This window comes from Paraburkholderia sp. CNPSo 3274 (assembly GCF_024206475.1).
Lineage (GTDB): Bacteria > Pseudomonadota > Gammaproteobacteria > Burkholderiales > Burkholderiaceae > Paraburkholderia.
Genome location: NZ_JAMBPR010000003.1, coordinates 113,655 through 224,251, shown reverse-complemented (window position 1 = coordinate 224,251; position 110,597 = coordinate 113,655). Strand labels below are relative to the sequence as shown.

The following is a 110,597-nucleotide window of genomic DNA, read 5'->3' as shown; positions in this document are numbered from 1 at the left end:
TCATGGCAGCGCCCAGCATACACACACCATGCCAGCCCGCCACGGCATACGTCGCCGTAGTGCCGATCGCGCCAAGCCCGCTGCCAACCGCATAGAACAGCATGTAAAGACTCACGAGCCGGCTATGCAATTGCGCGTCGCCGCCACCACGCCAGCAACAAGAGCGCCAGCGCGGCAGCACTGGTGCGCTGGCCCCAACCCCGGTCCGCCCATTGGCCGGCGCGCGCGGCGGCAAGCGCACCCGTCGCCCCGGCGATGCCGAAGGCCCCAATCGCCGTGTGAGAAAAATTGTAGGGCGGCGCACTCAACGGCAGCACCAACGTGCTCCAGAAGATATTGAGCGTCGGGAACATCAGCAGCGCGAGCACGCCGCGCGTCTGCAGCACGCGATCCGGGCGCAACAACGCGAACATCGAGATGATCAGGTGTACATAGCTCATCGTAGCTGGCGCGCCGCGCGCAAGTTTCGGAAGCCGACGCCACAGCGGCACGGCAAGCGCGAGCATGACGGCGGCGGAACAGCCATATACGCCGCGCCAACCGGCAAGATCGCTCACGCCGCCGGAGAACACGCGAGCCAGCAGCAGGCCAACGAACACGCCAGTGCCCGCTGCGCCCACCACTCGCCCGCGCTCGTCGGGCGCGGCGGCGGCGGCCACATAGGCGATCAAACCCTGCGTCATGGCCGTGCCCAGCATGCCCACACCCAGCATGCCAGCCAGCAACACCGCAACGGATCGCGCGAGACTGACCACGCCGAGGGCGCCCGCCAGCGCGAGCAGTTGCGCGATCATCAGGCGGCGGCGCTCCACCCTGTCGCCCAACGGCACGAGCAGCAGCAAAGTTGCATTTTAAAACCAGTCGAAATATTCTGTCCGGCCGTTTGAGCCATCTCGTCGAGGCCGGCATTCTCGAAACACGGCCTGCCTCTGACGGTACGACCTATCAGGAGTACGTGCTAACGAAGAAGGGGGAAAGTCTCTTCCCCGTCATCGTCGCCCTTCAGCAGTGGGGCGAGCACCATTTGTTCGAGCGCGGCGAACGGCATTCGTGGTTGATCGACAAAGCAACGGGCAAGCCGTTGCTTTCCATGTTTCCGCAAACCCGCGAAGCCACGCGCTCACTCCTCACGACACTGTGGTCAAGAAGCCCGCATGATGCCCGCCCGGCTTACATGGCCGGGTCGATGGGCGAAGGCGGCGCGCCGCGTTCCTCGATGGCCTGGCCCGCCAGCAGACACAGGTCCTCGCGGAAGTGCCCGGCGACGATCTGCACGCCAACCGGCACGTCCTTCACCATGCCCGTGGAGACGACGAGTCCCGGCAAGCCCATCGCGGGCAAGGCGCGCATGGTCAACTGGGCGTCCCATACGCGCTGGAATCCCGCCGCGCCCTGCATGTCGAGGTTATCGGGGAATGGCAGTTCGCCCGAAACCGGCAGCAGCAGCACGGGATATTCCGAAAGGAACAAGCGCCATGCGCGCGTGAGCGTCGTGCGGCGAACCAGCGACGGGACCACCACGTTCTCGGGCATCGCCGCGACCTTGGCGCGCACGCCGTCCACCACCGCCTGCGCGCCCGGGTCGCCGTCACGGGCCACGGCGTCGGCGAGCGCCGGGAAGCCGTCGCCGAGCCACAGGCGTTCCTGCACTTCCCCGGCGTCACGCAACAGCGGCACGTCGTCGATCTGCTCGACCGTCCAGCCGGCGTCGGCGAGTCTGCGGCCAGCGTCGAGCAGGGCGTCCTCCACCTCCTTCGTGATGCTCATGCCGCCCGGACGCAGGCAGAGCGCCGCGCGCCGCGGCACGTCGGGCCCGATGAGCGGCGCCGGCGCCCACCAGGGGTCGCGCAGGTCGGGCGCCGCAAGCGCGGCGAGCGCCACGCGCAGGTCCTCGACCGTGCGCGCCATCGGGCCCGCGCCCGACATCATCTGCGCGCCGATCGGCCGCTCGGGCGACGACGCGTTGAACGCCGGCACGCGCCCGATGCTGGGCCGCAAGCCATGCACGCCGCACGCATAGGCCGGGTAGCGCACCGAGCCGCCAATGTCGGTGCCGAGCGCGATATGCCCGATGCCGGCCGTGACCGCCGCCGCCGCGCCGCCGCTCGAACCGCCCGGCGTGAGCGACGCATTGCGCGGGTTTTTCGTATGCCCGTGGACCTGGTTGCTCGTGAACCAGCGCAGCGCGAAGGTCGGCGAATTGGTGCGGCCGAGCAGCACCGCGCCCGCGCGCACGAGGTTTTCGACAGCCGGGCTGTTCACCTGCGCGATCAGATCCTTTTGCAAACGCGTGCCGTTGGTCGTCGCGAATCCCGCCTGGTCGATGTTGATCTTCGTGGTGACGGGCACGCCCGCGAGCGGCCCCGGGTCTACGCCACGCGCAATCGCCGCGTCGATCTTGTCGGCCTGTTCGAAGACCCATTCGGGCCGGTAGTCGATCACCGCGTTGATGAGCGGATTGACGGCTTCGAGGCGCTCGAGCGCGGCCGTCGCGGCCTCGCGTGCAGACACCTCGCGCGCGCGAACCCGCTTTGCGAGTTCAGTTGCGGATAAACGCCATAGTTCAGTCACGATCCCTCCGGTTCGTTAGCCAATTGAGAATGGCCAGGGCCTGTTCAGGCGTTGGCCGATAACGTCTCGCCACGCCGCCGGTCGCGCAGGACCGCCAGCGCGAGCGCCGCGAGTCCGCACGCCGCGATGAGCGCGAGCAGCGCCGCCCGGCCGCCGTGCACCAGCACCCAGCCGCCGACGCTCGGAAACCCGAACGCGCCCACGAAGTACGCCGCGACGAACCACGTGAGCGCGGCGCGGCGGTGCGCGGCAACGGAGTCGTTGACGGCCTGGAGCTGGACGATCGGGTAGGCGAGCCCGTACCCGGTGCCCAGCAGCACCGCCGCCGCCGATTGAAACAGTACGTGAAACGGTACGACGAACATCGCCGCGCTGCCCATCACCATCATGGTGAGCAGCACTTTCGTCGCGGTTTCGGAGCGCATCTTGATGACCACGCGCGAGAGCAGCCAGCGCGTGGCGACGACCGTCACCGTGTAGACGCTGAAGAAGGTGGTCGCTTTCGCCTCGGTGCCTTGCACGAGCGACATCTGGAACGTCATGAGGCCCGAGAACACGCAGCCGCCCAGCGCGATGATGACAATGGGATACACCGCGCGCGTGCGGGCGATCACGCCCATCTTCAGGAGCCACGGAGCTGGCGAGGCCGGCTCCTGCGTCGCGGAAGTGGAGCGCACGTGCGGCGCGAGCCTGCCGAATAGTTCGAGCAGGAAGGCCGCCAGCACGCACAGACCGCCGATCGCGTAGAGCACGCCGCCAAGCGGCATGCGCCAGAAGCGGATCGCAAACCCCGCGAGCGCCGGACTCGCGCCGATGCCCGTCATCTGCATGGTGGCGAAGCGCAGGAACCAGAGGCCGCGCTCGACGTCGTTCGTGCGCTCGGCGAGCGCCATGGGCGCGGCCAGACAGAACGCGCCCCAGCCGAAGCCCACGAGGAAACCGGGCACGACGTCGAAGCTGCTCACGTGCGCGACAAGCGCGAAGCTCACCACGCCCGCGCCCACGCAGAGCGCCGCGAGCGCGGCCATGCGCGCCGCGCCCACATGCTGGGCAACCCAGCCCGTGAGCGAGACGCCCACGAAGGTGCCGAGCGCGGCGCCCGCGAGCGCCACGCCGGTGTTGATGTCGTTCCCGCCGATGGCGTGCACGCGCATGGAGAACAGGAACGTCGCGCCATAGCCTGCCGATGCGAGCAGGACGCCGACGAGCATGATGAGGGCACTGAATGGGCGCACGGCGGGCATTCCGGACGATGACGGAAGTGTGCAGATTATCAGTCCCTGTACCCAGCGCTGCATTCAGGTGCTCCTCGGGTGCGATGACGGTGGCAGGCGAGCGGCCAGACAGAGGAAACGCTTCCACTGTCTGGCCGGCGCGGGCCGGTTACTTTGCGTCCTTCTGCGTGTGCTCTGCCGCGTCGATGATCGCGTCGGCCACGGCCTTCGGCTGGCTCAGCATCGAGACGTGGCTGCCGTTCACGCGCGTCACCTTCGCGCCGATGTGCTTCGCCATCGATTCCTGCAGCGCGGGGTCGATCATGCGGTCGCGCGCCGTCACGACGAAATACGACGGCTTGTCATGCCACGCGGCCTGCGTGACCTTCTGCGAGAGTGCGCCGCTGAACCACGGGTCCTGCGTGGCCGCCACGATGCGTTGCTGCGCGGGCGGCAGGTCGGGCGCGAAGTCCTGGCGAATCGCCTTGTCGGAGAGCGTCAGATAGCCCGCCGAGTCTTTGCGCAGTTCGCTCGCCCAGGGCGCGTCCGGCTGGCCCTGTGTGATATCGGCGATCGACTGGCCGTTGTCGGGTGCGAATGCCGCCACATACACGAGCGACTTCACTTTCTCGTCGTTGCCGGCTTCGCTGATCACGACGCCCGCCCACGAGTGGCCGACCAGCACCACCGGGCCCTTCTGCTGCTCGATCACGCGCTTCGTTGCGCTCGTGTCGTCAGCGAGCGAGCTGAGCGGGTTCTGCACGGCCACGACGTGCAGGCCGCGCGCTTCGAGCAGCGGAATCACGCGGCTCCAGCTGGAGCCGTCGGCAAAGGCGCCGTGCACCAGCACCACGTTGGTGCCTTTCAGATCCTGTGGCGCCGCGGCATGCGCCGGTTGCAGCGCGAACAGGCCGCCGAGGAGCGCCACGGACGTGAAAATCTGCTTGATCGAAGCCATCGTTTTTCTCTCTTCTCTTATCGGGTCGTTCGGTGGGTCGGGAAAGGCGGATTACGAATGCGCGTAGATCGGGCCGAGGCCGGGGATATCGTCCTGCGTGGCGCGCGCGGCGTTCGCGTTGCGATGCGGCACGCGCGGAGCGGACGCATCTGACGCGCCAGCCGCCACACCGCCATACGACGACAAGGCGGCTTGCTGCGCGACCTGGGTGGCTTCCACGCGCGCCAGCGCTGCCTGGATGTTGCTCGGGTATTGGGTTTCGTCGGCGGCCGGGTTGTAGCCGGCTTTCTGCAACTGCACGAGTTCGGCGCGCACCTGCGCACGGGTGACGGGCTCGTTCGACTGAGCGAACGAAACAACCGGGGCGGCGGCGAGAGCTGCGAGGGCGAGGAGCTTGAGGGCTTTCATGACGTTCTCCAAAGAGGAATGAGGTAGACAGCGATCGGGTTCAAACCGGGTTCTGTTCAGCGCGAGAGGTGTATCGAGCTGGCATAGGTGTATTTGAACGTCCGGATGTATCTGCCGTGTTTCCATTTGGGGCGCGGTTTGCATATGAACGTGTCCGAATTGCGCGCAGATACATTGCACTACAAAAAGCCCCGAGTGATGCGCGCCACGGGCCGCAACGCAAACGCCGCCGGGCCCGCGAGGGCACGGCGGCGCGGCATGGCTTTGCGCGTATCAGCCGAACGTGAAGCTGTAGACTTGCGCGCCCGGGTCGAGAAAGCGGATCTCGAAGGTGTGATCCTCGATGCGACCGGACTGGCGCACGAGCTGATACAGGCGCGCGCTCGTGGCGACGCCGCTGCCGTCCGCTGCGACATCGGCGCCGTGCGCGGCGCCCGGCGGCGCGCCGTCGATACTGACGCGAAAGCGCACGGGCTTGCCGTCGGCGGTGGGCGCGAGCACCAGATGCAGGTCGCGCGCATGGAAGCGATAGGCGATGCTCGCCTGCGGCGCGGCCGCCACGGCGGACTCGGCGCCCACGTTCCACTGCCCGCCGAACGCCCACTGGTTCAAACCGAGCTGCCCCGGCAATGTGTACGTTGCGGCCGTATCGGCCTGCACGCGCTCCGCGTTCGCATTGTCCTGCGCCTCGCGATACCCCACATACGTTTCGCCCGAGCCGATGTCGCGCTGATCAGCCGGGGCCATCGCGCCGCTGGCCTGCGGTGCTTTCTGCGTGGCCGCGGGCGTGGCGCGGCCGTTGTCGGCCAGCAATTGCTGAATCGCCTGTTCGGCCTGCGCATAGTCGCCTTCGCCGAAGTGGTGATAGCGGACGCGGCCCTGGGCATCGACGAGATAGAACGCCGGCCAGTACTGGTTGCCGAAGGCGTTCCAGATGCGGTAGCCGCTGTCCACGGCAACGGGATAGCGGATGTCCAGGTTGGCCAACGCCCGCTTGACGTTGCCCGTGTCATGCTCGAAGCCGAACTCCGGCGTGTGCACGCCGATCACGACCAGGCCGTCGTTGCGGTAGCGGTCGGCCCACGTCTTCAGATACGGCAAGGTTCGCAGGCAGTTGATGCACGAATAGGTCCAGAAGTTGACCAGCACGACCTTGCCGCGCAGCGCTTCGGGCGTGAGCGGCGCGGAATTGAGCCACGCGTTCGCGCCGTCGAGCGCTGGCAGGCGGCCTTCCACCGGAAGATCGACGGCGGGCGCTGGGGCCGGCAGCGACACGCGCACAATGTGGGCCGCTTGTACGTCTTGTACCGCAGGACGTGCCCGGGCTTCCCGCTCCTCATGACGCACTGGTTCCGCGCGCGGCGTTTGCCGTGCCACGGCGGGGGCCGCAAGCAAATCGACGAGGCGCGCCTCCACGCCATTGGTCGGCGCGCCCGGCACCAGCGCAAGCAAGCGCGTATCCACACCCAGCGCGATCGCGCCGACCGTGAGGAGCACGAGCGCACCCATCGCGCGCCGCACATGCTCGCCCACGCCGAGCGAGCGCTTGAGCGCGGTCATCGCGCGATGGCCGAGGCCCGCCACCACCGCGAGCGAACTGGCGGCGCCCACGGCATAGGCCGCGAGCGCGGCCCACGTCTGCCAGGTCACACCTTGGCGGGCCGCGCCGGTGATGATGAGACCGAGGATCGGCCCGGCGCACGGCGCCCAGAGCAGGCCCGTGGCGGCGCCGAGCAGCACAGCGGAGCCGATGCGGCGCGACGCGCCATCGTCTTGAGAGCGCGCCATGAAGCGGTCGGCGAGCGTTGTGAGCGGGACAGAGAGGCGCGTGGCGAGCGCGGGAAAGAGCAGCGCCGCGCCGAACAGCGCGAACAGCCCGAGCGCGATCCAGCGACCGTACTCGCTCAACTGCGCCGCGCCGTTCAGGCCGGCGGCACCGAGACCGGTGAGCAGCGCGAACGTGAGCGCCAGGCCGAGCAGCATGGGCAGCCGGCCTGTCAGGAAAGGCTCTTCGGAACGCGCGAACACGAACGGCACAACCGGCAGGATGCAGGGGCTCAGGACGGTGAACGCACCGCCCACGAAAGCGATGACGATGAGTAACATGAGTTCGGTCTCCAGACGAATGTCGGCGGACTTGCCATGTGCGGTATTTCAGCGCGAGCATGTATCCGGGGAATGTCTGGAACGCGTGCGTCGTGCATCGTCATGTATCGCGAAAGCGGTTGGATACACGCGGATACAAACACGCGCAACGCGTGCAGCGGCGCGCGCGAGGCTATGGACGCGCAGCGGACGATTTGTATCTCTACGTATCGCGCCCTGGCGGCGACACACTACGTTTCAACAGTGCCGCAAGCGGGACACGAGCCAGATACGTGGGAGCGTTTCAATACGCTCGTCGTCCACACAAGGAGAACCCTCATGATCTCTCGTCTCAAGATAGCCGCGGTTGTCATCGGCCTCGCCGCCACCGTCGGGCTCACCGCATACGCCTCGGGCCAAGCGCCGTCGGGCGGCTCGGCCGCGCTGCAAACCGGCGCGCAGGCGCCCAATTTCACCGGCATCAACAACTGGCTCAACAGCCCGCCGCTCGACCTCAAGCAGTTGCACGGCAAGGTCGTGCTCGTCGACTTCTGGACCTTCGACTGCATCAACTGCGCGCACACGATCCCGCACATCAAGGAGCTGGACGCGCGCTATCGCGACAAAGGTCTCGTGGTGGTCGGCGTGCACACGCCCGAGTATTCGTTCGAGCGCGACACCGGCAACCTGCAGAAGGCGATCAAGCAATACGGCATTACGTACCCTGTCGCGCAGGACAACGGTTACGCGACGTGGAACGCCTATGGCAATCAGTACTGGCCGGCGGTCTATCTCATCGACCAGAACGGCAAGCTCGTTTATACCCATTTCGGCGAAGGGGATTACGCGCAGACCGAGCAAAAGATTCGCGATCTGCTGGGCATTCAGGGCAAGCAAGGATGATCGACTGGCGCCGCCGCTCCGGCTTCTGGGGCGGCGGCGATCACAAGGCGCTACGTATTTGCGGATACCAGCAGCAGCATTGGACGTTTGAGGCGTGATCGCGAGCGAAGAGACGCGGCCGAATTCTCGTTCGAAGGCGAAATCCGGTCTTACACGATAACCGGCGGCAGCGGCATGCCAACTACGCGAAATTCTTGTGCGCATTGCGGCAGCCCGCTCCTTGGCACGCCGCAGCATGCGCCGGAAATCGTGACGATCTACGCTGGAACGCTCGATGAACCTTCGCGATTCCACGCCGAATGCGCTCAGTTCACGTGTGAACGACATCAACTGGACGCCCGCGGGCCCGGCATCGCTCAATATACGGGACGAGCGCCCTGAGGCCACGCCGCCTCATTGAATACCCTCAAAGATGCCGCGTTTCCCGAGGCGGATTGCCCCAGTCATTCGCGAGACCATTGGCATAGGAGATCGGTGCGTCCAGGGCTTCATGCAAGTCGAAGTCGTCGATGCACACGATGTTCACGTTGATGTAAGGGTAGCCCGTTCCGTTCGGCATATCGACGCGGTCGAATACGTGCACACCGCAGTGTCGACAAAACGGATGATGGGCTACCGGGTTTTTCCCTTCGTAATGCGTAAGATCGCTTTCACCCGAGAGTAGAACGAAGGCTTCCGGGCGAACCTGGACGAGCCAGAGGCGGAGTTTTCCGCAGAAACTGCAGTTGCATCTTCCCGTGCCCTTGCTGAAATCGATTAGGGCTTCGAACTTCACCGACTGGCAATGGCAACTTCCGCGGTATGTCCGCTGCATGGAGCTCTCCCGATCAGTTTGACGACGACTGCGGGATTATGTCATCGATCCTGTATCAAGAGCCCCCGCATCCCATCAAGGCGCGAATCGCGTAAACACGCAGTCGCGATCCTTCACCTTCGAAGCGTGGCATGCAAAGCAGGTTTGATGCTGGGCCTCGTTGGCCGGCACGTCGTTGATGAAGCGCCCGTATCCCCAGCCGCCCGTTGACGCATAGCGGCGCGAGTCCTTCACCATGACCTGCACGGTCGTGGGCTGGCCCGGCACCGTGGCCGGCCCGAAATCGTCGGACTGCTTACGCTTGTACGCAAGCTTCACGAGGATCGTGCCGTCGGGATACGGCAGCGTTGAATTCTCGATGGCCTTGATCGCAAGCGGATTGCCGAGCACCACGCGCAGTTCGTCGAGCGGCGCGGCCTCCTCGGCCGGCGCGATCATTTCCCACTTGCGGTAGCCGGGCGGAATCGTCACGCCGTAGATCGGCGAAGCGGCCTGCCCCAGCGGTTGCGACTGCGCTTGCGCGCCTTGCCGGGCCGATGCGGCGGGACCCTGCGCGAGACCCGCGAGCAGCGCGCCTGCGAGGAGCGCGCGATGCTTGAAAAAACGTGCTTGCATCGCCGCGCCCATCACAGATGCGTGACTTGCAGGATGGCTTGCGCGAACTCCTTGGGCGCTTCCTGCGGGAGATTGTGGCCAATGCCGCCATCGATATTGCGGTGCAGATACTTGCCCGTGAACTTCTTCGCGTAAGCGGCCGGGGCGGGATGCGGCGCGCCGTTCGCGTCGCCTTCGAGCGTGATGGTCGGCACGGTAATGGCCGGCGCGGCGGCGAGACGCTGCTCGAGGCTGTCGTATTTCGCTTCACCCTGCACGAGCCCGAGGCGCCAACGGTAGTTGGAGATCACGATGGCCACGTGGTCCGGATTCTGGAAGGAAGCTGCGCTGCGCTCGTAGGTCGCGTCGTCGAAGTTCCACTTCGGAGAGGCGAGTTGCCAGATCAGCTTGTTGAAAGCGTCACGATTCGCGGCATAACCCTGCGCGCCGCGCTCGGTCGAGAAGTAGAACTGGTACCACCACTGCAACTCGGCTTGCGGCGGCAGCGGCTTGCGGTTCGCCTCCTGGCTGCCGATCAGATAGCCGCTCACGGAGACCATCCCCTTCACGCGCTCGGGCCACAGCGCCGCGACGATGTTCGCCGTGCGCGCGCCCCAGTCGTAGCCGCCCAGAATGGCCTGATCGATCTTCAGGGCATCCATGAACGCGATGAGATCGACAGCGGTGACAGCCTGCTGGCCGTTGCGCGGCGTGTCGTCCGAGAGAATGCGCGTGCTGCCGTAGCCGCGCAGATACGGCACGATCACGCGATAGCCCGACGCGGCCAGCATCGGCGCGACCTCGACATAGCTATGGATGTCGTACGGCCAGCCGTGCAGCAGGATCACCACGGGGCCGTTTTTCGGTCCCGCTTCGGCGTAGCCCACATTGAGCAGGCCCGCGTTGATCTGCTTGATCGGGCCGAACGATACGCCGTTGCCCGTGCGCGTGTTGCCCTCCGTGCCGCCAGCCGACTGCGCGTGCGCGAGACCGCCGAAAGCAAAGTCCGCGAGGGTGAGGCCGGCAAGCGACGTGCCGAGAAGGCGACGGCGCCGGACGTTGACGGGATCTGACATGACCACTTCTCCTTGATGTGCATGCAGGCCGCGCCCGAACGGCTTGGCCTCGTTGATTAGCCAGCGGCAGCAGATCGCTCGAATCGGTCGATCGCGCTCGCGGCGGCAGGCAAAACGCCTCGGTGAATTTATAACCGGGCAGGAAAATCGCCATGTATCCCAATGTGTCTGTTGTGAGCGCGTACACAAAACGAATCAAAAAACGTCGGCGTGGCAGGATCGACGCGACGCGGGCGGGCTTGCACGAGCGGCGGGCTTGTATCGCAATGTATAAGCGCCGAGGCCAGACACATACCCTTGCAAAACGCGGCGTTCATGAAACACGGCAGATACGTCCGGTGGTTGTAATGCATCAACGCCGGAACTTGCTGATGACCGGACGGATTTCCAAACCCTTCCCAGGAGAAAGTCATGAACGTATCGAAGCTCGCCCTCGCCGTTGCCGCCAGCGCCGCAGTCCTCGCAGCCGCTCCGGTCTTCGCCGCCATGCCCGCCCAGACGGGAGCCGCACAAGCTGTGGTTCAGCAAAGTCAGGCATGGACGCCCGCCAGCAATGCAGCGAACGCAAAGATCACGCGTGCACAGGTTCGCCAGGAACTGGTTCAGGCGCAGCACGACGGCCAGCTCGCCGCGCTCCAGCAGCTGTATCGCGGCAGCTAAATCATTGGCCTCACGACGCTAACCTCAGGAAATAAACACCATGACTCAGGCAGAAAAAGTGCTGTACACCGGCAAGACCCACACGACCGGCGGCCGCGACGGCGCGGCCCGCAGCGAAGACGGGCGTCTGGACGTGAAGCTCTCGCCGCCCGGTTCGAGCGCGCCGGGCACGAACCCGGAGCAGATGTTCGCGGCGGGCTGGTCGGCGTGCTTCATCGGCGCGATGGGCCGCGCAGCCACCCAGCTCGGCACGACGCTGCCGCGCGACGTGGCGGTCGACGCCGAGATCGACCTCGTCAACGCCGACGACGCTTTCAAGCTGCGCGGCCGCCTGAACGTGACGCTGCCCGGCATCGATCGCGAGACGGCACAGCGCATCGTCGAAACGGCACACCAGATCTGCCCCTACTCGAAGGCGACGCGCGGCAACATCGACGTCACGCTCAGCGTGGTCGAGGCGTGATCGCGCAGCAGTAGCAAGCAAAGAAGCGGCGGCTTGCGCGCGCCCCGCTTCGCTTTTGCGTGCTGCCGTGTGCGTTGCGCGTTAGCCGTGCGGCGCGTCCACGAGATTGCCCGGCGAACCGTTACGCCAGGCCTCCACGTTGCGCAGCGTCGTTTGCGCAATCTCGCTCATCGCCTCGCGCGTGAAGAACGCCTGGTGCGACGTGACGATCACGTTCGGAAACATCAGGAGACGCGCGAGCACGTCGTCTTGCAACGGCGCATCTGAGTGGTCCTCGAAGAACAGGCCGCCTTCTTCCTCGTACACGTCGAGGCCGAGATGACCCAGCTGGCCGCTCTTGAGCGCATCCACGAGCGCACTGCTCTCCACGAGCCCGCCGCGTCCGGTGTTGATGAGCATGGCGCCGCGCTTCATCTTCGCGAGTGCGTGACGGTCGATCAGATGACGGGTTGCCGGCACGAGCGGGCAATGCAGGCTCACCACGTCGGACTGCGCAAGCAGCGTATCGAGCGGCACGTAGCGCGCGCCGAGCGCCAGCAAGTCGGCGGCCGGCGTGCCCGGGTCATGGGCCAGAACCTGCATGCCGAAGCCCGCCATGATGCGCGCAAAACACCGGCCGATAATGCCCGTGCCGATCACGCCGGCCGTCTTCCCATGCAGGTCGAAACCGAGCAGCCCGGCAAGCGAGAAGTCGCCTTCGCGCGTGCGCGACACGGCGCGCGGCAGCTTGCGGTTAAGCGCGAGGATCAGCCCGACGGCATGTTCGGCCACCGCATGCGGCGAGTACGCGGGCACTCTCGCGACGGTGATGCCAAGACGCTGCGCCGCGGCAAGATCGACGTGATTGAAGCCCGCCGAGCGCAGCGCCACGAGTCGCGTGCCGCCCTTGTGGAGGCGCTCGAGCGTGGCGGCGTCGACCGTATCGTTCACGAACGGGCACACCACGTCGTAGCCGTCGGCGATCACGGCGGTTTCGGCATCGAGATGCGATTCCTGGTAGTGCAATTCGTACTGGAAAGCGGTGTTCGCTTCGGTGAATGTATCGACGTCGTACTGCCGTGCGCTGAACAGGATCATGCGTGGGCGAGCGGAAGTGGGGATCTGGGTTCCCGGCATGTTGACCTCGTGCGAGCTTCGGGGTGCAGGCGCGAATGGCGCCTCGATGCGCATGGATGCGCCTTGAACCCGAACGTCAAAAGCGTTCGCGTGTGCCGCGCGGGCATGCATGCGCGCACGCACATGGTAACAGTAGCCCGGCGCGCAATCGGGAACGAGCGGGCCGGGCATAGACGCGACAACGCCGCGAAGCCTGCCGGTGCGCGGCAAACTTCGCGGCGTGGTGCCGCGCGAATTACGAGTGAGCGTAGATCGGGCCGAGGCCAACGACATCCTGGCCGGCCTCATTCGCACCGGGGGCATTCGTTACGGTGCGGGCGTGCGTGCGGCTGCCTGCTGCGGACGCACCCTCGACCGATCCGCCGAACGCCGACGCCGCTGCACCGCTTTCGGCGCTCACGCGCGAGAGCGCGGCTTGCAGGTTCGCGGGGTATTGCGTGTTATCGCTGGCGGGGTTGTAGCCGGCCTTCTGGAGTTGCACGAGTTCGGCCTTCACTTCGGCGCGGGTCACCGGTTGGCTCGACTGTGCGAACGAGAGCGCGGGAACGGCAACGAGGGCAGCAAGAGCGGCAGCGGCGAGCGATTGTGCGAGCTTCATGGTGTTTCTCCTGACGTTGGGTGAGTGGTTGCGCACCGTTGTGTATCAACCTTGCGTAGGAGACATTTGAACGCCGCGATGTATCTGGCTTGTTTGCACGCGGGCCCGTTTTTGCAAGCGCGTTTGTCGGACAGACGGCCAGACACAATGCGATACAAGACCCCGCCCGGCCGGCCAGGCGGGGTCCGTTAGCACGCCAATAAGGGACGATTCAAAAGTGTCGCTGCACTGCACACTTAGCCTCCTCGCGCCTTGCATTCCGCCCCGAAATCTCTATAATAAGGGTTATCCCTTAGGCACCAACCCTAGCAAAGAGGAAATCATGGGTGCAATCGTCGAAAAAGTGACTCAAGTCCTGGCTGCACTGCGTCGTCTTGGCGCCGAAGCGCTGAACCGTCACCTCGAATACTGCGAACTGCTCGCAGAAGCTCAGCGCCGCTGGTACTAATCCGCGCCCGACTGCAGCAGCGTCCCCGCCCGCACAAACGAGGGACGAGAAGTAACACGCGGCCGCATCGAGCGGCCGGGTTTTATGCGGCGCCCAACCAAACCTCGGCTTCCGGGGCATCCGCGCGCGCCGCATTGGGACGCCACCCCGGCGCAGCCAGAAGCGCGCCGGCAAAGGCGTGCGCCTAGCCACACAACGCATGCGTGACCGGCCGGTCGTCCAGACGCCGCCGGGTGAGCACGTCGTTCCTGCCATCGCCGCCGCACCGAATCCTGGTCGCGCGTGAGGATGAAATGCGCGACCGCGTTCGAGTCGTACGCAGCCACCAGTTCGCGCGCCCATAGGCCTCGCCGCCGAATGGGTGCATGCGCGCTTCCACAGTCCTCTTGCCATTTGGTTGCGATAGCAACGACTTGCCGGCCACCGGATGTTCGCCACGAAACCCGGCACGCCAAATCTCGATTCCTCCATTGCCTTCGGAGCCGCGCAATCAGTGTGCGGCGCAACGTTCGGCGCGTATTCCCGCCATTCGGGCCGGTTCGCGCTTTGGGCGGAAAGCGCCTACTCTTGAGGTATCGGGCTCTTGCCCCATCCGCGAACCGGAACGTGCGCTACATTCCGGACTCCCGATGCGCGATCATCGCCCCTCGTATGCCGCGGTGCACGACGCGCCGCCCGCTCACCCACACCATCCGCTCACGGCGCGGCTTGCTCGTGCCGTCGTGTTCGTCGCCTTGCTCGTCGCGTGGGCCGCCCTGGCGGCCGCGGTAGCCGTGCCGGCTGCGTTCGCGGCGGCGAGCCCGCCCGTCGTCGTCATGACGGTGAACGGCGCCATCGGGCCCGCCAGCGCCGATTTCATCGTCCGCTCGCTGGAGCGTGCCGCGCGCGAGCGTGCGCCGCTTGCGATCCTCGAACTGGATACGCCCGGCGGCCTCGATACGTCGATGCGCCAGATTATCAAAGCGATTCTCGCCTCGCCGGTGCCGGTCGCGGCGTTCGTCGCCCCCGGCGGCGCGCGAGCCGCGAGCGCGGGCACCTATATCGTCTACGCAAGCCACTTCGCGGCCATGGCGCCGGGGACGAATCTCGGCGCGGCGTCGCCGGTGCAGCTTGGCGTAGGCGGCGGCGGTGGCCTTCCAGGTGGCCCGGCAGGCGAGCCCGAGACAGCCTCCGGCGCCTCGGCCCCGCACACTGACGACAACGCATCGACGGAGGCCCGCAAGGTCATGCACGACTCCGCCGCCTACATTCGCGGCCTCGCGCAACTGCGCGGGCGCAACGCGGCGTGGGGCGAGCGTGCGGTGCGCGAGGCCGTGAGCCTCTCGGACGAAGAAGCCCGCGACCAGCACGTGATCGATCTGATCGCGCAGGACCCCGCGGATCTCGCGCGCCAGCTCGACGGCCGCACCGTCATGACCACGGCGGGCACGCTGCGCTTAGCCACCGCCCACGCGCCGCTCGAAGTCGTCACGCCCGACTGGCGCAACCGCTTTCTCTCGATCATCGCCGACCCGAACGTCGCGCTGATTCTGCTGACCATCGGCATTTACGGGCTCTTCTTCGAGTTCGCGAACCCCGGCTTCGTGCTGCCCGGCGTGGCGGGCGCGACCTGCCTGCTGGTGGGCCTCTTCGCCATGCAGTTGTTGCCCGTGAACTACGCGGGCCTCGGGCTCGTGCTGCTCGGGCTCGCGTGCCTCGTCGCGGAGGCATTTCTGCCGACGTTCGGCGTGCTGGGCTTCGGCGGCATCGTGGCGTTCGCCATCGGCGCGCTCATGCTGATGGACACCAGCGCACCCGGCTACGGCATTCCCATACCGCTCATCGCGGGCCTGGCGCTCGGCGGCGCGGCGTTCGTCGCCACCGTCTCCAGCGTGGCGCTGCGCGCGCGGCGGCGGCCCGTGGTGACCGGCGCCGAGGCGATGGTAGGCGCCACTGGCGAAGTGATCGACGAGGGCCTGCATCCCGACCCGCGGCCCGGCCACGCAACGCTTTCCACGGGCTGGGCGCGCGTGCACGGCGAGCGCTGGCGCGTGGCATGCGCCACGCCGCTCGCCGCCGGCAGCCGCGTGCGCGTGAGCTCGCGCAGCGGCCTCACGCTCACCGTCACCCCGCTGCACGGCGCGGTAAACGACAAGGCACACGACAAGGGAGAACGTTCATGATCGGCTTCACGTTCGGCTTCACGGGTCTTCTGATCGCGCTGTTGGTGCTGATTGCCTTATCGTCCATCCGCATCTTCAAGGAGTACGAACGCGGCGTCGTGTTCATGCTCGGGCGCTTCTGGAAGGTCAAGGGGCCGGGCCTCGTGCTCATCATTCCCGTGGTGCAGGTGGCGGTGCGCATCGACCTGCGCACCGTGGTGTTCGACGTGCCTTCGCAGGACGTCATTACGCGCGACAACGTTTCGGTGAAGGTGAACGCCGTGGTCTATTTTCGCGTGGTGGACCCGGAAAAGGCCGTGATTCAGGTCGCGCGTTACGTGGATGCGACGAGCCAGCTCGCGCAAACCACACTGCGCGCCGTGCTCGGCAAACACGAACTCGACGCCCTGCTCGCCGAGCGCGAGCAACTGAACGCCGACATCCAGAAAGTGCTGGATGCGCAAACGGATGCGTGGGGCATCAAGGTGTCGAACGTCGAGATCAAGCACGTGGACCTCAACGAAACGATGATTCGCGCCATCGCCCGCCAGGCCGAAGCCGAACGCGAGCGCCGCGCGAAGGTGATCCACGCGGAAGGCGAACTGCAGGCATCTGAAAAATTGCTGCAGGCCGCGCAATGTCTCGCGAAGCAGCCGCAGGCCATGCAACTGCGCTATCTGCAGACGCTCACCACCATCGCCGCCGACAAGAATTCCACCATCGTCTTCCCGCTGCCGATCGAACTGCTCAATGCACTAATCGAGCGCTTGGGTACGCCGCGCGAACCTTGAGTGATCCGTCCCCTCAGTTTTAAGCCGCTTGCGCCTTCGAAACACCTTCGGCAGTTCACCTGAATATTGCAGCGCAGCGAAATGAGCAGGTCGGCGCACCGCGCGCGCTCCTGCACGCTTCTTTTGCGCTTGGGATTGGCAGAGCGCGGAAATATCGCCAATAATTGCCCAACATCCACTAACGGACGACGGCGGCCATGGATTACAGTCCCGAAGCCATCCGCACGATCGCTCTGGTCGGCCATGCCGGCTGCGGCAAGACCTCGCTTGCCGAAGCGCTCCTGCACCAGGGCGGCGCGCTGCACGCGCCAGGCAGCGTAAATCGCGGCACCGCCCTGTGCGATTTCGATCCCCTCGAACGCAAGTACCACCACTCTCTCAACTCCGCCATCGCCCATCTCGACCACCAGGACACGCGCATCTACCTGCTCGACACGCCCGGCTACCCCGACTTCGCCGGCCTGTCGATGAGCGCGCTGCCCGCGGTGGAAACGGCGGCCATCGTCATCAATGCGCGCACCGGCATCGAAATGACGACGACCCGCATGATGGCGTACGCGCAGCAGCGCAAGCTGTGCCGGATGATCATCGTGAACGGCATCGACGCGGAAAAGGTCGATTTGCCGGGACTGCTCGCGCAGATACAGGAGACCTTCGGCAAGTCCTGCCTGCCAATCAATTTGCCTGCGCAAGGCGGGCGCGAAGTGGTGGACTGCTTTTTCAACCCTGCGGGCGAGGCCGATTTTTATTCGGTGGAAGCCGCGCACAATGCGCTCGTCGACCAGGTGATCGAACTCGATCCCGAGTTGATGGAGTTGTACCTCGAACAAGGCGAAGCCATTAGCCCCGAGCAACTGCACGAGCCGTTCGAACGCGCGTTGCGCGAAGGGCATCTCGTGCCGGTGTGCTTCACCTCTACGACGACGGGTGCGGGCATCGCGCAACTGCTCGACGTGTTCGTGCGGCTCTTGCCGAATGTCACCGAAGGCAATCCACCGCTGTTCTACCGCGAGGTAGACGGCAAGGAAGGCAAGGAGCCCGTGCGCGCCGAGCCGAATGCCGACAAGCACGTGCTCGCGCATGTGTTCAAGATCGTGATCGACCCGTATATCGGCAAGGTGGCCGTGTTTCGCATTCATCAGGGCACGGTGACGCGTGACAGCCAGCTTTATATCGGCAACGCGCGACAGCCGTTCAAGGTGGCGCATCTGCTGATGCTACAGGGCAAGGAGCATACGGAGGTGCAGCGTGCGGGGCCCGGCAATATCTGCGCGGTGGCGAAGGCCGACGACATCGGCTTCGACGCCGTGCTGCACGACGCGCCCGAGGACGGCAACATCCACCTCACGCCGCCTGCGTTTCCCAATCCGATTTACGGTCTCGCTATCGAGCCGGCGCGGCCTGGCAATGAGCAACGCGTGTGGGAAGTGCTGCAAAAGCTCGCGGCGGAAGATCCTTGCCTGCAGATCGATCACCCCGAAGGGACCAATGAAACCGTTGTCCGTGGGCTAGGTGAACTGCACTTGCGCTACATGCTGGAGCGGCTCACCGATCAGTACAAACTCGACGTCGTGACGCGTCCGCCTACGATCGCGTGGCGCGAGACGATTGGCGGCAAAGCCGAGGGCCATTGCCGCCACAAGAAGCAGACGGGCGGCGCGGGCCAGTTCGGCGAGGTCATGCTGCGTGTCGAGCCTTTGCCGCGCGGTACGGGTTTCGAGTTCGTGGATGCCGTGAAAGGCGGCGCGATTCCTTCGCAGTTCATGCCTGCCGTGGAGAAAGGCATCTTGCAGGTAATCGACAGCGGGCCGCTCGCGGGCTTTCCCATGCAGGACGTGCGCGTGATTGTGTACGACGGCAAGCACCATCCGGTGGATTCGAAGGAAGTGGCGTTTGTTACCGCGGGGCGCAAGGCGTTTATCGATGCGGTGCTGAAAGCGCAGCCTATCGTGCTCGAACCGATTGTCGATATCGAGGTGATGACGCCCGAGGCCGCGATGGGTGACATCATCGGCGATCTTTCTTCTCGACGTGGACAGGTGCATGGCACGCGCACGATGGGCGGGCAGGCTATGGTCATTGCGGGGAAGGTGCCGCTTGCCGAGCTTAACGATTATCAATCGCGGCTGAATTCGCTCGCGGGCGGACATGGGAATTACAGCATTCAGCTGAGCCACTACGATCCGGTGCCGCCGACGCATCAGGAAAGGCTGGCGGCGCAGCATAAGGGGCGGGGGGAGAGTGTGGAGTGAGGGTGTTTGAAATGGGGCTATTGATTAGGAAATGAACATTTCCTATAATCTCCCCCATGGCATCCGAGCACCCATCCCAACCTCTGGCCCGCAGCCCCGGCCGCCCGCGCGAATTCGACATGGAAACCGTCGTGGATGGGGCCGTGCGCGTATTCCGCGAGCGCGGCTACCACGCCACCTCCGTAGGTGACCTCAGCGAAGCAACGGGCCTGACCGCAGGGAGTCTCTACAAGGCCTTCGGCGACAAGCGCGGGGTGTTCCTGGCCGCGTTCGACCACTACGTCACCACGCGCAATGCCGAATTGCGCCATCGCCTCGGCAAGCAGTCCAAAGCAAGCGAGAAGATCCACGTACTCCTCCTCTTCTACGCCGAATCGTCCCACGGCAGCGAGGGCCGGCGCGGATGCCTCGTGGTTTCCAGCGCAACGGCGCTCGCCACTTTCGACGACGAAGTCGCCACGCGCATCGAAGGCGCCGTGCGACGCACCGAAGAGATGCTGCGCGAACTCCTCCAGCAAGGCCAGAAAGACGGTTCGATCGCACCGGGAATCCATGTCCCGGCCATGGCGCGCACTTTGCTCGCCCTGCTCCACGGCTTTCGTTTGATCGGCAAATCCGGTCGCACGCAGCGCGACATGCTAGCCGCCGCCGACGAAGCCATGCGTTTGCTGCGTTGAAATTTTATTTAGCTAATTTGGAAATGATTATTTCCAATCTACGCCTGCGTTCCTTAAACCCACAAGAGCTTCACGTCATGAGTACGCCCTCACGCATCATCGACCACGGTCCGGCCTCGTTGCCCGACCCCATCCTGCCCGGCTTCGAGCATCGCTTCGAAACCATCGAAGGCACGCGGCTCCACTACGTAATCGGCGGAAAGGAGGAAGCGGAAACTGTCGTACTGCTGGCCGGCTATCCGGAAAGCTGGTTCTCGTGGCGCAAGGTCATGCCGCTCCTTGCCAGGCGTTATCGAGTGATGGCACCGGACCTGCCCGGTCAAGGCGACTCCGACCGCCCACAAGATGGCTACGACACACAATCGCTCGCAACCGCCCTGCACGCGTTGCTCAGCAAGCTCGAAACGCGCCGCTACCACCTCGCCGCCCACGACGTCGGCGCATGGGTCGCTTACCCCTATGCGGCGCTATTCGGCGACGAAGTGTCGAAACTCGCGTTGCTCGATGCCGGCATTCCTGGCATCACGCTGCCAGAAGCGCTGCCCGTCGCGCCCGAGCGCGCGTGGCGCACCTGGCACTTCGCCTTCCATGCGGTTCCCGATCTGCCGGAGTTACTGATAGCGGGCAAGGAGCGTGCGTATCTGGAGTGGTTTCTGCGCCGCAAAACGGCGAATCCGCAAGCCTTCACGGATGCCGATATCGACGAATATCTGCGTGTGTTCACAAAGGAAGGCGGATTACGCGCGGGGTTGGCCTACTACCGCGCGGCCGATGTTTCGGCGCGCCAGAATCACGAGTTGAGCACACGCGGAAAATTGCGGATGCCCGTTCTCGCGCTGAGCGCCGATCAGGGCTCGATTGCCGATATGGCTGGCCCACTGCGCAATTACGCCGATGAGGTGCAAGGCGCGACGGTTGCCCACTGCGGCCATTTCCTGCCGGAGGAGCAGCCCGCAGCAGTGGCCGAAGCACTGCTGCGTTTCTTCGGCCAAACCTGACTCGTGGCGGCCTTAGTCCGGTGCGTCGACCGTGCTCACCGCCGAGGAAAACACATACCCTTCGCTGCGCAGCGTCTTGATGTAACGCGGCTCGCGCGCCTCGTCGCGCAGGCGCTGGCGCAACCGGCTCACGAGCAGGTCGATCGAGCGGTCGAACGCGTCGGCCTGGCGGCCTTGCGTGAGGCTCAGCAACTGGTCGCGCGTGAGCACGCGCTGCGGATGATCGAGAAACACGCGCAACAGCCGGTATTCCGCGCCGCTCAGCGCGACGATCGTGCCTTCGGCGTCGAGCAGATGCCGCGCCGTGGTGTCGAGCCGCCAGTCGCCGAAGGCAAGCAGTTGCGCCGACTCGCTCACTTCCATGCCCGGCGGCAGCATGCGTGTGCGGCGCAGCACCGAGCGGATGCGCGCGAACAGTTCGCGCACGGCGAAGGGCTTGGGCAGGTAGTCGTCGGCGCCCATTTCGAGGCCCACGATGCGATCCGTCTCTTCATTGCGCGCGGTGAGCATCACCACGGGCACGGCGCGGAACTTGCCCGCGCGCAGCTCGCGGCACAGCACGAGCCCGTCGTCGCCAGGCATCATGAGGTCGAGCACGATCAGGTCGGGCGCGCCGCCCTCCAGCATCGAGCGCATTTCGCGCCCGTTCGCGGCCAGCGACACGCGCATGCCGTTCTTTTCGAGGTAGGCCCCGACCAGTTCACGTATGCCGCGATCGTCATCGACGATCAGAACGTGATCCATCTTTTCCGTCATTGGTGTTTTTCTCCTTGCGCGCGAGGCGTGAACGGGTTTCGGCAATGCACGAACAGTACACCGGATGCGCAATCTCCGCAGCCAGGCCGCTCGCCGCGAAGAACAGGATGGCGAGCAGGCGTTTCATGCGTCCTCCATCACGGAAAGGCTGGCGCCGTCGGCAATCGACGCTTCGAGCGCGTAGACATCCACGCCCTCCAGGCAGCCGAGATTGACGCGCCAGCGCGCCGGGTCCCTGCGTGTCTGATGAAACGGATAAATGCCGCAGTGCCTGCAGAAATAGTGCTTCGCCACACGCGTATTGAACTGGTACAGCGTGAGCGCGTCTTCGCCCGCGTGGATCGACAGTTCGCCGCCCTCGAACGGCGGACTCATCAGCGCGCCCTTGCGCCGGCACAGGCTGCAGTTGCAACGCCCTGCGGGCTCGATCGCCGTGTGGACTTCAAACTGTACCGCACCGCAATGACAGGAACCCTTCCAGCTGGTCGTGCTCGTCGACGTGCTCATCTTGCTCTCCGCTCGGTTGATTTCGTTGGGTGATTGAACTTGCTATGTGCCGCGTACAAACCGGAACCGCGCCGCCCGATTCGGGACGACAATGTGCGCTAGCGCAGATTCGGCGCGCTGCATATCGACCAGAAATGGCCGGCAATGACCGCAGCCGGCCCGCAACAAACCGGCATTGTTTATGCTCGTTTGCTGTAGCGAGCGAAACTGAGAGAACGGCTCCAGGAGATCCCGATGAAATGTCTGCGAATCTATGCCGACGCCCAGGGTGAGTCCCATTTCGAGGACATCGATATCCCGCTCACCCCGCTTGAACTCTTTCCCAACATCCCGCCCATTTACCTCTCGACGTGGGAGCCGGCGAAGGCGGTGCGCTTTGGCTGGGTTCCGGCGGGCCTCAAGGAGGCGGACTGGCACACCACGCCGGTTCGTCAGTTCGTTATCTGGATGACCGGCTGGGTCGAGTTCGAAACGAGCGACGGCTACACGCGCCACTGCGAGCCGGGCACGGTCGTGCTGTGCGAAGACACCGTGGGCAAGGGCCATCGCTCGCGCCACCCCGAGGAAGGCCAGTTCAACGTGTTCATTCCGCTCGCTTGATCAACCGCTTGACTCACACGACCGGGCGCCTATGGCGCGCCGCCTTTCACGCATCCGCGCCGCCAAGCACGAGCCGCCCTTCCAGGCCGCCTTCGGGCCGGTTGCGCAGCGTGAGCTGCGCGCCCATCGCCACGGCGAGCTGGCGCGAGATCGCGAGGCCCAGGCCCGTGCCGCCCGTGCCGCGGTTGCGCGAGGTTTCGAGCCGGTAGAACGGCTCGAACACCTTTTCGAGCGCTTCCTCGGGAATGCCGGGACCGCTGTCGAGCACCGAGATCGTGACGGTCTTGTCCTGCGGCGACGCGCTCACCTCGATGGCCGCCGTGCTCCCATACTTCAGCGCGTTATCCACGAGATTGCCGACGATGCGGCGCAGCGCCTGCACGCGCGTGACGATCGCCACGTTCAGGCGGCGCTCGAAGCTCACGGGCGAGCCCGCATCGACGTAGTCGCATACCAGGCTGTCGAGCAGCGCGTCGAGGTCGACGCGAGCGGGCGCTTCGCCGGTGCCGTGCAGCGTACGCGCGTAGGCCACGCCCTCCTTCACCAGTTGCTCCATCTCGTGCAGGTCCTGCGCGAGCTTGCCCGCTTGCGCTTCGTCGTCCATCTGGTCCACGCGCAGCCGCATACGCGTGATCGGCGTCTGCAAATCGTGGGAGATGGCCGCCAGAATCTGCATGCGCTCGGCCACGTGCGCCGATATCCGCTCCTGCATCGCGTTGAACGCGCGCGCCGCGCGCGCCACTTCGGAGGGCCCTTCTTCCTCGAGGCGCTCCGCCTTCAGGTCCGGGCCGAGCGCGTCGGCCACGCGCGCGAGTTCGTGCAGCGGCCGCGTGGCGGTGCGCACCGCGAACCAGCAGCACGCCGCCAGCACGACGAGCTGGGCGGCGAGCACAGCCGGCAGCCAGCCCGACAAGGGCAGCGCGGGACCCGGGCGGTAATCGATGGTGAGCGGCGAGCCGTCGGACAGCCGCAGGTGGATCTGCAGGCGTTCGCCGTTGCCGGGCACCGAATTGGTCGTGAGCGCGTACTTGTCGGCGAGGCCCGCCGCGATGGCCGAGGCCACGTTCTTCGAGCGGCGCGCGTCGGGCGGCTCGCCCGGCGTGCCGGGACCGAGGATAAAGCTATAGGTGCGCCGCGCAAGCTGCGGCAGCCATGCCGCGCGTTCGGCCGCGGGCAGATGGTCGAGCAGCGCCACGGAGATGGCGACTTCGCGCGAGATGTAATTGGTCATCATGTTCGCGGTGGCGTCGTTGCGCTCGGTCATCGTGAGCTTGAACGACAGCCCCTGCGCGAGCGCGAGGCCGACGCAAAGGATCAGGGCGAGGCGCGCGAACAGCGTGCGCGGCCAGTGCAGCGCGCTCATCGCCGCGCCGCCCGCAAAACCAGCGGTGTGCATGTTCGGACTCCGTGTACAGGGAATGATGGGTTTATACCCCATGCCGCGAGAGGCTTTGTATCTCACTGTATCGGCGCGGGCGCGGGACACAATACATTGCAGGCCAGTTCATTTCATCGCGCTTCGGCCTTTTGCTGCGGTGCGGCATCGGCCCATTCGCGCACGGCCTGCGCGAAGAGGCGCAGCGCCGCGGGCGGATGGCGATTGGCCGGATAGTAAAGGCAGAGCCCCGAAAACACCGGCCCCCACGCAGGTAGCAGGTGGACGAGCCGCCCGGCGGCCACATGCTCGGCCACGAGCGATTCCGGCACCCAGGCCACGCCCACCCCGGCGAGCGCCGCCTCGACCATCAGGTTGAGATTGCCGAGCGTGAGCGGCCCGTCCACGTCGATGCTGGCGCTCTTGCCGCGGTGCGCGAAATCCCAGCGGAACAGCGCGCCGCTCTCGAAGCGAAAACGGATGCAGCGGTGCTGCTCCAGGTCGTGCGGCGCGTGCGGCGGTGCACGCTGCGCCAGATACGCAGGCGAGGCCACCGCGCCAAAGCGCATGTCCTGCGTGAAGCGCACGGCGATCATGTCGCGCGGCACGTCTTCGAGCACGCGCACGCCGGCGTCGAACCCGCCGGCCACGATGTCCACGAGCCGCGAGTCCGTCACGAATTCCACGCGGATGTCCGGATAGCGGGCGAGGAACCCCGGCAGCACATGACGAATGAGCGGGCGTGCGCCCGATTCCGAGGCGCTGATGCGGATCGATCCCGAAGGCCGGTTGCTCGCGGTCGCGACGTCGTTCACGGCGTCTTCGAGATCGGCCATGGCCGGCCGCACGCGATTGAGCAGTTGCTCGCCCGCCTCGGTCAGCGCCACGGAGCGCGTGGTGCGGTTCAGGAGGCGCACGCCGAGCTTCGCCTCCAGGCTGCGCACGGTGTGGCTGAGCGCGGAAGGCGAAACGCCCAGCACGCGCGCTGCGCCGCTAAAGCTGCGCTGCTCGGCGATCGTCACGAAGGCCGTCAGTTCGGATAAGCCGGTGCGCACCATTTGTGAATTTTCCTCAATACCCCATGCAAGTTTAGCGGGATTGTTGAGCGACCTGCAGCAACCTACACTCGGTCGGGTAGAAGGCGGCTCCCGCGCGAACAGGAGCGCCAGTCATTTCAGTTCACGAAAAAAGGAGCAAGTCATGCAAAAGCGCACTCTCGGCAAGAACGGCCTCGAAGTTTCCGCATTGGGTCTTGGCTGCATGGGCTTAAGCTTCGGCTACGGTCCCGCCACCGAAAAGAACGATGCGATCCGCCTGATCCGCACGGCGTTCGAGCGCGGCGTCACGTTCTTCGACACGGCCGAAGTCTACGGGCCCTTCGTCAACGAAGAACGGGTGGGCGAGGCGGTCGCGCCGATTCGCGACCAGGTGGTGATCGCGACGAAGTTCGGCTTTCAGGACGGCGACTCGAAGAAGCCAATGGACAGCCGCCCCGAGCGCATCCGCGCCGTGGCCGAGGCGTCGCTCAAGCGCCTGAACACCGACCGCATCGACCTGTTCTATCAGCACCGCGTCGATCCGAACGTGCCCATGGAAGACGTGGCGGGCACGGTCAAGGACCTGATCCGCGAAGGCAAGGTCAAGCACTTCGGCCTTTCCGAAGCGGGCGAGCAGTCCATTCGCCGCGCCCACGCCGTGCAGCCCGTCGCGGCGCTGCAGAGCGAATATTCGCTCTGGTGGCGGGAGCCTGAGCACAAGATAATGCCGGTTCTGGAGGAACTGGGCATCGGCTTCGTGCCGTTCAGCCCGCTCGGCAAGGGCTTTCTGACTGGCGCGATCGATGAGCGCACGTCGTTCCACCAGAGCGACTTCCGCGCCATGGTGCCGCGCTTTACGGAGGAGAACCGCAAGGCCAACGCCGGGCTAGTCGACGTGCTCGGCCGCCTGGCCGACGGCAAAGGCGCGACGCGTGCGCAGATCGCACTGGCCTGGCTGCTCGCGCAAAAGCCGTGGATCGTGCCGATTCCTGGCACCACGAAGCTTGCGCGGCTCGACGAGAACGTGGGCGCAGCCAGTGTCGAGTTGAGTGCTGGCGATCTCGCCGCCATCGAAGCGGCGCTCAAAGAGATCCAGGTCGTGGGCGACCGCTATCCGGCCCAGTGGCAGCAGCGGGTGGATCGCTGACGCGGCGCGTGCGGCCAGCTCACACCCACAACCGGTACATGCAGCACGACTCGTCCTCTACATGGCGCTGCGCGAAGTCGGTGGGCGAGAAGCCGGTCATGCGGCGGGTCGTGCGGCTCAGGTGCGCCTGAGCCGCGAAGCCTTCGTCCTGGGCGAGCGGCGCATGCACCATGTCGTGAAGCACCATCTTTTTGCACCATGTTTACGGGCTTCGTTCTACGCTGTACGAAGGCGATCACTAGATCGATCTCCGTGCTTCCGGGCTCACGCGGTAACGCTGAGCCACATTCTGGCGAGAGCGAGCGTGCTGAAAATACTGATTCCCATTTTTGACCGGCGCGGCGCCGCCCAGGCGGCGCGTCACAGCGCTTTCCTGTTCGCCGAACATTGCGTGGCTGAAGTCGAGATCCTGGAAGTCCTTGAAGACGTCACCATCGAGCGCACCAGTGCATTTTGGTCGAAAGACGAGCTACGCGAACAAAGTCAGCGACACCTGAGCCACGCACTCAGCGAAACCTGCGCGATTCTCGACGATGCCGGGGTGCCCTACACATCGAGCTATCTATGCGGCCCGTTCGTGCGAAGCGTGTCCCGCTGCGTTGAAAGCGGACATGCCGACATCGTTGTCGTCGACGCCAGTCATCTCGGCACGCTGCGCAAGCTGGGCATGCTCATGAAGCTTTGCCGGCTGCGCGCAACGCCCGTTACGCTGCTGCGCTGAGGCGCCAGCTCTCTCACTCCATGATCATCAAGTGAAGCCGGGGCATTCATGATCGCAACAGAAGAACACAACGAATGGCTCAGCCTGGATCCGTCTGAAATGGTCCGGCTCCAGATCCGGCGGTTTGACATCCATTGCGATTCATCGGAACTGATAGCGAAGCTGCTTCGCAGCGCCGCTTCCAGTCTCGACAGGAAAGAGGAAATTAACAGCTACTACGTAAGTCGCGAATCCGGCCGGCGGCGAAGCGCGAAAGCAGAGGCGTGCTTTATCGCCGCGTGCAACGGTCAGCTCGTGGGAACGCTGACCATCGAGGGGACTAACCTCTCCTCACCCTGCCGCCACTACAGGCGCCAGGACGTTGCAACGATTCACCGGTACGGTGTCGATCCGCGTTGGCAACATCTGGGCATTGGCCGGGCATTACTGTCGTTTGCCAATCGGTGGGCAGCAGCCCTGGGCTATGCGCAACTGGCTCTCGATACCCCAGTTGCCGCGGTCAGTCTTCTCGACTTCTACCATACGTTAGGGTTCAGGCTCGTCGATACGGTCCACTTCCCCGGGTGCGCCGATGACAGCGCCGTGCTCAGTCGTCCGACCTTAACTGGCTGGCGGTATGCTCCTGCATCGCACGCTAGCCGTCGCTTTCAGCACGATCGATAACGGATATTGAGCGTCGCCGAATTCGCTATCCTCTGGATGGCTTTACGCTCTTTTTACTTGCCGTAAAAATATAGCGCATTAAAATATTGCGGTAATCCAATACGGAGATGTTCCATGAACATCCGATGTCCTCGTCCCCCTGGTTGTCCCTTGCCTGACAGACAAGACGTCTGAGCCTTCTCCTCGAGCCACCGTCTTGCCAGCAGGCGAACGGTGCGCGTCCCGGCAGCATTTCCGCGTGACCCTCTTTGTCATCTGAACACCGCGATTGCGGTTGATCAGCCGTGGGCCTGTACCCGATCGGTTCGCACGTCACTGCAATGCGCAAAGCACCCTCATTCCGCTCGGCCATTCCCCGAGTGGAAATCAACAGCAGTCGATTCAGGAGCTTTTTCCATGTTTGAAATTAACAAGAACTACAGTCGCGAATTCATTCACCAGGTCTGCGGTGGGAACAAGCAGGCATTTCTTCCCACGAAGAACGGGAAGGTCGTCGCCGCTTGTTTGCGGACGGACCTCAATCCGCAAGCGCCGGATGTCATCATCTGCAACAGCAGTGCTTCTGCGAATGCGGCGGGGCGAACGCTCTCGGGACAAGGTGAAGCCATACCGGTATTCATCAAGACGGACACCGACTCGTACCGGTTTGCAGGCCTGTTTGCTGCGGGCGAGTCCTTCGTCACCCCGCTTTCCTGCGCGCCGTATGTGCAAAAATGTGGATTGACGTCCGCGCAGGTTTCGCGCGTCATCAAGATGCAACGCCGTTAGAGGGCGGATGAACGCGGTGCAACTGGCAAAAGCGAAGCCCCCGTTGACGTACGGTCTCGGGGGATTCGCCCTGATCAGTCGGGTCTATATTTGCGAGCCAGCCAGAACACACTCAGAGATCCGCGGCTGCCAGTATGATCCGCTCGTTGACGAGTAGGGGATATCGATGCTCGATTACGCGAACAAGCCTCGATTTATTGAGCGCAAATGCCAGCATGAGTTGTTTCGGGGACTCGTCCGTCGCACCGAGCTTTTCACAAACCACCTCGCAAGGGAGTGAATAGGCGCAATATCCCCACCCAAATCGATAAGCCGAAAACCATACGGACGAGTCCGCGGACAGGATGGGCTCAGTGAGGTGAGCAGTTGGCTGAATCATGGTTGTTGTACCTCCCACGCAAGCGTCATTACTTGATTTGCGCCGCCGCTTCGGATGCCGGCATACGCGGCTCGCCGGGGAATGCCGTCTTGATCACGTTTACGCGATCGGCCACGCGCCGCGGGTAGTCTTTAGCGCCACCACTATAGCGCAGAAGCGCGCCATGAACGTCCCCATCGGACGCCTCGATGTAGTCGTGCAGGATCGACGACCCGATGCTGACGTTGGTGCCCGCGTCGGTCAGATCGGAAGTATGAAGGACAATGTCCCTGTGCTGCGACGGCAGGATTTGCATGAGCCCCCTGGCGCCGGCGACGCTCACGGCGAAACGGTCGAAATTCGATTCGACGGCGATGACTGCGAGCAGCAGAATCGGCGAAATCGTGTCGCGTCGTGCGGCTTGCAACACTGCCACGCCGATCTTCAGTGCATCGTGCAAGCCGATATGAAACCGCACGTTCAACACGGTCGCGATGTCTTCGGCTGTCGGTATGCCCTGCGGGACTGCGCCGTAGGCGGGCTCGGGCGGCGCAACGACCGATGCGTCGGCGCCATAGGTTATTCCGTTGAACGAACCACTAACCAGGATCGCCGCTAGAATCAGAGCACGAAGGCCATGCGAACGAGCGCCTCGCCGATCACCGAGATTGTTGTTCATATGCGGTAGCGCTTTACTTATGAAACTTTTTGAAAGGCTACGCCGGTCGACCGAACAATTTCAGAAAAAAGTGACGCTCATACGAAAAAATCGCGTAAACATTTGTGGGTAGAGTGCGAGGACGGCTCAATGCGAAATGCTCTCCAGCGACTTGCCAAGCGTGCGGGGCCCCATCAGGCCGATCGACACCATCACGAGCGCCATCGCACCCGCTATGAAAACGAACACGCCCGTCACGCCGAACTCCTTGAGCGTAAAGGCGATGACGAAGGAACCGAACACCGCCGAGAGCCGGCTCCACGAATAGACGAAGCCCACGGCACGCGCGCGGATGGCCGTCGGGTAAAGCTCCTGCTGGTACGTGTGATAGGTGAACGAAATGATGTTGCCGGCGAGCGTAAGCAGCACGCCGAGCGTCACGATCGCGACCGCCGCCGACGCCTGGCTGAATAACAGACCGCTTACGATATTGATCGCCGCCATGCCGACGATCACATGCTTGCGCTCGAAGCGGTCGGCAATCCAGTAGCCTAGCAGCGGACCCAGCGGCGCGGCGAGACCGATCACCGTGGTGTGCATGAGGCTCGACGTGACTGTAATGCCTTGCTTCACGAGCAGCGTGGGCACCCAGTTCGCAAAGCCGTAAAAGCCCACCGTCTGGAAGATATGGAAGACGATCAGCATGACGGTGCGTTTGCCATATGGCGGCTTCCACATGTCCGCGAATCCTGCTTTTCGCGGCGCCGGGTCGGCAGGGCCGACTGCAGGCTGCGGCGCTCCGTATTGCCGCGCAACCTTTTCTTCGAGGTCTGCCAGCACCGCTGCGGCTTCTTCGGTGCGGCCTTTACTCGCGAGCCAACGCGGACTCTCGGGCAGATTGCGCCGGAAGTACCAGACAAAGAGCGCGCTAAAGCCGCCCAGCAGCACGACCCAGCGCCATCCATCGAGCCCCAGCGGCGCACGCAGCACTAGAAGCCACGAAAGAAACGCCACGACGGGCACCGCCGAAAAGCCGATCGCCTGGCACACTGCGAACGCTCTGCCACGCAGGTGTTTGGGCGCAAGTTCGGAGAGGTACGTGCCGATGGTCACCTGTTCGACGCCTATGCCCACGCCAGAGTGTGCGTATCGAAATAACGCCATTAACAACGACAACGAGACACCGACCTCTTGCAGAACTCGCTGGATGCGCTCGATCAGCCCGAAGTCCGTCGACGTGAACAGGCCGATGTTGTCGGCGTTCTGTCGATAGATGCGCTCGAAGCTGCGCGCGATGACGAGCCGGATGCCCGCACGGAACTCGGCCAGCGGGCTGTGCTCGCGCGACGATCCCTTGCCGTATCGATTCCCGGCCACGGTCACGCCGAATCCGCCATTTCGTACGGAATCCATACCAACAGGATTGCGCCCGCCGGCCTGAAAACCAAGGTAGGGCACACGGCCGAGGCGATCGTCGAAGCGCGTGAGCACGCTCATCGGCGTGATCTCATCGGTCGAAATGTCGTCTCTCAAGGCGTCCGGCGTGACGCCTTCCAGATCGGTGCCATTCAATTGCCGCTCGACCTGCGTCGGGTCATTGCAAAGAAACAGTACGCGGCCAGTCAATTCCAGTGTTGCCATCCAATTTCTCCTTGAGGGGAAATCTAGACGGCGGCGAGCAGCGCGATGAAGTGCTCGATCGGCAAAGGGGGCATCGCAGTGCGCGATGTCCTTGTTAACCCTCGCGCTGGACGAGCGTATCGATCGAGGCTTGCACGGCCCTCAGGCGCGGCGACTTGCGCAACGCGTGCAATTGCAGACTGCGGCTCGTCGCCCAGGGCTCGTCGAGCGGCCGGCGCACGAACCCCTGCGAGCCCGCGAAGGCCGACGCCGCACTAGTCGGCACGATGCCTATGCCAAGCCGCGCCTCGACCATGCGGCATTGGGCGTCGAAGCTGTTGACCGTCACCGGAATCTTGAGCGGCACGCGCGCAGCGGCGGCACGTTCCTTGAGGATCTAGTCGAGCGAGCCACCCGCCTGCAGCGCCACGAGCGGAAACCGCAGCACGTCGTTGAACGTGAGTGCTTGCATGGCGGCCAGCTCATGCTCGGGCGGCAGTACGCCATGAGCGGGTCGTTGGCGAAGTGCCACGAGTCCAGCGCGCCGGGAATCCTGCCGCTCGCGGATATCCCCACGTCCGCGCGATCTTCCATGCAGGCCCGCACGACTTCGTCGCTGATCTGTTCGGTCAGGGCGATCTGCACGAGAGGGTAGCGCGCCTGAAAGACCTTGAGCCGCTCCGGCAGAAAACCAACGATCGCGGAAGCGTTGGCGAACAGGCGCACCACACCCGCCACCTCACCGAACGACTGAACTTCACGCGCCAGCGACTGCAACTGGTCGTGTACCGCCACCGCGCGTGAAAACGCGTGACGGCCCGCCTCGGTCAATTCGACGCCCGACGGCGACCGGATAAGCGAAGGCAGCCCCATCGCCGCTTCCAGATCCGCCATGGGCGGCTCAATGCCGAAGGCGCAATGTGATTGCGACTGGCCGCTCGGGCAATGGACCCTTCCTCCACGACCGAAATGAACAGCTCGAGGCTATAGGGATCGATTCGCGTGCCCGCAATATTGTCAGCAGAGTCAATTAACGTCCGACCCGAATAAATCAGAAAGCCATTTAAAAGGGAAATATAGACCAAAGAATAAATTACATCCGCGCACTTCAGGCCACCCAAGAACTGCCGATATAGCGCGCAATAGCAGGCGAAACACGCAATTCATGCAGTAGGCATTACCGTCTGCATTTGAGGTAATTACTACCTTGCTATTGGCGGAAATTGACTAAGTTTCGGTAATTGAAACTCGAGGCAATTCGTGTGACATTTTGTTACGTCTGATTTTCACATGCCAGGGGGAATTATCGGTAATATCCGCCGCGCGTCTGACTTCAAGCAGTGACTTCGTAGTCTTCGTCCGAAAATATTGCGCACGTCTCCCTCCTTCAGGGATCCAGCGCAGGGCCGAAATTCCCGACGGGGCAGCCGTAGCGAGGGGGCAATATTTACCCGCGCGAAAGCAAAAGGACAGATACGCATGTTCGCGCAATAGCGCGAGCCGCGCGGTGCACGTAGCGGGCGCAGGGCTCATCGAGCCGTTGTGCGGCGTCCGCCAAAACTCATTCTTCAGACCTTAGCCAGCATCTGAGCGCGCATCGCGCGCCGTAGCCGGCTGGGCGTCGTTTTGTCTTTTTTCTTCGATCGATGAAACTCTTCTATCTCTTGCTGTCGTCGTCGCTGTTCCTCGCGGCGTGCGGCGGCGGCGGTTCCGGAAGCTCCGGCACGGATGCGACCAATGCCTCAGCCACTGCACAAGGCGCGAGTGACGCGACTACCGCGAACGCCAGCGCGAATGCGGCCACAACCACGCGCGGCACGCTGCACTGCGGCTCCGCCGTGAAATCGAGCGCGAGTTCCGGCAGCGATCTGGTGAGCGCCGATACGCCGACCACGCAAAGCGGCCGTATCTTCGCCTCGGGTACGGCGTTTCCTCTCGCGTTCACCACCAATGCGCCCGCAGCCGACACGCTGAACTGGTCGATCACCGACCAGGTCGGCAAGGTGGTCACGAGCGGCAGCCTGCGCGTGACGGCAGGCCCGGAGACGACCACGCTGAGCTGCACGTCGACGCTCGCGGGCTACTTTGCCGTGACCGCGAACCTCGCCACCGCCGGCGGTCAGCTCCCCGAGTTGGGCACCCGCCCCGCCGGTACCGCGACCTTCGGGGTGCTGCCCAACCTGGCCGGCATCGTGCCGACCGTCACGTATGCGCATCAGGACTTGCATCGCTTCGGCATGCAAGGCGAAGACGACAACACGTCCGTGCTCTCCTCGCTCGGCATCTCGTGGACGTACGACCACCGCGAGCTGTACAACATGGAGCCGAACGGCCCCAACACCTTCAACCCGAACGCCAACAACCTCGACCCGTTCTACACCACGGGCAACGTGATGCGGCTCGTGCGTCTGGACGGCATTCCCGCCTGGGCGAGCCCGACGGGCGCGTTCGAGGACGAATCGCTTCCGCCTACCGATCTCGCGTATTACCAGAACTACATGAGCCGGATCGGTACGGAATCGAACATCATTCGGACGACTTATTTTCCGAAGCAGGCGGCCAACTACTACCAGCTCACCTGGGAACCGGATGCCCAATGGCAAGGCACGAACACGCAATTCGTGCAGCTCTATCAGGCCGTCTATCAAGGCATCCACTCGACCGACCCACACGCAGTCGTGATGGGGCCGACCGATACTGCGCCATCCGGCACCGCCGACCAGCTGAAAGCCCTCGCGCCGCTCGGCTACGCACAGTACATCGACGGCGTGACGACGCACAGCTACTACGACATCAACGGCAGCTCGCCTTCGTTTGCTCCCGAACGTCTCGAAACCGATCCCGCCAACGCGTCCGGCTCGCTGATGGGGCAAATGCGCGCGCTGCGCAGCGAAATGGCGGCTGACTACAAGCCGGGCATGAAGCTGTTCAGCACGGAGCTTGGCATCAGCTATGACAATGGCTCGTCGTACGGTCCCAACTATCCGACTGGCAATATCCTGTACGCACAAGGCGCACTGGTGGCGCGCAGCCACGTGATCATTCTGGGCGAAGGCGCCGATCAAACCTGGATCTTCTACGGTGCGGACTTCCCGGGCCTCGTGGGCTACGGCACGTTCTTCGATCTCGCCGACGCCCAGGGCCAATATGGCGCGCAGAATATCAGCCCGAAGCCGGCGGCCATGGCCGTCGCGGCGATGACGCGCATTCTCGACGGCACCAACACGCTCGGCCCGGTGAAGAACACGCCCTCGGGCGTCTACGCCTACGCGTTCCAGCAGCTCAACAGCGGCGCGGTCATCACGGCCCTCTGGACGCACAACAACAGCGTGTGGAGCGCGAGCACCGGCTACAGCTCGACCTATAGCGTGGGTTACAGCCTCGCGGTGGATGCACCCGGCACGAGCGGCACGGTCACCGTGCTCGACGAGATGGGCAATCCGACGACGAAGAGCTACAGCAACGGCAAGCTCTCGCTGAGCCTGACTGAATCGCCGGTCTACGTGATTTCGCAGAATGCTTCGGTGGCGAGCACCAATTCGACGCTCCCCACGGGCTACGTGCCGAACTGACCGAACTGAGCGGCCGCTGAGTCACCCGACAAAGCGGTACCCTGAGGCGCCCGGCCCGCGGACACTGTTCCGCGGGCCGGGCGCCTCGTCCGTTTACGGCCGGCGGGGCACGCATGCCTGCATGCGCTGCATCCGGCGTGGTGACACCGAACTGGCCAGCTTACGAGGAGCAAATCCTGCGCGCGTTGCGTGTGGCGCAATCAGGCTGAAGACGTCTGCGCCTCGTAGCTGCGCTCCGCACGGTCGTCATGCAACACGCGCCGTCCCGTGCGCGTGGGCAGCACGAGCACGATGGCCAGCAGACTCGTGCCAAGCCGATTCCCGACACCACGTGGCGACGGCACGCGGCCTGGTACGAGTTCGGCCGCCAGCCGCGGGCGACGGCGATTGTGAAGAATCACTTGCTGGCGGCGCTCTCGAATCCTTGAGTTTTCGACGCAGCGACAAAAATGAACGAAAATGCTGCGAACCAACTGGAAAGAAACATGAAACGACTGCTACTCGCCGCGCTCACCGCCGCCTCGTTCGTGACCTGCGCTCATGCGCAAAGCGACGCGACCGGCTCGTTCGCCACCCCCGCAGGCACCGTGCAATTCGTGCGCGACGACCGCGACTTCGTGGCGGTCCTCGGCAAGGATATTTTCGACCGCTTCGACGCAAAGACGCTCGCGCATTTCGACGAAGTGGGCCACGACAACAGCACGATTACGCGCATGCTCGTGCAGACCGCCTACGGCCCGGTGCTATATGACTTTCGCCGCAATCCGCCGCTCGTGCAGCACGTGAGCACACGCATGACGATCAAGCGCGTGTTCTGGCAACCCGACGAAGTCGTGATGCAAGGCTCGGAGGGCTGGTTCCGGCTCAAGAACGGCGCGCTCACCAAGCTGCAATCGTCAACGACCACGTACCGCACCAACTAGCCCGGTTAGACGTCTTTCTCGTCCTTCTCGTCGCCCTGCGAGTCGCGGTCCGCGATCTTCAGCTGACGCAGCTTGTGATAGAGCGTTTTCTTCGGCATCCCAAGCTCCTCGCTCGCCTGGGCAACGTTGCCGTGATGGCGGCGCAGCGTGTTCTCGATCAGCATCCGCTCGAAATACGCTAGCTGGTCCGCCAGCGTCTCCCCTTTCACCGTAGCCGCACCCGCGGAAAGCAGGCTGTCGCCGGTCAGCCCGAGCACGAAGCGGTCGGCGACATTCTGCAGCTCGCGCACGTTGCCGGGCCACGCGTGCGTCATGAGTTCGGATACCTGTGCAGCGGTCACGACCGGTGCCGGCGTACCGAAGCGCCGCGCGGCCGCGAGCACGAAATGCTCGAACAGCAGGGGTACATCCTCGCGCCGCTCGCGCAGCGGCGGCAACTCGATCTGCGCGACGTTCAGCCGGTACAGCAGGTCGGCGCGAAAGACTCCCTCGGCAGACACTTCGGCGAGATCGGCCTTCGAAGCGGCAACGATCCGGCAATCCACCGGAATCAGCTCGTTTGCGCCCAGGCGCTCGACCACGCGCTCCTGCAGCACGCGCAGCATCTTGATCTGCAGCGGCATCGACATCGTTTCGATCTCGTCGAGAAAGAGCGTGCCGCCATTCGCCCATTCGATCTTGCCAACGCGCTTCTTGATCGCGCCTGTGAACGCGCCCGCCTCGTGCCCGAACAGCTCGCTTTCGAACACCTGCTCGGGCAAACCGCCGCAGTTCAGCGCCACGAAATGCGCGTCGCGCCGCGCGCTGAAGTCGTGCAGGCTGCGTGCGATCAATTCCTTGCCGGTGCCCGTTTCGCCGGTGATCAGCACCGACACGGAGGTGTCCGCGAGACGCAGAATTTTTTTGCGGACCTCCGCCATGGCCGGCGACTTGCCGAGCACGAGCGCCTCGATCCCCTGCCAGTTGTGCAGCGACGCGCGCAGGCCCTCGACTTCGAGCGTGAGCCGCCGCTTCTCGACCGCGCGCGCCACACGGCCCGCGATCACATCGGAGGAGAATGGTTTTTCGATGAAGTCGTAGGCGCCCACGCGCATTGCGCTGACCGCCGTCGAAATGTCCGCATGACCGCTGATCAGCAGCACCGGGATTTGCGGGTCGATCGCCATCACGTGGTCGAGCAGCTGCAGGCCGTCGATGCCGGGCATGCGCACGTCCGAGACGATCACGATCGGCGCGCCCGGCGCGACGTCGGCATACGCATCGGCCGCCGACGCATAGGCGCTCACCGGAAAGCCCGCCAGCGCCACCGCCTGCTCCACGCCGATGCGGACGTTCTCGTCATCCTCGACGACCAGCACCCGAATCTCATCTGCCATGTTCTGTCCTTTGCGGCTCGGCTGCCGCGAATTCGATCGTGAAGCGGGCTCCGCCTTCGTCGCGATTCGTTGCGGTGATTTTCGCGCCAAAGCCTTCGACGATGCGCGACGTGATCGCGAGCCCAAGCCCGAGGCCTTGCCCGCGCGGCTTGGTCGTCACGAACGGCTCGAACAGGTGCGCCAGCACATCCGGCGCGATGCCGGGGCCGCTATCTTCGATCGTGAAGCGCACCCGGCCTTGCACATCAGGCTCACCGGCCTCCATCGCGATCACGCGCGTGCTCGCGTCGCGCACGGCGTCGAGCGCATTGCCGAGCAGATTGACGATCACCTGTTGCAGTTGACTCGACTCCGCATACACCGTCGTGCCCGGCGCGATCCGCACGTCGAGCCGCACGGCTTCATCGCGGATCCGCGACTCGTAGATGAGCCGCGCATGCGCGACGGCTTCGGCAAGCGACACCGCCACGCGCTCCACTTCCGGCTTGCGCGCGAACGCCTTCAGCTCGCTCGTGAGTACCGCCATGCTGTCCACGAGACGCCCGACGCGCTCGAGATTGGCGATCGCCTGTGCGCTCTGATTGCGCTCGAAGAAGGTACGCGCATTGTCGCAGAGCGTGCGGATCGCGACGAGCGGCTGGTTCAGCTCGTGTGTGAGCCCCGCCGCCATCTGGCCGATCACGGCGAGCTTGCCGGCATGCACGACCTCCTGCTGCGTGGCGCGCAGGCGCTGCTCGGTGCGTTCGCGCTCGGCGATCTCGCGCTGCATCTGCGCGTTCGCTTCCGTAAGCGCGGCGGTACGCTGCGCCACGGTCGTTTCCAGCTGGTCGTTCGCGCGCCGCAAGGCTTCTTGCGCCTTGAGCTTCTCCACGATCACTCGGCGGCGCTGCACCGCATACAGCGCATAGAGCGCGGCGATCAGAAACACGCCCGTCACGAACGCGAACGCGAGGCGTTGCTGCCGCCGCGCGCCCGCCGTGTCGAGCAGCACCATGATCGTGTCCTGCCCTTGCGGCGCGGGGCGCGACATCACGAGAAAGCGGGCGGTGCGGCCCGCGCGGCGCAGGTCGGGAAAGATGCCGATCCACGCGCTGTCATTCCAGTCGCCAACGCGCCGGTATTGCAGCGCCTCGACAATGCGGCCTGCGTATTGGCGCGACGCCTGGATGTCGCGCTGCTGCGGCTCGGTCATCGCGCGCATGGCGGTGAATTTCCATTCGGGCTGGGTCGAGATCACGATCACGCCGTTGCTGTCGACGACGATCGCCGCCTCGCCAGGCGTGCGCCATGCGGATTCGAGCGCGTCGACGCTGACCTTCACCGCTGCCGCGCCGATTGCCGTCTCGCCATCGTGAATCGCATTCGCGAAGTACAGCCCAGGCACGCCGGTATTCGTGCCTATGCCGAAGAAGCGGCCGCGGCCCTGCGCGAGCGCGTCCTTGAAGTACGGCCGATACGAGACGTTGGTGTCCACGAAGCTGACTGGCTGGTTCCAGTTGCTCGCGGCGATCACCGTGCCGTGCGCGTCGATCACGTCTACCGCGCCGCTGCCGACATCAGTGTTGACCGCTTCGAGATAGGCATCGACCGCGGGCAACATGCCGCGCGCTTCATCGGGCGGCGCTTTGAGCAACGCGCGCACGCTGTCCTGCCGCGCCACGAGCGCGGGGACCATCTCGAAGCGTCCCAGCTCGCTTTTCAGGCTCGCCGCATAGAGATCGAGCCGATGCTCGCCGACGTCGGCCAGCGCGTCGATCGCGCGGTTCCATGCGAACTCCACCGCGGCGGCGGCCGCACCGACATACAGCACGGCCGCCGCCGCCCATCCCCACCATGGAATGCCCTTGTAACGCATGTGCACGTCCACCCTCGTCGATTGGCTGCCGCCAGACGGCGGGTTCAGCGGATACCGCGCGCCGGATGCACCGGCGCCGCCATCGCGAAGGCGCGCACGAGGGGCGCACAGCAGTGCGTCATGCGCCGAAGTGCGCGAGCAGGATGAGCGTCACGGTCACGACGATGGCGCCGCCAATACGCGTGGCGATCTGCGCGAACGGCATGAGCTGCATGCGGTTCGCGGCGGTGAGGATCGCCACGTCGCCGGTGCCGCCCTGGCCGCTGTGGCACGCGTTCACGATTGCGGTGTCGATAGGGTACATCTTCATCAGGCGGCCCACCACGAAGCCCGTGCCCATGAGTGTGACCACGGTCGCGGCGATCGTCACGACATTGACGAGCGTGAACGCGGCCATGAGCTTGTCCCACGGCGTCATCGCCACGCCGATCGCGAACAGCAGCGGGTACGTGACCGCGGTCGAGAAGAACTTGTAGACCACGAACGCGCCTTCCTGCAGCGGCGGCGAAACCGCGCGCGCGAGCTTCACGAGGACGGCGAGGAACAGCATCGCCACCGGCGCGGGCAGGCCGAACAGCTTGTTCGCCATCAGGCCGATGAGGTACAGCGTGATCGCCGTGATACCGGCCGCGGCGATGTGGCTCACGTCCACGTGCCCGCGGACTTCGTCGTTCGACGACGCCAGTTCATCGGTCGCGCCGACTTGCAGACGGCCGTTGCCGGTGAGATGTGGCATGCGCTTGCCCAGCATGTCGAGCATGCCCGAGAGGATGATCGCGATGAGGCTGCCGAGCATCACGGGCGGCAAGACCTGCGCGAACAGGTCGCCTTGCGCGACGTGCATGATTTCCGAGTAGCCCACGGAGAGCGGAATCGCGCCTTCGCCCACGCCGCCGGCCATGATCGGCACGACGATATAGAGCAGCGTGTGTTTGACGCCGAGTCCGAGCGCCGCACCAACCGCGGTGCCCACGATGGTCGCCGCAACCGTGCCGGCCGCGAGCGGAATGAAGATCTTCAGGAAACCTTGAATCAGCACGCGCCGGTCCATGCTGAGAATACTGCCGACGATGATCGAGGCGATGAAGAGATACAGGAAGTTGGTCTGCTTCGTGAACTCGACCGTGAGGTGCTGCACGGGCTTGGGCAGCACGTGGTAGTACACGAGCGCCGAAGGCACGAAGGTCGCGAGAATCGCCGCCGCGCCGATATTGCGCAGGAACGGCAGACGCTTGCCGAGTTCGGCGCACGTGAAGCCGCAAAAGGCGAGCACGGCGATGGCCATCGAGATCTCGCCGGGCACCTTGCCGGTGACTGCGAAGCCCGCGATCAGCGCAAACAGGATCACGTAGATCGGCAGCGGAATGATGCCGATGCGGATTTCCATCAGCTTCCACCAGCCTTCGGGCCAGAAGCGGGTTGGGGTCGTCGGGGATGGCTCGGGGACCGCCTGGGGCACTTGCGAGGCGGCGGATGCGGATACGCTGTTCTGCACGGGATGTCTCCTTCGTTTTCGCGACCGGACTGCGTCGCGTCTCCGGTGCTTGTTTAATAAGGGGTGCGGGCTATCGAGGGATAGGCCGCCGGGCCTCTATAAAGCAGTAGCCGTGCCAGCGCGTGCTGGCGTCTCAAATAATCTTCAACACATTGATTTATTTACCCTTTTCCAGAGTACCACCCGCCTTAAGCCTCACACCGCTCCGAAATTTCAGAATCGACCCGAGCCGCAGGCTGAAATCTCAGCCTGCCTCGGCATGACCGTTGAGCGCATGGCAAGAGTCATTTTCAGAATTTGCTCTGGAACGAGGCCGGTCGTTGGCACAAGATGAATTACCGCAATGTGAGGAGCGAGCCATGAAGATCGTCTTGCCAGGATGCGCCGTTGTTTGCGCCGCGGCGCTGTGGAGTACCTGCGCGCTGGCCGCGCCGCCGGGTTCGGCTTACCAGACGCCTGTGCAGTTATCGAGCGGAAGGAATCTGCTTTGCAGCGTGAACGAATCACAGCCTGCCGGCGAATTGGCGGCGCTCACGCGTCGCGAGCAAGTGGAAGCCGATGTCCTCGCCACGCAGCGTTTGCGGCTCGTGAGCGGACCGGAATCGCCTTACCCCTCTGCCTATACGGCGCCGAGCGTTGCCTGCGTGAACGCCGGTTGATGCCGCAGAAAGAACAGCGGGGCTCGATTCGCCTGACGAATCGAGCCCCGCGTGCCATGAGAACGAATGAGAAGCGCGATCAGAAGCGCGTGCGCACGCCCGTCGTCACTTCGACCTGGTTGGTCGCACCGAAGGTCGTACCCACCGTGTAGCCGCCGTGCAGCTTCATGTAGTCGCCCGCCAGATACACCTCGGTGCGCTTGGACAGGTGATAGAAGATCGAGCCATAGAGCGTTTCCTTGAAGCCGTTGTGCAGCCCGCTCGTGGGATCGAATGCGCCGATGTTGGCGTTCGGAATATCGCCATCGACGTTATACGCGGCGTTGTGCGTGCGCATTTGCTGATAGCCGAGTTCGTAGTCGAGCGCGCCCTTCGGCACGAGCTTGAACGAGACCGTCCACGCATTGTCCTGACGCTGGCCGAGTGCCCCCTGATTACCCCAGTAGCGGAAATAGCCCGCATTGGCGCGCACGATGCCGATCGTGTAGTTGCCGCCGACCGAGAACGCCTGGTTCGTGTTGCCGTCGCGGTTCACGTGGTTATAGAAGGTCGAGGCCGTCCACGTCGGAGCGTTGTAGCCGAGTGCGACCTGATAGTTCGCGTTATTGCCGAAGCTCGTTGAATTGCCGAACGCGTAGCCCGCCGCGGCGTAGATGCCGTTGTCAAACACCTTCTTCCACGCGACGCCGTTCTCGTAACGGGTGCCCGTTGCGCTCGCCGCGTAGAAAATCATCTGCTTGAAGTTGTTCGCGTTGGTCCAGCCGCCCTCTTCCGTCGTGAGCTTCGCGTTGCCGTACGGGTCGCCGTAAATGGCCGCGGCGTCGCGCGCGATGGTGTTCTGGAAGCCCGCCGTGAGCTTGCCGAAGCGCTCGTCTTCCACGCCTACCCAGGCGTCGCGGTCGAAGAGCTGGCCCGGGTCTTCCATCTGGCCGTCGCTCACGCGGTATTCGCTTTCGAGCCGGAAGATCACCTTCGTGCCGCCGCCAATGTCTTCGGCGCCCTTCAAGCCCCAGCGGCTGCCGCTGAACCACGGTTCGCCGGCAATGCCCATGCCGATCACGTGATTGCCGTTGGCGTCCGCATGCGATTGATACGTAGGGACGCTCAGGTCGATAAGGCCGTAGAGTTGAACGCTCGATTGCGCGTGTGCGCCGCTCGCTGCAAGTGCGCCGAAGGTCGCGCCAACTGCAGCGACAGCAAGTTGTTTTCTCTTCAAGATCGTCTCCAGGGTGCTTCGTTGGAAGTTTTCATGGACCCGCTGCCATCACTCACCGGTTGCGGCGAGCCGTGTGAATCAGCGGGTGAGACGAATATTAGAGAGGTGAATCCTTCGCGATTCTTTCACGTACGATTCGTATATCTAAGTACATCCACCAATACCGGCAAATAAGCCGGCCTGCTTAGGCCGCCACCGGCTCTTTCGCGCGAAGGATGTAGCCGAGACCGCGCAGCGTGGTGATCTGCACGCTCGACTCCGCCAGATGCTTGCGCAGGCGGTGGATGTAGATATCGATCGCGTCCACACTCGGTTCGTCGCTCAGGCTGCAGATGCGCTCCAGCAGCGCCTGCTTCGGCACAGCCTTGCCCTGGCGCAGCATGAGCGCTTCGAGGATGGAATGCTCGCGCCGACGCAGGCTGAGCGGCGCATCCTGGTGGCGGAACTCGCGCGTGTCGCAAACGTACTGCAGGTCGCCGCAGGTCAGCCAGCCCGACTTCTCGCCCGTCTGCCGCCGTATCAGCGCCTTGATGCGCGCAACCAGTTCGCGGCTGTCGAACGGCTTGACCACGTAGTCGTCGGCGCCCGCGCCGAAACACGCCACCTTGTCGTCTATCGAGCCATGCGCGGTCAGCATGAGCACGGGCACGTTATTGCGCCTGCGCCGCAAACGGTTGAGCACGTCCTTGCCGCTCAGCCGCGGCAGGCGCATGTCGAGGAGCACGAGATCGTAGCTCTGCGTGAGCAACACGGTGTCGGCGGCTTCGCCATCGGCCACGCAGTCCACCGTGAAATTCTCGGCGCGCAACAGGTTGACGATCCAGTGCGCGAGTTCGGCATTGTCTTCTACAAGCAGCAGCTTCATGGTCCCTCCTCACCTCTCCTCATCCGGGCCAGACCGGCAATCGCACCGTCGCGACAAGACCCACCCGCTCGGCCCCCGCGGCAACGCTCACCGAGCCGCCGTGCGAGCGCGCGACCTGATGCACGATGGCAAGACCGAGGCCCGTGCCCTCGGTATCCGCCGCGACGCGATAGAAGCGCTCGAACACGTGCGCGCGCGCCTCCGCTGGAATGCCGGGGCCGTTGTCCACCACCTGCAGCATGACCTGCTCCCCTTCGCTGCGGCACACAGCCGTCACGCGGCCGCCCTTGTGGGTATAGCGAATGGCGTTGTCGATCAGGTTGGACACGAGCGAGGCCAGCAAGCCCGTGTTGCCCGCCACGTGCACGTCGTCGTCGAGTTCCGCGCCGAGATCGATGCCGCGCCGTTCCGCTGCCTGGACCATCTCTTCGAGCACGGAAGAAACGACCTCGGTGAGGTCGACGCGCGTCTGGCTGCGCGACGACTGCGTCATCGATTCCGCCTGCGCGAGCAAAAGCAGTTGATTCGTCAACTCCGCCATTTTCTGGCTGGTGCGGCGCACGCCTTTGAGTGCGTCGAAAAGCGCGGGATCGCTCGCGTCGCATTGACTCGCGAATTGCGTTTGCGTGGTGAGCAGCGTGAGCGGCGTGCGCAGCTGGTGCGCCGCGTCGGCGATGAACTGGCGCTGCATGGCGGCATGCACCTTGAGCCGCGCGATGCACTGGTTGATCGCCTCGACGATCGGCCTCAGCTCCGATGGCAGATGATCCGGGCGGATCGGCTCCAGTTGCACGGGCTCGCGGTCGGCAACGTCGTCCTTGAGCTTCATGAGCGGCCGCAGTTCGAGCGTGAGCCCGAGCGGCACGAGCAGCGCGACGAGCGCCAGCATGAACCACTGGCGTGCGAGCTGCGGCCTCCACAAAGCGTTGATCATCGCCTCGCGCGACGCGATCGTCTTGCCGACGATCACCATGACGCGTTCGGCGCGGCCCGAGTCGTAGAGCATGCGCTCGTAGGCCACGGCGCGAATCGGCAAACCCGCATACGTGGTGTCGTAGAACACCGGCACCTCGGCTGTGTTCGCGCCCGGCAATGGCAAGTCCGGCGCGCCGCCCAGCAAGCGGCCATCGCCGGCGACTACCTTGTAGAAGACGTGATCCTGCCAGGGCGATTCGAACAGTTCCAACGCCGCCGGCGGGATCGTCGCGCTGAGGGAGCCATTGTCCCAGCCGACGTCTTCGATGATCGTGCGCGCCGAATCCAGCAGCGAGTGGTCCTGCACGAGATCCGCGGTCTGCCGCGCGGCATCGTACGATTCGCAACTCGCCACGACGACAAACGCAGCGAGCGGCACCAGCAGCCACAACAGCAATCGCCCACGCAGGCTATGCACCATGTCGCGCTCTCTCAGGTACCAAACCGCCAGGCGGCGCGCGCACGACGGCGGCTCTGGGCGTGCCTCATTTCGCGTTGACGAATTCGTTCGTGTACGTACCGGACAAATCCACGTGCTTGCCCTTGACCGAGGGATTGAAACCGGAGAGCACCTTCAGTACGGTCGCCGGACCGTCAGCGGGCATCTTGCCGTCTGCGGTGTACATCGGCAGCGAGGCCTTGAGTGCGCTCACATAAAGCGCCTTGTCTTTTTGATAGTCGGCGGGCATTTGGGCGGCGATTTCCTCGGCGCTGTGCGTGTGAATGAACTGCATGGTGCGCGCGAATGCGTGCGCGAGCTTCACCGCCTGAGCCTTGTGCGACTCCGCCCACGCGTCCTGCACGTAAAGGCTTGCTGCGGGGTAGGTGCCGCCGAGCGCGGCGCGCGTGCCTTCCACCGTGCGCATATCGACGAGCACCTTCGCGTCGCCGGCTTTCTGCAGCGCCGAGACGGTCGGCTCGGTCGTCATGCCCGCGTCGATGCGCCCCTGCTTGATGGCCGCGATGAAGCTCGCGTCTGCGCCCACCGGCAACATGGTGTATGCGCTGGAGGCAATGCCATGCTGGCTCGCGAGATACTGCGTGAGAAAACTGGTCGAGGACCCAAGGCCCGTCACGCCCAGCGTTTTGCCTTTGACGTCGGCCATGGACTTGATCGTGCCGGCCGCTTTGGACGACACCATTTCCACTTCACCCGGCACCTGGCCGAACACGACGATCGCCTTGACGTCCTTACCCTTGGTCTGCAAGTCGATGGTGTGATCGTAGAAGCCCACCACGGCCTGCACCGCGCCTGCCAGCAGTTCGTTCTCCGCATCCACGCCCGCGGGCTGCGAGAGCAACTCGACGTTCAGCCCTTCGTCCCTGAAATAGCCCAATTGCTCGGTGAGGCGCGCGGGCAGGTAAATGAGCTTCGTAATACCGCCGACCATGATGGTGATCTTGTCGCCGGCATCGTCGGCGGCATGCGCGCCGTGAACCGCCATGGCAAACAGCAGGCCACCAGCGAGCGCGACTCGACGCAGCGCGCCAAAACTAAATTGCATTGATTGTCTCCGTCAGAATGGGCGGGCGGCGCGATGCTCGCCACCTCGATCGTTTCGGGGATTCTAGTGATTCAAACCCTTCCCGAAGCTTTCGCGGGTCACGCCGATTTATACGGGATTTCCATGAGCGGCGGCATTACTCATGCTTTTTATATTTCTGAATGAAAATGGCTTTTATTCAGGATAAAGACCGAACCGCCGTCGATTTCAACAGGATTCCTGATCGCTTTCGCGCAAAGCAGCGAGACCCGGATCAGGGGTCTCTGCAGGGGGCATTGCCAGCCGGGGCTCGCGCAGGTCTAGCGCGGCAGCGCGCCTTTCATGACGCGCACCACATCGTTCGGCTCGATGCTCGTCACGTCGGTCGGCCCAATGAGCGGGGAACATCTGAAGAAGTCGTTCTCCACGTACCGGGTTCTCGGATCGATATCATCGCTGAACAGCGCGACGGTCGGTACGCCGGCCGCGTGCGCGATATGCAACAGGCCGCCGTCCGCACCAACGAACAGCTTGCTCTGCCCGATGAACGCATAGCATTCGTGAATCTTCAACTTGCCGACCAGCGAGTCGAGTTTCAAATTCCTGAATGACATTGCAGTGAGATCGTTGGCTTCCTTGAGCCCATTGTCCGATCCGATCAGCACATATTGATAGCGCGACAACTCGGGATCGTCATCGAGCCGGGCAAGAACGTCGGCCCACTTGCCGTAGATACGGTTCGATTCCCTGCCGCCAACCGAAATCGCAATTCTGCCGGCCCACGCTTGCGCCGGAAAATCCTGGCTTTGCGGCGCATCGAGAATCAGCCGCGAACTTTTGTACAGCGCAGCTTCTTCGACCCCAGAATTCAGAATCTTGTTGAACGAATAGTAGCTGAACTGAATGTGGTTGAAATTGCGCCCTGCATACCATCCAATCAAGCTCGTAAATCTGGATTGACCGGCGTAGCGGATTTTCTCCTTGATGACGCGAATGCCGAGCTTGTTCAAAATGACGAAATCGTATTCGCCGAAATCGACTTCACGGTAGTCCGTGTAGATTTTCGAAAAATACCGGTCGTGGCGGAAAAGCTCAGCCAAAGAAGGATCTAGAACCACGTCCAGCTTGTACGACGTGCCGCTGAGGAGCGCACGCCCGGAAAGGTCCATCAACGCGTCGCCGAGGTTGTTGACGCCGCTGTAGAACAACAGGATCCGGGCGCCTGGGCGCAACTGCGCAGATTCCGTATACAAACCCAGCTGGCGGTTGAGTGAAAGTATCGACCACTTATGCAGCTGCTTCTTCAGAAGCGAAAGCTTTTTATAAGCGGAAAGGCTCTCGACCTCATCCTGAACGATTTCCGGATGGGGAACGCGAAGACTCTTGCTGATAAAACCACGGACCGTATCGACTTTCATTGTTCACTCAGCAGGAGCCTGCCCAGCCCATCCGTAACCTTTGACCGAGCGGCTATTATGCCACCCGGCGCGAAGGTCACAGAACGCGCTGGACGGCCCGGGCAGACTCTGTGATGTCCTGCCCGAAACCGGCGACCGTATTGCAGCCCGCCAAAGCGGCCAGTGCGCCGATCATCGATACCACCACCAGAATCCGTCCGATCATGTTCATCTTCCCCTAAGCTCGATTTTTGATTGTTGCGCGGGCGGCTGCTCGTAGCCACGAGCCCGCAGCATCCAGCCCCATTTTAGTCGACCGGATTCCGTAGACCGGATTCCGTATTCTGTCTGGGCTGGGTCCGCGCGTGCAAATTGACAGCGGCTACGCCGCCCGCGCGGGAGGCGTGCACGCTTACACCTGTAAGGCGTGCCGATCCGGCAGATCGTGCGAGCCGGTCAGTCTGAACATCGAAACGGAGCCCTTGAGGTCGTTCGCCTGAGCGGCGAGCGCACTTGCCGCCGCCGCGGCCTGCTCCACGAGCGCCGCGTTCTGCTGCGTGACCTCGTCCATCTGCGTGACGGCCTGACCGACCTGGCCGATGCCCTTGCTCTGCTCCTCCGACGCGGCCGTGATCTCGCTGATGACATCGGTCACGCGCCGGATTTCCTGCGTGATGACGCGCATCTTTTCGCCGGCCTCGTGCACGTGAGCCGCGCCCGCATGCGAGCGTTCGACCGATTCGTGAATCAGCTCCTTGATTTCCTTCGACGCCGCCGACGAACGCTGCGCGAGCGAACGCACTTCCGACGCCACCACGGCAAAGCCGCGCCCCTGCTCGCCGGCGCGCGCCGCTTCAACGGCCGCATTGAGCGCGAGAATATTGGTCTGGAACGCAATGCTCTCGATAATGCCGACGATGCTCGCGATGCGATCCGAACTGGCGTTGATGTCCACCATGGTCTGCACGACGCGCGAGACCACGGCGCCCCCCTGCTCCGCGGCCTCGGCGGCTTGCGCGGCGAGTTGGTTCGCCTCGCGGGCGCTGTCGGTGTTCTGCGAAACCGTGGACGTGAGTTGCTCCATGCTCGCCGCCGTTTGCGCGAGCGATGCGGCCTGCTCTTCCGTGCGCTGCGAGAGGTCCTGATTGCCAGCGGCAATTTCGTTGGTCGCTGTGGCGATGGAGTCGGCCGAGTGCTTGATCGTGTCGATGGTCTGCGTAAGCTGCTCCTGCATGCGCTTCATCGAGAACAGCAGGCTCGAGCGATCGTCCGCTGCGATCTCCACTACGGCGGTCAAGTCGTTGTTGGCAATGCGGTTGGCGATTTGTGCCGCGTAGGCAGGCTCACCGCCTAGCGAGCGCAGGATGCCGCGATTCACCACCGCCACGACCGCCGAGAGCGCCAGCGCAATCGCCGCCAGAATGCCCAGGCTCCAATAGAGCGTCACGCGGAACGCCGCGTCGATATCGTCGACATAAAGACCCGTCGTGAGAATCCAGTCCCACGGCTGGTAGCTCACGCTAAAGGAGATTTTCGGCGCAACGTCGTTCGAGCCGATGCGCTTGAACGAATAGGACACGAAGCCCTGACCTTCCTGCTTGATGACGGAAACGATTTCCTGGAACAGATAAACGCCGTTCGAATCCTGAAAGTCGCCGACGTTCTTGCCGACAAGGTGCGGGCTCGCGGCGTTCATCAGCAGCACGTACTGCGAATTCATAATGCCGAAGTAGCCACCGTCGCCATACTTCATGTTCTTGACGGCTTCCATCGCGCGCTTCTGGGCGTCTTCTTGCGACAACGTGCCGGCATTGGCACGCTCGCCGTATGACTTCACCACGGCGAGCGCGATCTCCGAGGCATGCTTCAAATCCGCCTTGCGCTCCTCGAGGCGCGTTGCTCGCATCTGCCACGCGTCATAAATCGATACGCCTGCGAGGCACACGAGACTTAGAATCAGCGGCAACCAGAGCCTTTGCACAAAAGAGAGCTTCATCATTCTGTCGTTTTCTAATCTTTTGAGGAGCGTGCCTGAGCAGGCGGCACCCCGCTTTCGCGGGCACGCGTTGCGGAGTCTCTGCGTATACGGCGCAGGCTGCGCACGCATTAGAGGCAGATGACGCAACAAGCTCTTGCGAAAATCGATGCATGCGAAACAGTGCCGCTCAATGCGCCCGTGCTTCACGACAGGTGTAAGGGTTTCCGCGGCCGACTCAAACCCGACGAAACGGACGAAGAACGCGAGGTGCGCGACGCGCTGCGCTGCGTGCTCGACCTCGCTCGCGGCACGCCGGGACCGAACCCGGCGTGGCGGCGGCAGACGGATTTCGAACCCGACGCATTCGTCGTAATCCATGGCACTTGCGTGCGAACGCAAGCTGCCGGCGGGTATTATTGAACAGTTGAAATCGCTGCAGTGCAAACTGCGCGGGCGTCGCCATTGATCCGCCAGTTTCAGGCCAATTCGACGCCTTGCGACACGTAACACAACCACGCACCACAACGGGCCCTCTCGTCAATGCGCATTTTCGGAATCAGCCTTTACGTCATCATCGCCCTGCTCTTTGCAGTGCATGCCATCCGCAACCAGCAGAACATGTACTGGCTGCTGATCCTGTTTCTTTTCCCCGGTCTTGGCAGACTCGTCTACTTCTTTGTCATTTATTTGCCGAGCCTGCGCCAGTCGCGCGGGGCGAGAGCGACAGGCCGGGCCATCTCGCAACTGGTCGATCCCAACCGCGCGGTGCGCGAAGCACGCACGGATTTCGACCGCGCGCCGACCGTCGCGCACCGTATGCGCCTGGGCGCTGCGCTACTCGACGCGGGCAACGCCGCCGAAGCGCTAGAGCATTACCAGGCGGCGGCTACTGGGCCGTTCGCATCCGATCCCGCCTTGCTCGAGGGCCTCGCGCGCGCGCAGTTTGCCAACGGCAATGCCGCGGCCACGCAGGAGACGCTGGAAAAGCTGTTCGCCGTTCAGCCTGTCGCCCGCCAGCAGCCGCATCCCGCCTTGCTGTATGCACGGGCGCTCGCCGCGAATGGCGCAGCGGGCACGCGCGCCGCGTTCGAAGCCGCGCTCTCGTGCGCGAGCGACGCCGCCCCGCGTTGCCTCTTCGCCGACTGGCTGGCAAAGCAGCCTGGCGACGCCGACCGCCAGCGCTCGCGCGAGCTTTACGCCGAGATCGTGCACGACGCGAAGCACTGGCCGCGCCACGCCCGCGAGCACAATAGCGAGTGGCTGCAACGGGCTCATGCCGCGTTGAGCCGATAGCGCAGACCTTCCCGCGAGGAGACGCTGTGAGAGAAACTACCGTCAAGTTCAAACGTGGCATGTTCACTGCGCTCTTCAGTTGCGTCGCGCTGATCTGCGTGCACCCGTTCACGGCCCGCTATCCATCGCTGGGCATCGCCGCGTTTGCCGGCGGCGCTTGCGCATTCGTCGGCACGCAACCGGCGAGCTGCCTGTTCCGCCCGTAACGCGAGCGCAGCGCAATCACATGCGCGCGCACATGCGCCGGTAGGTGGCCGGCGTCATGCGGTACGCGCGGCGAAACCAGCGGCCAAGATGGCTCTGGTCGGCGAAACCCACTTCCGCGGCGACCTGGGCCGGGGTGTGGCCCGCCGCCAGCAGCCTGCGCGCGGCGCGCAGGCGCAAGCGCACCAGGTACGCATGAGGCGACGTGCCGAACTCGCGCTGGAACAGGCGCGTCAGGCGAAACCGGTCGATGCCCGAGCTATCGACGAGTTCGTCGAGCCCGATGTTCGCGCCCATGTGTTCGTGCAGCAGGTCGCGCACGCGGGCCAGCGCGGGCGGCGCGGCGGGCGCCGCTGCGGTCGTATCAAGAAGATGGCCGCCCAGGTGCTCCAGCAAGCGATCGAGCGCCTCGTCGCGCGCGAGCCGGCCTTCCTCGCCGTATAGCGCAAGAAATGCACGGCGGATCGCTTCGATCAGGCGCGGGTCGTCAACGAGCGTCTGGCCGAAAGCGGCCGCCACGCCGCCCAGGCCCGCAATGTTCAGCCTGCGCGCCGCACGCTCGACCCACGGCTGCGGCAGGTACAACATCGCGTAGGTGAAGCCGCCCGGCTCGGGCGCGTGGCCGTCGTGCAGCGCGCCCGGCTCGATCAGGATCGCCCGGCCCGGCACGCTCGTATGCAGCGACCGGTGACACTGAAAGCGCTGCACCCCCTGCTCCGTATAGCCGATCAGCATGTCGTCGTGATCGTGGAGGTCGTAGGCGTGGCCGCTGAAATGCGCGCGCAAACTCTCGATGCCCGTCTGCGCATCGCGCCGCGCGACGAGCCAGTGATCGTTCCGGCCCTCAGCCACCGTCGCGTTCGTCATGGCAAGTCTCGCTCCTCGTTCCCGGTTCCTTTCCCAAGGGCACGAGTGTACGCCAGCCATGCGCGGACGACGGAGCGTGGCCTCGATGTTGTCAGGGCCTGCTCAACCGGGTTCAGTCGTCGAACTCGCCGGCCTGCAGCGCCTCATCGAAATCCGTGATCCACGGGGCGAAGTGGTCGGTGTCGTAGATGGCCGTCTTGCCGTTGGCGATCCGTGTGACGGAAACCTGCCGGATCGCCGCGCGCTCGCCCGCGGCAGCGGTTTTCTCGTTATCCGAGATCCGAAACTCGCCCAGGTCGAGCCCCCGGCTCGCGAGCACAGCCTTGACGTCTTCCTGTTCGTCCCAGGAGAACTCGGCGAAGTCGTGGGCTGTCATGTTCGTCTCCTCCAGGGCGTCATCAAGGACTGCACGGCGCAACGGGCAATCCCTCGGCCTTCCAGCGCAACATGCCGCCAGCGAGATTGGCCACCCTGCCGAAGCCCGCCTTGGTCAGCAATACGCTTGCCTGCGCGGAGCGCACGCCGGAGCGGCACACCGCCACGACCGGCCGATCGCGATCGAGCTCGTCGATGCGGGCCATCAGTTGCGAAAGCGGCACCAGTTTCGCATCGGGCAGATGGCCGAGATGGTCGATGAACTCGGGCGCCTCGCGCACGTCGACGATCTGCAGCGTCGCCGCATGCTCCAGCAGCGCCATGGGCTCGATTTCCCATACGCCGCTAAAGCGCAGCGTGAGCGGCGCCCAGTCGGGCGTTTCCTGGATCGGCGCGTCGCCTTCGGGCTTGCCGCAGCGCAGGTTGGCGGGCACCGCGACGGCCATCTGCTTGGGGTGAGGCAAATTCAGGTTGTGCATGTAGCCCGCGAAGTCGCCGAGATCGACGTCGCCGCCCAGGCGCGGATTGAAGCGGCGCTCCTCCGCCACGCTCGTGACCGTGATGCCGCGATAGTCGTGCGCCGGGTAGAGCAGGCAGTCGTCGGGCAGCGAGAGGATCTGCTCGCGCACGGAAGTGAACAGCTGTTCCGCGCTCCCGCCCTGAAAATCGGTGCGGCCGCAGCCGCGTATCAGCAGGCTATCGCCGGTAAAGGCCATGCTCGCGTCGTCGAGCACGTAGGTCAGGCAGCCGCAAGTGTGGCCGGGCGTGGCGCGCACTTCCAGATACCGCTTGCCGAAGGCGATGCGATCCCCGTGCCGCAGCGGACGGTTCACGCCCTCGGCGCCCACCGCTTCGGCGAGCGCGATCTGGCTGCCGCTGCGCTCGCGCAAGCGCCACGCGCCCGTGACATGATCGGCGTGCACATGGGTATCGAGCGTCGCCTGCAGGCGCAGGCCCAGTTCCTGCAACAGCGCGAGGTCGCGCGGCACCTGCTCGTAGACCGGGTCGATCAGCAGCGCCTCGCCGCTTTCGGGGTCGCCGAGCAGGTAGGTATAGGTGGACGATACGGGGTCGAAAAGCTGGCGAAAGATCATCGCGGCTCTCTGTCCTGGCAAACGCGTGGTTCGCTTTGCAGTATGCCGCATCCGGTTTCGGCCCGGCTGCTCGACGTGCGCGAACTAGCCGCGTTTGTTCGGAAACGAACGAACGAAAGAATCGAAAATGGAAGAAAGCCCTCCGTCAGCCGTTTATCACATATCCCGGCGGGGCTTTTACAAGGACTGAAATCATGACCAGAATCTTGTTGTGCGCCATGGCTTGCTTTCTGCCCATTGCGGTGTTCGCGGAAGCGCCGAAAGTGGCCAACGGCATGGTCGTCGACGATGACGGCATGACGCTCTATACGTTCGACAAGGATACGGTACAAGGGAAAAGCGCCTGCGCCGGCGCGTGCGCCACCATGTGGCCGGCCGCGCTCGCCGACCCCTACGACAAGGCCAGCGGCGACTGGGGGCTCATCGCTTCCGAAGACGCGAAGCATCAATGGACCTACAAGGGCCACCCCCTCTATCGCTACTCGAAGGACACGCACGCCGGCCAGATGAACGGCGACGGCTTCAAAGGTATGTGGCACACCGTGAAGCCCTGACATTATTTCGGTTAGCTAATCGATTGACATGACCCGGCCCACCCCGTGCTTCGGAGCGAGCCGTGGGTCGTGACGTTGCGTTGCTGTCGATCAGTCACCCGTGCGCAACGTCCAGACCGTTGCCGAATTGGTGTTGTCGTCTACGGCGGCAAACTGCGAGTGGTGCGCGCTGTTCATGCCAAATGCGAGCCCGAACGCGGAACCCGCCGTGGGATCGACAGACATCTGCGCGACGAATTGGCCCTCCACGGTGAATTCGACGATCTCGCTGGGCTGTTGCGGGTCGGGGTTTACGGCGTCGCCGTTGGCCGTGACGAGATGCCCGTTGGGCGCGAGCGCAAGGGCAAGCGGTCCGTGCAGGTGGGTGTTGTCCTGATAGATCAGCCTCCCCATTCCGCCGCTATGATTCGCACCCGCCGCGCCGTAGATGGCGAACACCGCGTTGTCGCCCGTCGAGGCGACGTAGAGCACGTCGCGCTGGCCGTCATAGGCGAGGCCCGTCGGGCCGACGACCAGTGCAGCCGGATCGGTGCGATGCATGTAGCCCGACGCAACGATCGTCGAGGACGGCAACTCCGTCACGCCGTTCTCTCCGAACGCGAGGTCGATCCGGGCGACGGTGCCATTGAGCACGTCCGAGACGAAAACCTTCACGATCTGCCCGCCGTCGATCACGGTGAGGTCCCAGGGGCCGTCGAGCAGCCGCGCATCTTTCAGTTCTTTGACGACCCGGCCCTGCGGATTGATGACGAGAAGCGAGCCCGGCGCGGTGACGTTCTTGCCGTCGGGCGTCGGCACGTTGCCCACCAGGACGAAGCCGTTTCTCAGTACGGCGAGCGCCGTCGTGAGACCGAGGTGCGCTCCCTGGAAGAACGTCACCGGCTGGCCGTTCGGAACGAGCTTCACGATCGTCGTGCCGGTGCCTTGCAGATTCGATTGCGCATTGAAGTTGGACACCACCACGTCGCCGGGTTTGAGCGTGCTCCATGAGGGCACGCCGACCGGTACGAATGCAATGCCATACGGATTGACGTCACCGTTGGACGGCACGGTCGACGAAGTCGCGAACGCCGGCGGCAGGATCGCCTCCTGGGCATCGGCGCGGACCGTTCCCAGCGAAAGGGCGAAGAGCCCGGCGCCCAACGCCAGGTGACGCAGTCGCGGCACGAACGCAACCCGGCTCCTGCCGAAGTAAGAACGACATGCAGACAACGAGCGAGAAGCTTCCATCTGACACCTCCTTCTCGCGGGGACGGTCCGGAACGCCAGGACGACTCGCGCGGCCAGTGAACGCACCATGCTTCGCGCGCCCCGCGTTTTGCGTAAACGATCCAGAGGCGAGGCTATTCCGCTGAGCGCGCTTCAACGTTTCGCCGTTCCGATTTGCGCTTTCGGCGCAACCGCGGGCGCTGCCAGCTGCTCCACCAGAAAATCCACAAACGCCCGCACGCGCGACGTTAAATACCGCGCATGCGGATACAGCAGGATAAACGGCCGGGTACGCCCGCCGTCCTCGCGCAGCACTTCCACGAGCCTGCCCTCGCGCAGGTCGTCCGCCACCACGAAGCGATACGTCTGGAAGAGCCCCGCCCCCGCGCGCGCGAGCGTCACGCCGGCGAGCGCGTCGCCCGACGTTCCGTAACTTCCGCTCGTGATCACATCGCCATCTTCACTAGCATTGCCGTCGAACGTCCACGCAAGATGGCGCCCACTACTTGGCAGTTCGAACTGTATGCATTCGTGCGACTGCAGATCCGCCACGGTCTTGGGCACGCCCGCGCGCTTCAAATAAGCGGGCGTTGCCACCACCACCATCTCCGCGTCTTCCAGCTTGCGCGCCACCAGGTTGGAATCGGCGGGTGCGCGCCCGCGAATCGCCAGGTCGAAGCCTTCGTCCGCGAAGTCGATGTTGCGGTTGCTCAGATGCGTGTCGACCTGCACCTCCGGATAGCGCTCGCGAAACGCCGGCAAGAGCGGCAGCACGCGATAGTGCCCGTAGGGCGTGGGCATGCTGATGCGCAGCACGCCAGCCGGCGTGGTCTGCTCGCCCGTGACTTCGCGCTCGGCGTCCACGAGTTGCGAGAGCGCCTGGCGGCACTGTTCGAAGTAACGCCGCCCCGCATCGGTCAGGCGGATCTGGCGCGTCGTGCGCACGAACAGGCGCACGCCGAGCCGCTCTTCGAGCCGCGCCACGGATCGGCTCACCGCGGCGGGCGTGACGCTCGCAGCATTGGCCGCCAGCGTGAAGCTGCCCAGCTCCGCCGCCTGGCAGAACAGTTCAATGCTGCCCAGCAGCAAATCGTCGAATTTGCGTTGCATGCCCGTTTTCTCCTGATTGCTTCTGTTCGCGCCTGATCTTTTAGTTCTATTCTGAAGGGTCCCACATGAAGCGAGTACTCGTCACCACTCGAGGAGAACATCGTGTCCGTCGAACAAAAACTTGCCGATCTGGATCTCTTCGCTGCCGTGCTCGGCGAGAAGGCCGGGCACGCGCGCTCCGCGTTCTCGCATCCGCAACTGCCCGTCAATTTGCCCATCGAACTCGTCGTGATCGCGCAGATTCTGCCGGCCTGAACCCGTCTTTTCCGCCACGTAAAGGAACATCGGCACGCGCATCCATCGCGCGTGCCGATGTTCTCGTTTGCGTTGATTAAATACCGCTCAAGCCCACACCGACTGCAACCGTGCGATGCTCTCGCGCGTCTCACGCTCCAGCTGCGCCACCAGTTCCGCCGCCGGCAACGCGCGCGCGAGCGGCGCGGCCTGGCCCGCCCACTGCGCGCCGTAGCCGAATTCGCCCCTGGCCTTCGCAGCCGCGATCAGCGCCTTGCCCGCGTCGTACGTGATCGGATAAGACGGAATGCGCGGCGCCTTCGGGTCCTCGCCAAGCGCAGTGAAGCGGTTGACGATGCTGCGCGCAAGGCGCCCCGAGATCGCCGAAGTGAACGTGGTATGGCGCGCGGCGTCGCCGAGCAGGGCGGCGCGATAGCCTTCGTCGGCGGCACTCTCCGGGCAGGCCACGAAAGCCGTGCCCAGTTGCGCCGCCTGCGCGCCCAGCGCGAGCACGGCCGCAATGCCCGCGCCGTCCATGATGCCGCCCGCCGCGATCACGGGCACGTCGAATTCGCTCACCAGCAGGCGAGTGAGCGCAAACGTGCCGAGGCCATCGTCGCGGGCATTCTGATCGAACACGCCGCGATGGCCACCGGCCTCCACGCCCTGCGCGACGATCGCATCCGCGCCCGCCTCCACCGCCGCAGCCGCTTCGTCGAGATTCGTTGCGCTCGCAAACAAACGGATGCCGGCGTGCTTGAGTTCGGCAATCACTGCATCGGACGGCAGGCCGAAATGGAAGCTCACCACCGCCGGCTTCTCTTCCAGCAGCATGGCCTGCATGGCCTTGTCCACGACAAAGCTCGTATAGATCTCCGAGAGCGATTGCGGCGGCGTTGCGCCGTATTGCTCGAACACCGGCGCGAGCCAGTCGAGCCACGCGCGCTCCACGGCCGCGTCGGGCGTGGCCGGGCGATGGCAGAACACGTTGATGTTGAACGGCTTGGCCGTCAGCTCGCGTGTCTGGTGGATCGCGCGGCGCGCGTTCTCCGCGCTCATCGCGGCCACGCCCAGCGAGCCCAGCGCGCCTGCATTCGACACGGCGGCGGCCAGCGCCGGCGTGGTGGTGCCCGCCATGGGCGCCTGAATGATCGGCTTCTGAATGCCGAGCGAGCGCAGCAACGCCCGTTGATCCACTTGAGTGCTCATGTTGCGTTCCCTCCGGATGCGTTCCAGTTTCAAGCGTGAGCGCGGCGCTGCGCCCAGTGCGCGAGTCCACCGCATGCGACCAGCAGCGCGCCGGTCACGAAGAACACGGCGTGCAGACCAAAGTGAACGCCGATCACGCCGCCGATCACCGGCCCCACCACCTGGCCGCTGAATTGCGCCGATTGCAGATAGCCGAGCATGCGGCCCGTCTTGCTTTCGTCTACCGATTGCCGCGCGAGCTTGCCGATGGAAGGCAAAAGTCCCGCGAGCGTCATGCCCATCACCACGCGCAGGCCCGCGAGCTGCCACCAGTGTGTGACGAACGCTTGCGGCACCATCGCGAGCCCCGTGAGCACGAGGCAGGCGACAATCACGCGCCAGCTCCCGAAGCGGTCGGCCAGTGCACCCAGGCGCGCCGCCGTGAGCATGCTGCCAAGCGCCGAGCATGCCATGACCACGCCCGCCACGCGCGCGAGATGCGCCGCGCCCACGCCCAGACTGCCGATATACACCGTGATGACAGGTTCGATCGACATGTTGGCGAGCAGCACCATCATCGCCGTTACGAGCAGCGCGGCCACGACCGCATAGTCGGGACGGCGCGCGTCGCTGCCCGAACCCGTCGCCCTATTGCTTGCGTGGGATTTCGCGTCGCTTTCAGGATGAAACTCTTCCTTCACCACGAAGATGGTCAAGAGCGCCGCCAGCGCGATCATCGCGCCGCCGGCGAAAAAGGTGCCGCGAATGCCGATCCAGCCAGGCAGCATGCCGCCCACCAGCGGCCCGACGAGATTGCCCGCGAGCGCGCCGGTGGAAAGAATGCCGAGCGCCCAGCCCGCGCGCTCGCGCGGCGCCTGGGTGCCGACCATCACGGTGGAAGCCGACGCATAGCCCCCCACGAGACCGGCGATCAGACGCAGCGCGACGAGCTCGTACACATTGTGCGCCACGCCGATCAACGACATCACTACGGCCATGCCGATGGCCGCGCGCACGAGCATGGGCTTGCGGCCATAGCGGTCGGCGAGGCGCCCCCAGACGGGCGCAGTGAGCGCCGTGCCGAGGAAGGTCGCGCCGAATGCCACGCCCGACCACTGGATCACGGCGGACTGCGAGGTCACGCCGAGCTGCCGCACGTAGAGCGGCAGGAACGGCAGCAGCATGCTGAGGCTCACGAGCGTGGTGAACGAGCCGATTACGCACACGACGAGATTGCGCCGCCAGTACTGCGCATTGCGCTCCGAGTAGCCGCGCGGCTGCGGCTTTGTCTGCCGGAGCGCAGCCGCGGGAGAAGAAACGGTCGTATTCACCTGGCCCTCAACGCGGAGAAGAGATCGACAAAGAGCGCAAGCACGAGCGCTGCGGCGCCGATGGCGAACAACACGAGGTAATTGCCGCCGCTCGACGAGAACACGAACGACAGGCCGTAGGCGGCAACCGCCTGCATCACGGCGAAGCTCGTCGTGGCGCGGCTCCACGCGCCCTTCACGGCGGATGGATGGTGCGCGAGCAGCTCGTTCACGCGGCCGAGCACCAGCGGCACGATGCCGGGCGTGAATGCGCCCACCAGCACCGCCGAGACCATGAGCCCCGCCGGGCCGAAGATGCCAAGCGCCGGAATCGCGACCGCCACGGCCTGCACCAGATACGCGGCGCGCAGCGCCGGACCGAAGCCCGCGCGGTCGGCGAGATGCCCCGCCGCGAGCGGGCCGACGATCGCACCAATGCCATACAGCACCCAGAATTCGGCGCCCGCATCCACGCCGCGGCCCAGCCCGCGCGCCACATAATCCACGAGGAAGATCATGTGCGGCACGAGCCCCACGGCATTCAGCCCATATTCGGCATAGAGCGCACGCAGCTTCGCGCGAGGGTAAGCCTTGGCGTGTTCGAAGCGCGAAGGCGCGTGAGCGTGCGCCGGCGCGCCGTGCTCGGGCCAGCCGTTCCACGCCACGGCCGTGAGCAGCAGCGAGACCACGGCGAGTCCGAGCCACGTGGCCGTCAGGCCCTGGCGCAACAGAATCGGAACGATCGTGCCCGAAGCGGCAATGCCGAGCCCGATGCCCGTGAAGATGCCGCCGCTCGCGAAGCCGCGGCGCGCCGCCGGCACGTGCGCGAGGATCGTGGGTGCGGCGAGCACCATCAGCGCGCCGCCCGAAAGGCCCGAGGCGAAGCGCCAAACGAAAAACCAGAGGAAGGAGACGGGCACCGCGCAGGCGACGAAGGCGAGGGTCGCGAGCAGCATCATCGCGCGCAGCACAGTGGCTGGCCTGGCGGCGCGGACCATCGCGCCCGCGAGCAGCGCACCGGCCAGATAGCCGCCCAGGTTTGCGGCGCCGAGGTAGGCGGCCGTCGAGGCGGGGAACCAGTGCGCGCCGATGATGGCGGGCAACAACGGCGTATAGGCAAAACGCGCGAGCCCAATGCCGATGAGGCTCGCGCTGGCCCCGGCGAGCGTGCCCCGCCAGACGTTGTAGGTCGCACGCGCGGACGGATTCGAGACGGCTTGATGCATTGCGACTCCCGGGAACGGATGCAATGAAGCACCCGCTGAACATGGGAGCCAGTCTAGGTTAGATCACGCGGCGAGAGAATCGATGCGGTACGGAAGTCATTCTTCCGCATCGCGAACGAATGGGCGAATTTCGCTCAATCGGCGTCGGTAATACGCCGGGCCTGCTCGAAGTACTCGCGCAGCCGGGGCGCGGCGAAATCGACGAAACTGCGCACCTTGGGCACCGAAAGGCGCCCGTGCGGCGTGACCAGATTCGCGGGCAGCGGCGCGTGCTCGCTGTCGCGCAGCACGATCCTGAGCCGGCCCGCCTCGACCTCCTCGGCCACGTGATAGGAAAAGAGCCGCGTAACGCCATGCCCCGCCACGGCCGAAGCCCGCGCCGCGCGTATCGTATTCACGATGAAGCGCGGCGAGAACTGCACGACCTGGGGCAGCGCGGTCTGGCGCGCCGCCGGGAAGCTCCACGAGTCGAGCCCGAAATGCGTCATCGAAATGATCGGATGGCTCGCGAGATCGGCGGGCGCCTTGATGGCCGGATGCGTGGCGAGATAGTCGGGCGAGGCGACCACCACGCGCCGCACGTCGCCCACCGGAATGGCGACGAGCGTCGAATCCTGCAGATGCGCAATGCGCAACGCCACGTCGATGCCCTCGTCGATCAGGCTCGCGGGCCGGTCGAGCAGGTGCAGACGAATCGACACCTCGGGGTTGCGCTCGATGAACTCCTCGATCATCGGGCGCAGCACCTCTTCGCCCACGGCCACCGCCGCCGTTACGCCCAGCAGCCCGCGCGGCGCGGAACGCTCGTCGGCGGCAAGCAGGTCGGCTTCTTCGAGATCGGCGAGAATCCGCCGGCACGCCAGCGCATAACGCTCGCCCGCCTCGCTCAGGCGGATCGTGCGTGTGGTGCGGTACAGGAGCGGCGTGCCGGTGTGCTCCTCGAGGAACGCAATGGCCCGGCTCACCGCCGCGGGCGAGCGGCCCAGCCGGCGGCCCGCGCCCGCGAGACTCCCCTCGTCGAGCGTGGCGACGAAAACCTTCATGGCGTCGATTCTGTCCATTGCGCGTTTTGGCTGGTGGTCGCGTTGCTCTGTGAATTCCGCGTCGATCTTAGCGGATTACGCGCAGGCGTTAAAATCGGCGCTTCCACTTTTGCGGCAAACGATCACTCATGAAGTGCCTCACCCTCTCGCCAATCCTCGCTGCCCTCGCTGCCATGGCGCTGGCCGCCACGCCCGCCCTTGCCCAAACGTCGTCGGGCGCTTCGAATTCGAAGCGCGACTGCGCAATCGGTTATGTGACGGGCGTTGCAGGCTCGGCGCCAAGCGTGCGCGACTATCTGGCCACGCCGGACCGCGACCGCATTCGCTACCTCAAGGACAACGAGATTCAATGCAAGATCGCCGACGACGACAGTCACGCGTCCGGCTGCACGGGCGTCACGCTATTGAAGAACGAGAAGGTGAGCGTGTACGACGATAGCGACCCTGCCACCACCGCTATCGTCGTGCGCGTCGAACTCGACCGCGGAACCTACCCGGTGATCATCGTCGCGCCCAAAAACGAGGTGAAGTGCGACGAGTGAGCGGCACGCAGTTGGTCGGGGAGTTAGCGCGAGCGACACTCGCACGCCGCGATTTCCGCCTCGGGCACGCCCGCCATTCGCGCGGCATCGACAATCTGCGACCAGCTCGTCGCATCCACGGGAATGCCCTGCGCCTCGCGCTTACGCCGCGTCGCGTCCTCGCGCTCGCCGGGCAGCAGGATCTCATCGACACCCGCCGCGCGCCGCGTAGCCTTTAGCCATTCGACGAACGCGAGCGCTTCGTGCTCGCGCGAGGGCGCGTCGAACGCCGCTGGATCGACGATCACCGACGTCATGCAATTGACGATCGCGTGTGTGGAGACGATGGTTTGCTCGCGCGTGGTGAAGCCGCCCGAGAGCGCGCCCGCCAGAATCTCGCACATCGCGGCGAGCCCCGAACCCTTGTGGCCCGCCACCGCGCCTCCGAACGCGCGCAGCGCGCCGTGCTGGGTATCGCTGAACAGCGCGCCCGGATCGCGCGTGGGGCGGCCGTCGCTGTCGATCAGCGCATCGGCGGGCACATCCACGCCTTTGTTGTAGGCCACGCGCACTTTCCCCGCGGCAATCGCGCTCGTCGCGAAGTCGAGCACCAGCGGCGAGCGGCCCTCGAGCGGAAACGCCGCGCAAAACGGATTGGTGCCGAAGCGCCTGTCGATGCCGCCGAACGGCGCGACGAGCGGATCGCCCGCGACATTGACGAAGTGGAACGACACGAGCCCGGCGCGCGCGCATTGCTCCGCCCAGTGCCCGATCCGTCCAATGTGATGGGCATTGCGCAGGCCGAGCGCACACACGCCGAGCGACTTCGCGCGCTCGATGCCGTGCTCCATCGCCTCAAACGCCGTGACTTGCCCGAAGCCGCGCGCGGCTTCGATCGTGAGCACCGCACCCGCGTCGCGCACGACCTGCGCGTGCGCGTTCAGTTTGAGCTCGCCTTCGCGGCACGACAGCATATAGCGTGGAATCATGCCCACGCCGTGCGAGTCGTGCCCGGCGAGATTAGCCTCGACGAGATGATCGGCAACCAGCGCCGCCTCGCGCGCCTCGCTGCCGGCCGCGCGCCAGATGGCGACGACGAAGGCGTGCAGCGCGCGAGCCTCGATAACGACTTCCGAACCTTTTGCAGCAGTGGCATTCGACATGTAGGTGACCCTGTGTGTGGCAGCGGAGTAAAAGGCGGCGCTTACGTGCTTACGCGCGCGGCGCGTAAGCCGGTTCGTCGACGCCGCTGGCCTCGGGTGCCTGGAGCGGCTCGACACGTCCGACAATCACAAGATAGCTCACTGCGCCAAGCACGCAAAACCCGCCGGCGACAACGAGCGGAATGGTGAACGAGCCGCGTGTGAGCTGCAGCATCACGCCTGTAAACGTCGTAAGCGCGATGCCTGCAAGATTCGACGCAAAGTTCTGAATGCCCGCCAGCGAGGCGACGTGCCGCGGCGTGGGCGCGACATCGGCAGGCAGCGACCAGATGCTGGCCGCCGCAGCCGCGAGGCTCCCATAGGCAATCGCGAATAACGCGAGCATTACATAGACATCCTGAACAACGCTGGTGAGCGTGATCACAGACGAAAGCAGCATGCCGCCGACAATGCAAGTCTTGCGTGCGGCAGTCAGGCTCCAGCCGCGCTTCACGAGCGTATCGGAAAGCCAGCCACCCAGCCAGCCGCCAGGTATCGAGGCAATGGCGGGCAAGGTACCGAGCGTGCCAAGCGACTTGAGCGAGAAACCGCGCGCCTCCACGAGATAGCTCGGAAACCACGTTATGAAGAAGTAAATGACGAAGTTCAGGCAGAAGAAGCCCAGCATCATGCCCCACACGGTGCGGTAGCGGAACAACCCGCTCCAGCGTATCGAGGCGGCAGCCGGCACGGGGGCGCGCGGCTGATCGAGTGCGGCCCGCGCCTCAGGTTCCCGATACATCACGACCCAGCCCAGGATCCACACGAGCCCGAGCGCGCCGGTAATCACAAACGACGCTCTCCAGCCCCACGCTGCCATGATCGCGACGACGAGCGGCAGCGAGAGTGCGGAGCCCACGCGCGAGCCGCTGTCGAATATGCTCGTGGCGAGCGCGCGTTCTTCGCGCGAGAACCACTGGCTAACGAGCTTCGCGCAGGACGGATACGCCCCCGCCTCGCCAGCGCCCAGCATAAGCCGGCAGCCGAACATCGCCGCGAAGCCGCCCGCTACCGCGGTGGCCGCGGTGAACACCGACCACCAGCCCACGGCGAACGGCAACGCGATGCGCGCGCCGGCCCGGTCGACGAACCAGCCATACGGCAGTTGCATCACGGCGTAAGTCCAGAAGAAGCCGCTGAGCAGCAACCCCATGGCGGCAGGACCAATGCCGAGGTCCTTCATGATGTGCGGCGCCGCGACCGCGAGATTGGCGCGGTCGATGTAGTTGACCGCAATCGCCAGAAAACAGAAGAAAATGACCAGCCAGCGCGATTTTTCCTTCATGGAAAGCACTCCTTCTGAATGTGGCGTCGTCTCTGCGTCGAGTGGCGCCTGTTCGAATCGCTCCCGCTCTACATGACCGCCCCCAAATGCCAGGGCACGAATTCGTTCTGGCCATAGCCGTGCAGCTCGCTCTTCGTGCGCTGCCCGGAGGCCGTCGCGAGCATCAACTCGAAGATCGCAGCGCCTGCCTCCTCTACGCTTTGCTCGCCGTCCAGAATGCGGCCGCAGTTCAGGTCGATGTCTTCTTCCTGGCGTCGCCACAGCGCGCTGTTCGTGCCGAGCTTGAGCGACGGCGAAGGCGCGCAGCCGTAGGCGGAGCCGCGGCCCGTCGTGAAGCAGATCAGGTTGGCGCCGCCCGCCACCTGTCCTGTGGCGGACACAGGGTCGTAGCCAGGGGTATCCATGAACACGAGCCCCTGCGCGCGCACGGGCTGCGCATACTCGTAGGTTTCGACGAGCCGCGTCGTGCCGCCTTTCGCCACCGCGCCGAGCGACTTTTCGAGAATGGTCGTGAGGCCGCCCGCCTTGTTGCCGGCAGAAGGGTTGTTGTTCATGTTGGCTTCCATGCGCGCGCAATACGCTTCCCACCAGCGGATGCGCGCCACCAGTTTTTCGCCGACTTCGCGCGACACCGCGCGCCGTGTGAGCAGATGCTCGGCGCCGTAGATTTCGGGCGTTTCGGAGAGGATCGCCGTGCCGCCGTGCGTGACGAGCCTGTCCACGGCCGCGCCGAGCGCGGGGTTCGCGGAAATGCCGGAGTAGCCGTCCGACCCGCCGCACTGCAAGCCGACCATGAGATGACGCGCATCGACAGGCTCGCGCGTCACGCGATTCGCTTCGGCCAGCAGCGCACGCACCTGTTCGATCCCCGCTGCAACCGTGCGCGCGGTGCCGCCCGTCTGCTGAATCGTCATGGTCGAGAGGCGCGCGCCGCGCTCGAGCTGTTCGGCTTCCACGAGACCGTCGATCTGGTTCGTCTCGCAGCCGAGTCCGACGATCAGCACGGCATGGAAATTGGCGTGCCGCGCATAACCCGCGAGCGTGCGGCGCAACACCGTGATCGGTTCGCCCTCGGACGCCAGCGCACAGCCTTCGCCGTGTGTGAGCGCCACCACGCCATCCACGTTGGGGAACGCTTCCAGCGCTTCCGGGTGGATGTCGCGGCGGAAGTGATCCGCTATCGCGCGGGCGACAGTAGCCGAGCAGTTCACAGACGTCAGGATGCCTATGTAGTTACGTGTCGCGACGCGGCCATCCGCGCGCCGAATGCCAAGAAACGTGGCAGGTTGCGCAGCGGCGGCCGTTTCGTGTGCGTCCACGCCGAATGCGTAGTCGCGCTCGAAATCGCCCATCGAGAGATTCTGCGTATGCACGTGTTCGCCGCGACGGATCGGCCGGCTCGCAAAGCCGATGATCTGCCCGTAGCGGCGCACTGGTTCGCCTGGCTCGATATCGCGCAGCGCGACCTTGTGGCCAGGCGGAATCATGCCCGCGACCGTATGGTCGCCATAGAGTGTCGAGCCGGGCATCAACTGCCCGCGTGCGATGGCGACGTCATCGCCCCGATCGAGAAGAATGAGCGCGGCGGAGAGCGAGGCGGGGTCGAGCAGTGTCATAGCCGGTCTCCTTGGGAAGCGCCGCGCACGCCAACGTAAAGCGAGTACAGCGACGTGCTGGCTGCAATGAAAAGGCGATTGCGATTCGGGCCGCCGAACACGAGATTCGCGACCGTCTCCGGCACGAGGATCTTGCCGAGCAGCTTGCCGTCGGGCGCATAGCAGTGGATACCGTCGCCCGCGCTCGTCCAGACGTTGCCGTGCTCGTCTACACGCATACCGTCGGGCACACCCGGCGAAACCTCCGCGAATACCCGGCCGTTGTGCAACCCGCCTTGCGCGTCCACGTCGAATACGCGGATGTGATGCGGGCCGTTCTCGATATGCGACGCTCCCGAGTCGGCCACATAGAGCCGCAATTCATCGGGCGAGAATGCAAGCCCGTTGGGCTTCGTGAAGTCGTCGGCCACGCGCTGCACCGCGCCGGTATCGGGCGCCACGCGATACACATGGCATGCGCCGATCTCGCTCGGCGCGCGATAGCCCTCGTAGTCGCCGAGAATGCCGTAGTCGGGGTCGGTGAACCAGATCGAGCCGTCCGAATGCACGATCGCGTCGTTGGGCGAATTCAGCCGATGCCCCTCGTAGCGATCGGCAATGACGGTGATGCGCCCGTCGTGTTCCGTGCGCGTGACGCGGCGCGTGCCGTGCTCGCACGTCACGAGCCGGCATTCGCGGTCGAGCGTGTTGCCGTTGCTGAAATTCGAGTTCGCGCGGAACACGCCCGTGCCGATGCCGGGCACCCAGCGCATCATCCGGTTGTTGGGAATGTCGCTCCAGACAAGAAAGTCACCGGCGGGAAACCACACCGGTCCTTCCGCCCACATGCAGCCGCCCGCGAGCTTCTCGAACTGTGCGTTGGGCTGCAGCAGCATGCGAAAGCGCGCATCGTGGATTTCGTATTCGTGGGGATTCATCGTTCCGGCCTCGTACCGTCAGGGTCAGGTCACGGCGACGCGCGTGACCGATCGCTCACTGCCGCGCCGGGTTATTAAATACTAGTTGAATAGGCCTGTGAAGATTTTCTTCAAGCGCCTGGAATGTGGTTTACCCGCGTTTACCCGCGAGCCGGCGTGGCAATCAGGTTTTGTCGAACACCTGGTCCAGGTCGTAGACGAGCAGGAACACGCAGCCCGTGTCGCTATGAAATTCTGCGTCGACAGTCCCCCGCCCGGCGACACCGGCGTATCCCGCCGCTAGCCGACGGCCGTTTTGCACGGCCTCGCCCTCGAGTACATAGATGAACTCGGGGCCGGTATGGCGGTGCCCCGGAAACGTTGCGCCTGCAGCGAACCGGACCAGTTGCATCGCGCGGCCGTCTGCCTTGCCGAGGTTCTTGACCTCCACGCCGTGAGCGTAGCGGGAGGGCACCCATGCCATGCTCGCCGAATCGATGCAAGAAAAGCCGGGCGCGAGCGGCAGGTCGTTTGCCATGACGAGGCCCCTTGTGTGCGCTAGTGCGCGCTATTGCGCCTTCTCGGCGGCAGCAGCAAGCATGGCGTCGGCAATGCGAGACTCGCCGCTCGATTTGAGCGCTTCGCCCGCGCCGCGAATATCGCGCGCTTCCTTGTTCTGACTGAGCTTGCTCTTGCCGACAAGACGCGTGATTTCGATCTCCACGCCGACTATCGCCTTGACGAGCGTGTCCGTGTAGTCCCTGGGCGCGTCGGCCATCTTCCAGGGCCTGGGCTGCGTGGCTTCGTGCGTGCGCGTCAAGCGGCCAATCACGCCGCGCACGTAGCGCTCGTCGTCGAGAATCTTGATGCGCCCGTGAGCATGGACAACGACGTAATTCCAGGTCGGCACCTGCTTGTGCGCCTCGTGCTTGCTCGGATACCAGTTCGGCGAAATATACGCGTCGCCCGCGCGGAAGATTACGAGCACTTCGTCGCCGCTCGCCACGTCCTGCCAAACCGGGTTGGCCCGCGCGACGTGCGCGCGCAATACGCCCAACTTGCCTTCGCCCGCCGCGAGTTCAAAGGGAATGTGATTGGCGTCGAGCCCGCTTTTTCCCTGCGTGACCAGCGTGCCGAACGGATGTTGGGCAATGCAATCGTGCAGGACGTCCTTGCGGTTTTCGGCGAAATGGGCTGGTACGTACATGCGTTTGTCCCCGTTCGTAAGGTGATGGGTTAGCGTGGCCGACGCTGCCACAGACCCGAGTCTGCTCCAAAAGTGGTTTATTCTATAGATCCAGTTTATTTATATTTTAGTGAACCAGAATCATGCCGAGAACCGCGCAAGCCGCAGAGATGCCATCGTTCGGCACGCTGGACCGGGACGCCGGCAATCTCAGCCGCCAGGTGGCCGAGGCGCTGCGCGAAGCGGTGCGCAAAGGCGATCTGAGGCCCGCCGATGCGTTGCCTTCCACGCGCGCGCTCGCCGCTGCGCTCGAGGTGGCGCGCGGCACGGTTGTCGAGGCATACGAGCAGTTGATCGCCGAGGGCTTTCTTGAATCGAAAGCCGGAGCCGGTACCCGCGTGGCGCTTGCGCTGGCGGAGCCGCAGCCCGCGCGCGAGCCCCGCGTGGCTTCATGGCAGGCGGCGCAAACCGGGCTGCCGGAACGCGCCGAAGCATTCGCCAGGATCGGCCGCGAGTTCAAGCCGCTTCCTCCGGTGCCGTTTGCGATTTCGGTGCCAACGGGCATGACCGCGCCCGGCGACATCTGGCGCCGGCTCGGCAACCGCTTGCGCGCGCGGGGTCCGGCCTCGCCGACCGGCTATGCCGACCCGCAAGGCGCACTCGCGCTGCGCGAAGCGATTGCCGATTATGTGCGCAAGTCCAGATCGGTGCGCTGCGAAGCGGATCAGGTCATCGTGACGAGCGGCACCCAGCAGGGGCTCTTTCTCGCAAGCCAGGTGCTGCTGGGGCCGCGCGACCAGGCATGGGTCGAGAACCCGGCCTACCGTGGCGTGACCGCCATCCTCGAAAGCATGCCCTACCGCGACGCCATGGTCCGCGTGCCCGTGGACGCCGAAGGTCTCGACGTCGAGGCAGGCATTCGCATGGCGCCGAAGGCGCGCGTGGCGTTCGTCACGCCCTCGCATCAATATCCGCTCGGCATGCCGCTGAGCATGGCGCGGCGCGCGGCGTTGCTCGCGTGGGCGCGCGCGGTCCATGCGTGGGTTGTCGAAGATGACTACGACAGCGAGTTGCGCTACGAGGGCTATCCGTTTCCGGCGCTGCAGGGGCTCGCGCCGGATCGCGTGGTGTATCTCGGCACCTTCAGCAAGATCCTGTTTCCCTCACTGCGGCTTGGCTATGTCGTCGTGCCGCCCAATCTCGTGGATGCGTTCTGCGGCGCGCGCGTGCTCGTGGAGCGCCATCCGCCAACGGCCGATCAGCACGTTCTCGCCGCCTTCATGACCGAGGGGCACCTGGAGCGACACGTCCGCAAGGTTCGCAACGTCTATGCAGAGCAGCGGCTCAGCCTGATCGAAACGCTCGAAGCGCTTTTGCCCCGCGAGCTGGCGTGGATCGAGCCGGGTGACCAGGGCATGCATCTTGTGCTCTGGCTCGCCGCGAGACTGGACGATCACCAGATTGTGCGGCGCGCAGCGAACGAGGGTGTCGCCGTACGCGCAGCGTCGCCCATGTTCGCCGCGGGCACGGCGCGCCCAGGGCTCATCCTGGGCTTTGGCGGCTTTAGCAGCGCTCAAATGAAAGAGGCCGCGCATCGCCTCGCTGCCGTCATTGCCACGGTGGCGAAATGAAGCGAGGTTAAGCGCTTCGGGGTACTGGATATCGCTGCGACTTACCCAATTCGATCGCGAGGAAGTCGACAAACGCCCGAATGCGCGTGGAAAGCTGGTGCCGCTGCGCATACACGGCGTAGATATCCGCGCCCGGCGTTTCATACTCGGACAGCACGACCACGAGCCGCCCGTCCGCCAGATATTCGTTGATGTCCCATTCTGCGCGCATCAAAATGCCGTGCCCGTCCAGCGCCCACTTCACGGCAATTTCACCGTCGTTGGTCGTGAGATTGCCATTGATGCGGACTGCTTCCGATTTGCGTGCATTGCCGCGCTCGTTCGAAAGCCGCCACACGCCATAGGCTTCGTCGCCCTGGCGAATGCTGATGCAGTTGTGCTTCGCGAGGTCGTGCGGCGTGGCGGGCGTGCCCCGGCTCGCGAGATAGGCGGGCGAAGCGCAGAGCAAACGCCGGTTCGCCGCGAGACGCCGTGCGATCACACGCGTATCAGGCGGCTCGCCGAAGCGGATACAGACATCGTATGAATCTTCCGTGAGCGGCGGCGGCATGACCGAAAGCTGAAGCTGCACGGAAACCTGCGGATACTGCACGACGAAACGCGAAAGCGCCGGCCCGATATGACTGCGTCCAAAGCCGAGCGTCGCGTTCACGCGCAGCAACCCCTTGGGATGTTTCTTCGAGCCGCCCAGCAGCTCGCCCAGCTCGTCGATCTCGTCGAGAATGCGGCGCGCGTGCTCCAGGTACACCTCGCCTTCGGGCGTCAGCATCATGCGGCGGGTCGTGCGGTTCACCAGCGGCACTCCGGCGCGCTCCTCCATTTGCGCGAGCCGCTTGCTCACGGCGGCGGGCGTGAGGCCCAGCTCACGCGCGGCGGCGCTCAGGCTGCCCGAGGAGGCGAGCGTCGAGAAAAAGCCCAGATCGGCGGGTTGAACGGTGTCGGTCACGGTCGCCACTTGTGAATTCAAGTTAAGGATGCTTTGAGTCTAGCACCGGTTTTTGAACCGGGAGTTGGGTAAAGTGAACCCACACTTGCCACACTCCAAAGGAACGAGACATGAAGACCTATCGCATCGCAACCATTCCCGGCGACGGCATCGGCAAGGAAGTCGTGCCTGCGGGCAAAGAAGTGCTGGAAGCGCTTGCGAAAACCACGCAGCGTTTCGCGTTCGAATTCGAAAACTTCGACTGGGGCGCCGACTACTACCGCCAGCACGGCGTGATGATGCCGGCCGACGGGCTCGACGCCATCCGCAACAAGGACGCCATTCTGTTCGGCTCCGCGGGCGACCCCGACGTGCCCGACCACATCACGCTCTGGGGCCTGCGCCTGAAGATCTGCCAGGGGCTCGATCAGTACGCGAACGTGCGCCCCACGCGCATCCTGCCCGGCATCGACGCGCCTTTGAAGCGCTGCAAGCCCGAAGACCTGAACTGGGTGATCGTGCGCGAGAACTCCGAAGGCGAGTATTCGGGCGTAGGCGGCCGCGTGCACCAGGGTCATCCGCTCGAAACCGCAACCGATGTCTCGATCCTCACGCGCGCCGGTGTGGAACGCATCCTGCGCTTTGCGTTCCGACTCGCGCAGTCGCGCCCCCGCAAGCTGCTCACGGTCATTACCAAAAGCAACGCGCAACGCCATGCCATGGTGATGTGGGACGAGATCGCGCAGCAGATTTCGATGGAGTTCCCGGACGTGACGTGGGACAAGGAGCTGGTGGACGCCGCCACGGCGCGCATGGTCAACCGCCCTGCTTCGCTCGATACGATCGTCGCGACCAATCTGCACGCGGATATTCTCAGCGACCTCGCCGCCGCGCTCGCGGGTAGCCTGGGCATTGCGCCGACCGGCAACATCGACCCCGAGCGGCGTTATCCGTCGATGTTCGAGCCGATCCACGGTTCGGCCTTCGACATCATGGGCAAGGGGCTCGCCAATCCCATCGGCACGTTCTGGTCGGTCGTGATGCTGCTCGAGCACCTCGGTGAGACCGAAGCCGCCGCTCATGTGATGCAGGCCATCGAGACCGTGACCGCTAAACCCGCACTCCACACCGGCGACCTTGGCGGCAAGGCAACCACCGCGCAGGTCACGGCCGCGGTGTGCGAACTCGTCGAAAAGTCAGCCGTCGCTGCTTGAACGCTACCGCGCCGTAAAAGAAAAGCAGACACGGGGGCGTGACACAAAAAATACCCGCGCGCCCCCGCCAACCCTCCAAGGAGGAGACACGTGAATTCGGATACCGAAGCAATTGTCACGCGCAAACTCATGTGGCGCATCATCCCGTTCGTCATGCTGCTCTATTTCGTGAGCTTTCTCGACCGGGTGAACGTGGGTTTCGCGGCAATGACGATGAACAAGGCGATTGGCCTTTCGCCCACGGCGTTCGGCCTGGGCGGCGGCCTTTTCTTCATCGGCTACTTTCTGTTCGAAGTGCCTTCGAATCTCGTCTTGCACCGCGTGGGCGCGCGCATCTGGATCGCGCGCGTCATGGTCACATGGGGCATTGTCTCGGCGGCGTCCGCCTTCGTGACCGGCCCCACGAGTTTCTATGCGATGCGCTTTTTGCTCGGCGTGGCGGAAGCAGGCTTTTTCCCCGGCATCATCCTCTACCTGAGCCTCTGGTTCCCGACGAAGCAACGCGCAGCAGCCGCGGCATGGTTCATGGCGGCCGCGCCGATTTCGACGGCGCTCGGCTCCCCCATTTCGGGCGCGCTCATGCAATTGCCGCCCATGTTCGGGCTCGCCAACTGGCAGCTGCTTTACGTGATCGAAGCGGTTCCTGCCGTGCTGCTAGGTTTCGTGGTCCTGAAGGTTCTCACCGATGCGCCTTCGAAGGCGCGCTGGCTGAAGCCGCAAGAGCGCGACTGGCTCATGGCGAAGCTCGCCGATGAAGCGCGGGCGCGCGAAGGGCACGCAGGCCATACAGCAGGGGCGCTGAGCGCCCTGCGCGACCCGCGCGTGCTGGCGCTCGCGCTGATCTACTTCGGCACCTCCGCTGGCCTTTACACGCTGGGTCTGTGGGCGCCGCTCATCATCCGGCAATATGGCTTCAGCTCGCTCGAAACCGGGCTTCTGAACGCGATTCCGAGCATCGTGGCGGTCGTCGCCATGATTCTCTGGGCGCGGCACTCCGACCGCACGACAGAGCGCACCTGGCACGTCGTGATTCCCTGCGTGCTGGCATGCGTGGGCTTCATCTTCGCGGGGCAGGCCAGCACCGCGTTGATGATCGTGCTCGCGCTCGTGGTGGTCAATGTCGGCATCAGCGCCGCAAAGGCGCCGCTCTGGGCCATGCCCAGCATGTTTCTCTCGGGCGCGGGGGCCGCAGCGGGGATCGCCATGATCAATTCGATCGGCAATCTCGGCGGGTTCGTCGGGCCCGCCGTGATCGGGTGGCTGAAGACTCAGACCGGGAGCTATGCCGCGGGCTTGTATGTCGTTGGCGCGACGCTCGCGCTGTCCGCGGTCGTTACGTTGATGCTGAGCCGCAAGGCGAGCCAGCCGGTACTGGCGCAGGTGAGGCACGATCACTGAAGGGGCGGGCTCTCGCGCGGCTTGGTCGTCGCTCGGGCGGCTAGCAAACGCGGCATCGGCAGCGTCACGACGGAGCGCGGGAAGGCCGTCGTCACCACGATGGCGACGAGCCCCGGTCCAGCGCGCCTGGCGACGGCGAACCAGACGACACGCGCGTGCACCTGCGCCGGCCCGATCGCCGCCATGGTGACGATGACCGTTGCGCCCGCAACGGCACGCACTATGTGCGCTAGCGCACGGAGCAGGCCGCGCGGAGTCACTATGCTCGCCGGGTGCCCGAGAGACCCGGCGCGAGCCCTCACGTTCGTTTCGCCAAACGGTATCGCCAGTGCGTAACCAAGCCATCAAATATGCCTTGCTTCTCGCCTGCGGGTGCCCGCCAGTCTTCGACGCGCACGCAGCCGATGCTATTGGCATAGTCAAGACGATCAAGGGTACGGTGCATATCGAGCGTGCGAGTCAGCCGGTCGGCGTAGGTGTCGGCAGTGAGGTGTTCGCGAGCGACCGCGTCCTGACCGGCCCCGCCTCTTCCGTTGGCATCACCCTGCGCGACAACACGCTGCTGACCGAGGGCGCCAACTCCGTTCTCGATCTCAACACGTTCGCATTCAACACCACCACCTACGACGGCGCGCTCGACGTGAGCATCAAGCACGGCTCGCTCGCCGTGGTCGACGGCAAGCTCGCGAAGGCCAATCCGGAAGCCGTGCGCTACAGCACGCCCACCACCACGCTCGGCGTGCGCGGCACCGAGTTCATCATCGAGGTGGGAGGAAGCGGGGAGAACGATCATTGAAGACAAACAACGGAACACACTGGCTGCCGCGGTGCATGGCGCTCACGCTGTGTTTATGCCTCTGCGCGTGCAGCACGCCCGACAAGATCACGCTGCTGCCCAATCCGGACGGCAGCGTCGGCAACGTGATCGTACATAGCGGCGGCAAGACGCAGGTCATCGATAGGGCTTACACGCGCGCCGATGTGTCGAAAGGCGGCGCGATCGAGCAAACCGCCGACAACAAGGCCGCCGTGGAGGCACAGTACGCCGATCTGCTGGCGGCTGAGCCGCCTCGGCCCCGAACGTTCACGATCAACTTCGTTTTCGACTCCGCCACGCAGCTTGCGCCCGAGTCCGCGGCCACCGTTGCCGAGTTGAAAAAGGTATTGGCGACCTGGCCCGCGCCTCACCTCACGGTGGTCGGCCACACCGATATGGCGGGCTCCCAGGAGTTCAACGACCGACTTTCCACGCGTCGGGCGCAAAGCGTGGCGTCGTTTCTGGTCAAGTCCGGCATACCCGCGCAGCAGATCGAGGTTGCAGGCAGAGGCAAGCGCGAGCCGCTCGTCCATACCGCGGACGGCGTGCCCAACCAGGCAAACCGGCGCGCGGTCATCACCGTTCAGTAATCCGTATCGACACGCGGCGCTCTTCATCGATCCCATGTCACCATGAAACGCTACCGCAACTCGAGCATCGCCTTCGTCAGGCGCATGATGCGGGCGCGCAAAGGGCGCCCCTGGGCGCTCGCGGTGCTCGTGACGTTTCTGTTCATCAATCTGTGCGGCGAATGGCCCGGCGATGTTGCGCGGCCGGCCTTCCTCGACACGCTCGACAACGTGTTGCCCGACACCTTCGGCTCGGCGCGCCAGCTTCTTTTCGACCACTATCAGCGCCGTTTTCCACGCGTGCCGACCGCGCAGCCGGTGACCATCGTCGAGATCGACGACAAGACGCTCGAATCCTTCGGCCAATGGCCCTGGCCGCGCAACCGCCTCGCCGGGCTGGTCGATGCGATCGAGGCGAACAAACCGCTGGCGATCGGCCTGGACATCTACATGCCCGAGCCCGACCAAACGTCGCCTGGCAACGTGGCCGACAACCTGCCCGCCTCGCAGGCGGCGCTGGCCACCCAACTGCGAGCGCTGCCCAGCCACGAGCGCATTCTCGCGACGGCGTTGCGCGCATCGCCGTCGATCCTCGGCGCAGCGGCGTTCGATTACGCGACCTCCACGACGCGCACCGACATCCTGAGCGCGCCCGTGCTCGTGCACGGCTCGGACGCCCTCGCGAACGTTCACCGCTTCAATTACGTGCTCGCAAGCCTCCCCGAGTTGCAGGGCGCAGCCCACGGCCAGGCCATGCTCAACGTCGCACAGGAACAGGGCACGGTGCGGCGCATTCCGCTCGTGCTGGGTCTTGACGACAAACTCGTGCCAAGCCTGCCCATCGAAATGCTGCGGGTGGCCACCGGCTCGCCAGCCATCGAGGTGTTCGCAGGCCCCTGGGGCGTGCGAGCCGTCGGCGTGGCGGACGTGCGGGTGCCCACGCAATCCGACGGCGACATCTGGCTGCATTTCGCCTCCATTGCGCGCACGCAGCAGCGTTATGTTTCCGCACGCGACGTTTTGCAAGGTAAGGTCGATGCGAACCGCATCCGCAACAAGCTGGTTCTAGTCGGCCTCACCGGAACGGGCCTGACCGACATGCGCACGACTGCGTTAGGCGAGCTGGTGCCCGGCATCGAGATTCAGGCGCAGGTGATCGAAACGATTTTCGAGGGCAGATTCCTGCAGCGCCCGGACTGGCTGATCTGGTGTGAGACGGCTTTCATCCTCGCGCTCGGTCTGTTCTTCATCTGGTATGTGCCGCGCACCGATTCGCGGCTTGCCGTCTTCATGCGCACCGTGCCGAAGGCCTCCGCCATCATCGGCCTTACGCTTAACTTGTTGACGCTTTCGATCTGCTTCCTCGTATTCCGTTATTTCGGCTTCCTTGTCGATGCCGCATCGATCTTCATCATTCTTTCCGCGGTCATGGGCAGCTTCTTCACCATCTCCCTCATGGAGCCGGAAGCGCAAAACGCATCGAGCTCCGCCAAGGCGCCCGGAGCGGGCGCGTCGATCAACACTTAACGATTTCTTCAGTTGCCGTCCATGTTTTCGTTCACGAGGTGGGCGGATACTGCCGGCGTGTCGTTGCGTTCGTCGCGTTCCGCCGGAGCTTCCCGATGCGCCATCCCGCCCGTGCCTCAACGCATGCCCCGGCGCCAGTCAAGGCGGACCTGGCCTTCGTGCGCACATTCGCGCTGCTCGTCGCGCTACAGGGTGCCGGAGAATGGATCGCGTGGATCGCGCGCGTGCCTGTTCCCGGCCCGGTCATCGGCCTCGTGCTTCTGCTCTGTCTGCTCTCAGCGGCGCCTCGGGTCGAGCGCGACGTGGAAGGTCCGGCGCTCGGGTTGCTGAATCATCTTTCGCTTTTGTTTATCCCAGCCGGTGCAGGCGTGTTCGCGCTCGCTGGCGTGTTGAAAGGTCAACTATTTGCAATCGCTGTCGCCATCCTGGTGAGCACCGCGCTTTCGATCGCCGCCGGCGGACTCGTGACTTGCGCGCTGCTCGAAAGAAAATCGAAACAATCGATCCCCTCCGCGAAGGTCGAACAATAGGCGGCTTCGGCGGATTCGCGCCGGTATGCGCGAGGAGACCCACCATGCCTGAACATACGGCGCCTGCCTTCATCGGCGCGTGGCTCACGAGTTCGGATGTACCCGCCATCGCCGCGACTATCGGCGTCTATCTGCTTGCCTGCTGGATACACCGGCACTGCGGCCGCAATCCTTTGGCAAACCCTGTCGCGATCGCGGTCCTGCTGCTCACGGGTCTGCTGAAGTTGGGCGGCGTCCCCTACCAGGCCTATTTCGAGCACGCGCGCTTCATTCATTTTCTGCTTGGACCGGCGATCGTGGCGCTCGCCGTACCGCTCCATCGTCAACTGCACAAACTGCGCGAAGCTTTCGTTCCGCTGGTGTTCGGCCTGCTCGCCGGCAGCTGCGTGGCCGTCGTTTCGGCCGTGGCAATTGCCGTGATGTTCGGTTGCCCGCCCGCAACGGTCGCCTCGCTCGCGCCAAAGTCGGTCACCGCGGCCATTGGAATGCTGATCTCCGCCAAAGTGGGCGGCATGCCCGCGTTGACCGCCGCCATCGTGATCGCCACGGGCATTTTGGGCGCCGTCATGGGGACCTTCATCCTGGGCGTGCTCGGCATACGGCGCGACGACGCGCGCGGCTTCGCCATCGGCGTGGCGTCGCATGGCATCGGCACGGCCCGGGCTTTCCAGATCAGCGAGGAGGCGGGTGCGTTCGCCGGGCTCGGTATGGCGATGAACGGCACGATTTCCGCGCTCGTGCTGCCCTTCGTGCTTCCCATGGTGATTGCCCACGTCACCTGGTAACCTCAGTGCTACATTACGATCCTGATTGCCCGACAACAGGAAGTCATGCAAGGCACGGAGCGCGAATGACCCCATCGGAACGTATTGACCAGCTAATCGCGGGACTCACCGACTGGCGCCGCGACACCTTCGCCGCGATGCGCGAGGCCATTCTCGAAGCCGACCCGGCCATCGTCGAGGAATGGAAATACATGGGCAGCCCCGTGTGGTATCGGGACGGCATGATCGCCGTGGGCAATGCCCACAAGGGCAAGGTGAAGCTCACGTTCCTGTACGGCGCGAGCCTGCCCGACCCGAACAAGCTGTTCAACGCCGGGCTCGACGGCAACGCGCGACGCGCCATCGACTATCTCGAGGGTGACAAGGTCGACAAGCGCGCACTGATGGCGCTCATTCGCGCGGCAATCGAATTCAACCAGGGCAAAGCGAAGAAAAAAGCGCCTGCCAAATCGCGCGGCAGCACGCGCGCCAGCAAAACGGCCTGACGCGAGCGCAAGGCGCCTTCGCCTCAGGCGTCGGCTTCGCTAACTTCGCGAATGGGAATCACAGTGCGCCCGCCGCAATCGCGCAGCAGGTCGCGCAATTCATTGATGACGGGAAAAACTTCGTGATTCCAGTCGGCGCCCTGGTTGTCGTGCGCGGCCTGTTCGAGTTCCACGATGGTGCGGTCTTCCTTGAAGATGCGCTCCGTGAACCAGACCAGCAGCGGCCACGCTGCATCGAGCAGGAACGGCACGGCGGGCCTGCGGACCGAAAGGAGTCCGAATGTCCGGTTCGTGCGCTGCCGCGCGTCGAGCGGCACATAAACGATCCACAGGTCCATGAGGAGCGAGTCGTCGCTCGACCGTATTTTCAGCGTTTGATACGGATATTCCGTGCGGATCGTCATCACGCTCTGGTCGCTCGGGGCCGCGCGGTTCTTGCTCGCGCCGAACACGAGCGCCTCGCCCGCGGGCTGCTTGCCCGCCATGCGTACGAACGTGTAGTCCACTTCGATGAAGTTCTCGCCGCGCCGCCGGCCGAGCGAGCGCGCCCGCATCTGGCCCATCTGGCGGCGGTGCAGAAACTGGTGATTCATGTCCATCAGATTCTCGTGCATGAACGAGTAGTGGCACTTCACCTCCTGGCCGAAGCGGCGCGTCTTGTATGCCTTGTCCGTTACGGAATCCAGCACGGGCAGCGGAGTCTCTTCGGCGAGCGTGGCGTTGCCGGGAAAGACGAAGATCATGCCGTGCGCCTCGCGGCACGGATAGGCGCGCACGCCGTTGGGCAGGCGCTCCCTGCCCAGGTAAGGCACGTCCACGCATTGGCCCGAACAATCGTAGGTCCAGCCGTGGTAGCCGCAGCGAAGCGACTCGCCATCCACCACGCCCGCATGCAGCGGCACCTGGCGGTGGGCGCAGCGGTCTTCGAGCGCGTACGCCGCACCTGACGCGGTGCGAAAGAGCACGATGGGCTCGCCGGCGAAGTGCGTGCCCAGCGTCTTGCCAGGCTTGAGTTCGCGCGACCAGGCGAGCGGATACCAGTGATCGGGATGAATGGGCACTCGGCGCAGGTCGCGCGGTTCTTGCAAATGTGACTCGATCGTATAGCCGTCGGGGAAAGGCATTGCGCGCATGCGGAGAATCTCCTTGTCGAGTCCGTCGATATCGTCGCTAGCGCCGTTACCGTCGTTCTGGGAAACCAATGATTGGACGCAAGTCTCGTGCCCAATCATTCAACGCGAATGTAGCATGGGTGTCGATCAGTGTTTTGCCGGAAAGCACGCGATGATGGCGGCCTGAACCTTGACGATGGCGGCGTCGCGCAGCGAGCTGTTGCGCCACCCGAGTTCCACGGGATAGCGCGGCAGATCGATCGGACACGCGAGCAGTTTCAGGCCCGCCACGCGCGCGATCGCCTCGGCGGCGTGGCGCGGAATCGTGGCGACGCTGCGCGTGCCCTTGAGCAGAAAGGGCAACGCGGCGAAATGCGTCGTAGAGGCCACGACATTGCGCTTCAGGCCGCGCGCGGCGAGCCCTTCGTCGACGATCCCGACCACGCCGCCCGACGACACCAGGATGTGCCCTCTCGACACGTAGTCGCCGAGCGTCAAGCGCCGCGGCGTGCGCGCGGCGGCGTCCACGAGGCACGCATAGCTGCCCTCGCCGAGCACCCGATGGCTCAGCCCGCGCGAAGCGAAGCCGCCCGCCGCGACAGCGAGATCCATGTCCTGATTCGCGAGCGCATCGGCGACGATCTGACTGTGCGTCTGGCGAAAGATGATGCGCAGGCCCGGGGCGCTGGTTTCCAGCGTTTCGATGATGCGCCGGCCGAAAGCCACCTCGAAGTCGTCGGAAAGCCCGATAGAAACCGCCCGCCCATGAAACGTGGTGGCGTCGGGCGAGGCGATCGCGAGGCTATGGCGGCAACGGTCGAGCGCTTCGCTGATCACGGGCTTGAGCTCCTGCGCGCGCGAAGTCGGCGCAAGCCCGCGGCCGGTGCGCACGAACAGCGTGTCCGCATAGAGCGCGCGCAGACGCCTGAGCGCCGCGCTCACGGCCGACTGCGTCATGTCGAGGCGAATCGCAGCGCGGCTCGCGCCGCCCTCTTCGAACAGTGCCTCGAAGATCTTCAGCAGATTCAGGTCCACACCGGCGATATCAAACTGGTTCATATCACATAGTCTCGATATACGTTCTCGCGATTTTATCGCCGTGGAAAGATGTGAGCTGTCCAACGCCCTGGGAGCACGCCATCATGGCCAAGTCGAAAGTCGCCGCGCTGCAGATCGGTTCGTCCGCCGCCGGCAAAGCGCAAACGCTGGAACAGATTCTGTCGTTCGAAACGCAGATCCGCGCCTCGGGCGCGAAGCTCGTCGTCATGCCCGAGGCGTTACTCGGCGGTTACCCGAAGGGAGAAATATTCGGCACGCGCCTCGGCTACCGCTTGCCCGAAGGCCGCGAGGCATTCGCGCGCTACTACGAGAATGCGATCGACGTGCCCGGCGCGGAAACCGAAGCGCTCGCGGAGCTTTCGACGCGTTGCGGCGCGTCGCTCGTAATCGGCGTGATCGAGCGCGATGGCAGCACGCTCTTTTGCACCGCGCTGTTCTTCAATCCGGGCGAGGGGCTCGTGGCGAAGCATCGCAAGCTCATGCCAACCGGCACGGAGCGACTCATCTGGGGGCAGGGCGACGGCTCGACGCTGCCTACCGTTCGCACGGAATCAGGCGTCGCGGGCGCAGCAATCTGCTGGGAAAACCACATGCCGCTATTGCGCACGGCGATGTACGCGAAGGGCGTGCAGATCTGGTGCGCGCCGACCGTAGACGAGCGCGACATCTGGCAGTGCTCCATGCGCCATATCGCACACGAAGGACGATGCTTCGTGATCAGCGCGTGCCAGGTGCAGCCCTCGCCCGCGGCGCTCGGCGTCGAGGTGCCCGGGTGGGACGAGAACCGGCCGCTCATCAATGGCGGCAGCTTGATCGTCGGGCCGCTCGGCGACGTGCTGGCCGGCCCGCTGCGCGGTGAAGCCGGACTCATCGTCGCGGAGATCGACACCGACGAACTCACGCGCGCCCGCTACGATTTCGACGTGGTGGGCCATTATGCGCGGCCCGATGTGTTCGCGCTTTCGGTCGATGAACGGCGCAAGCGCACGGTCTCGTTCATCGTGGAGTAACGGCGCGACGTTGAAAGGCCCGCCGTCAAGCCGAATAAAGCCCTTCCGGCCCGTTACGCAGCGTGCGCGCCAGCAACTCCAGCCCTTCTCTCAGCGCCTCATGGCTGCGCGCGCCGCCCAGGCTCAAACGCACCGCGTGCGGCGCCGACCCGCGGCCGATCACGAAGCTGTCCGCCGTTTTCGCGAGCACGCCGGCCTGACGCAACGCCGCCGAAAATTCGGCGGCGCGCCAGGGCTCGGCGAGCGGCAGCCAGAGGTGCGGGCTCGCCGGATCGGTGCGATACGTCCAGTCCGCCAGTACCTCGGCGGCGATCGCATGGCGCGCGTCCACCTGTGCGCGCTGCTGCGCGACGAGCCGATCGACCTCGCCATCCACGATCCAGCGCGCCGCAATCTCCGCGGCGAGCGGCGAAGTCATCCAGCAGTCGCTGCGTATCACCGCGAGGATCTTGCCGACCCAGTCCTGCGGCGCCTGCACATAGCCAATGCGCAGGCCCGGCGCGACCGCCTTCGAAAGACTGCTGATGACGATGCCGTGCTCGGGCAGCCGTGCGGCGAGCGGCGTGGGCGGCGCATCGAGCAAGGCGGCGGGCACGAGGTCCTCGATCACGACGAGGTGATGGCGCACCGCGATCTCGGCGATCATCGTGCGGCGCGCTTCGGAGAGCGTCGCCGTGGTCGGGTTGTGCAGTGTCGGCACACAAAAGAGCGCGCGCGGCGCAAGCAGCCCGCACGCGCGCTCGAGCGCGGCGGGCACGATGCCTTCCTCGTCGATTTCGATGCCGACGAGATTCAACCGCAACTGCCGCGCGAGCGCGACGATGCCCGGATAGCTCAATGCCTCGGCGAAAATCGTGTCGCCTGGCCGCAGCACCGCGCGCAACACACAGGCAAGACCGTGCTGCGCGCCCTGCGTCACCAGTACTCGCTCGGCGGCCACCGTGCAGCCCATGCGCGCGAGCCAGCGCGCACCCGCTTCGCGGTGCGAGCGGCGGCCGCCTTCAGGCTGATAAAGCAGCAGTTCGCCAGCCAGCTGCTCGTCCGCGGCTAATTCGCGCAAGGTCTGGGTAAGCAGAAAAGCTTCGTCGGTCGGCATCGGCACGTTCTGGCCGAGATCGATCAGGCGCCCCGGCGCATGGACGCCCGGCGCACCCGGCGTGATCGCCGCGGCCCGCTCGCTGGACTCGGGCGCGGGGCGCGTACGGTCCTGTATGCGCGCCCCGTCGGCGTCGGGCTCGGCCACATAGGTGCCGTCGCCCACGCGCGCCACCACCAGCCCGCCGCGCTCCAGCTCCGCATAAGCGCGGCTCACCGTGCCGGTCGTGACGTTGAGCTTCTTCGCGAGCAGCCGGTGCGCGGGCAGTTTTTCGCCGGGCAGCATCTGGCCGCCGTGAATGGCCTGCGAATAGGCCTGGGCGATCGCCCGGTACTTGGGTTCGCTGCTGCGCGAGAGCGTGGGCATCCAGCCATTCATGGTTTTCCCGAATGAGAAAAGCACGCCGCGGCACGGCGCGACGGCTGCGTCATTATCGCGCCCAATTCGCGGAAATGAAGGCTGTCATTTACTTCAATTGACTTCATTGAGTGCACGAAATTGACCCTCTAGGATGCCATAACGCCTGACAAGGCCAAGGAGACAATGGCCCGCCCCACGGCGCGCTGCATGCGTATCTTCAGACGTAAGTTACGCAATGTTGCGCGCCCCGGGCGGCGCCCCACGCGCCATGACGAACCGCATCGCACGCATCACTGTAAGCCAGCACCGGCTGCCGCTCGACCCGCCGTTCCCCGCCTCGTGGGACAGCCGCCCGCGGCGCGCCTTCCCGGCGACGATCGTGCGCGTGGAAGACAACGAAGGCCGCGTGGGCATCGGCTCCGGCGACGCCATGTACGGCCTCGACGACTACCGCGACCTCTTCATCGGCGCCGACCCGCTCGACCTGCCACGGCACTCGGCGGTGCTCGAGAACCTCAGCTTCCACGCGGGACGTCTCTGGCCGCTCGACGTCGCGCTCTGGGACCTCGCCGGGAAAATTCGCGGCGAGCCGTGCTGGCAAATGGCCGGCGGCCGCTCGAAGCGGGTGCGGGCATATGCGTCCTCGGGCGTGCATCGAACGCTCGAAGGCATGGCGCAATGGGCCGAGCATGCCGTCGCACGTGGCTTTCCCGCGCTCAAGGTACGCTTCGGCCGCCCGACCCTCGCCGACGATCTCGCCGCGCTCGCCGCCGTGCGCGAAGCCGCGGGCGACAACATCGAACTGATGGTGGATTGCAACCAGGGTTGGCGCATGCCGTGGGACACCCAGGCGCCGTGGCGCGCCGACGAAGCGCTCGCCGTGATTCGCCAGATCGAGAAGCATCGCGTGTACTGGGTCGAGGAACCACTACATCGCGGCGACTACGCGGGCCACGCGCAGTTGCGCAAGCGAACGCCAGTGCGGATCGCGGGCGGCGAGATGACGCGCGACGCGCACGAATTCGCGGCGCTCCTCGCGCACGACTGCCTCGACGTTTATCAACCCGATGTCGTCTGCACGCTCGGCATGGAAGGCGCACGGCGGCTCGCGGCGCAAGTCGAGGCGCACGGCAAGGTATTCACACCGCATACGTGGGGCAACGGCATTGGCCTCGCGGCCAACCTGCATGTCGTGGCGGGCGCTGCGCACGCGCCGTTCGTCGAGTTTCCGTACGACCCGCCCGAGTGGACGCCTGCGCGGCGCGACTTCCCGATCAAGAACGTGATCGACATCGACGCGAGTGGCTGGATCGCGTTGAGCGACGCGCCTGGCCTTGGCATCGAACTCGACGAAGCCATGCTCGCCGCTACACGCGCACACGACAGCCGTTACGACTGAAGCCTCATTGGGCCGCAACATAAACGAGATGCCAGCCCGCATCTGAAGCATTCCGAAACATTTCAATAAAACGGAGACACGCAATGAAACGCCTGACCACCCTCTTGCGCGCGGCCTGCCTTGCAGCGCCGCTCGCCCTCGCCGCGTTGCCGGCGCACGCCGCAGGCAGCTGGTGCAGCGGAGGCAAACCCGTGCGCTTCGCGGGCATCACATGGGAAAGCGGCAACTTCACGAGCGAAGTGCTGCGCTACATCCTCAAGAACGGCTATAGCTGCCAAACCGACACCGTGCCCGGCAGCACGGCGGCCACCGAAACGGCGCTCTCGCGCAACGACCTGCAGGTCTGGGCCGAGCAGTGGACGGGCCGCTCGGAGATCATCGCGGGCGCGGTCAAGGCGGGCTCGGTCAAGCTCGTGGGCGACACACTGCCGGGCGGCACGAAGGAAGGCTGGTATGTGCCCGACTACGTGGTGCACGGCGACGCGAAGCGCGGCATCAAGGCAAGCGCGCCCGACCTTCAGTCCGTGAGCGATCTGCCGAAGTACAAGGGCCTGTTCGTGGACGACGAGGAACCGGATCGCGGCCGCTTCCTCAATTGCCCCTCGGGCTGGGACTGCGAACGCGTGAATACGCGCTTGCTCAAGCTGCTCAAGCTCGACGATACCTACACGAACTTCCGCCCTGGCACGGGCGCGGCGCTCGACGCGGCCATCTCATCGGCCTTCGCGCGCGGCAAGCCGATTCTCACCTACTACTGGGAGCCGGCTGCGCTGATGGCGAAGTACAAGTTCGTTCAGCTCAAGATGCCGCCGTTCAACGAAGCGTGCTGGAAGACGCTGCGCGAAGCCAACAGCGCGCAGCCATGCGCCTCGTCGTACCTGGTCTCGCAGTTGAAGATCGGCGTTTCGACGCCGTTCTATCAGGCCGAGCCCGACGTGATGGCCTTCTTCACGAAGGTGAGCTTCCCCATCGACTTCCTGAACACGACGATTCTCGACATGACCGAGCATAAGGTCGATGCACAGGACGAAGCGCTCAAGTTCCTCAAGCAGCACCCCGAAATGTGGAAGACCTGGGTGCCCGCGGATGTCGCGGAGAAGGTGCAGAAGTCGCTTGGCGCGTAAGCGCAACGCGCTGCAAGAAATAAACGATACCAACGAGAAACGCCGAGCCGCGCAACGCGGCTCCATGATAAGGAGACTTAAGTGAAAAAGAAGATCCTCGCGGCGCTGCCGCTCGCGCTCGCCGCAGCGGGCGCGCACGCGCAAAGCAGCGTGACGCTGTACGGCCTCATCGATCTCGGCATTGACTACGCCAGCAACGTGGCGAACGGGGCGAACGGCCAGCTCGTGCCGGGCACCGGCAGCAAGCTCGTGCAGATGCAAAGCGGCGTGCCCGCTGGCAGCCGCTGGGGCCTGCGCGGTTCCGAGGACCTGGGCGGCGGCTACTCCGCGATCTTCCGGCTCGAAAGCGGCTTCAACGCGGCGACGGGCGGCTTGGGCGGCGGCCTCGCGTTTTCGCGTAACGCCTATGTCGGCTTCAAGTCGGATCAATATGGCCAGGTGACCTTCGGCAAACAATGGGACGCCACCGTCGATCTGATCGAGCCGTATTCGCTCAACGGCAACTACGGCGGCTGGTATTTCGCACACCCGAACGACATGGACAACCTCGACAACGGGTTCCCTGTCAACAACGCCGTGAAATACGTGAGCCCGGTGCTCGCCGGCTTCCAGTTCGAAGGCCACTATTCGTTCGGCGGCCAGGCGGGCCAGTTCTCGAACAACGCCTCGTATAGCGCGGCAGCGGCCTATACGATCGGCTCCTTCAGCGCGGGCGTGGGCTACTTGCGTGTGAACGATCCGATCACGGCGGTGGCCGGTTATGGCAGCGGCGGCAGCTTCGTGAACTCCGTGTTCGGCGACGCGCTCGCGAACGCGCGCTACCAGGGCATCCTGTCCGCCGGGGCGTCGTATGTGATCGGCAGCCTCAAGCTGATGACGAACTACTCGAACGTGGACTTCGCCTCGGCCACCGGCAGCGGCGACCTCCACTTCCAGAACTTCGAAGTGGCCGGCACCTATGCCGTGACGCCCGCCTTCGCCGTGGGCGCGGGCTACACCTACACGGTGGGCCAGGACCACGCCACCGACAACTCGCCGAAGTATCACCAGGTCAACCTGATCGGCCAGTACGCGCTGTCCAAGCGCACATCGGTCTATGCGATGGGCGTGTACCAGCACGCGGCGGGCTCGGCGGAAAACGCGCAGATCACGGGCTTCAACCCCTCGGGCACCGACAACCAGGCCGTCGCCCGCGTGGGTATCACGCACGCGTTCTAACGTTTTTCACGCCGTCCTTATCACTGAAAACGCGCCGGCGCGATTGAATGTGCGCCGGCGCTCCTGCATCGCGAGGCTTGCATGCGCCGCCTACCCTCTTTATCGGCACTGCGTTCATTCGAGGAGGCGAGCCGCACGCTCAGCTTCACCAGGGCAGCGCAGAACCTGCACGTGACCCAGGGGGCGATCAGCCGCCAGATTCGCCTGCTCGAAGACTATCTCGGCACGCCGCTCTTCATGCGGCATCATCACCGGCTCGAAATCACGGCCGCGGGCAAGCGTCTGCTGCCTACGCTGCAAGCCGCGTTCGACAGCATCGCCCATACGCTCGACACGATCCGCGCCGATCCGTCGAACAGCCTGCTCAGTCTGAACGCCGCGCCCACGCTCGCCACGCGCTGGCTCACGCCGCGCCTGCGCGACTTCCAGGTGCGCCACCCCGATCTGCGCATCTCCATCACCAACGAATACGGGCCGCTGCACGGCACGGAGCGCAACGAAGATTGCCAGATCCGCTTCGGCATGGAACCGCTGCCGGGCGGCCAGAGCACGCTGCTCATGCGCGAGCGCCACGTGCTGGTCGGCTCGGCGCGCGAGTTCAGCCAACCCGCCGCCGATCAGAACGCGCTGCGCGAGATCCTCGCGCAGCATCCGTGGCTCTATATCCTCGATATCGACCGGCGCCTGCTGGTCTGGGAAGCGTGGCTCGAAGCCGCGGCGCTCGACGTGCAGATGGCGCCGCGCGGAGAACTGGAGTTCAGTACGCTCGATCAGGTCATCCACGCGGCAGTGGCCGGTCTTGGCATTGCCGTTGCCGACCGGCACATGATCGCGCCCGAGCTGGAGAACGGCACGCTCGTGCAACTGAGCGAGGTGGAAGTGGTGGGGCCTTCGGGATACTGGCTCGATGTGCGGCCCGAAGTGCAGGACACACTACGCGTGCGCAACTTCAGCAACTGGCTGGTCGAGCACCACAGCGAACAGGACAGCCAACAACGCTAGCGCGGTGCAAGACTGGCGTCGCGCACCCGCGCCAGCGCTATGGAGATCGTCAGTTGGGATCGATCGGCGGCCCCGGCGGACCCGAGTTCACCTGCCTCATCGTGGGCGCGGCACCAGCTCCCTGTGCCGCGATGGAGCGCGAGAGGATCTCCCGCGCTTCGCCGCTCGACGAATCGACGGTCAGTGCGTGCCCCGCGTTATGCCAGGCGCACACCCACCGCCCATCGCGCGCGCAAAGCCGCGCGTAGCCAAGCAACGAATCGCGCTGATCTTCGCGCGACGTCAATTCGGCCTGCATTTGCAGCGCAGTGCCGTTGCCAGGCTGTTCCGCGAGCGCGGAATTGATGGCGCTGCGCGCGGGCCCAAGGCTGTTCTTGTCGAGGCTCGCACGCGCGCTCGCCAGACTTCTCGCGACGTCGGCGTGCGCGTATGCGGCGGACTTCGCTGCGGCGACCTTCTCCGCGTTGGCCTTCTCTGCCTTGATCTTCGCTGCAGCGAGCGAGCGCTCTTCGGCACTGCTCTTTCGCGCAGCAACGCTCGGCGGCACGGGCGGCGCGACATGAGCCAGCACAGGCGGCGGCGCTGTATCAACGGGAGGCGGCTTCACGCTGGCGACCGGCGCAGGCAACTGCGCGACAGCTACCGCCGGCGCGCTGCGTACCGTGTGCAGCTTCGTGTCGTGCGCGGCCGATGTGGCCTTGGGTCCGAGGATCGCACCCTCCACGATCTGGGCGCCCAGGGTCGGCTCCCGCTCGGTTCGATGCGAAATCACGTATGCGGTCAGCAGGAACGCGATCGACACCACGCTGCCGATGGCATAGAAAGGCAACCACGAACGTTGCGCGGCGGGCGCTTCATCGCGGACCTCGTAATTGCTGTCGCGCGGCGCGCCACTGAAACTGAATGCCGAAGGGCTCCACTCCGCACGCGCATGGCGCGCGAAACCATCGTGCCATTCGGGCACGGCGGATTCGCTTGCCGGCGACATGCGCGGGCCAGAGGAAGGTTGCTTCGCGCCGCACTGAGGGCAAATCATCAGTGGCGCATTAAAACCGGTCCCGCAGTATGGACATCCCCACGGACCAGACTTGGCTCGGCCAGGTTCGTTGAACATTGCAGGCATGGAAGCTTTGACAGGATGGTTTCGGGTTTGCTACCGGCGGCTGGTGCGCGTCGCAGCGGAGGCAACCAGGCGGCACGGATTCGAAGTATTCGCTGTAGTCCCTACTGTATTTCGCGGATCGTTGGACGGTTGTAACAAATAGTCGTTTTGAATATGGGCTACTTCGCCGCGAAGTTCAACCGGCAGAATCGGCCAGATGGCGGATAGGGACAGGCGGGATTTCGACCCCCGCTGGGGGTTCTCCGGCCGTGCCATGATGGCTGCGCCGCGCAGGCAAACGGGCCCGGTTGATGCGTCCCCACGCCGTGACATCTTGATACAGAAATCGTGTGGCTGATTGTCGCCGATACGCCATGAGCGGGCGTTCGCCATGCTCGCGCGGGCTATCTGGCCTTCGATTTGCGTGCCAAATCGCGATTGCGATGCCGCGGTTTTTTTACGGGCTTTAGTGACGGGAGCCCGCGCCGCGCAGCCTCACGCCTTCAACGCATCCTTGTAGACCCGGCCATCCTTCATGATCAGGCTCAGGTTCTGATCGGGGTTGGCCAGCAGCGTCATGTCCTGGAGCGGGTCCCCCGCCACGATCAGCAGATCCGCGTACGCGCCCTCCTCCAGCACGCCAAGCTTGTGCGGATACGGATTGCGCTCGCCCGCCAGCGCGAGCAACTGCCCGTTCGTGCCAGTGGCCATGCGCAATGCGTCGGCATTCGAATACCAGCGCGTCATATGCCCGAGCATCGTGCCTTGCCGGGTGGCCAGCACCTGCGAAAAGATCAGATCCGTGCCGAACGCCACCTTGAGCCCATGCTTGCGGGCGAGCTTGTACATGTTGTCGGTCCCGGCTGTCACCTCAAGAAACTTCTCGCGGCTCGACGGCGCCAACGGCGCCACATCCTCTTCGCTGGTAAACGGTTGCGTGCTCAACCATGTGTCGTTCTTCGCCAGGATTTCAGCAGTCCGATCGTCGATGAGGTGTCCGTGCTCGACGCATTGCGCGCCGGCAGACACCGAACGCTTCACCGATTCCGGCGTGTAGGCGTGCACGGCCACATAAGTGCCCCAGTCGGACGCGGTTTCCACTGCGGCTTTCAGTTGCGGCTCGGTGAACGTGAGCATGTCGATCGGACTGCGCGGCGTGGAGACGCCGCCGCAACCCACGATTTTGATCTGCGTGGCGCCGAGCATGAACTGCTCGCGCACACGCAGGCGCACTTCGTCGGCCGAGTCGGCAATGGCGGCGGCGCCGGTTCGTTCGATCTCGCTGATCTGGCTGCTCGTGCGCGGCACGTCAGTCAGCAGACGAAAGTCCCCGTGGCCGCCCGTCGTGGTGATCATCGCGCCGCAGGGGTAAATGCGCGGGCCGCTCAGCATGCCCGCGTCGATGGCCTGCTTCAGGGCGAAGGCGGGACCGCCTACGTCGCGAATGGTCGTGAATCCGCGCAAGAGCGTGCGCTGGGCCTCCGCGCCCGCGGCCAGGTAGACGAAACTCAGGTCGGACTGGAGGATGGTCGCGATCGGAACCGCAGCGAGAAGCGAATGCCAGTGCATGTCGATGAGGCCCGGCATCATCACCTTGCCGCCGCAGTCGATCACGCGGCCGCCCGACGCGTTCTGCGCGTCAGGCGAGCCCCGACGGAGCTGCGAGATGCGGTTGCCATCGACGACGAGGTACATGCCGCCCTGCAGCGCCGCGGACTTGCCGTCGAACAGGCGAAAGTTCGTGAACGTCGTGGGCTGGGCGCCAGGCGCAGCACCAGGCTGCTGCGCGCTGCTGAACTCGGGCAGCACCGCGCTCAACAGGGATGCGCCCATGCCAACCAAAAAGCCGCGCCGGGCAAGATCGGCGCTGATGCGGCGACTGGCGAACTCCGCGAGCGCCTTGTCGCCCAGGCATGCGGAGACTGGGCCGATTGCATTGCCGCGGCGGTTGATTCTGGAAGCCATAGATCACCTGTGAAAGTAAGCCACGTATTTATTCCGCATGCCTGACCACATCGTCCTTCGTCAACAGCAGCGCCAGCGGCCGCGTGGAGCTGAACGCAGAGAAGATGATCGTGAGCGCCACGGTTCCCGGCACGGCGAGAAATGCGCCGGGAATGCCCCAGATCGCCGTCCAGGTGGCGAGGCTCATGAGGATGACCGCGGGGCTCAGGTTCAGCGACCCCGCCATCAACCACGGGTCGAGCACGTTGCCCATCACGAAGTTGATCGCCGAAAGCGCAATGAGCAACGTGATCGCCTCGTTCCACTGCCCGAATTGAAGCGCGGCGAGCAACGCGGGAAGCGCAACGGAAATGAGCGACCCCGCATACGGCACGAAGTTGAGCAGCACGATGAGAACGGCGAGGAGCGGCGCGAACTCCAGCCCGACCAGATGCATGCAGATCCAGCTGAGAATGCCGAGCACCACGCCAAGCAGCGCTTTCAACGCCAGATACGTGCCGATCTTCGCGTTGATGGCGTCGATAACGGGTTCCATGTCGGCCTTGCCGCGCATGACCGAAGAGAGCTTGCGGCGGAACCGCCCCATCTCGACCATGAAGAACGCTGTGTACAGCAGAACGACGAGCGTCGTTGCCATGAGCGAAGAGAGCGAGCCGAGGAGCGAGGTGAGCAGCGACTGTACGTTGACGGTCGCGAGCAGTTCGCGGCGGAAGGCCGTCCACGAAGCCTCGGTTTCCAGATGAAACAGCGCGGTGATTTTCGAGAGCAACGCGAGCAGCGTGGCCTCGTACTTCGGCGCCATGGCGAGCATGCGGTCAGTGTCGGTTAGCAGCAGTTCGGTCGCGAGCCACGCGGCCACGAGTATGAGCGCGGCAGCGCTCCAGTAGCGCACGCCCGCGCGAATGCGCTTGCCCACGTGGGGCACGCGGCGCAGGATTTCGGCGAGCCCGTAGATCACGTACGACGTAATGATCGCGAATGCGATCGGCACCAGCACCGGGCGCCCGATATACAGCACCCATCCCGTGATGACGGCGATGACGACCACACAGGTGAACGTGACGAGATCCTGTTTCATAGAGATGCTTTGGATGACGAACCACGTTGCGTTGATGAGACGTTTGCAAGCCACCAACGCCCCGCCGTGCTTATCCGGCCCTCAATAATGCGTCTTCGGGGCGCGATCGGCCGCCACTTCGCAAGACTAGCCGCTTTGAAGAAGACTTGCGCGCTAGCTGGCGAGGAATCCGAACAACCGCGCCCCCATTTTCGTTGCGCGCACATCGACTCGTCGAACGGTCAAAAGATCTCGCTTTCCTTTAAGTCACGTTTAAGCAGCAAAAAGTACCTTACGCGCACCTTCATCAACCTCTTCGAAGACCATAGCAATGAGTACCATCAAATATCGGCGCCGGGGCCTGATCGCCGGTGTAGCGGTGGCGCTTGCCGGCGCCTGGGTCGTCAGCCACGAGCACGCCAGCGCGGACGAAAGCGGCATCACGAAAACGACGTTGTCGACACCCGTGCCCAAGACAGACGACGTCAAGGGCACGGCGCCGAACTTCTCGACGATCGTCGCGCAGTACGGCCCGGCTGTGGTCCACGTCGAGGTCGTCAAGGAAAACCCGGACTCCGAAGACGGCCATTCGGGCGCCCTGGGATCGGGCTTCATCGTGAGCCAGGATGGCTACATCCTGACGAACAATCACGTCGTCGAGGGCGCGGACGACGTGACGGTCAAGCTCACCGACGGCCGCAAGTTCCCCGCGCGCGTGATCGGCACCGACAAGGCCGGCGACGTGGCCGTGCTGAAAATTGCCGGCACGGGGTTCCCCACGGTGAAGATCGGCAATCCGGCGAACAGCAAGGTGGGCGACTGGGTCGTCGCGATCGGCTCGCCTTACGGTCTCGACAACACCGTGACCTCGGGCATCATCAGCGCGAAGTCGCGCCAGCTCTCGGAAGATAGTCCGACGCACCTCATCCAGACCGACGTGCCTGTCAACCCGGGCAATTCGGGCGGCCCGCTCTTCAACCTGAACGGCGAAGTGATCGGCATCAATTCGATGATCTATTCGCGCACGGGCGGCTTCCAGGGCCTCTCGTTCGCGATTCCCATCGACGAAGCCATGCACATCAAGGATCAGATCGTGCAGGGCGGCGGCAACGGCAATGGCACCACGTTGGCCCGCAATGCGCACCCGCGACTCGGCGTAGCCGTGCGCGCGCTCACCAGCAACGAAGCGCAGCAAGTCGGCGTGGACGGCGGCGTGCTCGTCGTGAAAGCGGGCGGTCCGGCAAAGGCGGCTGGCATCAGCGCGGGCGACGTAATCATCGCGGTCAACGGCATCGAGGTGGACAACGTCGAGCAGTTGCAAAGCATGATCGCGCGCGCACGCAGCAATGTGTCGATCGTCGTTGCCCGCGACGGCGAGCAAATGACCGCGCAGGTCGAGCTCGCACCGCGCGCATAATCCCTGGCCGGGTCCGGGCCTGACCCACCGCGTGTCGATTGCGCGACGATCACGGCCCATGGCCCGCCAGGTAGTCGATACGCTCGACGATGTACCCGTAGAAGGGGTTCCACGAGAGCCGCGTGAGGAGCCCCGCACCCACGATCAGCGCCCCGGTTTCGCCGCGTACGGACTGAGCGCCCAGATGGATGCCCAGGTCGTCGTTGGGATCGGGGTTGCGGCCGTACAGCGAATCGGTCACCGGAAACGGCAGCGCCACGTGTGAAAGCGAATAGACATCGAGCGGATAGTCGAGCCCCGTGGGTTCGACTTTCGCCGTTGTCTCGTTCGGCGGCGTGCTCTCTTCGACCACTTGCGGCGAGGTCGCGGAGGCGTTGGTGAGCACGGTCAGGCGGTAACGCAGCGGCGGCACCGGCGAGATTCGGCGCAGCGCGTCACGCATCGAAGCGCGCAGCAGCGGACTCCATTGCGCCGTGCGGTTGATGTCGAACAACACGAGCTCGCTGCCGTTGGCAGGCAGTTGCGCATACAGCGAACTGACGATCGCGCTCGTGCTCACCGTGAAGTCGAGCACGGACTGGAATGTGAGCGTCGGCGGCAACGCCGCCAGTTTGCCGCTGCGCGCCGCGTCCGCCACTTCCTGCTGGATCTTGCGAGTGACCCGCCATGACTGGCGTGCGCCGTTCACCGGAAACGAGTTGTACTTGAACGGATTGAATTCCGGCACGATGTCGAGCCACGCGGCTTTCGCAAACGCAGGCAAGATCGCAGGCAATGCCGCGAGCCCCGCAAAGCGCGCGAAACGCGTAATGCCGATCATCGGCGAGAGCAGGATCAGGTGGTCCGCTTTCGGCAGGCTCGGGTCGTCCAGCGCTTCGAGCGAGTATTGCAGTGCGAGCGCGCCACCGTTCGAAAAGCCTACGATATGCAGCGGCGCAGGCGCCGGCACGAGGCGCCGCGCTTCACGCACGGCGAGGCGCGTGGCCGCCTCCCAGTCTTCCGCCGTCACTTCGGTCACCCCCGACGGCACGGTGCCGTGCCCCGGCAAGCGCACCGCCACCACGGCGAAGCCATCTTGCTGATAGCGCTCTGCGATGTGCCGCAGGCTATAGGGAGAATCGGTCAGTCCATGCACCATCACGGCCACGCCGCGCGGCGCGCCCTGGGGCATGAGTGTGTACGAGCGGTTCCAGTCGGTGCGAAAGTGCCCGGGATAAATCGGGCTGCCCGAGAAATAGCGATTGGCGGGAATGCGTTCGTCTGCCGGCAGCTTGTCGGTCACATTTTTCTTCACCGAGTCGAACAGGCGGTTCTCGTTCGCGATGTATTCCTCCCACGTCGCGTGATCGATTTCGTGCGCGTGCATGTCTTCCGGCACATACGTGTGCCACAAGCTCAACGGCGCCTTGCGCTGCGCATCGTAGAACCGCACGCCGGCAATGCACACGAACGCGATCAGCACGAAGAGGAAAAGCCGCTTGATCCAGCGAAGGACCCACGCTCTCGTCAAGAAATTCGCCATGTCCGGTCAATGCCTCGCGAACGGATGGCCAGCCCTTTCTCGCGCTAGCGCGGGAAAACCGGCCAAATGAGCGGTACCAGCATTACGGTGATCACGAGCGCCCCGAGGGCAGCCGGCGAGCCCACCTTGAAAAATTCCCGAAACCGATAGCCGCCAGCCGTGCTGACGAGCGCATTCACGGGTGTCGAGATCGGCGACATATAGGCCGCCGATGCGGCAATCGCCGTCGTCATCGCGAACGGAAACGGCGACGCATGCAGGTGCGCCGCCATCGCGAGCACCACGGGCGCCATCAGCACCGCCGTTGCCGTACCGGAAATCACGGTGCCGATCACGAGCGTCAGCAGGAAAACGGCGCCCAACAAGCCATGCGCACCCCAGTTGCCGGCCACGCGCAGCACGGCGTCGGCGGCAATGTCGATGCCGCCCGTGCGCTGCAGCGCGATGGAAAACGGCAGCATGCCCACGATCAGCACGAGGCTGCGCCAGTGAATCGCGCGATAAGCGCTGTCGAGGCTCACGCAACCGAACGCGCCCATGAGCAGACACCCGATCAGCCCCGCGAGCACGTTCGGCACGCGCGGTGTGAGCATCATCGCGATGACGAGCGCCATGATGGCGAGCGCGTGCAGCGCCTTGTGCGGCACCGGCACGTAGGCGTCGCTTTCGACCGGCATGGCGAGACACACGATATCGCGCTCCACCGACTGCATCGAGAAGATGTCGATCCACGGGCCCACCACCAGCAGCGTGTCCCCGACTTTCAGCCGCGTGGCCTGTAGATCCTGCTCCAGCGCGGCGTCGGCGCGGCGCAGGCCGACGACCGTCACGCCGTGCCGGCGCAACGCTGCGGAACTGCGCGCGACGTTGCCCACGAGCGACGAGTCCGGCGGCACGATGACTTCGGCCATGCCCACGTCGTGGGTCTGGTCGGTGAAGTATGCGCCCGACATGCGGCGCATTGCGAGCGCATAGCGTGCGCAAAACGCCTGCACGTCGAAACGTGCGGACTCCACGTCGAGCAGCAGCACATCGCCGGGCGCGATGCTGCTGTCCGCGGTCGCCGGCAGCACCGTTGCGCCCATGCGCGCGCGCCGCTCGATCGCAACGACGTGCGCCACGGGGTCGTCGTCGAGCCCGGTGTGCCCGAGCGTCTGCCCCACGAGCGGGGAATCCGCGCCGACCTCCAGGCGAAAGGCGCGCCCTTCGAGCGAATAGCGCGCGACCCAGTCGTTCAACGACGGGCGCGTGGTCGCCTCCGCGCCGCCCGTGCCGTTCAGAAAACGCCTTGCGTACAGCATCCAGCCGATGCTCGCGGCGAGAATCGGCACGCCCAGCGGCGTGATGGCGAAGAAACTGAAGGGCCGGTAGCCGCGATAGACGAGCGCGCTGTTGATGACCAGATTCGGCGTCGTGGCGACGAGCGTGAGCATGCCGCTCGTGAGCGCGGCCATGCTGACCGGCATGAGCATGCGCGCGCGCGACACGCCCGACTGGCGTGCAATGCGAATGACGATGGGAATGAAGATCGCGACGACGGCCGTCGAACTCATGACCGAGCCCATGACGCCGACAATGGCCATGATCAGCACGACGAGGCGGCGCTCGTTGGACCCGCCGCGCTCGATCAGGTAGTCGCCCACGCGCTGGGCGACGCCCGTGCGCGCAAGGCCGTCGCCGAGCACGAAGAGGGCCGCGATGAGAACGATGTTCGGGTCCGAGAATCCGGCCAGCGCCTCGTTGACGGTCACGATGCCCGAGAGCGATAGCGCGACGATCATGATGAGCGCCACTGCATCCGAGCGGGGGCGGCCGATCAGGAACATCGCGATCGCGCAGGCCAGGCAGGCAACGGTCATCAAAAGGTCGGTAGACATGATTTCGCTTTGCCTGCTCAACGGGCCGGGGAAACCACTGCTACCGCAAATAGTGCCGGATTTTGAAAACTTACGTTTCAGCGCGGCCGTGGGTCAAGCTCACGCGTCATGCCCGCGAGGCCGCTGTTTTGATGTCATGTTTGTGAACGTCGAGGCCTTTACGCGTCTAGCAGCGAAACGCGATTGCGCCCCTGGTGCTTGGCCCGGTACATGGCTTGATCGGCCTGGTCGAGCAGCGAGCGCGCCAGCGCTTCCGGACTCGCGGCGCCGGTGTTCATTTCGCTGTTCAGCCGATACGCCGCCACGCCAATCGACACGCTGAGCGCAATGCGCTCGCCCTCGTCGTCGAGCACTTCGAGCGCCTCGACCGCATGCCGGATGCGCTCCGCAACGGCCAGCGCGTCGGGCAGCTCGCACATCAGCAGCGCGACGAACTCTTCGCCACCGTAGCGCGACACCGTGTCCCCCACGCGCACCTGCTGCTTCAGGCAGGTGCCAATGGCACCCAGCGCGAGGTCGCCGGTTGCGTGGCCGTGCGTGTCGTTGATCTGCTTGAAATGATCGATGTCGATGAAGAGGCACGACATGGGCGCCGCGTGCGAACTCGCGCGCCGAATCTCGTGATGCAGGCGCTCGTCGAAATAGCGGCGGTTCGAAAGGCCCGTGAGCGGGTCGGTCACGCCGGTCTTGCGCAGATGCTCGCGGTGAGCGACGTTGTCGAGACTCGCCGCCGCAACGCGGCTGAAGCGCGCGAGCAGATCGGTGCCCATGCTAGCGTCGAAACGCGCGGGGTCATCGCTTGCGAGGCACAAATAGCCGAGCACCTGGGTGCGGTTCAGAAGCGGCAACACGATCGCGCTGCCGATAGCGGTCCGCGCGTCGAAGAAGGTCTCGCTCACCGCGGGCTCAAGATCGCTCAGTTCCTTCACGCGCCCAAGCCACGGCTGGTTTCCCGCACACAGGCGCGACAACGCGAGGCCGCCCTGGAGCCCGGATCGCAGGTTCGCTTCGAGGTCGGCGCGCCCGCACTCAGATTCGAGCAGGTCGCGCAACAACGGCGTGCGGACGTCGAGCCAGATGCCGGCTGAAGCCAGCCGGAACACCTCGGGCAGATAAACGAATATCCCATCGAGAAAGGCGCACCAGTCGTGCGCGCCGATCAGGCGCAGTTCCACGTCCTGGAACGACTTCGATGCGCGCTCGTTGCGCTGGACGGTTTCGATAAGCGCAGCAAGATCCAGTGAAGGCTGAGTCCCGGGATGTGTCACGATGCATCGAGAATATTCCGAAGCCTGCTATTACGGCAGCTTGGGGACAGACTTGAGCGTTGAACGACGACAACCGCACTCCGGCGGCCTTTTCGAGCGGCGGAGCGGCCGGAACGGCGCTGCCCATGGGGTCGGGGCAAAACAAAAGACCGCTGTCCGTGAGGGCAGCGGCCTTGCTTACTGTGACGGACGGCTGTTATTTGGCCGGAGACCCGGTAGACGGGGTCGCCAGCGTGTTGTTGCCACCATACGCGGGGGTGACCGACGTCGCGCTATTGTTCGTGCTCGAATTCGGCGACGCGGCGCTCATGCCGCTGTCCGAGTTGGTGGCGCCTGGCGTGCCGTAGCCGCTCGTTGCATTGGTATTGGCCGCGGCGGGCGACCCAACGCTCGGGGTTGCCAGCGTATTGTTGCTCTGTGCATACGCACCGCCAGACAGCATGAGTGCGGCGACGGCCGCGATCAATGTGGTGGTTGTCTTGCTCATGACTCGCTCCTCCTTTGATTGGACTGGAATTCCGGCACAAACGATCCACCCTAATTCTCATTGGGCGGTCGTTATATGCGGCTCACGACGATCAAAAATCGCGTAACTGTTCGCAGTGGTTCAAATTAAGCAAACCCCTGCCAGTTGATAACAAGTTTAGGAAAGCAATCGCGGATAATTAAGCGCATTGTGCGCAACGATTTATTTCGTTTTTTGACAATTACCCGTAATGGCGTAATGGATTTTGGTCTCGAATCCGGGGGCTGCGCGATTCGATATGCGGTTCGGCCGCTTGACCGGACATTGGCGAGAAGCCTCTTTTTTGGCGCCCTGATTGAAATCCAGCTCAACGATTTACACCGCATTTTGCGAGACTACGTTTCGCATCCATATTTCGGAAAATCCGTCGCCTTCATTGCGGCACACATAATCGCCTTGCGCTATTTTCGTTGCATGCGCATCGACGTCGTTGTTCATCTCTGCGTTGGCCCAGCAAGGGACTTAGCGCGGCGCGGCTGCCGAAAATTTTCACGTCCAGCGAACGATCCCCTTGCCCATCATTCCATATTTCGACTACTATGGAAACATGGAAACGAACCAGACCATCGCCGCTCTGGCGGCACTCGCGCATGAGTCCAGGCTCGCGATCTTTCGCGCCCTCGTTCAGGCAGGCCCTGAAGGCTTGCCCGCAGGCCAGATTGCCACCCTGCTCGACGTGCCCCCGTCGTCGCTCTCCTTCCATCTGAAAGAGCTGTCTCACGCGCAACTCGTCACGAGCCGTCAGGAAGGCCGGTTCGTTTTCTACTGCGCGAACTTCGCGACGATGAACGGCCTGCTGGCCTACCTCACCGAGAACTGCTGTGGCGGCAATCCCTGTTCGCCGGTATCAGTGTGTTCACCCTCCACGGAGAAGCAGTCATGAAGCGCTTTCACATTCACGTCGCCGTTGCGGATCTCGCATCGAGCATCCGCTTCTACTCGGCGTTGTTTGCCGCCGAACCGACTGTCGTGAAGAGCGACTACGCGAAGTGGATGCTCGAGGACCCGCGCGTCAATTTCGCGATCTCGCAACGCGGCGCCGCACCCGGCCTCGATCACCTGGGTGTGCAGGTCGAGAACGAAGCCGAGCTGGCCGAGATGCACGCGCGGCTGGAAAGCGCGGCATTGCCAGTCGATACGCAGATGGATACCGCATGCTGCTATGCGAAGTCGAACAAGTACTGGAGCGTCGATCCGCAGGGCATCGCATGGGAGTCGTATCACACGCTGAATGAAATTCCGGTGTTCGGCGAATCGCGCAATACGCAGAGCAGCGCACCGGCCTCCGAAGGTGCCGCGTGCTGCGCGCCGTCGTGGGGCAAGCCGGTCGGCATTCCGGTCAAGTCCTCGTCGTGCTGCTGAGTGCGGCGCACGATCCAGCGGGAAAGCCATGACGACCAACGTATTGATCCTGTGCACGCACAACTCCGCGCGCAGCGTGCTGGGCGAAGCCATGTTGAATCACCTCGCTTCCAAGGTCGGCAAGAACGTGCGCGGCTTCAGCGCGGGTAGTGCGCCGGGCGGCCGCCTGAATCCCTTCGCCGTCGAGTCGCTTACGCGCGCGGGTATCGACGTGAGCGGCTACCGCAGCAAGAGCTGGGATGAGTTCGCCGCCAGCCGTGCGCCTGTCATGCGCATTGTCATCACCGTCTGTGACAGTGCCGCCGCCGAGACTTGTCCTTATTGGCCGGGCAGTCCTGTCAAGGCCCACTGGGGCTACGCGGATCCTTCTGTTGCGCCCGGTGGCGATGAAGGCAAGCGCCTGGCGTTCGAACTCACCCGCCAGGCGATCGGTTATCGCATGCTGCAACTGCTTGCGCTGCCGCTCGACTCGATGAGCGACGAGGATCTCCAGCAAGCGCTCACAGCGATCTCCGAATCATGACCGCAGTCATCGGTCTCAAGCGCAAGGTACTCGCCGAACTGATCGGCACGGCCTTGCTGCTGGCGGTCGTCATTGGCTCCGGCATCATGGCGCAGCGGCTTGCGGGCGGCAATACGGCGATCGCGTTGCTCGCCAACACGCTGGCAACCGTGGGCGGACTGTATGTGCTGATTGAGGTGTTTGGGCCCTTGAGCGGTGCGCATTTCAATCCCGCCGTCAGCGCCGTCATGGTGCTGCGCGGCGAACTGCATGCTCAGGAATTGCTGCCGTACATCGCTGCGCAACTCGTCGGCGCGCTGCTGGGTGCATGGCTCGCGCACGCCATGTTCGATCTGCCCATCGTCGAGCTATCGAGCAAGGTGCGCACCGGTACCGGACAATGGATTGCCGAGGCCGTGGCGACTGCAGGTTTGCTCCTCGTGATCCTGCGCGCGCCGGGCGAACGCGCCTCGATCATGGTGGCTGCGTATATTGGCGCCGCATACTGGTTCACTTCATCGACATCGTTTGCGAACCCGGCCGCCGCGTTCGGACGCATGTTCAGCGACACTTTTGCAGGCATTGCGCCATCCAGCGTACCGGGCTTCGTCATTGCCCAACTGTTTGGCGCAGCGATGGGCCTCGCGCTGCATACGGCCTTCGAACCGCGCAAGCAACGCGTTGGCCACCCGAACCTGGTCGAGTCGTCTGGCGAACACGGCGACGTTCGCTAATGCGCGCATGCGGCGCAGCCGCCGCTTCGCAATATGAAGCCTTCAGGATGATCCCGGAGACCTGTCTCCGGGCGGCGGCGCTTGCGCCCGACTGGGCGCAAGCCCGTGGTGAGCGATGATCAGGACTCGTTCGGACGCAGCGTCAGCGCGTTCTTGACCGACGTGACGCCCTGCACGCCCTTGGCGACTTCGGCGGCGTGTTCGATCTGCGACTGCTCCGGCACCGAGCCCTGCAGGACCACGGCGCCGTCACGCGCACGCACGGTGATCCTGGCAACGTCGATCTTCTTGTCCTTGGCGAGAACCGAGCGGACCTTGCGGCTGAGCGCGCGGTTAGCGGCCTTGGCCTGCTTCGATTGCGCCTGCGACGGGCTGGCCTGTTGCTGGGCGGCGGCGGCCGCGCCGCTCGCCGCGTCGTCCTGCGCATAGGCGTGCAGAGACGCAGCCACGAGCGCCGTCGCTGCGGTCAGCTTGAATACTTGAATAGCCTTCATGCAATTTCTCCTGTTGTCACAGTCTTGTTGTGGGCCCACGGAAGGGCCGGTGCACTACACCATTCACGACTAGGCATTCGCGCGCCAAAAACAGCGCTCGACGCAATGCCGCATTGTGTTGCGACGTCGCGTCCATTCGCGCGAGCGCGCGGCAAATTATAAGAATGAAAGGTGCGGTACAGGGCGGGGAAAATGCGGCTGAATCATTAGCTTGATATCGATGCCATCATGAAGTAGGGGCACGGTATGTGGTCACGGGTTTGTGGTCACATCGCCCTCGAACCCAATTGGGTCAGTCAACTATCGATCGGCCTCGACGCGCTTTTTCGCGGCCGGGAGACAAACGGAGCGCATATCCAGTCGCGCGTGGGCGGAAAAAGATTGCCAGGCGTCGCATATTTGCGACGCCGATTAGCTGCTCCACGCGAGCTGGAACGCGACGCTCCATGCGTACCCGATCGCACGAGGCTCGTCGCCGCTGCTCGTCACGCTCGGCGCGGCGCTGTTTGCGCATGAAGCGATCGGCCCCGTGCACGGTCTCGGGATCACGATGATTTCGGGCGGCATCATCGCGATCGCGCTGCAGGGGCGTCACGTGTCGCGCGCGGGTGCGCAGGCCGGCGGCCTCGTGTCGATCGGGGCGTATGGCATCGTGATCTGGGCGCTGCAATCGGGCGCGATGGGCGCAATATCAGCGTTGCGCGAGACCAGCGTGGTGTTCGCGGTGCTGATCGGGCGGATGTTTTTGCGGGAAGCGGTAAGTGGAACGCGCTGGCTCGCCTGCGTGGTCGTCGCGGCCGGCGCGGTTTGTCTGGGGCTTTGACGCGGCCTCGCGCACGTCATTTGCTACCGGTGCGTCATCATGCAACTGAGCGCAAAGGAGCGCCCCATGCTTAAACATATCGAAACCGAACTGCTCGACATCGCCTATGACGAACAAGGCGATGCGAACGGATGGCCGGTAGTCCTGCTGCACGGCTTCCCCTATGACATCCACGCCTACGACGGCGTGACGCCACGCCTGATATCCAAGGGCGCCCGCGTCATCGTCCCCTACCTGCGGGGATACGGCCCAACGCGCTTTCTTTCGCCCACGACACTTCGCTCGGGCCAGCAAGCGGCACTTGGCGCGGACCTGCTGGCGCTGCTCGATGCCCTTGAGATCGAGCGGGCCATCCTCGGCGGATACGACTGGGGCGGCCGGGCGGCATGCATCGTGGCGGCGCTCTACCCGTCGAGAGCGCGGGCGCTGGTTTCCGTCAATGGCTACAACATCCAGGATATCGCCGCTGCCGCGCAGCCAGCCGACCCCGAAAAGGAACACCGCATGTGGTACCAGTACTACCTGCATGGCGAGCGCGGCCGGGCTGGCTTGACTGAAAAACGGCGCGCGTTCTGCCGTCTCTTGTGGTCGCTATGGTCGCCGACCTGGCGCTTCGACGACGACATCTACGCGCGCACGGCAGCGTCGTTCGACAATCCCGATTTCGTCGACGTGGTGGTCCACTCTTACCGTCACCGTTTTGGACTGGTCGAAGGCGATCCCCGGTTCGACGACATCGAGCGCCGCCTGGCCGCCACGCCGCCGATCACCGTGCCCACGATCACGCTCGACGGAGACGCCGACGGAGTCCAGCCGCCCGGGGCAAGAGAGACAAGCTCGAAGCGCTTCAGCGGACGCCATGAGAACCGCATCGTGCCGAATACTGGTCATAACCTTCCGCAGGAGGCGCCAGAAGCGTTCGCCGAAGCAGTTCTCGACATTAACGCGTGGGCAGGTTGATGCCGCATCATCCCGCTGAAAACAAACCGCCGCGCTCTCGCGCGGCGGCCTTCGCCAGAATCTGGCAAGCGTGGTAACGGCGCGGAAATTTAGCCGAGCCCGCCCATCATCAGGTACTTCGTTTCGAGGTACTCATCGAGCCCGTACTTCGAGCCTTCGCGCCCGAGCCCCGACTCCTTCACGCCGCCGAAAGGCGCGACCTCTGTCGAAATAATGCCCTCGTTGATGCCGACCATGCCGCTTTCCAGTGCGCCCGCCACGCGCCACACGCGGCCGATGTCGCGTGCGTAGAAGTACGCGGAGAGGCCGAAGTCGGTATCGTTCGCCGCCTGGATCGCTTCTTCTTCGGTCTCGAAGCGGAACACCGCAGCAACGGGGCCGAACGTCTCCTCGTGCGCGAGCATCATGCCGCCGTGCGCGCCCGTGATGACCGTGGGCTCGTAAAACGTGCCGCCCAGCGCATGCGCCTGGCCGCCGCACACAATGGCGCCGCCCTTCTCGAGCGCATCGCTCACGTGCGCCTCGACCTTGCGCAACGCCGCGCCGTTGATGAGCGGCCCTTGCGTGGCGCCCGGCTCCATGCCGCCCGACACGCGCAACGCGCTCACTGCCTTCACGAGTTTCTCGACAAACGCGTCGTGTACGCCGGCCTGCACGTAGAAGCGGTTCACGCACACGCAGGTCTGCCCCGTGTTGCGGAATTTCGAGGCCATCGCGCCTTCCACGGCGGCATCGAGATCGGCGTCGTCGAACACGATGAAGGGCGCGTTGCCGCCCAGTTCGAGCGAGACCTTCTTCACCGTGTCGGCGGCCGCGCGCATGAGCAGCTTGCCTATGCGCGTCGAACCCGTGAACGAGATCTTGCGCACGGCCTTCGAGGCCATGAGCGTGTCGCCAATCGCAGGGGCATCGCCCGAAACGACATTGAACACGCCGCGCGGAATACCCGCCTCGAGCGCCAGTTCGGCGAGCGCGAACGCCGAAAGCGGTGTCTCTTCCGAAGGCTTGAGCACCATCGTGCACCCCGCGGCGAGCGCGGGGCCGGCTTTGCGCGTGACCATCGCGAGCGGGAAATTCCACGGCGTGATCGCACCGACCACGCCCACGGGCTCCTTCGTCAGGACAATGCGCGCGTCCTTCTTCGGAGCAGGAATCACGTCGCCATAGGCGCGTCGCGCTTCCTCCGCGAACCACGTGAGAAAGCTCGCCGCGTACGCCACTTCGCCCAGCGCTTCTGCGTACGGCTTGCCTTGCTCGGCCGTCATGATGCGCGCGAGGTCTTCGCGATGCGCGTGCATCAGCTCGCCCCAGCGGCGCACCTTCGCGCTGCGCTCCGCCGCCGTGGCGTCGCGCCACGCAGGGAACGCGTGCGAGGCCGCCGCCACCGCCTGCAGCGCTTCGCGCGCACCGGCGCGGGCCACTTGCGCGAGCGGCGCGCCGGTGGCCGGGTCGATGACCGCGTAGGTCGCTTCGCTCGCCACCCATTCGCCGTCGATAAAGCTCGATGTGCGCCACAGGCGCGTTTGCTTGAGTCCGTCAATCGTCAAGCTCGTCATGCTGCGATCTCCAGGCGTCGTGCCGCGCGCGGCACGCGCGGAATGCGCGCGCTCACGTAATCGTTGATCACGTCGCACGGCGTATAGTTGCGCTCGAGTTCGTAAAGCTCGTCGGTGCTGAGTTGCGTGTCGAGCGCGGCGAGCGCGCTTTCGAACTGCGCGACGGTGTCCGCGCCCACGAGCATCGACGAGATGCCCGCGTGACCCAGCACCCAGGCCTGCGCGATCTGCGCGCACGACACGCCGCGCGCCGCCGCGACTTCGGCCACCGAACGCGCGATGTCGCGTGAGGCTTCATCGTCGTACATCTGCACAGTGAAGAAGTCGGTCTGGTTGCGCACCGACTTCGCGTCGCCGGAAAGAAGGCCGCGCGCGAGCGGACTGAACACCGACACGCCCACGCCCTGATCCTGGCAGAACGGAATCATCTCGCGCTCTTCCTCGCGATACGCACAGTTCAGCTGCAGTTGCATATTGATGGGTCGTGCGAAGTTATAACGCTCGCACGCCTGCAGAATCCTGGCGAACTGCCATGTGAACATCGTCGAAACGCCGATATAACGCGCCTTGCCCGCGCGCACGATGTCGTTGAGCGCATCCATCGTTTCTTCGACGGGCGTATTCACGTCGAAGTAGTGAAGCATGTAGACGTCGACGTAGTCGGTCTGCAGCCGGCGCAGCGACCCGTCAATGCCTTCCATGATGTGCTTGCGCGAATGGCCCTGGTTGTTCGCCCCATTGCCGATCGGATAACCGACCTTGGTCGTGAGCACGAGTTCGTCGCGCTGCGCAAGCCGCCGCACGATGCGCCCCACCACTTCCTCGCCCACGCCAGTCGAATAGAAGTCCGCGAGATCGATGAAATTCACGCCGGCTTCGAGCGCGCGGCGCACGATGGGCTCGCTCTGCTCTTCGTTGTAGATCCAGGGCTTCCACTCGGGCGTGCCCATGTTCATTGTGCCGAGGCACAGGCGCGACACCTTCAGGCCGGAGCGGCCAAGTTGCACGTATTGCATCGTAGTCACCTGTAACGATTGGCGCGGCTCAAGCCGCCTTGACCTTCGGCGTGTAGAACGGATTGCTGATCTGATCCTTGATCTTCGCAATGTCGTCGAGCCTGGGCAGGCCATTCATCGCGGCGCGAATGGCCGTCTTGCAGGCCACGTAATTGTTCTCATACACGGCGTCGAGGTCGTCGCACGACCAGTTCACCCAGTTCGCCGTGACGATGCACCATTCGTTCTCCGCTTGCGGCGGCAGCGTGCCGTCGAGCATCGCTTCCGTCACCGCCTTCGCGATGGCCGCTTGCGAGGCGCCCCACGTGGCGTTGCCGTGCAGGTCGCCGCGAATGTCGGCCTTGTTCACGTAGAGCGTGGCGGGCTTGACCGGCACGTTGGGCTGCGCGACCACCATGAACGGCACGTGGCCTTGCGAAGGCGACGACAAGCTGTTCGTGAACGCCTGCCCCACGGGGCCATTGCGCGGGCCGATCATGATGTTGATGTGGGCAGCGTTTACGCCTGGTCCAGCGAAACCTTCGCCGATATAGACTTGCAGGTCTTTCATGTTTGACTCCGTCTCCTGTGTCATGAGTTCGAATTTGGCCAGACGCATTCCAGCACACGCCGCACGCGCCCAAAAGCTATGAAATCTCATGGGGGCATGACGCGCAGTCATCGCTCTCGCAGGGGTCATTCGCGTGATGAAGGTGGCATGAGATCAGGTAATGCATCGATGACTATTCGTTGCTTCGCAACCCGAAATGCCACGGCTAGACTCTGGTCGGATTGATTCGAAAAGCTGCGGCCCCACGCTGGCCCGCGCATACAATTCCAATCACTGGAGACGACATGAGACATATCACGCTGGCAGGCGTGCGTATTGCCGCCGCCCTCGCGCTGACCTGCGCGGCCACGAGCAGCTTTGCCGCCCCCGGCTGGTGCCAGGCGGGTAAAACCGTGAAGCTCGCGCAAATCACCTGGGAAAGCGGCGCGCTGATGACCGAGATGGTGCGCACGGTGCTGGAGAAGGGTTACGGCTGCAAGACCGAAGTCGTGCCGGGCGCCACGGCCGCCACCGAAACGGCGCTCACGAAAGACGACCTGCAGGTGTGGGCCGAGCACTGGACGGGCCGCAGCCCGATCGTCGCGCGCGGCTTGAAGGACGGCAGCGTGAAGCTCGTGGGCGAATTGATTCCCGGCGGCGACAAGGAAGGCTGGTACGTCCCCGACTATGTGATTAACGGCGACGCAAAGCGCGGCATCAAGCCCATGGCGCCGCAGTTGCGCTCCGTCGCGCAACTGCCGCAGTACAAATCCCTCTTCACGGACGACGAAGAACCCGGTAAGGGCCGCTTCTACAACTGCCCCGCGGGCTGGGATTGCGAGCGCTTCAACAACCGCCTGCTCACGGCCTACAAGCTTGGCGACGACTACACGAACTTCCGCCCCGGCACCGGCGGCGCGCTCGACGCGGCGATCGCCTCGGCCTACGAGCGCGGCAAGCCCATTCTCTTCTACTACTGGCAGCCCGCCGGCCTGATGGCGAAATACCACTTCGTGCAACTGGAAGGCGCACCGTATTCCGACGCCTGCTGGGACACCATCGCCGATCCCAAGGGCACGCCGTGCGCTTCCGCGTTCAAGGTGTCGCATCTGAAGATCGCGGTCTCCACGCCGTTCTACGACGCCGAGCCGGACGCCGTCGCGTTCTTCGGCAAGGTGAGCTTGCCGCTCACGCTCGACGAACAACTGGTCCAGCAGATGCACGACAAGAAGCTCGACGCCTCCACGGTCGCGCGCACGTTCTTCGAGCAGCATCCGGAAATCTGGAAGCAATGGGTCACGCCGGAAGTCGCGGCGCGGGTGCAGGCTGGCCTGCGCACGTAAGCAACCACACCGGCCGCACAGCGGTACGCATCACATGACACACGCAGAATGAGGCTCACCATGGGATCTCCCTTTCTTCACCTCTCGATCGCCGACTGGGTCAACGATCAGGTCTCCGCGTTTGTGCAGCGCTACGGCGACGCGTTCCACAACTTCAGCGTGCTCATGCTGCGCGACCTGCTCGTGCCGCTCGAAGGCCTGCTGCGCGCCACGCCGCCCATCGTCGTGCTCGCCGCCGTGGGCCTGCTCGGCTGGCATGCCTCGCGGCGCATTGGCGTGGCACTGCTGTTCGTCGTGCTGCTCTGGCTGATCGGCTGCTTCGGGCTGTGGGACAAGCTCATGCAGACCTTCGCGCTGATGGTCGTCGCGACGCTCATCTCGGTGGTGCTCGGTGTGCCGCTCGGCATCCTGGCGGCTTCGAGCAGCGGGCTGCGCCGCGTGCTGCTGCCGGTGCTCGACGTCATGCAGACGCTGCCCAGCTTCGTGTACCTGATTCCGGTGCTCATGCTGTTCGGCCTCGGCAAGGTGCCCGCCATTCTCGCCACGGTCGTCTATGCGCTGCCGCCGCTCATTCGCCTGACCGACCTCGGCATCCGCCACGTGGATGCGGAAATCGTCGAAGCCGCGCGCGCCTTTGGCACCACGCGCATGCAATTGCTCTTTGGCGTCCAGCTGCCGCTCGCACGGCCAAGCATCATGGCCGGTATCAACCAGACCACGATGATGGCGCTTTCCATGGTCGTGATCGCCTCGATGATCGGCTCGCGCGGTCTTGGCGAAGACGTGCTCGCGGGCATTCAGACGCTCGACGTGGGCAAGGGCACCCAAGCGGGCGTCGCCATCGTGATTCTCGCAATCGTGATCGACCGCATCAGCCAGGGTTACGGCCAGGGCCGGCGCACACGCGGCCTCGCTCGCAAGTCGAAGCAGCCCTCGCGCATTCCGTTTCGCCGGGTTCGCGAACAGGAAAGCGAAAGCGCTGACGCGGCCAGTACCAGCGACCTGACGAGCCAGCCGGCCAAATAATGAACGCGAAGGCACAAGCGCCGGCACAATGGCGGAAGCCCGCCCGGCGCATCCAGCATACGCAATGAGCATGGAATGAGGTAACGATCATGAGCGGCATCGAAGTCAAGAACGTCTACAAGATCTTCGGCACGCGCGAAAGCAGCCAGCGCGTGCTCGAGCTGCTGCGCGGCGGCGCGGGCAAGGCCGAGGTTCTCGAGAAGACGCGCTGCAACGTAGGGCTCAACGACGTGAGCCTGTCGATCGGCTCGGGCCAGATCTTCGTGATCATGGGCCTTTCGGGCTCGGGCAAGTCCACTCTGGTGCGCCATTTCAACCGGCTCATCGAGCCGACCGTGGGCGAGATTCTCATCGACGGCAAGGACGTGCTCAAGCTCTCCGACAACGGCCTGCGCGAATTGCGGCGCTACGGCGTGAGCATGGTGTTCCAAAGCTTCGGACTCCTGCCTCACCAGACGGTGCTCACCAATGCCGCGTATGCCCTCGCCACGCGCGGCGAAAAGAAAGCGGCGGCGCACGCAAGCGCGCGCGAATGGCTCGGCAAGGTGGGCCTCTCGGGTTATGCGGACCACTATCCCGACGAGCTTTCGGGCGGCATGCGCCAGCGCGTGGGCCTCGCCCGCGCGCTCGCTGCGAACACCGACGTGCTGCTGATGGACGAAGCCTTCTCCGCGCTCGATCCGCTCATCCGCACCGAAATGCAGGACCAGCTGCTCGAACTCCAGGCCACGCTCAAAAAGACCATCGTATTCATCACGCACGACCTTGACGAGGCGCTGCGCATCGGCAACCAGATCGCGATTCTGCGCGACGGGCGCCTCATCCAGTGCGGCACGCCCGAAGATATCCTGCACCGCCCCGCCGACGACTACGTGCGGCGCTTCGTCGAGCGCCGCGCCGGAACGACGCACTAAGCCACCGTACATGCGGGCGCTCATCGGCCTGCTGGGCGGCTATACGATCCTCGTTTGCGGGAACAGCCTCCTCACGACGCTGATCTCGCTGCGCATGCTGCACGGCGAGCGCACCGCGCTCGACGTCGGCCTCGTGCAATCGTGCTATTACGTCGGCTTCATCGTGGGCGCGCTGGGGCTCGGGCCGATCGTCGGGCGCATCGGGCCGCAGCGCGCCTTCATCGGCTTTGGCGCGCTCGCCGCACTCGCGGCGCTCGGCTATCTCTCCTTCGATTCCCCTGACATTTGGGCCGTGCTGCGGCTCATCACCGGCTTCAGTATGGTCGGCGTGTTCACCTCGATCGAAAGCGGCGTGAACGGCGCCGTGCCGAACGAACGGCGCGGGCGTGCGTTCGCGTTGTATCTCGTGCTCACCTATCTCGGCGTGAGCGCCGGGCAATTCCTGCTGGGCGTGGGCGCACCCGGCGGCATTTTCGAGCATGCGCTCGTGAATGGCTTGTTCGTGACCGCGCTCATACCGGTGGCGTTGATCGGCGAGTGGCAACCGGCCGAAGCCGCGCTGCCCGCGCCTGCTGCCAAGGCGCCGCCTTCCGCGCTCGCCACGCCGAAACGCCCCACGCTGCTGCTCGACGGCCTGCGCGAACTGCACCGCGTCGCGCCGCGCAGCGTGCCGGCCTGCATCGGCGCGGGGCTGCTTTCCAGCGCGTTCTATGCGCTCACGCCGGTGTATCTTGCGCGCATCGGTTATCCCGCCAGCAGTATTTCGCGCGCCATGGGTGTCGTGCTGATCGGCGCCCTGCTTTCGCAATGGCCCGTGGGGCGGCTCTCCGACCGCCTCGGGCGGCGCGCCACGCTCGGCGTGATCTCGCTCGTCTCCGCGTGCGCGGCCGCGGCGCTCGCCGTCCTGCGCGCACCGGCTTTCGTCGATACGCTCCTTTTTCTCTACGTCGCGCTCACGTTCACGCTCTACGGCGTGATCGTCTCCGACGTGAACGACCGTGTCGATCAGGCGCGGCGCGTGCAGACGAGCGCGACGCTGCTGCTCGTCTTCTCGCTCGGCGGCGCGGCCGGTCCCACCGTCGCTTCGCTGTTCATGCGTCTGTTGGGGGCGGGCGGGCTCTATGTGTTCGCGCTCGTCGTCACGCTTGCGCTCGCCGCGCTGTCGCGCGCGCGAGGTGTCTGAATGGCGGTGCGGGCCGGTATACTGCGTCGTTTGCAGGAGGCGTCGTTTCGAGATGGCGCCTGGAGCGAGGAGACGACCTTGAAGCGAAAGATGCCGGCACTGAACGCCCTGAAGGCGTTCGAGGCGGCAGGCACGAGCGGCAGCTTCACCCGCGCCGCCGAGCAGCTGAACGTGACGCAGAGCGCCGTGAGCCGCCAGGTGCGCCAGCTCGAGGAACAGCTTGGCGAGGCGCTGCTCGAGCGCCATCACCACCGGCTCGAACTGACCGAAGCCGGGCGCGCGCTGCTGCGCACGCTCCAGCAGTCGTTCGACCGCATCGAATTGACGGTGCGCACGATCCAGCAGAAGAGCGACCTCAACCGCCTGCGCGTGAACGCGCCGCCCACCTTCGCGAGCCGCTGGCTCGTGCCGCGCCTCACGCATCTGCAGGCGCGCCATCCCGAACTCGAACTGAGCCTCACCACGCATCTGCAGGACAGTCTTGCCGATTCGACGGCGCTAGACTGCGCGATCCGCTTTGGCGATGGCGAATGGGAAGGCCTCGACAGCTCGCTGCTGATGCACGAATCGCACATCGCGGTGTGCGCGCCCGCGCTGCTCGCGCAAGGGCCCGTCGACCTCACGCAGCAAACCTTGCTGCACGTGCTCGCGGACGATAACCAGCGCTATCTCACATGGCGGCACTGGCTCGACGCGGCGCGCATCGAGGACGTGGACACGTCGGGCGGCTACGAATTCGACCTGCTCGATCATGCGATCCGCGCGGCTATCGAAGGGCTCGGCGTCACGATGGCCGACCGCCACATGATCGAGCACGAGCTGGCCCAGGGCCTGCTCGCGCCCGTGCGTGACATCCACGTGGACGGCCGCCAGTCATACTGGTTCGTGGTGCGGCCCGAACAGAAGGCTTCGAAGCCGCTCCAGCTTTTCCGGCAATGGCTTCAGGACGAAATTGCGGCCATGTGCTGACGGCCC

At 64.7% G+C, this 110,597-nt stretch carries 108 protein-coding genes and 8 pseudogenes (2 of these 116 cut by a window edge); 52 read left to right on the top strand and 64 right to left on the bottom strand.

All coding sequences use genetic code 11. The annotated features are described in order from the left end of the window. Positions 1-842: pseudogene (locus tag M3I54_RS03330) on the bottom strand (MFS transporter) (its annotated part extends 68 nt beyond the left edge of the window); the annotation flags it as partial. A 2-nt stretch (positions 843-844) separates the two neighbouring features. On the opposite strand from M3I54_RS03330, the pseudogene M3I54_RS45310 reads away from it, so the two are divergent. Next, positions 845-967 (top strand): annotated as a pseudogene (locus M3I54_RS45310) (hypothetical protein); the annotation flags it as partial. A 203-nt stretch (positions 968-1,170) separates the two neighbouring features. On the opposite strand, the gene M3I54_RS03320 reads toward M3I54_RS45310, so the two are convergent. The 5 genes from M3I54_RS03320 to M3I54_RS03300 form a co-directional block, all read right to left on the bottom strand. After that, positions 1,171-2,571, bottom strand: a complete 1,401-nt coding sequence (locus M3I54_RS03320) for an amidase family protein (RefSeq protein ID WP_254332995.1) — start codon at positions 2,569-2,571, stop codon at positions 1,171-1,173. A gap of 44 nt (positions 2,572-2,615) precedes the next feature. Continuing rightward, positions 2,616-3,806, bottom strand: coding sequence for an MFS transporter (locus M3I54_RS03315; protein ID WP_254332994.1), 1,191 nt, complete (start codon positions 3,804-3,806; stop codon positions 2,616-2,618). Positions 3,807-3,954: 148 nt separating this feature from the next. Continuing rightward, positions 3,955-4,743, bottom strand: coding sequence for an alpha/beta fold hydrolase (locus M3I54_RS03310; protein ID WP_254332993.1), 789 nt, complete (start codon positions 4,741-4,743; stop codon positions 3,955-3,957). Positions 4,744-4,794: 51 nt separating this feature from the next. Further along, complete coding sequence (locus M3I54_RS03305; protein WP_254332992.1) at positions 4,795-5,151, bottom strand: DUF4148 domain-containing protein; 357 nt, start codon at positions 5,149-5,151, stop codon at positions 4,795-4,797. Between the two features lie 273 nt (positions 5,152-5,424). After that, positions 5,425-7,257, bottom strand: a complete 1,833-nt coding sequence (locus tag M3I54_RS03300; protein ID WP_254332991.1) for a cytochrome c biogenesis protein DipZ — start codon at positions 7,255-7,257, stop codon at positions 5,425-5,427. A 318-nt stretch (positions 7,258-7,575) separates the two neighbouring features. Here M3I54_RS03300 and M3I54_RS03295 point away from each other — a divergent pair, with 318 nt between their 5' ends. From M3I54_RS03295 to M3I54_RS44775, 3 genes and pseudogenes are all read left to right on the top strand, one after another. Further along, positions 7,576-8,139 carry a thioredoxin family protein gene (locus M3I54_RS03295; protein ID WP_254332989.1) on the top strand — a complete coding sequence of 188 codons (564 nt, stop codon included), beginning with the start codon at positions 7,576-7,578 and terminating at the stop codon, positions 8,137-8,139. Positions 8,140-8,313: 174 nt separating this feature from the next. Next, a pseudogene (locus tag M3I54_RS03290) lies at positions 8,314-8,397 on the top strand (aldehyde-activating protein); the annotation flags it as partial. Between the two features lie 16 nt (positions 8,398-8,413). Then, positions 8,414-8,539, top strand: coding sequence for a hypothetical protein (locus tag M3I54_RS44775; protein ID WP_302058827.1), 126 nt, complete (start codon positions 8,414-8,416; stop codon positions 8,537-8,539). A 6-nt stretch (positions 8,540-8,545) separates the two neighbouring features. On the opposite strand, the gene M3I54_RS03285 is transcribed toward M3I54_RS44775, so the two are convergent. The 3 genes from M3I54_RS03285 to M3I54_RS03275 all read right to left on the bottom strand — a co-directional run bounded on the left by M3I54_RS03285 (position 8,546) and on the right by M3I54_RS03275 (position 10,623). Beyond that, on the bottom strand, positions 8,546-8,953 hold the full coding sequence (locus tag M3I54_RS03285) for a GFA family protein (RefSeq protein ID WP_254332987.1): 408 nt from the start codon (positions 8,951-8,953) through the stop codon (positions 8,546-8,548). Between the two features lie 75 nt (positions 8,954-9,028). After that, complete coding sequence (locus M3I54_RS03280; RefSeq protein WP_254332985.1) at positions 9,029-9,568, bottom strand: cytochrome P460 family protein; 540 nt, start codon at positions 9,566-9,568, stop codon at positions 9,029-9,031. Positions 9,569-9,579: 11 nt separating this feature from the next. Then, positions 9,580-10,623, bottom strand: a complete 1,044-nt coding sequence (locus M3I54_RS03275; RefSeq protein WP_254332983.1) for an alpha/beta fold hydrolase — start codon at positions 10,621-10,623, stop codon at positions 9,580-9,582. A 411-nt stretch (positions 10,624-11,034) separates the two neighbouring features. On the opposite strand from M3I54_RS03275, the gene M3I54_RS03270 reads away from it, so the two are divergent. Beyond that, complete coding sequence (locus tag M3I54_RS03270; RefSeq protein WP_254332981.1) at positions 11,035-11,283, top strand: DUF4148 domain-containing protein; 249 nt, start codon at positions 11,035-11,037, stop codon at positions 11,281-11,283. A 40-nt stretch (positions 11,284-11,323) separates the two neighbouring features. Beyond that, positions 11,324-11,746 carry an organic hydroperoxide resistance protein gene (locus M3I54_RS03265; protein WP_254332979.1) on the top strand — a complete coding sequence of 141 codons (423 nt, stop codon included), beginning with the start codon at positions 11,324-11,326 and terminating at the stop codon, positions 11,744-11,746. Positions 11,747-11,827: 81 nt separating this feature from the next. Here M3I54_RS03265 and M3I54_RS03260 read toward each other — a convergent pair whose 3' ends face one another. After that, positions 11,828-12,862, bottom strand: a complete 1,035-nt coding sequence (locus tag M3I54_RS03260; protein ID WP_254332977.1) for a 2-hydroxyacid dehydrogenase — start codon at positions 12,860-12,862, stop codon at positions 11,828-11,830. A 235-nt stretch (positions 12,863-13,097) separates the two neighbouring features. Beyond that, positions 13,098-13,460, bottom strand: a complete 363-nt coding sequence (locus M3I54_RS03255) for a DUF4148 domain-containing protein (RefSeq protein ID WP_254332975.1) — start codon at positions 13,458-13,460, stop codon at positions 13,098-13,100. Positions 13,461-13,782: 322 nt separating this feature from the next. On the opposite strand from M3I54_RS03255, the gene M3I54_RS44770 reads away from it, so the two are divergent. After that, positions 13,783-13,908 (top strand): hypothetical protein, encoded by a 126-nt coding sequence (locus M3I54_RS44770; RefSeq protein ID WP_266232470.1) that lies wholly within the window; start codon positions 13,783-13,785, stop codon positions 13,906-13,908. Between the two features lie 251 nt (positions 13,909-14,159). Here the strand turns inward: M3I54_RS44770 and M3I54_RS03250 are convergent. Then, positions 14,160-14,249: pseudogene (locus M3I54_RS03250) on the bottom strand (metal ABC transporter substrate-binding protein); the annotation flags it as partial. Positions 14,250-14,537: 288 nt separating this feature from the next. Here M3I54_RS03250 and M3I54_RS03245 point away from each other — a divergent pair. The 5 genes from M3I54_RS03245 to M3I54_RS03225 all read left to right on the top strand — a co-directional run bounded on the left by M3I54_RS03245 (position 14,538) and on the right by M3I54_RS03225 (position 20,767). Then, positions 14,538-16,070 (top strand): nodulation protein NfeD, encoded by a 1,533-nt coding sequence (locus tag M3I54_RS03245; protein ID WP_254332974.1) that lies wholly within the window; start codon positions 14,538-14,540, stop codon positions 16,068-16,070. Then, the gene (locus M3I54_RS03240; protein WP_254332972.1) at positions 16,067-16,840 is read left to right on the top strand and encodes a slipin family protein; all 774 of its coding nucleotides are present in this window, start codon (positions 16,067-16,069) and stop codon (positions 16,838-16,840) included. Before M3I54_RS03245 ends, M3I54_RS03240 begins: the two co-directional genes overlap by 4 nt. 197 nt (positions 16,841-17,037) lie before the next feature. Continuing rightward, positions 17,038-19,092, top strand: coding sequence for an elongation factor G (gene fusA, locus M3I54_RS03235; protein WP_254332970.1), 2,055 nt, complete (start codon positions 17,038-17,040; stop codon positions 19,090-19,092). Between the two features lie 119 nt (positions 19,093-19,211). Then, positions 19,212-19,769, top strand: coding sequence for a TetR/AcrR family transcriptional regulator (locus M3I54_RS03230; RefSeq protein ID WP_254332967.1), 558 nt, complete (start codon positions 19,212-19,214; stop codon positions 19,767-19,769). Between the two features lie 77 nt (positions 19,770-19,846). Then, positions 19,847-20,767 (top strand): alpha/beta fold hydrolase, encoded by a 921-nt coding sequence (locus M3I54_RS03225; RefSeq protein ID WP_254332965.1) that lies wholly within the window; start codon positions 19,847-19,849, stop codon positions 20,765-20,767. A gap of 12 nt (positions 20,768-20,779) precedes the next feature. Here M3I54_RS03225 and M3I54_RS03220 read toward each other — a convergent pair whose 3' ends face one another. The 3 genes from M3I54_RS03220 to M3I54_RS03210 are packed head-to-tail and all read right to left on the bottom strand — an operon-like array spanning position 20,780 to position 22,030. Continuing rightward, positions 20,780-21,523 (bottom strand): response regulator, encoded by a 744-nt coding sequence (locus M3I54_RS03220; protein WP_254332963.1) that lies wholly within the window; start codon positions 21,521-21,523, stop codon positions 20,780-20,782. Further along, positions 21,486-21,650, bottom strand: a complete 165-nt coding sequence (locus M3I54_RS03215) for a hypothetical protein (RefSeq protein ID WP_165979342.1) — start codon at positions 21,648-21,650, stop codon at positions 21,486-21,488. Before M3I54_RS03215 ends, M3I54_RS03220 begins: the two co-directional genes overlap by 38 nt. Next, positions 21,647-22,030, bottom strand: coding sequence for a GFA family protein (locus tag M3I54_RS03210; protein ID WP_254332962.1), 384 nt, complete (start codon positions 22,028-22,030; stop codon positions 21,647-21,649). Before M3I54_RS03210 ends, M3I54_RS03215 begins: the two co-directional genes overlap by 4 nt. A 234-nt stretch (positions 22,031-22,264) precedes the next feature. Here M3I54_RS03210 and M3I54_RS03205 point away from each other — a divergent pair, with 234 nt between their 5' ends. Next, positions 22,265-22,630 (top strand): cupin domain-containing protein, encoded by a 366-nt coding sequence (locus tag M3I54_RS03205; protein WP_254332961.1) that lies wholly within the window; start codon positions 22,265-22,267, stop codon positions 22,628-22,630. A 46-nt stretch (positions 22,631-22,676) separates the two neighbouring features. On the opposite strand, the gene M3I54_RS03200 is transcribed toward M3I54_RS03205, so the two are convergent. Next, the gene (locus tag M3I54_RS03200; RefSeq protein ID WP_254332960.1) at positions 22,677-24,026 is read right to left on the bottom strand and encodes an ATP-binding protein; all 1,350 of its coding nucleotides are present in this window, start codon (positions 24,024-24,026) and stop codon (positions 22,677-22,679) included. Positions 24,027-24,139: 113 nt separating this feature from the next. Further along, on the bottom strand, positions 24,140-25,063 hold the full coding sequence (locus M3I54_RS03195) for a LysR family transcriptional regulator (RefSeq protein ID WP_254332959.1): 924 nt from the start codon (positions 25,061-25,063) through the stop codon (positions 24,140-24,142). Positions 25,064-25,205: 142 nt separating this feature from the next. Between M3I54_RS03195 and M3I54_RS03190 the strand changes: the two genes are divergently transcribed. Beyond that, positions 25,206-26,189 (top strand): aldo/keto reductase, encoded by a 984-nt coding sequence (locus tag M3I54_RS03190; RefSeq protein WP_254332958.1) that lies wholly within the window; start codon positions 25,206-25,208, stop codon positions 26,187-26,189. 19 nt (positions 26,190-26,208) lie between these two features. On the opposite strand, the pseudogene M3I54_RS03185 reads toward M3I54_RS03190, so the two are convergent. Beyond that, positions 26,209-26,352 (bottom strand): annotated as a pseudogene (locus M3I54_RS03185) (AraC family transcriptional regulator); the annotation flags it as partial. 141 nt (positions 26,353-26,493) lie between these two features. Here M3I54_RS03185 and M3I54_RS03180 point away from each other — a divergent pair. The 3 genes from M3I54_RS03180 to M3I54_RS03170 all read left to right on the top strand — a co-directional run bounded on the left by M3I54_RS03180 (position 26,494) and on the right by M3I54_RS03170 (position 28,341). Continuing rightward, on the top strand, positions 26,494-26,910 hold the full coding sequence (locus M3I54_RS03180) for a universal stress protein (RefSeq protein ID WP_254332957.1): 417 nt from the start codon (positions 26,494-26,496) through the stop codon (positions 26,908-26,910). 48 nt (positions 26,911-26,958) lie between these two features. Then, positions 26,959-27,573, top strand: a complete 615-nt coding sequence (locus M3I54_RS03175) for a GNAT family N-acetyltransferase (protein WP_254332955.1) — start codon at positions 26,959-26,961, stop codon at positions 27,571-27,573. Between the two features lie 396 nt (positions 27,574-27,969). Then, positions 27,970-28,341: a hypothetical protein gene (locus tag M3I54_RS03170; protein WP_254333029.1), complete on the top strand. Its 372-nt coding sequence runs from the start codon at positions 27,970-27,972 to the stop codon at positions 28,339-28,341. A gap of 407 nt (positions 28,342-28,748) precedes the next feature. On the opposite strand, the gene M3I54_RS03165 is transcribed toward M3I54_RS03170, so the two are convergent. The 3 genes and pseudogenes from M3I54_RS03165 to M3I54_RS03155 form a co-directional block, all read right to left on the bottom strand. Beyond that, positions 28,749-29,378, bottom strand: a complete 630-nt coding sequence (locus M3I54_RS03165; RefSeq protein WP_254332953.1) for a lytic transglycosylase domain-containing protein — start codon at positions 29,376-29,378, stop codon at positions 28,749-28,751. 126 nt (positions 29,379-29,504) lie between these two features. Then, a complete protein-coding gene (locus M3I54_RS03160) occupies positions 29,505-30,998 on the bottom strand; it encodes an MFS transporter (RefSeq protein WP_254332951.1) in 1,494 nt (497 codons plus the stop codon). A gap of 94 nt (positions 30,999-31,092) precedes the next feature. Further along, positions 31,093-31,990: pseudogene (locus tag M3I54_RS03155) on the bottom strand (LysR family transcriptional regulator). Between the two features lie 633 nt (positions 31,991-32,623). Between M3I54_RS03155 and M3I54_RS03150 the strand changes: the two are divergent. Continuing rightward, positions 32,624-34,549, top strand: coding sequence for a hypothetical protein (locus M3I54_RS03150; RefSeq protein WP_254332949.1), 1,926 nt, complete (start codon positions 32,624-32,626; stop codon positions 34,547-34,549). 200 nt (positions 34,550-34,749) lie between these two features. Here M3I54_RS03150 and M3I54_RS03145 read toward each other — a convergent pair whose 3' ends face one another. Next, positions 34,750-34,893 carry a hypothetical protein gene (locus tag M3I54_RS03145; RefSeq protein WP_254332947.1) on the bottom strand — a complete coding sequence of 48 codons (144 nt, stop codon included), beginning with the start codon at positions 34,891-34,893 and terminating at the stop codon, positions 34,750-34,752. 141 nt (positions 34,894-35,034) lie between these two features. Here M3I54_RS03145 and M3I54_RS03140 point away from each other — a divergent pair, with 141 nt between their 5' ends. Beyond that, positions 35,035-35,472: a hypothetical protein gene (locus tag M3I54_RS03140; RefSeq protein WP_254332946.1), complete on the top strand. Its 438-nt coding sequence runs from the start codon at positions 35,035-35,037 to the stop codon at positions 35,470-35,472. A 5-nt stretch (positions 35,473-35,477) separates the two neighbouring features. On the opposite strand, the gene M3I54_RS03135 is transcribed toward M3I54_RS03140, so the two are convergent. The 3 genes from M3I54_RS03135 to M3I54_RS03125 form a co-directional block, all read right to left on the bottom strand. After that, positions 35,478-36,848 (bottom strand): sigma-54 dependent transcriptional regulator, encoded by a 1,371-nt coding sequence (locus M3I54_RS03135; protein ID WP_254332944.1) that lies wholly within the window; start codon positions 36,846-36,848, stop codon positions 35,478-35,480. Beyond that, positions 36,838-38,703, bottom strand: coding sequence for an ATP-binding protein (locus M3I54_RS03130; protein ID WP_254333028.1), 1,866 nt, complete (start codon positions 38,701-38,703; stop codon positions 36,838-36,840). Before M3I54_RS03130 ends, M3I54_RS03135 begins: the two co-directional genes overlap by 11 nt. A 118-nt stretch (positions 38,704-38,821) precedes the next feature. Further along, positions 38,822-40,198, bottom strand: coding sequence for a 2-hydroxycarboxylate transporter family protein (locus tag M3I54_RS03125; protein ID WP_375542084.1), 1,377 nt, complete (start codon positions 40,196-40,198; stop codon positions 38,822-38,824). A gap of 359 nt (positions 40,199-40,557) precedes the next feature. Here M3I54_RS03125 and M3I54_RS03120 point away from each other — a divergent pair, with 359 nt between their 5' ends. Continuing rightward, a complete protein-coding gene (locus M3I54_RS03120; protein WP_254332942.1) occupies positions 40,558-40,857 on the top strand; it encodes a hypothetical protein in 300 nt (99 codons plus the stop codon). A gap of 79 nt (positions 40,858-40,936) precedes the next feature. Here the strand turns inward: M3I54_RS03120 and M3I54_RS03115 are convergent, their stop codons facing one another. The 4 genes from M3I54_RS03115 to M3I54_RS03100 form a co-directional block, all read right to left on the bottom strand. Then, the gene (locus M3I54_RS03115) at positions 40,937-42,085 is read right to left on the bottom strand and encodes a porin (protein ID WP_375542086.1); all 1,149 of its coding nucleotides are present in this window, start codon (positions 42,083-42,085) and stop codon (positions 40,937-40,939) included. Positions 42,086-42,257: 172 nt separating this feature from the next. Further along, positions 42,258-42,938, bottom strand: coding sequence for a response regulator (locus M3I54_RS03110; protein ID WP_254332940.1), 681 nt, complete (start codon positions 42,936-42,938; stop codon positions 42,258-42,260). Between the two features lie 19 nt (positions 42,939-42,957). Continuing rightward, complete coding sequence (locus tag M3I54_RS03105) at positions 42,958-44,334, bottom strand: sensor histidine kinase (RefSeq protein WP_254332938.1); 1,377 nt, start codon at positions 44,332-44,334, stop codon at positions 42,958-42,960. A gap of 64 nt (positions 44,335-44,398) precedes the next feature. Beyond that, entirely contained in the window at positions 44,399-45,418 is a 1,020-nt protein-coding gene (locus M3I54_RS03100; RefSeq protein ID WP_254332936.1) for an ABC transporter substrate-binding protein, read from the bottom strand. Between the two features lie 33 nt (positions 45,419-45,451). Here M3I54_RS03100 and M3I54_RS44765 point away from each other — a divergent pair, with 33 nt between their 5' ends. Then, positions 45,452-45,583, top strand: a complete 132-nt coding sequence (locus M3I54_RS44765) for a hypothetical protein (protein ID WP_302058812.1) — start codon at positions 45,452-45,454, stop codon at positions 45,581-45,583. Between the two features lie 134 nt (positions 45,584-45,717). Here the strand turns inward: M3I54_RS44765 and M3I54_RS03095 are convergent, their stop codons facing one another. The 3 genes from M3I54_RS03095 to M3I54_RS03090 all read right to left on the bottom strand — a co-directional run bounded on the left by M3I54_RS03095 (position 45,718) and on the right by M3I54_RS03090 (position 49,282). After that, positions 45,718-46,815 carry a glycosyltransferase family 9 protein gene (locus M3I54_RS03095; RefSeq protein WP_254332933.1) on the bottom strand — a complete coding sequence of 366 codons (1,098 nt, stop codon included), beginning with the start codon at positions 46,813-46,815 and terminating at the stop codon, positions 45,718-45,720. Between the two features lie 76 nt (positions 46,816-46,891). Continuing rightward, the gene (locus M3I54_RS44760; RefSeq protein WP_302058811.1) at positions 46,892-47,026 is read right to left on the bottom strand and encodes a hypothetical protein; all 135 of its coding nucleotides are present in this window, start codon (positions 47,024-47,026) and stop codon (positions 46,892-46,894) included. A gap of 180 nt (positions 47,027-47,206) precedes the next feature. Next, a complete protein-coding gene (locus M3I54_RS03090) occupies positions 47,207-49,282 on the bottom strand; it encodes a methyl-accepting chemotaxis protein (RefSeq protein ID WP_309249587.1) in 2,076 nt (691 codons plus the stop codon). Positions 49,283-49,312: 30 nt separating this feature from the next. Here M3I54_RS03090 and M3I54_RS03085 point away from each other — a divergent pair, with 30 nt between their 5' ends. Beyond that, a complete protein-coding gene (locus M3I54_RS03085; RefSeq protein WP_254332931.1) occupies positions 49,313-50,065 on the top strand; it encodes a hypothetical protein in 753 nt (250 codons plus the stop codon). Between the two features lie 26 nt (positions 50,066-50,091). After that, the gene (locus M3I54_RS03080; RefSeq protein WP_254332930.1) at positions 50,092-50,271 is read left to right on the top strand and encodes a hypothetical protein; all 180 of its coding nucleotides are present in this window, start codon (positions 50,092-50,094) and stop codon (positions 50,269-50,271) included. Between the two features lie 16 nt (positions 50,272-50,287). Here the strand turns inward: M3I54_RS03080 and M3I54_RS03075 are convergent, their stop codons facing one another. The 3 genes from M3I54_RS03075 to M3I54_RS03065 all read right to left on the bottom strand — a co-directional run bounded on the left by M3I54_RS03075 (position 50,288) and on the right by M3I54_RS03065 (position 52,605). Next, positions 50,288-51,136, bottom strand: coding sequence for an AraC family transcriptional regulator (locus M3I54_RS03075; protein ID WP_254332929.1), 849 nt, complete (start codon positions 51,134-51,136; stop codon positions 50,288-50,290). Between the two features lie 112 nt (positions 51,137-51,248). Further along, positions 51,249-51,512: a hypothetical protein gene (locus M3I54_RS03070; RefSeq protein ID WP_254332928.1), complete on the bottom strand. Its 264-nt coding sequence runs from the start codon at positions 51,510-51,512 to the stop codon at positions 51,249-51,251. 22 nt (positions 51,513-51,534) lie between these two features. After that, complete coding sequence (locus M3I54_RS03065) at positions 51,535-52,605, bottom strand: MBL fold metallo-hydrolase (RefSeq protein WP_254332927.1); 1,071 nt, start codon at positions 52,603-52,605, stop codon at positions 51,535-51,537. A 194-nt stretch (positions 52,606-52,799) separates the two neighbouring features. Between M3I54_RS03065 and M3I54_RS03060 the strand changes: the two genes are divergently transcribed. After that, the gene (locus M3I54_RS03060; RefSeq protein WP_254332926.1) at positions 52,800-53,159 is read left to right on the top strand and encodes a hypothetical protein; all 360 of its coding nucleotides are present in this window, start codon (positions 52,800-52,802) and stop codon (positions 53,157-53,159) included. Between the two features lie 90 nt (positions 53,160-53,249). Here M3I54_RS03060 and M3I54_RS03055 read toward each other — a convergent pair whose 3' ends face one another. Together M3I54_RS03055 and M3I54_RS03050 are read right to left on the bottom strand one after the other, a co-directional pair. After that, on the bottom strand, positions 53,250-54,209 hold the full coding sequence (locus M3I54_RS03055; protein ID WP_375542085.1) for a hypothetical protein: 960 nt from the start codon (positions 54,207-54,209) through the stop codon (positions 53,250-53,252). A gap of 312 nt (positions 54,210-54,521) precedes the next feature. Beyond that, a complete protein-coding gene (locus M3I54_RS03050; RefSeq protein ID WP_254332923.1) occupies positions 54,522-55,478 on the bottom strand; it encodes a LysR family transcriptional regulator in 957 nt (318 codons plus the stop codon). Between the two features lie 132 nt (positions 55,479-55,610). Here M3I54_RS03050 and M3I54_RS03045 point away from each other — a divergent pair. Next, positions 55,611-55,733: pseudogene (locus tag M3I54_RS03045) on the top strand (RidA family protein); the annotation flags it as partial. Between the two features lie 87 nt (positions 55,734-55,820). On the opposite strand, the gene M3I54_RS03040 reads toward M3I54_RS03045, so the two are convergent. From M3I54_RS03040 to M3I54_RS03025, 4 genes are all read right to left on the bottom strand, one after another. Then, positions 55,821-56,921, bottom strand: a complete 1,101-nt coding sequence (locus M3I54_RS03040; protein ID WP_254332921.1) for a nitronate monooxygenase family protein — start codon at positions 56,919-56,921, stop codon at positions 55,821-55,823. Positions 56,922-56,950: 29 nt separating this feature from the next. Next, complete coding sequence (locus M3I54_RS03035) at positions 56,951-58,231, bottom strand: MFS transporter (protein ID WP_254332919.1); 1,281 nt, start codon at positions 58,229-58,231, stop codon at positions 56,951-56,953. Continuing rightward, a complete protein-coding gene (locus M3I54_RS03030; RefSeq protein WP_254332917.1) occupies positions 58,228-59,436 on the bottom strand; it encodes a YbfB/YjiJ family MFS transporter in 1,209 nt (402 codons plus the stop codon). The genes M3I54_RS03035 and M3I54_RS03030 overlap by 4 nt, the downstream gene beginning before the upstream one ends. Positions 59,437-59,570: 134 nt before the next feature. After that, positions 59,571-60,497 (bottom strand): LysR family transcriptional regulator, encoded by a 927-nt coding sequence (locus tag M3I54_RS03025; RefSeq protein ID WP_254332915.1) that lies wholly within the window; start codon positions 60,495-60,497, stop codon positions 59,571-59,573. A gap of 110 nt (positions 60,498-60,607) precedes the next feature. On the opposite strand from M3I54_RS03025, the gene M3I54_RS03020 reads away from it, so the two are divergent. Continuing rightward, on the top strand, positions 60,608-61,021 hold the full coding sequence (locus M3I54_RS03020; RefSeq protein ID WP_254332913.1) for a hypothetical protein: 414 nt from the start codon (positions 60,608-60,610) through the stop codon (positions 61,019-61,021). Positions 61,022-61,044: 23 nt separating this feature from the next. Here M3I54_RS03020 and M3I54_RS03015 read toward each other — a convergent pair whose 3' ends face one another. From M3I54_RS03015 to M3I54_RS02990, 6 genes are all read right to left on the bottom strand, one after another. After that, positions 61,045-62,163, bottom strand: coding sequence for a malate/lactate/ureidoglycolate dehydrogenase (locus M3I54_RS03015; protein WP_254332911.1), 1,119 nt, complete (start codon positions 62,161-62,163; stop codon positions 61,045-61,047). 49 nt (positions 62,164-62,212) lie between these two features. Further along, a complete protein-coding gene (locus M3I54_RS03010; RefSeq protein ID WP_254332909.1) occupies positions 62,213-63,487 on the bottom strand; it encodes an MFS transporter in 1,275 nt (424 codons plus the stop codon). 68 nt (positions 63,488-63,555) lie between these two features. Then, complete coding sequence (locus tag M3I54_RS03005) at positions 63,556-65,103, bottom strand: UxaA family hydrolase (RefSeq protein ID WP_254332907.1); 1,548 nt, start codon at positions 65,101-65,103, stop codon at positions 63,556-63,558. Beyond that, a complete protein-coding gene (locus tag M3I54_RS03000) occupies positions 65,100-66,020 on the bottom strand; it encodes an SMP-30/gluconolactonase/LRE family protein (protein ID WP_254332906.1) in 921 nt (306 codons plus the stop codon). Before M3I54_RS03000 ends, M3I54_RS03005 begins: the two co-directional genes overlap by 4 nt. Positions 66,021-66,183: 163 nt before the next feature. Next, positions 66,184-66,537, bottom strand: coding sequence for a cupin domain-containing protein (locus M3I54_RS02995; RefSeq protein WP_254332905.1), 354 nt, complete (start codon positions 66,535-66,537; stop codon positions 66,184-66,186). A 30-nt stretch (positions 66,538-66,567) separates the two neighbouring features. After that, on the bottom strand, positions 66,568-67,206 hold the full coding sequence (locus tag M3I54_RS02990) for an FMN-binding negative transcriptional regulator (RefSeq protein ID WP_254332904.1): 639 nt from the start codon (positions 67,204-67,206) through the stop codon (positions 66,568-66,570). Between the two features lie 122 nt (positions 67,207-67,328). Here M3I54_RS02990 and M3I54_RS02985 point away from each other — a divergent pair, with 122 nt between their 5' ends. After that, positions 67,329-68,816, top strand: a complete 1,488-nt coding sequence (locus M3I54_RS02985) for a PLP-dependent aminotransferase family protein (protein WP_254332903.1) — start codon at positions 67,329-67,331, stop codon at positions 68,814-68,816. A gap of 7 nt (positions 68,817-68,823) precedes the next feature. Here M3I54_RS02985 and M3I54_RS02980 read toward each other — a convergent pair whose 3' ends face one another. Beyond that, positions 68,824-69,762, bottom strand: a complete 939-nt coding sequence (locus M3I54_RS02980; protein ID WP_254333021.1) for a LysR family transcriptional regulator — start codon at positions 69,760-69,762, stop codon at positions 68,824-68,826. 110 nt (positions 69,763-69,872) lie between these two features. Between M3I54_RS02980 and M3I54_RS02975 the strand changes: the two genes are divergently transcribed. Together M3I54_RS02975 and M3I54_RS02970 are read left to right on the top strand one after the other, a co-directional pair. Beyond that, positions 69,873-70,955 carry a tartrate dehydrogenase gene (locus tag M3I54_RS02975; protein WP_254332902.1) on the top strand — a complete coding sequence of 361 codons (1,083 nt, stop codon included), beginning with the start codon at positions 69,873-69,875 and terminating at the stop codon, positions 70,953-70,955. Positions 70,956-71,084: 129 nt separating this feature from the next. After that, positions 71,085-72,353: an MFS transporter gene (locus tag M3I54_RS02970; protein WP_302058824.1), complete on the top strand. Its 1,269-nt coding sequence runs from the start codon at positions 71,085-71,087 to the stop codon at positions 72,351-72,353. On the opposite strand, the gene M3I54_RS02965 is transcribed toward M3I54_RS02970, so the two are convergent. Then, the gene (locus M3I54_RS02965) at positions 72,347-72,574 is read right to left on the bottom strand and encodes a hypothetical protein (protein WP_254332900.1); all 228 of its coding nucleotides are present in this window, start codon (positions 72,572-72,574) and stop codon (positions 72,347-72,349) included. The genes M3I54_RS02970 and M3I54_RS02965 overlap by 7 nt on opposite strands. 107 nt (positions 72,575-72,681) lie before the next feature. On the opposite strand from M3I54_RS02965, the gene M3I54_RS02960 reads away from it, so the two are divergent. From M3I54_RS02960 to M3I54_RS02935, 6 genes are all read left to right on the top strand, one after another. Then, positions 72,682-73,149, top strand: coding sequence for a FecR domain-containing protein (locus tag M3I54_RS02960; RefSeq protein WP_254332899.1), 468 nt, complete (start codon positions 72,682-72,684; stop codon positions 73,147-73,149). Continuing rightward, entirely contained in the window at positions 73,146-73,760 is a 615-nt protein-coding gene (locus M3I54_RS02955) for an OmpA family protein (protein ID WP_254332898.1), read from the top strand. The genes M3I54_RS02960 and M3I54_RS02955 overlap by 4 nt, the downstream gene beginning before the upstream one ends. 42 nt (positions 73,761-73,802) lie before the next feature. Further along, a complete protein-coding gene (locus M3I54_RS02950; RefSeq protein ID WP_254332897.1) occupies positions 73,803-75,266 on the top strand; it encodes a CHASE2 domain-containing protein in 1,464 nt (487 codons plus the stop codon). A 95-nt stretch (positions 75,267-75,361) separates the two neighbouring features. Continuing rightward, entirely contained in the window at positions 75,362-75,796 is a 435-nt protein-coding gene (locus M3I54_RS02945) for a CidA/LrgA family protein (RefSeq protein WP_254332896.1), read from the top strand. Between the two features lie 44 nt (positions 75,797-75,840). Continuing rightward, positions 75,841-76,581, top strand: coding sequence for an LrgB family protein (locus M3I54_RS02940; RefSeq protein WP_254332894.1), 741 nt, complete (start codon positions 75,841-75,843; stop codon positions 76,579-76,581). Between the two features lie 65 nt (positions 76,582-76,646). Next, positions 76,647-77,066: a DUF1801 domain-containing protein gene (locus M3I54_RS02935; RefSeq protein ID WP_254332892.1), complete on the top strand. Its 420-nt coding sequence runs from the start codon at positions 76,647-76,649 to the stop codon at positions 77,064-77,066. Positions 77,067-77,089: 23 nt separating this feature from the next. Here the strand turns inward: M3I54_RS02935 and M3I54_RS02930 are convergent, their stop codons facing one another. Together M3I54_RS02930 and M3I54_RS02925 are read right to left on the bottom strand one after the other, a co-directional pair. After that, positions 77,090-78,199 (bottom strand): aromatic ring-hydroxylating dioxygenase subunit alpha, encoded by a 1,110-nt coding sequence (locus tag M3I54_RS02930; RefSeq protein WP_254332890.1) that lies wholly within the window; start codon positions 78,197-78,199, stop codon positions 77,090-77,092. A 126-nt stretch (positions 78,200-78,325) separates the two neighbouring features. After that, positions 78,326-79,237, bottom strand: a complete 912-nt coding sequence (locus tag M3I54_RS02925; RefSeq protein WP_254332889.1) for a LysR family transcriptional regulator — start codon at positions 79,235-79,237, stop codon at positions 78,326-78,328. An 83-nt stretch (positions 79,238-79,320) separates the two neighbouring features. Between M3I54_RS02925 and M3I54_RS02920 the strand changes: the two genes are divergently transcribed. After that, complete coding sequence (locus M3I54_RS02920) at positions 79,321-80,247, top strand: carbon-nitrogen hydrolase family protein (RefSeq protein WP_254332887.1); 927 nt, start codon at positions 79,321-79,323, stop codon at positions 80,245-80,247. 25 nt (positions 80,248-80,272) lie between these two features. On the opposite strand, the gene M3I54_RS02915 is transcribed toward M3I54_RS02920, so the two are convergent. After that, positions 80,273-81,721 carry a PLP-dependent aminotransferase family protein gene (locus M3I54_RS02915; RefSeq protein ID WP_254332885.1) on the bottom strand — a complete coding sequence of 483 codons (1,449 nt, stop codon included), beginning with the start codon at positions 81,719-81,721 and terminating at the stop codon, positions 80,273-80,275. Between the two features lie 250 nt (positions 81,722-81,971). On the opposite strand from M3I54_RS02915, the gene M3I54_RS02910 reads away from it, so the two are divergent. From M3I54_RS02910 to M3I54_RS02895, 4 genes are all read left to right on the top strand, one after another. Continuing rightward, positions 81,972-83,102 (top strand): mandelate racemase/muconate lactonizing enzyme family protein, encoded by a 1,131-nt coding sequence (locus M3I54_RS02910; protein ID WP_254332883.1) that lies wholly within the window; start codon positions 81,972-81,974, stop codon positions 83,100-83,102. 83 nt (positions 83,103-83,185) lie between these two features. Beyond that, positions 83,186-84,226 carry an ABC transporter substrate-binding protein gene (locus tag M3I54_RS02905; protein ID WP_254332881.1) on the top strand — a complete coding sequence of 347 codons (1,041 nt, stop codon included), beginning with the start codon at positions 83,186-83,188 and terminating at the stop codon, positions 84,224-84,226. Between the two features lie 81 nt (positions 84,227-84,307). Next, positions 84,308-85,444: a porin gene (locus M3I54_RS02900; protein WP_254332879.1), complete on the top strand. Its 1,137-nt coding sequence runs from the start codon at positions 84,308-84,310 to the stop codon at positions 85,442-85,444. Positions 85,445-85,525: 81 nt separating this feature from the next. Continuing rightward, complete coding sequence (locus M3I54_RS02895; RefSeq protein ID WP_254332877.1) at positions 85,526-86,446, top strand: LysR substrate-binding domain-containing protein; 921 nt, start codon at positions 85,526-85,528, stop codon at positions 86,444-86,446. A 49-nt stretch (positions 86,447-86,495) separates the two neighbouring features. Here the strand turns inward: M3I54_RS02895 and M3I54_RS02890 are convergent, their stop codons facing one another. The 3 genes from M3I54_RS02890 to M3I54_RS02880 all read right to left on the bottom strand — a co-directional run bounded on the left by M3I54_RS02890 (position 86,496) and on the right by M3I54_RS02880 (position 90,591). Then, positions 86,496-87,434, bottom strand: coding sequence for a hypothetical protein (locus tag M3I54_RS02890; protein ID WP_254332875.1), 939 nt, complete (start codon positions 87,432-87,434; stop codon positions 86,496-86,498). A 609-nt stretch (positions 87,435-88,043) separates the two neighbouring features. Further along, positions 88,044-89,513 (bottom strand): amidohydrolase family protein, encoded by a 1,470-nt coding sequence (locus M3I54_RS02885; protein WP_254332873.1) that lies wholly within the window; start codon positions 89,511-89,513, stop codon positions 88,044-88,046. A 28-nt stretch (positions 89,514-89,541) separates the two neighbouring features. Beyond that, positions 89,542-90,591, bottom strand: a complete 1,050-nt coding sequence (locus M3I54_RS02880) for an AI-2E family transporter (protein ID WP_254332872.1) — start codon at positions 90,589-90,591, stop codon at positions 89,542-89,544. Positions 90,592-90,901: 310 nt separating this feature from the next. Between M3I54_RS02880 and M3I54_RS02875 the strand changes: the two genes are divergently transcribed. Then, the gene (locus tag M3I54_RS02875; RefSeq protein ID WP_254332871.1) at positions 90,902-91,987 is read left to right on the top strand and encodes a trypsin-like peptidase domain-containing protein; all 1,086 of its coding nucleotides are present in this window, start codon (positions 90,902-90,904) and stop codon (positions 91,985-91,987) included. Positions 91,988-92,036: 49 nt separating this feature from the next. On the opposite strand, the gene M3I54_RS02870 is transcribed toward M3I54_RS02875, so the two are convergent. The 4 genes from M3I54_RS02870 to M3I54_RS02855 all read right to left on the bottom strand — a co-directional run bounded on the left by M3I54_RS02870 (position 92,037) and on the right by M3I54_RS02855 (position 97,141). Then, entirely contained in the window at positions 92,037-93,497 is a 1,461-nt protein-coding gene (locus tag M3I54_RS02870) for a carboxylesterase (RefSeq protein WP_254332870.1), read from the bottom strand. Between the two features lie 56 nt (positions 93,498-93,553). Further along, on the bottom strand, positions 93,554-95,386 hold the full coding sequence (locus tag M3I54_RS02865) for an SLC13 family permease (protein ID WP_254332869.1): 1,833 nt from the start codon (positions 95,384-95,386) through the stop codon (positions 93,554-93,556). A gap of 158 nt (positions 95,387-95,544) precedes the next feature. Then, positions 95,545-96,654, bottom strand: a complete 1,110-nt coding sequence (locus M3I54_RS02860; RefSeq protein ID WP_254332868.1) for a GGDEF domain-containing protein — start codon at positions 96,652-96,654, stop codon at positions 95,545-95,547. A gap of 196 nt (positions 96,655-96,850) precedes the next feature. Further along, positions 96,851-97,141: a hypothetical protein gene (locus M3I54_RS02855; protein WP_254332866.1), complete on the bottom strand. Its 291-nt coding sequence runs from the start codon at positions 97,139-97,141 to the stop codon at positions 96,851-96,853. A 586-nt stretch (positions 97,142-97,727) separates the two neighbouring features. Between M3I54_RS02855 and M3I54_RS02850 the strand changes: the two genes are divergently transcribed. Genes M3I54_RS02850 through M3I54_RS02835 form a run of 4 tightly spaced genes read left to right on the top strand, consistent with a single transcriptional unit; the run spans position 97,728 to position 99,778 of the window. Next, the gene (locus tag M3I54_RS02850) at positions 97,728-98,063 is read left to right on the top strand and encodes a helix-turn-helix transcriptional regulator (protein ID WP_254332864.1); all 336 of its coding nucleotides are present in this window, start codon (positions 97,728-97,730) and stop codon (positions 98,061-98,063) included. After that, positions 98,060-98,542, top strand: a complete 483-nt coding sequence (locus M3I54_RS02845; protein ID WP_254332862.1) for an ArsI/CadI family heavy metal resistance metalloenzyme — start codon at positions 98,060-98,062, stop codon at positions 98,540-98,542. The genes M3I54_RS02850 and M3I54_RS02845 overlap by 4 nt, the downstream gene beginning before the upstream one ends. A gap of 28 nt (positions 98,543-98,570) precedes the next feature. Beyond that, positions 98,571-99,065 (top strand): arsenate reductase ArsC, encoded by a 495-nt coding sequence (locus M3I54_RS02840; protein ID WP_254332860.1) that lies wholly within the window; start codon positions 98,571-98,573, stop codon positions 99,063-99,065. Continuing rightward, on the top strand, positions 99,062-99,778 hold the full coding sequence (locus M3I54_RS02835; protein ID WP_254332857.1) for an MIP/aquaporin family protein: 717 nt from the start codon (positions 99,062-99,064) through the stop codon (positions 99,776-99,778). Before M3I54_RS02840 ends, M3I54_RS02835 begins: the two co-directional genes overlap by 4 nt. Positions 99,779-99,897: 119 nt before the next feature. Here M3I54_RS02835 and M3I54_RS02830 read toward each other — a convergent pair whose 3' ends face one another. After that, entirely contained in the window at positions 99,898-100,272 is a 375-nt protein-coding gene (locus M3I54_RS02830; RefSeq protein WP_254332855.1) for a BON domain-containing protein, read from the bottom strand. Between the two features lie 415 nt (positions 100,273-100,687). On the opposite strand from M3I54_RS02830, the pseudogene M3I54_RS02825 reads away from it, so the two are divergent. Both M3I54_RS02825 and M3I54_RS02820 read left to right on the top strand, forming a co-directional pair. Then, a pseudogene (locus M3I54_RS02825) lies at positions 100,688-101,095 on the top strand (EamA family transporter); the annotation flags it as partial. A gap of 66 nt (positions 101,096-101,161) precedes the next feature. After that, positions 101,162-102,055, top strand: coding sequence for an alpha/beta fold hydrolase (locus tag M3I54_RS02820; RefSeq protein ID WP_254332853.1), 894 nt, complete (start codon positions 101,162-101,164; stop codon positions 102,053-102,055). A gap of 89 nt (positions 102,056-102,144) precedes the next feature. Here M3I54_RS02820 and M3I54_RS02815 read toward each other — a convergent pair whose 3' ends face one another. From M3I54_RS02815 to fae, 3 genes are read right to left on the bottom strand one after another with little or no spacing between them, the layout of a single operon-like run. After that, positions 102,145-103,611, bottom strand: coding sequence for an NAD-dependent succinate-semialdehyde dehydrogenase (locus M3I54_RS02815; RefSeq protein ID WP_254332851.1), 1,467 nt, complete (start codon positions 103,609-103,611; stop codon positions 102,145-102,147). Then, positions 103,608-104,627: an aldo/keto reductase gene (locus tag M3I54_RS02810; protein WP_254332849.1), complete on the bottom strand. Its 1,020-nt coding sequence runs from the start codon at positions 104,625-104,627 to the stop codon at positions 103,608-103,610. The genes M3I54_RS02815 and M3I54_RS02810 overlap by 4 nt, the downstream gene beginning before the upstream one ends. Before the next feature lie 28 nt (positions 104,628-104,655). After that, a complete protein-coding gene (gene fae / locus M3I54_RS02805) occupies positions 104,656-105,177 on the bottom strand; it encodes a formaldehyde-activating enzyme (protein WP_254332846.1) in 522 nt (173 codons plus the stop codon). 284 nt (positions 105,178-105,461) lie between these two features. On the opposite strand from fae, the gene M3I54_RS02800 reads away from it, so the two are divergent. From M3I54_RS02800 to M3I54_RS02780, 5 genes are all read left to right on the top strand, one after another. Continuing rightward, positions 105,462-106,499, top strand: a complete 1,038-nt coding sequence (locus M3I54_RS02800) for an ABC transporter substrate-binding protein (RefSeq protein ID WP_254332844.1) — start codon at positions 105,462-105,464, stop codon at positions 106,497-106,499. A 60-nt stretch (positions 106,500-106,559) separates the two neighbouring features. After that, complete coding sequence (locus M3I54_RS02795; protein ID WP_254332843.1) at positions 106,560-107,525, top strand: proline/glycine betaine ABC transporter permease; 966 nt, start codon at positions 106,560-106,562, stop codon at positions 107,523-107,525. Between the two features lie 89 nt (positions 107,526-107,614). Next, the gene (locus tag M3I54_RS02790; protein ID WP_254332842.1) at positions 107,615-108,439 is read left to right on the top strand and encodes a glycine betaine/L-proline ABC transporter ATP-binding protein; all 825 of its coding nucleotides are present in this window, start codon (positions 107,615-107,617) and stop codon (positions 108,437-108,439) included. Between the two features lie 10 nt (positions 108,440-108,449). Then, complete coding sequence (locus M3I54_RS02785; protein WP_254332841.1) at positions 108,450-109,622, top strand: MFS transporter; 1,173 nt, start codon at positions 108,450-108,452, stop codon at positions 109,620-109,622. Between the two features lie 90 nt (positions 109,623-109,712). Continuing rightward, on the top strand, positions 109,713-110,591 hold the full coding sequence (locus M3I54_RS02780; RefSeq protein ID WP_254333019.1) for a LysR substrate-binding domain-containing protein: 879 nt from the start codon (positions 109,713-109,715) through the stop codon (positions 110,589-110,591). Here the strand turns inward: M3I54_RS02780 and M3I54_RS02775 are convergent. Then, positions 110,564-110,597: the 3' portion of a GMC family oxidoreductase gene (locus M3I54_RS02775; RefSeq protein WP_254332840.1), read on the bottom strand. It continues 1,643 nt past the right edge of the window; the window shows 34 of its 1,677 coding nt (coding positions 1,644-1,677); its start codon lies beyond the right edge, outside the window; its stop codon occupies positions 110,564-110,566. The genes M3I54_RS02780 and M3I54_RS02775 overlap by 28 nt on opposite strands.

Excerpts from the sequence above, each read along its gene's own strand:
- M3I54_RS03310 (WP_254332993.1), bottom strand. The coding sequence starts at position 4,743 with ATGGCTTCGATCAAGCAGATTTTCACGTCCGTGGCGCTCCTCGGCGGC.
- M3I54_RS03305 (WP_254332992.1), bottom strand. The coding sequence starts at position 5,151 with ATGAAAGCCCTCAAGCTCCTCGCCCTCGCAGCTCTCGCCGCCGCCCCG.
- M3I54_RS03300 (WP_254332991.1), bottom strand. The coding sequence starts at position 7,257 with ATGTTACTCATCGTCATCGCTTTCGTGGGCGGTGCGTTCACCGTCCTG.
- M3I54_RS03295 (WP_254332989.1), top strand. The coding sequence starts at position 7,576 with ATGATCTCTCGTCTCAAGATAGCCGCGGTTGTCATCGGCCTCGCCGCC.
- M3I54_RS44775 (WP_302058827.1), top strand. The coding sequence starts at position 8,414 with ATGAACCTTCGCGATTCCACGCCGAATGCGCTCAGTTCACGTGTGAAC.
- M3I54_RS03285 (WP_254332987.1), bottom strand. The coding sequence starts at position 8,953 with ATGCAGCGGACATACCGCGGAAGTTGCCATTGCCAGTCGGTGAAGTTC.
- M3I54_RS03280 (WP_254332985.1), bottom strand. The coding sequence starts at position 9,568 with ATGCAAGCACGTTTTTTCAAGCATCGCGCGCTCCTCGCAGGCGCGCTG.
- M3I54_RS03275 (WP_254332983.1), bottom strand. The coding sequence starts at position 10,623 with ATGTCAGATCCCGTCAACGTCCGGCGCCGTCGCCTTCTCGGCACGTCG.
- M3I54_RS03270 (WP_254332981.1), top strand. The coding sequence starts at position 11,035 with ATGAACGTATCGAAGCTCGCCCTCGCCGTTGCCGCCAGCGCCGCAGTC.
- M3I54_RS03265 (WP_254332979.1), top strand. The coding sequence starts at position 11,324 with ATGACTCAGGCAGAAAAAGTGCTGTACACCGGCAAGACCCACACGACC.
- M3I54_RS03260 (WP_254332977.1), bottom strand. The coding sequence starts at position 12,862 with ATGCCGGGAACCCAGATCCCCACTTCCGCTCGCCCACGCATGATCCTG.
- M3I54_RS03255 (WP_254332975.1), bottom strand. The coding sequence starts at position 13,460 with ATGAAGCTCGCACAATCGCTCGCCGCTGCCGCTCTTGCTGCCCTCGTT.
- M3I54_RS44770 (WP_266232470.1), top strand. The coding sequence starts at position 13,783 with ATGGGTGCAATCGTCGAAAAAGTGACTCAAGTCCTGGCTGCACTGCGT.
- M3I54_RS03245 (WP_254332974.1), top strand. The coding sequence starts at position 14,538 with ATGCGCGATCATCGCCCCTCGTATGCCGCGGTGCACGACGCGCCGCCC.
- M3I54_RS03240 (WP_254332972.1), top strand. The coding sequence starts at position 16,067 with ATGATCGGCTTCACGTTCGGCTTCACGGGTCTTCTGATCGCGCTGTTG.
- fusA (WP_254332970.1), top strand. The coding sequence starts at position 17,038 with ATGGATTACAGTCCCGAAGCCATCCGCACGATCGCTCTGGTCGGCCAT.
- M3I54_RS03230 (WP_254332967.1), top strand. The coding sequence starts at position 19,212 with ATGGAAACCGTCGTGGATGGGGCCGTGCGCGTATTCCGCGAGCGCGGC.
- M3I54_RS03225 (WP_254332965.1), top strand. The coding sequence starts at position 19,847 with ATGAGTACGCCCTCACGCATCATCGACCACGGTCCGGCCTCGTTGCCC.
- M3I54_RS03220 (WP_254332963.1), bottom strand. The coding sequence starts at position 21,523 with ATGACGGAAAAGATGGATCACGTTCTGATCGTCGATGACGATCGCGGC.
- M3I54_RS03215 (WP_165979342.1), bottom strand. The coding sequence starts at position 21,650 with ATGAAACGCCTGCTCGCCATCCTGTTCTTCGCGGCGAGCGGCCTGGCT.
- M3I54_RS03210 (WP_254332962.1), bottom strand. The coding sequence starts at position 22,030 with ATGAGCACGTCGACGAGCACGACCAGCTGGAAGGGTTCCTGTCATTGC.
- M3I54_RS03205 (WP_254332961.1), top strand. The coding sequence starts at position 22,265 with ATGAAATGTCTGCGAATCTATGCCGACGCCCAGGGTGAGTCCCATTTC.
- M3I54_RS03200 (WP_254332960.1), bottom strand. The coding sequence starts at position 24,026 with ATGCACACCGCTGGTTTTGCGGGCGGCGCGGCGATGAGCGCGCTGCAC.
- M3I54_RS03195 (WP_254332959.1), bottom strand. The coding sequence starts at position 25,063 with ATGGTGCGCACCGGCTTATCCGAACTGACGGCCTTCGTGACGATCGCC.
- M3I54_RS03190 (WP_254332958.1), top strand. The coding sequence starts at position 25,206 with ATGCAAAAGCGCACTCTCGGCAAGAACGGCCTCGAAGTTTCCGCATTG.
- M3I54_RS03175 (WP_254332955.1), top strand. The coding sequence starts at position 26,959 with ATGATCGCAACAGAAGAACACAACGAATGGCTCAGCCTGGATCCGTCT.
- M3I54_RS03170 (WP_254333029.1), top strand. The coding sequence starts at position 27,970 with ATGTTTGAAATTAACAAGAACTACAGTCGCGAATTCATTCACCAGGTC.
- M3I54_RS03165 (WP_254332953.1), bottom strand. The coding sequence starts at position 29,378 with ATGAACAACAATCTCGGTGATCGGCGAGGCGCTCGTTCGCATGGCCTT.
- M3I54_RS03160 (WP_254332951.1), bottom strand. The coding sequence starts at position 30,998 with ATGGCAACACTGGAATTGACTGGCCGCGTACTGTTTCTTTGCAATGAC.
- M3I54_RS03150 (WP_254332949.1), top strand. The coding sequence starts at position 32,624 with ATGAAACTCTTCTATCTCTTGCTGTCGTCGTCGCTGTTCCTCGCGGCG.
- M3I54_RS03140 (WP_254332946.1), top strand. The coding sequence starts at position 35,035 with ATGAAACGACTGCTACTCGCCGCGCTCACCGCCGCCTCGTTCGTGACC.
- M3I54_RS03135 (WP_254332944.1), bottom strand. The coding sequence starts at position 36,848 with ATGGCAGATGAGATTCGGGTGCTGGTCGTCGAGGATGACGAGAACGTC.
- M3I54_RS03130 (WP_254333028.1), bottom strand. The coding sequence starts at position 38,703 with ATGCGTTACAAGGGCATTCCATGGTGGGGATGGGCGGCGGCGGCCGTG.
- M3I54_RS03120 (WP_254332942.1), top strand. The coding sequence starts at position 40,558 with ATGAAGATCGTCTTGCCAGGATGCGCCGTTGTTTGCGCCGCGGCGCTG.
- M3I54_RS03110 (WP_254332940.1), bottom strand. The coding sequence starts at position 42,938 with ATGAAGCTGCTGCTTGTAGAAGACAATGCCGAACTCGCGCACTGGATC.
- M3I54_RS03105 (WP_254332938.1), bottom strand. The coding sequence starts at position 44,334 with ATGGTGCATAGCCTGCGTGGGCGATTGCTGTTGTGGCTGCTGGTGCCG.
- M3I54_RS03100 (WP_254332936.1), bottom strand. The coding sequence starts at position 45,418 with ATGCAATTTAGTTTTGGCGCGCTGCGTCGAGTCGCGCTCGCTGGTGGC.
- M3I54_RS44765 (WP_302058812.1), top strand. The coding sequence starts at position 45,452 with ATGCTCGCCACCTCGATCGTTTCGGGGATTCTAGTGATTCAAACCCTT.
- M3I54_RS03095 (WP_254332933.1), bottom strand. The coding sequence starts at position 46,815 with ATGAAAGTCGATACGGTCCGTGGTTTTATCAGCAAGAGTCTTCGCGTT.
- M3I54_RS44760 (WP_302058811.1), bottom strand. The coding sequence starts at position 47,026 with ATGAACATGATCGGACGGATTCTGGTGGTGGTATCGATGATCGGCGCA.
- M3I54_RS03085 (WP_254332931.1), top strand. The coding sequence starts at position 49,313 with ATGCGCATTTTCGGAATCAGCCTTTACGTCATCATCGCCCTGCTCTTT.
- M3I54_RS03075 (WP_254332929.1), bottom strand. The coding sequence starts at position 51,136 with ATGACGAACGCGACGGTGGCTGAGGGCCGGAACGATCACTGGCTCGTC.
- M3I54_RS03070 (WP_254332928.1), bottom strand. The coding sequence starts at position 51,512 with ATGACAGCCCACGACTTCGCCGAGTTCTCCTGGGACGAACAGGAAGAC.
- M3I54_RS03065 (WP_254332927.1), bottom strand. The coding sequence starts at position 52,605 with ATGATCTTTCGCCAGCTTTTCGACCCCGTATCGTCCACCTATACCTAC.
- M3I54_RS03060 (WP_254332926.1), top strand. The coding sequence starts at position 52,800 with ATGACCAGAATCTTGTTGTGCGCCATGGCTTGCTTTCTGCCCATTGCG.
- M3I54_RS03050 (WP_254332923.1), bottom strand. The coding sequence starts at position 55,478 with ATGCAACGCAAATTCGACGATTTGCTGCTGGGCAGCATTGAACTGTTC.
- M3I54_RS03040 (WP_254332921.1), bottom strand. The coding sequence starts at position 56,921 with ATGAGCACTCAAGTGGATCAACGGGCGTTGCTGCGCTCGCTCGGCATT.
- M3I54_RS03030 (WP_254332917.1), bottom strand. The coding sequence starts at position 59,436 with ATGCATCAAGCCGTCTCGAATCCGTCCGCGCGTGCGACCTACAACGTC.
- M3I54_RS03025 (WP_254332915.1), bottom strand. The coding sequence starts at position 60,497 with ATGGACAGAATCGACGCCATGAAGGTTTTCGTCGCCACGCTCGACGAG.
- M3I54_RS03020 (WP_254332913.1), top strand. The coding sequence starts at position 60,608 with ATGAAGTGCCTCACCCTCTCGCCAATCCTCGCTGCCCTCGCTGCCATG.
- M3I54_RS03015 (WP_254332911.1), bottom strand. The coding sequence starts at position 62,163 with ATGTCGAATGCCACTGCTGCAAAAGGTTCGGAAGTCGTTATCGAGGCT.
- M3I54_RS03010 (WP_254332909.1), bottom strand. The coding sequence starts at position 63,487 with ATGAAGGAAAAATCGCGCTGGCTGGTCATTTTCTTCTGTTTTCTGGCG.
- M3I54_RS03005 (WP_254332907.1), bottom strand. The coding sequence starts at position 65,103 with ATGACACTGCTCGACCCCGCCTCGCTCTCCGCCGCGCTCATTCTTCTC.
- M3I54_RS03000 (WP_254332906.1), bottom strand. The coding sequence starts at position 66,020 with ATGAATCCCCACGAATACGAAATCCACGATGCGCGCTTTCGCATGCTG.
- M3I54_RS02995 (WP_254332905.1), bottom strand. The coding sequence starts at position 66,537 with ATGGCAAACGACCTGCCGCTCGCGCCCGGCTTTTCTTGCATCGATTCG.
- M3I54_RS02990 (WP_254332904.1), bottom strand. The coding sequence starts at position 67,206 with ATGTACGTACCAGCCCATTTCGCCGAAAACCGCAAGGACGTCCTGCAC.
- M3I54_RS02985 (WP_254332903.1), top strand. The coding sequence starts at position 67,329 with ATGCCGAGAACCGCGCAAGCCGCAGAGATGCCATCGTTCGGCACGCTG.
- M3I54_RS02975 (WP_254332902.1), top strand. The coding sequence starts at position 69,873 with ATGAAGACCTATCGCATCGCAACCATTCCCGGCGACGGCATCGGCAAG.
- M3I54_RS02970 (WP_302058824.1), top strand. The coding sequence starts at position 71,085 with ATGTGGCGCATCATCCCGTTCGTCATGCTGCTCTATTTCGTGAGCTTT.
- M3I54_RS02950 (WP_254332897.1), top strand. The coding sequence starts at position 73,803 with ATGAAACGCTACCGCAACTCGAGCATCGCCTTCGTCAGGCGCATGATG.
- M3I54_RS02945 (WP_254332896.1), top strand. The coding sequence starts at position 75,362 with ATGCGCCATCCCGCCCGTGCCTCAACGCATGCCCCGGCGCCAGTCAAG.
- M3I54_RS02940 (WP_254332894.1), top strand. The coding sequence starts at position 75,841 with ATGCCTGAACATACGGCGCCTGCCTTCATCGGCGCGTGGCTCACGAGT.
- M3I54_RS02935 (WP_254332892.1), top strand. The coding sequence starts at position 76,647 with ATGACCCCATCGGAACGTATTGACCAGCTAATCGCGGGACTCACCGAC.
- M3I54_RS02930 (WP_254332890.1), bottom strand. The coding sequence starts at position 78,199 with ATGCGCGCAATGCCTTTCCCCGACGGCTATACGATCGAGTCACATTTG.
- M3I54_RS02925 (WP_254332889.1), bottom strand. The coding sequence starts at position 79,237 with ATGAACCAGTTTGATATCGCCGGTGTGGACCTGAATCTGCTGAAGATC.
- M3I54_RS02920 (WP_254332887.1), top strand. The coding sequence starts at position 79,321 with ATGGCCAAGTCGAAAGTCGCCGCGCTGCAGATCGGTTCGTCCGCCGCC.
- M3I54_RS02915 (WP_254332885.1), bottom strand. The coding sequence starts at position 81,721 with ATGAATGGCTGGATGCCCACGCTCTCGCGCAGCAGCGAACCCAAGTAC.
- M3I54_RS02910 (WP_254332883.1), top strand. The coding sequence starts at position 81,972 with ATGACGAACCGCATCGCACGCATCACTGTAAGCCAGCACCGGCTGCCG.
- M3I54_RS02905 (WP_254332881.1), top strand. The coding sequence starts at position 83,186 with ATGAAACGCCTGACCACCCTCTTGCGCGCGGCCTGCCTTGCAGCGCCG.
- M3I54_RS02895 (WP_254332877.1), top strand. The coding sequence starts at position 85,526 with ATGCGCCGCCTACCCTCTTTATCGGCACTGCGTTCATTCGAGGAGGCG.
- M3I54_RS02890 (WP_254332875.1), bottom strand. The coding sequence starts at position 87,434 with ATGTCGCCGGCAAGCGAATCCGCCGTGCCCGAATGGCACGATGGTTTC.
- M3I54_RS02885 (WP_254332873.1), bottom strand. The coding sequence starts at position 89,513 with ATGGCTTCCAGAATCAACCGCCGCGGCAATGCAATCGGCCCAGTCTCC.
- M3I54_RS02880 (WP_254332872.1), bottom strand. The coding sequence starts at position 90,591 with ATGAAACAGGATCTCGTCACGTTCACCTGTGTGGTCGTCATCGCCGTC.
- M3I54_RS02875 (WP_254332871.1), top strand. The coding sequence starts at position 90,902 with ATGAGTACCATCAAATATCGGCGCCGGGGCCTGATCGCCGGTGTAGCG.
- M3I54_RS02865 (WP_254332869.1), bottom strand. The coding sequence starts at position 95,386 with ATGTCTACCGACCTTTTGATGACCGTTGCCTGCCTGGCCTGCGCGATC.
- M3I54_RS02855 (WP_254332866.1), bottom strand. The coding sequence starts at position 97,141 with ATGAGCAAGACAACCACCACATTGATCGCGGCCGTCGCCGCACTCATG.
- M3I54_RS02850 (WP_254332864.1), top strand. The coding sequence starts at position 97,728 with ATGGAAACGAACCAGACCATCGCCGCTCTGGCGGCACTCGCGCATGAG.
- M3I54_RS02845 (WP_254332862.1), top strand. The coding sequence starts at position 98,060 with ATGAAGCGCTTTCACATTCACGTCGCCGTTGCGGATCTCGCATCGAGC.
- M3I54_RS02840 (WP_254332860.1), top strand. The coding sequence starts at position 98,571 with ATGACGACCAACGTATTGATCCTGTGCACGCACAACTCCGCGCGCAGC.
- M3I54_RS02835 (WP_254332857.1), top strand. The coding sequence starts at position 99,062 with ATGACCGCAGTCATCGGTCTCAAGCGCAAGGTACTCGCCGAACTGATC.
- M3I54_RS02830 (WP_254332855.1), bottom strand. The coding sequence starts at position 100,272 with ATGAAGGCTATTCAAGTATTCAAGCTGACCGCAGCGACGGCGCTCGTG.
- M3I54_RS02820 (WP_254332853.1), top strand. The coding sequence starts at position 101,162 with ATGCTTAAACATATCGAAACCGAACTGCTCGACATCGCCTATGACGAA.
- M3I54_RS02815 (WP_254332851.1), bottom strand. The coding sequence starts at position 103,611 with ATGACGAGCTTGACGATTGACGGACTCAAGCAAACGCGCCTGTGGCGC.
- M3I54_RS02810 (WP_254332849.1), bottom strand. The coding sequence starts at position 104,627 with ATGCAATACGTGCAACTTGGCCGCTCCGGCCTGAAGGTGTCGCGCCTG.
- fae (WP_254332846.1), bottom strand. The coding sequence starts at position 105,177 with ATGAAAGACCTGCAAGTCTATATCGGCGAAGGTTTCGCTGGACCAGGC.
- M3I54_RS02800 (WP_254332844.1), top strand. The coding sequence starts at position 105,462 with ATGAGACATATCACGCTGGCAGGCGTGCGTATTGCCGCCGCCCTCGCG.
- M3I54_RS02795 (WP_254332843.1), top strand. The coding sequence starts at position 106,560 with ATGGGATCTCCCTTTCTTCACCTCTCGATCGCCGACTGGGTCAACGAT.
- M3I54_RS02790 (WP_254332842.1), top strand. The coding sequence starts at position 107,615 with ATGAGCGGCATCGAAGTCAAGAACGTCTACAAGATCTTCGGCACGCGC.
- M3I54_RS02785 (WP_254332841.1), top strand. The coding sequence starts at position 108,450 with ATGCGGGCGCTCATCGGCCTGCTGGGCGGCTATACGATCCTCGTTTGC.
- M3I54_RS02780 (WP_254333019.1), top strand. The coding sequence starts at position 109,713 with ATGCCGGCACTGAACGCCCTGAAGGCGTTCGAGGCGGCAGGCACGAGC.